At 40.4% G+C, this 106,305-nt stretch carries 101 protein-coding genes and 4 pseudogenes; 54 read left to right on the forward strand and 51 right to left on the reverse strand.

What is annotated here, in order from left to right; genetic code table 11:
* Nucleotides 1-100 precede the first annotated feature (100 nt).
* Entirely contained in the window at nucleotides 101-2,305 is a 2,205-nt protein-coding gene (katG, locus tag XEN7305_RS22690) for a catalase/peroxidase HPI (RefSeq protein ID WP_006511873.1), read from the reverse strand.
* A 305-nt stretch (nucleotides 2,306-2,610) separates the two neighbouring features.
* Here katG and XEN7305_RS22695 point away from each other — a divergent pair, with 305 nt between their 5' ends.
* From XEN7305_RS22695 to XEN7305_RS22745, 11 genes are all read left to right on the forward strand, one after another.
* Nucleotides 2,611-3,591 (forward strand): metal ABC transporter solute-binding protein, Zn/Mn family, encoded by a 981-nt coding sequence (locus XEN7305_RS22695; RefSeq protein ID WP_006511874.1) that lies wholly within the window; start codon nucleotides 2,611-2,613, stop codon nucleotides 3,589-3,591.
* 108 nt (nucleotides 3,592-3,699) lie between these two features.
* Complete coding sequence (locus XEN7305_RS22700; RefSeq protein WP_006511875.1) at nucleotides 3,700-4,488, forward strand: metal ABC transporter ATP-binding protein; 789 nt, start codon at nucleotides 3,700-3,702, stop codon at nucleotides 4,486-4,488.
* Nucleotides 4,457-5,272: a metal ABC transporter permease gene (locus XEN7305_RS22705; protein ID WP_006511876.1), complete on the forward strand. Its 816-nt coding sequence runs from the start codon at nucleotides 4,457-4,459 to the stop codon at nucleotides 5,270-5,272. Before XEN7305_RS22700 ends, XEN7305_RS22705 begins: the two co-directional genes overlap by 32 nt.
* A 46-nt stretch (nucleotides 5,273-5,318) precedes the next feature.
* The gene (locus XEN7305_RS22710) at nucleotides 5,319-5,549 is read left to right on the forward strand and encodes an addiction module protein (RefSeq protein ID WP_006511877.1); all 231 of its coding nucleotides are present in this window, start codon (nucleotides 5,319-5,321) and stop codon (nucleotides 5,547-5,549) included.
* Nucleotides 5,550-5,707: 158 nt separating this feature from the next.
* Complete coding sequence (locus XEN7305_RS22715) at nucleotides 5,708-6,379, forward strand: hypothetical protein (protein ID WP_006511879.1); 672 nt, start codon at nucleotides 5,708-5,710, stop codon at nucleotides 6,377-6,379.
* 171 nt (nucleotides 6,380-6,550) lie between these two features.
* Nucleotides 6,551-6,757 (forward strand): hypothetical protein, encoded by a 207-nt coding sequence (locus XEN7305_RS22720; RefSeq protein WP_006511880.1) that lies wholly within the window; start codon nucleotides 6,551-6,553, stop codon nucleotides 6,755-6,757.
* 2 nt (nucleotides 6,758-6,759) lie between these two features.
* Nucleotides 6,760-7,026: a type II toxin-antitoxin system YafQ family toxin gene (locus XEN7305_RS22725; protein ID WP_040899304.1), complete on the forward strand. Its 267-nt coding sequence runs from the start codon at nucleotides 6,760-6,762 to the stop codon at nucleotides 7,024-7,026.
* 175 nt (nucleotides 7,027-7,201) lie between these two features.
* Nucleotides 7,202-7,429 carry a hypothetical protein gene (locus XEN7305_RS22730; protein ID WP_006511882.1) on the forward strand — a complete coding sequence of 76 codons (228 nt, stop codon included), beginning with the start codon at nucleotides 7,202-7,204 and terminating at the stop codon, nucleotides 7,427-7,429.
* Entirely contained in the window at nucleotides 7,429-7,704 is a 276-nt protein-coding gene (locus XEN7305_RS30415) for a hypothetical protein (protein ID WP_040899276.1), read from the forward strand. Before XEN7305_RS22730 ends, XEN7305_RS30415 begins: the two co-directional genes overlap by 1 nt.
* A 143-nt stretch (nucleotides 7,705-7,847) precedes the next feature.
* Entirely contained in the window at nucleotides 7,848-8,054 is a 207-nt protein-coding gene (locus XEN7305_RS22740; protein ID WP_006511883.1) for a hypothetical protein, read from the forward strand.
* Nucleotides 8,054-8,323, forward strand: coding sequence for a type II toxin-antitoxin system mRNA interferase toxin, RelE/StbE family (locus XEN7305_RS22745; protein ID WP_006511884.1), 270 nt, complete (start codon nucleotides 8,054-8,056; stop codon nucleotides 8,321-8,323). Before XEN7305_RS22740 ends, XEN7305_RS22745 begins: the two co-directional genes overlap by 1 nt.
* A 138-nt stretch (nucleotides 8,324-8,461) precedes the next feature.
* Here XEN7305_RS22745 and XEN7305_RS22750 read toward each other — a convergent pair whose 3' ends face one another.
* The gene (locus XEN7305_RS22750; protein WP_006511885.1) at nucleotides 8,462-8,815 is read right to left on the reverse strand and encodes a type II toxin-antitoxin system PemK/MazF family toxin; all 354 of its coding nucleotides are present in this window, start codon (nucleotides 8,813-8,815) and stop codon (nucleotides 8,462-8,464) included.
* Nucleotides 8,802-9,035 carry a hypothetical protein gene (locus tag XEN7305_RS22755; protein WP_040899281.1) on the reverse strand — a complete coding sequence of 78 codons (234 nt, stop codon included), beginning with the start codon at nucleotides 9,033-9,035 and terminating at the stop codon, nucleotides 8,802-8,804. Before XEN7305_RS22755 ends, XEN7305_RS22750 begins: the two co-directional genes overlap by 14 nt.
* 356 nt (nucleotides 9,036-9,391) lie before the next feature.
* Here XEN7305_RS22755 and XEN7305_RS22760 point away from each other — a divergent pair, with 356 nt between their 5' ends.
* Entirely contained in the window at nucleotides 9,392-9,622 is a 231-nt protein-coding gene (locus XEN7305_RS22760) for a DUF433 domain-containing protein (protein WP_006511887.1), read from the forward strand.
* Nucleotides 9,619-9,951, forward strand: coding sequence for a DUF5615 family PIN-like protein (locus XEN7305_RS22765; RefSeq protein ID WP_006511888.1), 333 nt, complete (start codon nucleotides 9,619-9,621; stop codon nucleotides 9,949-9,951). Before XEN7305_RS22760 ends, XEN7305_RS22765 begins: the two co-directional genes overlap by 4 nt.
* A gap of 131 nt (nucleotides 9,952-10,082) precedes the next feature.
* Here XEN7305_RS22765 and XEN7305_RS22770 read toward each other — a convergent pair whose 3' ends face one another.
* The 3 genes from XEN7305_RS22770 to XEN7305_RS22780 all read right to left on the reverse strand — a co-directional run bounded on the left by XEN7305_RS22770 (nucleotide 10,083) and on the right by XEN7305_RS22780 (nucleotide 12,902).
* The gene (locus tag XEN7305_RS22770; protein ID WP_006511889.1) at nucleotides 10,083-10,670 is read right to left on the reverse strand and encodes a Uma2 family endonuclease; all 588 of its coding nucleotides are present in this window, start codon (nucleotides 10,668-10,670) and stop codon (nucleotides 10,083-10,085) included.
* A gap of 199 nt (nucleotides 10,671-10,869) precedes the next feature.
* The gene (locus XEN7305_RS22775) at nucleotides 10,870-11,946 is read right to left on the reverse strand and encodes a WD40 repeat domain-containing protein (RefSeq protein WP_006511890.1); all 1,077 of its coding nucleotides are present in this window, start codon (nucleotides 11,944-11,946) and stop codon (nucleotides 10,870-10,872) included.
* Complete coding sequence (locus XEN7305_RS22780; protein WP_006511891.1) at nucleotides 11,934-12,902, reverse strand: GTP-binding protein; 969 nt, start codon at nucleotides 12,900-12,902, stop codon at nucleotides 11,934-11,936. Before XEN7305_RS22780 ends, XEN7305_RS22775 begins: the two co-directional genes overlap by 13 nt.
* 166 nt (nucleotides 12,903-13,068) lie before the next feature.
* Here XEN7305_RS22780 and XEN7305_RS22785 point away from each other — a divergent pair, with 166 nt between their 5' ends.
* Entirely contained in the window at nucleotides 13,069-13,311 is a 243-nt protein-coding gene (locus tag XEN7305_RS22785; RefSeq protein ID WP_006511892.1) for a type II toxin-antitoxin system Phd/YefM family antitoxin, read from the forward strand.
* Nucleotides 13,308-13,703 (forward strand): type II toxin-antitoxin system VapC family toxin, encoded by a 396-nt coding sequence (locus XEN7305_RS22790; protein WP_006511893.1) that lies wholly within the window; start codon nucleotides 13,308-13,310, stop codon nucleotides 13,701-13,703. Before XEN7305_RS22785 ends, XEN7305_RS22790 begins: the two co-directional genes overlap by 4 nt.
* Here XEN7305_RS22790 and XEN7305_RS22795 read toward each other — a convergent pair.
* From XEN7305_RS22795 to XEN7305_RS22830, 8 genes and pseudogenes are all read right to left on the reverse strand, one after another.
* Complete coding sequence (locus tag XEN7305_RS22795) at nucleotides 13,700-14,605, reverse strand: alpha/beta fold hydrolase (protein WP_006511894.1); 906 nt, start codon at nucleotides 14,603-14,605, stop codon at nucleotides 13,700-13,702. The two genes, XEN7305_RS22790 and XEN7305_RS22795, sit on opposite strands and share 4 nt — an antisense overlap.
* A gap of 53 nt (nucleotides 14,606-14,658) precedes the next feature.
* Complete coding sequence (locus tag XEN7305_RS22800) at nucleotides 14,659-14,982, reverse strand: hypothetical protein (RefSeq protein ID WP_006511895.1); 324 nt, start codon at nucleotides 14,980-14,982, stop codon at nucleotides 14,659-14,661.
* Between the two features lie 40 nt (nucleotides 14,983-15,022).
* Nucleotides 15,023-15,634, reverse strand: a complete 612-nt coding sequence (locus XEN7305_RS22805) for a cation transporter (RefSeq protein WP_006511896.1) — start codon at nucleotides 15,632-15,634, stop codon at nucleotides 15,023-15,025.
* 189 nt (nucleotides 15,635-15,823) lie between these two features.
* Nucleotides 15,824-16,135: a BrnA antitoxin family protein gene (locus XEN7305_RS22810; protein WP_006511897.1), complete on the reverse strand. Its 312-nt coding sequence runs from the start codon at nucleotides 16,133-16,135 to the stop codon at nucleotides 15,824-15,826.
* The gene (locus XEN7305_RS22815) at nucleotides 16,122-16,388 is read right to left on the reverse strand and encodes a BrnT family toxin (protein ID WP_006511898.1); all 267 of its coding nucleotides are present in this window, start codon (nucleotides 16,386-16,388) and stop codon (nucleotides 16,122-16,124) included. Before XEN7305_RS22815 ends, XEN7305_RS22810 begins: the two co-directional genes overlap by 14 nt.
* A 268-nt stretch (nucleotides 16,389-16,656) precedes the next feature.
* The gene (locus XEN7305_RS22820) at nucleotides 16,657-17,019 is read right to left on the reverse strand and encodes a metalloregulator ArsR/SmtB family transcription factor (protein WP_006511899.1); all 363 of its coding nucleotides are present in this window, start codon (nucleotides 17,017-17,019) and stop codon (nucleotides 16,657-16,659) included.
* 157 nt (nucleotides 17,020-17,176) lie between these two features.
* A pseudogene (locus XEN7305_RS22825) lies at nucleotides 17,177-17,432 on the reverse strand (type II toxin-antitoxin system HicA family toxin).
* Nucleotides 17,422-17,643, reverse strand: coding sequence for a type II toxin-antitoxin system HicB family antitoxin (locus XEN7305_RS22830; protein ID WP_006511900.1), 222 nt, complete (start codon nucleotides 17,641-17,643; stop codon nucleotides 17,422-17,424). Before XEN7305_RS22830 ends, XEN7305_RS22825 begins: the two are co-directional and overlap by 11 nt.
* A gap of 249 nt (nucleotides 17,644-17,892) precedes the next feature.
* Between XEN7305_RS22830 and XEN7305_RS22835 the strand changes: the two genes are divergently transcribed.
* The 4 genes and pseudogenes from XEN7305_RS22835 to XEN7305_RS30090 all read left to right on the forward strand — a co-directional run bounded on the left by XEN7305_RS22835 (nucleotide 17,893) and on the right by XEN7305_RS30090 (nucleotide 20,385).
* Entirely contained in the window at nucleotides 17,893-18,087 is a 195-nt protein-coding gene (locus XEN7305_RS22835; RefSeq protein WP_006511901.1) for a hypothetical protein, read from the forward strand.
* A gap of 69 nt (nucleotides 18,088-18,156) precedes the next feature.
* Nucleotides 18,157-18,464: pseudogene (locus XEN7305_RS30420) on the forward strand (type II toxin-antitoxin system PemK/MazF family toxin); the annotation flags it as partial.
* 377 nt (nucleotides 18,465-18,841) lie between these two features.
* Nucleotides 18,842-20,086 (forward strand): ParA family protein, encoded by a 1,245-nt coding sequence (locus XEN7305_RS22840; RefSeq protein ID WP_006511902.1) that lies wholly within the window; start codon nucleotides 18,842-18,844, stop codon nucleotides 20,084-20,086.
* 170 nt (nucleotides 20,087-20,256) lie between these two features.
* Complete coding sequence (locus XEN7305_RS30090; protein WP_255325078.1) at nucleotides 20,257-20,385, forward strand: hypothetical protein; 129 nt, start codon at nucleotides 20,257-20,259, stop codon at nucleotides 20,383-20,385.
* On the opposite strand, the gene XEN7305_RS22845 is transcribed toward XEN7305_RS30090, so the two are convergent.
* Nucleotides 20,360-21,571: an FAD/NAD(P)-binding protein gene (locus tag XEN7305_RS22845; RefSeq protein WP_006511903.1), complete on the reverse strand. Its 1,212-nt coding sequence runs from the start codon at nucleotides 21,569-21,571 to the stop codon at nucleotides 20,360-20,362. The genes XEN7305_RS30090 and XEN7305_RS22845 overlap by 26 nt on opposite strands.
* A gap of 93 nt (nucleotides 21,572-21,664) precedes the next feature.
* Between XEN7305_RS22845 and XEN7305_RS22850 the strand changes: the two genes are divergently transcribed.
* Nucleotides 21,665-23,434: an iron uptake porin gene (locus tag XEN7305_RS22850; protein ID WP_006511904.1), complete on the forward strand. Its 1,770-nt coding sequence runs from the start codon at nucleotides 21,665-21,667 to the stop codon at nucleotides 23,432-23,434.
* 668 nt (nucleotides 23,435-24,102) lie between these two features.
* On the opposite strand, the gene XEN7305_RS22855 is transcribed toward XEN7305_RS22850, so the two are convergent.
* Nucleotides 24,103-24,540 (reverse strand): DUF4399 domain-containing protein, encoded by a 438-nt coding sequence (locus tag XEN7305_RS22855; RefSeq protein WP_006511905.1) that lies wholly within the window; start codon nucleotides 24,538-24,540, stop codon nucleotides 24,103-24,105.
* Nucleotides 24,541-24,843: 303 nt separating this feature from the next.
* Between XEN7305_RS22855 and der the strand changes: the two genes are divergently transcribed.
* Entirely contained in the window at nucleotides 24,844-26,205 is a 1,362-nt protein-coding gene (gene der, locus XEN7305_RS22860) for a ribosome biogenesis GTPase Der (protein ID WP_006511906.1), read from the forward strand.
* Between the two features lie 11 nt (nucleotides 26,206-26,216).
* Nucleotides 26,217-27,272, forward strand: coding sequence for a lipase family protein (locus tag XEN7305_RS22865; RefSeq protein ID WP_006511907.1), 1,056 nt, complete (start codon nucleotides 26,217-26,219; stop codon nucleotides 27,270-27,272).
* 123 nt (nucleotides 27,273-27,395) lie between these two features.
* On the opposite strand, the gene XEN7305_RS22870 is transcribed toward XEN7305_RS22865, so the two are convergent.
* From XEN7305_RS22870 to XEN7305_RS22880, 3 genes are all read right to left on the reverse strand, one after another.
* Nucleotides 27,396-29,699, reverse strand: coding sequence for an amino acid permease (locus XEN7305_RS22870; RefSeq protein WP_006511908.1), 2,304 nt, complete (start codon nucleotides 29,697-29,699; stop codon nucleotides 27,396-27,398).
* A 423-nt stretch (nucleotides 29,700-30,122) separates the two neighbouring features.
* Entirely contained in the window at nucleotides 30,123-31,055 is a 933-nt protein-coding gene (locus XEN7305_RS22875; protein WP_006511909.1) for a DUF4435 domain-containing protein, read from the reverse strand.
* A gap of 2 nt (nucleotides 31,056-31,057) precedes the next feature.
* Nucleotides 31,058-32,491 (reverse strand): AAA family ATPase, encoded by a 1,434-nt coding sequence (locus XEN7305_RS22880; protein WP_006511910.1) that lies wholly within the window; start codon nucleotides 32,489-32,491, stop codon nucleotides 31,058-31,060.
* A 345-nt stretch (nucleotides 32,492-32,836) separates the two neighbouring features.
* Between XEN7305_RS22880 and XEN7305_RS22885 the strand changes: the two genes are divergently transcribed.
* From XEN7305_RS22885 to XEN7305_RS22915, 7 genes are all read left to right on the forward strand, one after another.
* Complete coding sequence (locus XEN7305_RS22885; RefSeq protein WP_006511911.1) at nucleotides 32,837-33,364, forward strand: peroxiredoxin; 528 nt, start codon at nucleotides 32,837-32,839, stop codon at nucleotides 33,362-33,364.
* Nucleotides 33,365-33,489: 125 nt separating this feature from the next.
* A complete protein-coding gene (gene sodC / locus XEN7305_RS22890; protein WP_006511912.1) occupies nucleotides 33,490-34,026 on the forward strand; it encodes a superoxide dismutase family protein in 537 nt (178 codons plus the stop codon).
* A gap of 57 nt (nucleotides 34,027-34,083) precedes the next feature.
* The gene (gene dps / locus XEN7305_RS22895) at nucleotides 34,084-34,587 is read left to right on the forward strand and encodes a DNA starvation/stationary phase protection protein Dps (RefSeq protein WP_006511913.1); all 504 of its coding nucleotides are present in this window, start codon (nucleotides 34,084-34,086) and stop codon (nucleotides 34,585-34,587) included.
* An 87-nt stretch (nucleotides 34,588-34,674) separates the two neighbouring features.
* Nucleotides 34,675-34,956, forward strand: coding sequence for a DUF4090 family protein (locus XEN7305_RS22900; protein WP_006511914.1), 282 nt, complete (start codon nucleotides 34,675-34,677; stop codon nucleotides 34,954-34,956).
* Nucleotides 34,957-35,142: 186 nt separating this feature from the next.
* Nucleotides 35,143-36,495 carry a glutathione-disulfide reductase gene (gene gor / locus XEN7305_RS22905; RefSeq protein WP_006511915.1) on the forward strand — a complete coding sequence of 451 codons (1,353 nt, stop codon included), beginning with the start codon at nucleotides 35,143-35,145 and terminating at the stop codon, nucleotides 36,493-36,495.
* Nucleotides 36,496-36,968: 473 nt separating this feature from the next.
* On the forward strand, nucleotides 36,969-37,223 hold the full coding sequence (locus tag XEN7305_RS22910; protein ID WP_006511916.1) for a type II toxin-antitoxin system Phd/YefM family antitoxin: 255 nt from the start codon (nucleotides 36,969-36,971) through the stop codon (nucleotides 37,221-37,223).
* Nucleotides 37,220-37,480, forward strand: a complete 261-nt coding sequence (locus tag XEN7305_RS22915; RefSeq protein WP_006511917.1) for a Txe/YoeB family addiction module toxin — start codon at nucleotides 37,220-37,222, stop codon at nucleotides 37,478-37,480. The genes XEN7305_RS22910 and XEN7305_RS22915 overlap by 4 nt, the downstream gene beginning before the upstream one ends.
* A 297-nt stretch (nucleotides 37,481-37,777) precedes the next feature.
* On the opposite strand, the gene XEN7305_RS22920 is transcribed toward XEN7305_RS22915, so the two are convergent.
* From XEN7305_RS22920 to XEN7305_RS22930, 3 genes are all read right to left on the reverse strand, one after another.
* Nucleotides 37,778-39,490 carry a cytochrome c biogenesis protein gene (locus tag XEN7305_RS22920; RefSeq protein WP_006511919.1) on the reverse strand — a complete coding sequence of 571 codons (1,713 nt, stop codon included), beginning with the start codon at nucleotides 39,488-39,490 and terminating at the stop codon, nucleotides 37,778-37,780.
* Between the two features lie 83 nt (nucleotides 39,491-39,573).
* Nucleotides 39,574-40,392 (reverse strand): A24 family peptidase, encoded by an 819-nt coding sequence (locus XEN7305_RS22925; protein WP_006511920.1) that lies wholly within the window; start codon nucleotides 40,390-40,392, stop codon nucleotides 39,574-39,576.
* Between the two features lie 85 nt (nucleotides 40,393-40,477).
* Nucleotides 40,478-40,687 (reverse strand): hypothetical protein, encoded by a 210-nt coding sequence (locus XEN7305_RS22930; protein ID WP_006511921.1) that lies wholly within the window; start codon nucleotides 40,685-40,687, stop codon nucleotides 40,478-40,480.
* A 377-nt stretch (nucleotides 40,688-41,064) separates the two neighbouring features.
* Here XEN7305_RS22930 and XEN7305_RS30425 point away from each other — a divergent pair.
* A pseudogene (locus XEN7305_RS30425) lies at nucleotides 41,065-41,307 on the forward strand (magnesium chelatase domain-containing protein); the annotation flags it as partial.
* An 85-nt stretch (nucleotides 41,308-41,392) separates the two neighbouring features.
* Here the strand turns inward: XEN7305_RS30425 and XEN7305_RS22940 are convergent.
* The gene (locus XEN7305_RS22940) at nucleotides 41,393-42,040 is read right to left on the reverse strand and encodes a Uma2 family endonuclease (RefSeq protein ID WP_006511923.1); all 648 of its coding nucleotides are present in this window, start codon (nucleotides 42,038-42,040) and stop codon (nucleotides 41,393-41,395) included.
* 146 nt (nucleotides 42,041-42,186) lie between these two features.
* Here XEN7305_RS22940 and XEN7305_RS22945 point away from each other — a divergent pair, with 146 nt between their 5' ends.
* Nucleotides 42,187-43,716, forward strand: a complete 1,530-nt coding sequence (locus XEN7305_RS22945) for a YifB family Mg chelatase-like AAA ATPase (protein WP_006511924.1) — start codon at nucleotides 42,187-42,189, stop codon at nucleotides 43,714-43,716.
* A 36-nt stretch (nucleotides 43,717-43,752) separates the two neighbouring features.
* On the opposite strand, the gene XEN7305_RS22950 is transcribed toward XEN7305_RS22945, so the two are convergent.
* Entirely contained in the window at nucleotides 43,753-44,229 is a 477-nt protein-coding gene (locus tag XEN7305_RS22950; RefSeq protein WP_006511925.1) for a CRR6 family NdhI maturation factor, read from the reverse strand.
* A 105-nt stretch (nucleotides 44,230-44,334) separates the two neighbouring features.
* Here XEN7305_RS22950 and XEN7305_RS22955 point away from each other — a divergent pair, with 105 nt between their 5' ends.
* Nucleotides 44,335-44,769 carry a Fur family transcriptional regulator gene (locus tag XEN7305_RS22955; RefSeq protein WP_006511926.1) on the forward strand — a complete coding sequence of 145 codons (435 nt, stop codon included), beginning with the start codon at nucleotides 44,335-44,337 and terminating at the stop codon, nucleotides 44,767-44,769.
* A 165-nt stretch (nucleotides 44,770-44,934) separates the two neighbouring features.
* Here XEN7305_RS22955 and XEN7305_RS22960 read toward each other — a convergent pair whose 3' ends face one another.
* Nucleotides 44,935-45,597 carry a class I SAM-dependent methyltransferase gene (locus tag XEN7305_RS22960; RefSeq protein WP_006511927.1) on the reverse strand — a complete coding sequence of 221 codons (663 nt, stop codon included), beginning with the start codon at nucleotides 45,595-45,597 and terminating at the stop codon, nucleotides 44,935-44,937.
* 32 nt (nucleotides 45,598-45,629) lie between these two features.
* Nucleotides 45,630-46,055, reverse strand: coding sequence for a SufE family protein (locus tag XEN7305_RS22965; protein ID WP_006511928.1), 426 nt, complete (start codon nucleotides 46,053-46,055; stop codon nucleotides 45,630-45,632).
* Between the two features lie 285 nt (nucleotides 46,056-46,340).
* Here XEN7305_RS22965 and XEN7305_RS22970 point away from each other — a divergent pair, with 285 nt between their 5' ends.
* From XEN7305_RS22970 to XEN7305_RS22980, 3 genes are all read left to right on the forward strand, one after another.
* Nucleotides 46,341-46,994 (forward strand): hypothetical protein, encoded by a 654-nt coding sequence (locus XEN7305_RS22970; RefSeq protein WP_006511929.1) that lies wholly within the window; start codon nucleotides 46,341-46,343, stop codon nucleotides 46,992-46,994.
* A gap of 390 nt (nucleotides 46,995-47,384) precedes the next feature.
* On the forward strand, nucleotides 47,385-48,311 hold the full coding sequence (locus XEN7305_RS22975; RefSeq protein ID WP_238569027.1) for a DUF3365 domain-containing protein: 927 nt from the start codon (nucleotides 47,385-47,387) through the stop codon (nucleotides 48,309-48,311).
* A gap of 57 nt (nucleotides 48,312-48,368) precedes the next feature.
* On the forward strand, nucleotides 48,369-49,952 hold the full coding sequence (locus XEN7305_RS22980) for a mechanosensitive ion channel domain-containing protein (RefSeq protein ID WP_006511931.1): 1,584 nt from the start codon (nucleotides 48,369-48,371) through the stop codon (nucleotides 49,950-49,952).
* Here the strand turns inward: XEN7305_RS22980 and XEN7305_RS22985 are convergent.
* Complete coding sequence (locus XEN7305_RS22985; RefSeq protein ID WP_006511932.1) at nucleotides 49,949-51,175, reverse strand: M20 family metallopeptidase; 1,227 nt, start codon at nucleotides 51,173-51,175, stop codon at nucleotides 49,949-49,951. The genes XEN7305_RS22980 and XEN7305_RS22985 overlap by 4 nt on opposite strands.
* 167 nt (nucleotides 51,176-51,342) lie before the next feature.
* On the opposite strand from XEN7305_RS22985, the gene XEN7305_RS22990 reads away from it, so the two are divergent.
* A complete protein-coding gene (locus XEN7305_RS22990; RefSeq protein ID WP_006511933.1) occupies nucleotides 51,343-51,681 on the forward strand; it encodes a P-II family nitrogen regulator in 339 nt (112 codons plus the stop codon).
* 92 nt (nucleotides 51,682-51,773) lie between these two features.
* On the opposite strand, the gene clpB is transcribed toward XEN7305_RS22990, so the two are convergent.
* Nucleotides 51,774-54,455 carry an ATP-dependent chaperone ClpB gene (gene clpB, locus XEN7305_RS22995; protein WP_006511934.1) on the reverse strand — a complete coding sequence of 894 codons (2,682 nt, stop codon included), beginning with the start codon at nucleotides 54,453-54,455 and terminating at the stop codon, nucleotides 51,774-51,776.
* A 215-nt stretch (nucleotides 54,456-54,670) separates the two neighbouring features.
* The gene (locus XEN7305_RS23000) at nucleotides 54,671-55,366 is read right to left on the reverse strand and encodes a DUF2993 domain-containing protein (protein ID WP_006511935.1); all 696 of its coding nucleotides are present in this window, start codon (nucleotides 55,364-55,366) and stop codon (nucleotides 54,671-54,673) included.
* Nucleotides 55,367-55,532: 166 nt separating this feature from the next.
* On the opposite strand from XEN7305_RS23000, the gene XEN7305_RS23005 reads away from it, so the two are divergent.
* Nucleotides 55,533-56,357, forward strand: a complete 825-nt coding sequence (locus XEN7305_RS23005; RefSeq protein ID WP_006511936.1) for a pseudouridine synthase — start codon at nucleotides 55,533-55,535, stop codon at nucleotides 56,355-56,357.
* Nucleotides 56,320-57,168 (forward strand): RodZ domain-containing protein, encoded by an 849-nt coding sequence (locus XEN7305_RS23010; protein WP_006511937.1) that lies wholly within the window; start codon nucleotides 56,320-56,322, stop codon nucleotides 57,166-57,168. The genes XEN7305_RS23005 and XEN7305_RS23010 overlap by 38 nt, the downstream gene beginning before the upstream one ends.
* 58 nt (nucleotides 57,169-57,226) lie before the next feature.
* On the opposite strand, the gene XEN7305_RS23015 is transcribed toward XEN7305_RS23010, so the two are convergent.
* A complete protein-coding gene (locus XEN7305_RS23015; protein ID WP_006511938.1) occupies nucleotides 57,227-58,186 on the reverse strand; it encodes an ROK family protein in 960 nt (319 codons plus the stop codon).
* A gap of 124 nt (nucleotides 58,187-58,310) precedes the next feature.
* Between XEN7305_RS23015 and XEN7305_RS23020 the strand changes: the two genes are divergently transcribed.
* From XEN7305_RS23020 to XEN7305_RS23030, 3 genes are all read left to right on the forward strand, one after another.
* On the forward strand, nucleotides 58,311-59,234 hold the full coding sequence (locus XEN7305_RS23020; RefSeq protein WP_006511939.1) for an NAD(+) kinase: 924 nt from the start codon (nucleotides 58,311-58,313) through the stop codon (nucleotides 59,232-59,234).
* 158 nt (nucleotides 59,235-59,392) lie between these two features.
* On the forward strand, nucleotides 59,393-60,082 hold the full coding sequence (nblR, locus tag XEN7305_RS23025) for a response regulator transcription factor NblR (protein WP_040899292.1): 690 nt from the start codon (nucleotides 59,393-59,395) through the stop codon (nucleotides 60,080-60,082).
* Between the two features lie 329 nt (nucleotides 60,083-60,411).
* Nucleotides 60,412-60,606, forward strand: a complete 195-nt coding sequence (locus XEN7305_RS23030) for a DUF2949 domain-containing protein (protein ID WP_006511941.1) — start codon at nucleotides 60,412-60,414, stop codon at nucleotides 60,604-60,606.
* Nucleotides 60,607-60,765: 159 nt separating this feature from the next.
* Here XEN7305_RS23030 and XEN7305_RS23035 read toward each other — a convergent pair whose 3' ends face one another.
* The 4 genes from XEN7305_RS23035 to thrS form a co-directional block, all read right to left on the reverse strand.
* On the reverse strand, nucleotides 60,766-62,025 hold the full coding sequence (locus XEN7305_RS23035) for a competence/damage-inducible protein A (RefSeq protein ID WP_006511942.1): 1,260 nt from the start codon (nucleotides 62,023-62,025) through the stop codon (nucleotides 60,766-60,768).
* Nucleotides 62,026-62,159: 134 nt separating this feature from the next.
* Nucleotides 62,160-63,200, reverse strand: a complete 1,041-nt coding sequence (locus XEN7305_RS23040; protein WP_006511943.1) for a glycosyltransferase family 4 protein — start codon at nucleotides 63,198-63,200, stop codon at nucleotides 62,160-62,162.
* Nucleotides 63,201-63,243: 43 nt separating this feature from the next.
* Entirely contained in the window at nucleotides 63,244-64,527 is a 1,284-nt protein-coding gene (gene glyA, locus XEN7305_RS23045) for a serine hydroxymethyltransferase (RefSeq protein ID WP_006511944.1), read from the reverse strand.
* 182 nt (nucleotides 64,528-64,709) lie between these two features.
* Nucleotides 64,710-66,524 (reverse strand): threonine--tRNA ligase, encoded by a 1,815-nt coding sequence (gene thrS / locus XEN7305_RS23050; protein WP_006511945.1) that lies wholly within the window; start codon nucleotides 66,522-66,524, stop codon nucleotides 64,710-64,712.
* Between the two features lie 186 nt (nucleotides 66,525-66,710).
* Here thrS and XEN7305_RS23055 point away from each other — a divergent pair, with 186 nt between their 5' ends.
* The 5 genes from XEN7305_RS23055 to XEN7305_RS23075 all read left to right on the forward strand — a co-directional run bounded on the left by XEN7305_RS23055 (nucleotide 66,711) and on the right by XEN7305_RS23075 (nucleotide 75,671).
* Nucleotides 66,711-67,046 (forward strand): DUF2605 domain-containing protein, encoded by a 336-nt coding sequence (locus tag XEN7305_RS23055; RefSeq protein ID WP_006511946.1) that lies wholly within the window; start codon nucleotides 66,711-66,713, stop codon nucleotides 67,044-67,046.
* A gap of 64 nt (nucleotides 67,047-67,110) precedes the next feature.
* The gene (locus tag XEN7305_RS23060) at nucleotides 67,111-67,434 is read left to right on the forward strand and encodes a DUF2973 domain-containing protein (RefSeq protein ID WP_006511947.1); all 324 of its coding nucleotides are present in this window, start codon (nucleotides 67,111-67,113) and stop codon (nucleotides 67,432-67,434) included.
* A gap of 109 nt (nucleotides 67,435-67,543) precedes the next feature.
* Complete coding sequence (locus XEN7305_RS23065; RefSeq protein WP_006511948.1) at nucleotides 67,544-67,795, forward strand: hypothetical protein; 252 nt, start codon at nucleotides 67,544-67,546, stop codon at nucleotides 67,793-67,795.
* Nucleotides 67,796-67,867: 72 nt separating this feature from the next.
* Nucleotides 67,868-73,651: a translocation/assembly module TamB domain-containing protein gene (locus tag XEN7305_RS23070; protein ID WP_006511949.1), complete on the forward strand. Its 5,784-nt coding sequence runs from the start codon at nucleotides 67,868-67,870 to the stop codon at nucleotides 73,649-73,651.
* A 421-nt stretch (nucleotides 73,652-74,072) separates the two neighbouring features.
* The gene (locus XEN7305_RS23075) at nucleotides 74,073-75,671 is read left to right on the forward strand and encodes a VCBS repeat-containing protein (RefSeq protein ID WP_006511950.1); all 1,599 of its coding nucleotides are present in this window, start codon (nucleotides 74,073-74,075) and stop codon (nucleotides 75,669-75,671) included.
* 53 nt (nucleotides 75,672-75,724) lie between these two features.
* Here XEN7305_RS23075 and XEN7305_RS23080 read toward each other — a convergent pair whose 3' ends face one another.
* From XEN7305_RS23080 to XEN7305_RS23095, 4 genes are all read right to left on the reverse strand, one after another.
* Nucleotides 75,725-76,336 (reverse strand): ribonuclease HII, encoded by a 612-nt coding sequence (locus XEN7305_RS23080; RefSeq protein ID WP_006511951.1) that lies wholly within the window; start codon nucleotides 76,334-76,336, stop codon nucleotides 75,725-75,727.
* 37 nt (nucleotides 76,337-76,373) lie between these two features.
* Nucleotides 76,374-78,449, reverse strand: a complete 2,076-nt coding sequence (locus XEN7305_RS23085; RefSeq protein ID WP_006511952.1) for an Rne/Rng family ribonuclease — start codon at nucleotides 78,447-78,449, stop codon at nucleotides 76,374-76,376.
* Nucleotides 78,450-78,955: 506 nt separating this feature from the next.
* Complete coding sequence (locus XEN7305_RS23090; RefSeq protein ID WP_006511953.1) at nucleotides 78,956-80,119, reverse strand: cysteine desulfurase family protein; 1,164 nt, start codon at nucleotides 80,117-80,119, stop codon at nucleotides 78,956-78,958.
* Nucleotides 80,120-80,151: 32 nt separating this feature from the next.
* Nucleotides 80,152-81,711 carry a sulfatase-like hydrolase/transferase gene (locus tag XEN7305_RS23095; protein WP_006511954.1) on the reverse strand — a complete coding sequence of 520 codons (1,560 nt, stop codon included), beginning with the start codon at nucleotides 81,709-81,711 and terminating at the stop codon, nucleotides 80,152-80,154.
* Between the two features lie 244 nt (nucleotides 81,712-81,955).
* Between XEN7305_RS23095 and XEN7305_RS23100 the strand changes: the two genes are divergently transcribed.
* The gene (locus tag XEN7305_RS23100; RefSeq protein ID WP_202951320.1) at nucleotides 81,956-83,500 is read left to right on the forward strand and encodes a VWA domain-containing protein; all 1,545 of its coding nucleotides are present in this window, start codon (nucleotides 81,956-81,958) and stop codon (nucleotides 83,498-83,500) included.
* 46 nt (nucleotides 83,501-83,546) lie between these two features.
* A complete protein-coding gene (locus tag XEN7305_RS23105; RefSeq protein ID WP_006511956.1) occupies nucleotides 83,547-84,818 on the forward strand; it encodes a hypothetical protein in 1,272 nt (423 codons plus the stop codon).
* Between the two features lie 27 nt (nucleotides 84,819-84,845).
* Here the strand turns inward: XEN7305_RS23105 and XEN7305_RS30430 are convergent.
* Nucleotides 84,846-85,265, reverse strand: a pseudogene (locus tag XEN7305_RS30430) (type II toxin-antitoxin system VapC family toxin).
* Nucleotides 85,252-85,509 carry a hypothetical protein gene (locus XEN7305_RS23115; protein WP_006511958.1) on the reverse strand — a complete coding sequence of 86 codons (258 nt, stop codon included), beginning with the start codon at nucleotides 85,507-85,509 and terminating at the stop codon, nucleotides 85,252-85,254. Before XEN7305_RS23115 ends, XEN7305_RS30430 begins: the two are co-directional and overlap by 14 nt.
* A 194-nt stretch (nucleotides 85,510-85,703) precedes the next feature.
* Here XEN7305_RS23115 and XEN7305_RS23120 point away from each other — a divergent pair, with 194 nt between their 5' ends.
* From XEN7305_RS23120 to XEN7305_RS23130, 3 genes are all read left to right on the forward strand, one after another.
* The gene (locus tag XEN7305_RS23120; protein WP_006511959.1) at nucleotides 85,704-85,997 is read left to right on the forward strand and encodes a DUF433 domain-containing protein; all 294 of its coding nucleotides are present in this window, start codon (nucleotides 85,704-85,706) and stop codon (nucleotides 85,995-85,997) included.
* Nucleotides 85,998-85,999: 2 nt separating this feature from the next.
* Complete coding sequence (locus XEN7305_RS23125) at nucleotides 86,000-86,338, forward strand: DUF5615 family PIN-like protein (protein WP_006511960.1); 339 nt, start codon at nucleotides 86,000-86,002, stop codon at nucleotides 86,336-86,338.
* 169 nt (nucleotides 86,339-86,507) lie between these two features.
* Nucleotides 86,508-87,998, forward strand: coding sequence for an IS5 family transposase (locus XEN7305_RS23130; protein ID WP_006511961.1), 1,491 nt, complete (start codon nucleotides 86,508-86,510; stop codon nucleotides 87,996-87,998).
* A gap of 83 nt (nucleotides 87,999-88,081) precedes the next feature.
* On the opposite strand, the gene XEN7305_RS23135 is transcribed toward XEN7305_RS23130, so the two are convergent.
* The 7 genes from XEN7305_RS23135 to XEN7305_RS23165 form a co-directional block, all read right to left on the reverse strand.
* The gene (locus XEN7305_RS23135) at nucleotides 88,082-89,428 is read right to left on the reverse strand and encodes a Mur ligase family protein (protein WP_006511962.1); all 1,347 of its coding nucleotides are present in this window, start codon (nucleotides 89,426-89,428) and stop codon (nucleotides 88,082-88,084) included.
* A gap of 91 nt (nucleotides 89,429-89,519) precedes the next feature.
* The gene (locus tag XEN7305_RS23140; protein WP_006511963.1) at nucleotides 89,520-90,185 is read right to left on the reverse strand and encodes an HAD family hydrolase; all 666 of its coding nucleotides are present in this window, start codon (nucleotides 90,183-90,185) and stop codon (nucleotides 89,520-89,522) included.
* A 39-nt stretch (nucleotides 90,186-90,224) separates the two neighbouring features.
* Entirely contained in the window at nucleotides 90,225-91,484 is a 1,260-nt protein-coding gene (locus XEN7305_RS23145) for a plasmid pRiA4b ORF-3 family protein (RefSeq protein ID WP_006511964.1), read from the reverse strand.
* A gap of 112 nt (nucleotides 91,485-91,596) precedes the next feature.
* A complete protein-coding gene (locus XEN7305_RS23150) occupies nucleotides 91,597-93,318 on the reverse strand; it encodes a cytochrome c biogenesis protein ResB (RefSeq protein ID WP_006511965.1) in 1,722 nt (573 codons plus the stop codon).
* A 222-nt stretch (nucleotides 93,319-93,540) separates the two neighbouring features.
* Complete coding sequence (gene pth, locus XEN7305_RS23155; protein ID WP_006511966.1) at nucleotides 93,541-94,146, reverse strand: aminoacyl-tRNA hydrolase; 606 nt, start codon at nucleotides 94,144-94,146, stop codon at nucleotides 93,541-93,543.
* Nucleotides 94,147-94,335: 189 nt separating this feature from the next.
* Nucleotides 94,336-94,557 (reverse strand): DUF2811 domain-containing protein, encoded by a 222-nt coding sequence (locus tag XEN7305_RS23160; RefSeq protein ID WP_006511967.1) that lies wholly within the window; start codon nucleotides 94,555-94,557, stop codon nucleotides 94,336-94,338.
* A gap of 465 nt (nucleotides 94,558-95,022) precedes the next feature.
* On the reverse strand, nucleotides 95,023-95,724 hold the full coding sequence (locus tag XEN7305_RS23165) for a Crp/Fnr family transcriptional regulator (RefSeq protein ID WP_006511968.1): 702 nt from the start codon (nucleotides 95,722-95,724) through the stop codon (nucleotides 95,023-95,025).
* Nucleotides 95,725-96,060: 336 nt separating this feature from the next.
* Between XEN7305_RS23165 and XEN7305_RS23170 the strand changes: the two genes are divergently transcribed.
* Both XEN7305_RS23170 and XEN7305_RS27055 read left to right on the forward strand, forming a co-directional pair.
* The gene (locus tag XEN7305_RS23170; protein WP_006511969.1) at nucleotides 96,061-97,026 is read left to right on the forward strand and encodes a hypothetical protein; all 966 of its coding nucleotides are present in this window, start codon (nucleotides 96,061-96,063) and stop codon (nucleotides 97,024-97,026) included.
* 177 nt (nucleotides 97,027-97,203) lie between these two features.
* A complete protein-coding gene (locus XEN7305_RS27055; RefSeq protein WP_006511970.1) occupies nucleotides 97,204-100,659 on the forward strand; it encodes a CRTAC homolog protein in 3,456 nt (1,151 codons plus the stop codon).
* Here XEN7305_RS27055 and XEN7305_RS23180 read toward each other — a convergent pair.
* From XEN7305_RS23180 to XEN7305_RS23195, 4 genes are all read right to left on the reverse strand, one after another.
* Nucleotides 100,656-101,390: a hypothetical protein gene (locus XEN7305_RS23180; RefSeq protein ID WP_006511971.1), complete on the reverse strand. Its 735-nt coding sequence runs from the start codon at nucleotides 101,388-101,390 to the stop codon at nucleotides 100,656-100,658. The genes XEN7305_RS27055 and XEN7305_RS23180 overlap by 4 nt on opposite strands.
* Nucleotides 101,391-101,733: 343 nt before the next feature.
* Nucleotides 101,734-104,265 (reverse strand): alpha/beta fold hydrolase, encoded by a 2,532-nt coding sequence (locus XEN7305_RS23185; RefSeq protein WP_006511972.1) that lies wholly within the window; start codon nucleotides 104,263-104,265, stop codon nucleotides 101,734-101,736.
* 30 nt (nucleotides 104,266-104,295) lie between these two features.
* Nucleotides 104,296-104,751 carry a VOC family protein gene (locus tag XEN7305_RS23190; RefSeq protein WP_006511973.1) on the reverse strand — a complete coding sequence of 152 codons (456 nt, stop codon included), beginning with the start codon at nucleotides 104,749-104,751 and terminating at the stop codon, nucleotides 104,296-104,298.
* 36 nt (nucleotides 104,752-104,787) lie between these two features.
* Nucleotides 104,788-105,603 carry an inositol monophosphatase family protein gene (locus tag XEN7305_RS23195; RefSeq protein WP_006511974.1) on the reverse strand — a complete coding sequence of 272 codons (816 nt, stop codon included), beginning with the start codon at nucleotides 105,601-105,603 and terminating at the stop codon, nucleotides 104,788-104,790.
* A 218-nt stretch (nucleotides 105,604-105,821) separates the two neighbouring features.
* On the opposite strand from XEN7305_RS23195, the gene XEN7305_RS29195 reads away from it, so the two are divergent.
* Complete coding sequence (locus XEN7305_RS29195; RefSeq protein WP_158500440.1) at nucleotides 105,822-105,971, forward strand: hypothetical protein; 150 nt, start codon at nucleotides 105,822-105,824, stop codon at nucleotides 105,969-105,971.
* Nucleotides 105,972-106,305 lie beyond the last annotated feature (334 nt).

Genomic DNA, 106,305 nt, shown 5'->3' on the forward strand with positions numbered 1-106,305 from the left:
GGCGTTGCTGATTTAAAACATGAAAGAATTTTGGACTAATCTTCTTTGCTTCTTTCTTTGCGTCTTTGCGCCTTTGCGCGAAACGAATTCATCTCTGGATTCAGCAACGCCTTAGATCAAAGCGATCAAGATTCATTACTTTGTTCCATGCAGCCACAAAATCATTAACAAACTGTTCTTGTGCATCTTCGCTTCCATAGACTTCAGCGATCGCTCTAAGCTGAGCGTTGGACCCAAAGACAAGGTCTACACGAGTTCCCATCCATTTAAATTCACCTGTAATGCGATCGCGCCCTTCAAACAAATCATTAGCTTCGGAGATAGGTTTCCATTCTGTACCCATATCAAGCAGATTCACAAAGAAGTCATTAGTTAATGTCTCTGGTCTTTTAGTGAAAATGCCATGTTGAATTTGTCTCGTATTGGCGTTTAAAACCCTCATCCCACCTATAAGAACAGTCATCTCAGGAGCACTTAAAGTGAGCAATTGTGCTTGGTCTACTAAGAATTTCTCTGCGGGTATATTATGATTGCCTTTGATATAGTTACGAAACCCATCGACTTTAGGTTCAAGAACAGCGAAGGAAGCTACATCTGTTTGCGCCTGAGATGCATCTGTACGACCAGGCTGGAAAGAAACTTTAATGTTATCCCAACCAGCATTTTTCGCCGCTTGTTCAACCCCAGCACATCCACCTAAAACAATAATGTCAGCTAGTGAAACTCTTTTATTCCCAGATTGCCCATCATTGAAGGTTCTTTGAATTGCTTCTAATGTCTGCAACACAATTGTTAATTGTTCTGGCTGGTTGACATCCCAATCTTTCTGCGGCGCTAGACGAATCCGCGCCCCGTTGGCGCCACCACGCTTATCAGAACCACGGAAAGTAGAAGCTGATGCCCAAGCGGTTGCAACCAGTTGGGAAACCGATAAACTTGAGGCAAGAATCTGCTGCTTCAGAGCGTCGATATCCTGCTCATCAATAAGTTCATGGTTCACTTCAGGAACCGGATCTTGCCATAAAAGCTCTTCTGTTGGCGCTTCAGATCCTAGATAGCAAGCACGAGGGCCCATATCTCGGTGAGTTAGCTTAAACCAAGCACGAGCAAAAGTATCTGCAAACTGTTCTGGATGCTCAAAGAAACGTCGTGCAATAGGCTCATAAATGGGGTCCATTTTCATGGCCATATCTGCTGTGGTCATGATAGGTGTATGCCGTCTAGATGAATCATGGGCATCGGGAACCGCATCAGCAGCAGCTCCACCCGCAGGTATCCATTGATGAGCTCCGGCAGGGCTTTTTGTTAACTCCCATTCATAATTAAACAAATTTTCAAAATAGTTGTTGTCCCATTTCACAGGATTGTTTGTCCAGGCACCTTCGATACCACTAGTAATAGCGTGAACGCCAACCCCTGTGCCAAAGCTATTCTTCCAACCAAGACCTTGTTGTTCAATCTCAGAACCTTCGGGTTCACGACCAACAAGTGAGGCGTCGCCAGCACCGTGGCATTTGCCGAAGGTATGACCACCAGCTACAAGAGCAACAGTCTCTTCATCGTTCATCGCCATTCGTCCAAATGTTTCACGAATATCTCGACCAGAGGCGATGGGATCTGGTTTTCCATTAGGGCCTTCTGGATTTACATAAATAAGACCCATTTGAACTGCACCAAGGGGATCTTCTAGCTCGCGATCGCCACTATAGCGTTTGTCACCAAGCCATTCGGTCTCGGAACCCCAATAAATATCTTCTTCTGGTTCCCAAATATCCTCTCGTCCACCGGCAAAGCCAAATGTCTGAAAGCCCATTGATTCTAGAGCACAGTTCCCAGCAAGAATCATTAGGTCAGCCCAAGAAATTTTTCTGCCATATTTCTGTTTAATCGGCCATAATAATCTGCGAGCCTTATCAAGATTTCCATTATCAGGCCAACTATTAAGAGGTGCAAAGCGTTGGTTCCCTGTCGCAGCACCGCCACGTCCGTCACTAATGCGATACGTACCCGCACTATGCCAAGCCATTCGAATAAACAGTGGGCCATAGTGACCGTAATCGGCTGGCCACCAATCTTGAGAACTGGTCATTAGATCAAGGATATCTCTTTTTACCGCAATTAAATCAAGGCTCTTGAAAGCTTCAGCGTAGTTGAATGACTCATCCATAGGATTCGACTTGGAGGAGTGTTGATGAAGTATCTGTAAATTTAATAGATTCGGCCACCATTCACGGTTTGAGGTGCCGCGTCCTGCTGTAAATTTTTGAGTACCGCCCATAAACGGACATTTGCCTTCGTTACTCATAATATTTTTTATTTCTTAGTGTGATTTTGAGGGTTTTGTCTGAATTCAAAATAGATGAATGAAATGGTTTAAAGAAAACTAATTTTCTTCATGAGCTTATTCTGCTAATTCATACTCGTTATGAGTTTATATTCTTAATCATACTCATTATGAGTTTGTCCTCGTAGTATCTTGATAAAACTTTACAAAGCAGCTCATCACTGAAGTAAAGGTTATAGCTCCAGCAACTCAAAATTTTCCATTTCAGTCTATGATAATGATTATCATTAGATTTAAACTTGAATGTTCATTGTCATAGTCATAATATGTCATCCCATTTATTAAAAAATTCCAGAATTGACTCTTTAAAAGGTTCTCTAATGGCAATCTTGACCTGTCTGAATACTGTAGCGCTTATTCCCGCAACCACAGCCCAAGATAATCCTAGCCCCAAGATTGTCACAACTTTTCTGCCAATTCATCTGTTCACCAAAGCTGTCGTAGGAGATACAGCAGATGTAGAGATTTTGATTTCTCCTGGAACGGAAGTCCATGACTATCAAGCCACGCCTGCAGATGCCAAACTGTTAGCACAAGCAGATGTGTTGGTAGAAAATGGCTTGGGGATGGAAGAATTCTTATCAGCCTTAGTAGCCAATGCAGGGAATTCTGGTTTACAGCAAATTGATGCTAGTAAGGGAATCGAAGTAATAGAAGGAGAAGAGGAAGACGAACATGGGCATCATGAGGGAGAACATGGACATCACGACGAGCACGGACATCATGGACATCATCATGAAGAAGGAAATCCCCATGTCTGGTTAGACCCAGTTTTGGCACAACAACAAGTAGCTAATATTAAGGATGCGTTAATTGAAATTAACCCTGATAACGCCGACATTTATAGTAGCAATGCCGATTCTTACATTCAACAATTGCAACAGCTAGACAATGAATTTCAGCAAAGACTAGCACCAGTAAAAGGTTGTAAATTTATTACTTTTCATGATGCTTTTCCCTACTTAGCGCAACGCTATGGACTTGAACAAGAAGCAATCATCGAGATTCCTGAAGATAGCATGACACCGAAAGATATTCGACGAGTACAAAAAGCAGCTAAAAAATATGAAGTCAAAGCTTTATTCACCGAACCTGGAATAGAAGACCAACGTATTCAACAGATATCCAGCGATTTAAATCTACCACTAGAAGAAATCGATCCTCTAGAGTCAGGAGAAACCGATCCCCAATATTATTTTCAAACTATGCGACAGAATTTGGAAGCTTTAGAGAGAGGATGCCAATAAATCATTGACCATTGAACATTAAATATTAAATAATGCTCAAGCAACCGATAAATGATCAACGCTGAATTTTTAGCCTCCTAATCTTATCTTTTTAAGCAACTAAATTTGATGCCGCAAAACTTATCTCTTACCCAAGCTATTGTTCAAGTTAGAAATCTATCGGTGATGTTTGGAGAGTATTTAGCAGTAGAAAATGTCTCTTTTGAATTGCTAACCGGTACTCACACAGCGATTATTGGTCGTAATGGTGCGGGTAAAAGTACCTTAATTAAGACTATCTTGGGATTAATTGAAACGCAATCAGGGGAGATTAAGTTATTTGACTCTACTGGCAAACAGCTAGAAACATTAAGGCAAGATATTGGTTATATTCCCCAAAAATTTCTCTTTGATCGCACTTTCCCTTTAACAGTAATGGAGTTTGTGGCTTTAGGATTAAATAGCAAAGAGTTGTGGTACTCCAGAAAAAGAAAAAAAGAAACAATTTACCAAGCATTGGAAAAAGTGAATCTAACGAAACAAGCTCGTCAACAAATTGGTACTCTTAGCGGAGGAGAACTAAAACGACTTTTATTGGCTTATTGTTTAGTTAGTCCCCGTCGTCTATTAGTTCTAGATGAAGCTTTAGCGGGAGTGGATGCTACCGGAGAAATAGAATTTGCTGCTTTGCTCAATAATCTCAAACAGGAACATAATTGGACAATTTTGGAAGTTTCCCACGATCTAGATTTAGTTAGCAAACATTGTGACTCAGTTATCTGTTTAAACCGTCGGTTACTCTACCAAGGTGCTCCCTCCACTATTCTCACACCAGAAAATCTTTTACATATATACGGATCTTTAGTTAGCCCCACTTGTCATCATCATGAACCTAGCCGACTTCCTGAGTCTTTTTAGTTTACCTTTTATGCAGCGAGCAGTAATAGGTGGCGTGCTGTTGGGTATTTTAGGGGGAATTTTGGGCAGTTTTCTCATACTACGTCGTCTCTCTTTATTTGGTGATACCGTAGGGCATTCGGCAATGCTAGGAGTAGTTTTGGCTGCCTTGTTAGAACTTCCCGCTACTTGGTCATTAATCGGTTTTACCGTTGCTTTTGGTTTAGGAGTAATTTATCTAATCGACAGAACCAATCTAGGCAGTGATACGGTTTTGTGTATTGCCTTATCGGGTTCGGTTGCTTTAGGGACGATTGTTTTTAGTTATTTAAAAGGATATCGAGGTAATCTATTATCGATTTTGTTTGGAGATATTTTGGCTATTAGTAATACAGATTTAATTTTATTATTATTACTCTTAGTTATAACTTTGGTTTGGTTAGCTATTAGTTTGCCAGAGCAAATTTTGCTGACCCTTAACAGCGATTTAGCTTTAGTTAAAGGTGTATCTGTTCAAAACCATCGTTATTTTTTTATCGTTCTTTTAGCAATTACTATTGCGCTGACTATTCGCGCTGTTGGGATCTTGCTTCTTAATGGCTTTCTCGTGATTCCTGCTGCGAGTGCCAGATTAGTTTGCCAGCAATTTGTACCATTTTTAGCTACTGCTGCGGGGATAGGTGCGTTGAGTGGAGTAATGGGAATGATTATCTCTGGCGCGATCGATCTGCCTAGTGGGCCAAGTATTGTTTTGGTTCAACTATTTGGGTTTTTAGCTGTGGCTTTATGGTGTCGGCAGGGTTGATAGAATAATATAGTATGTCTAAAGTTTATCTTTCTGTGGGGAAACTATGCGGTCAATCGAGCAACTGACAGAGGAAATATTATCCTTGCCTAGTGCTTCAAGGGCAATTCTTGCAGACAAATTGGTAGAGAGCTTAGAATTTGATACTGATTCGGCAATTCAGTCAATTTGGGTAATTGAAGCGAAAAAACGACGAGATGAAGTTCGGGATGGTTCTGTACAAGTAATTCCAGGAGATGAGGCGTTGGCCCAAGTTAGACGTATGATTGAGCCGTGAAGTATGTCTTTCATCCTGAAGCGCTAACTGAATATACTGATGCTGTTCGGTATTACACTGAGCAACAGACTAAAGTTGCACAAGCATTTATAATTTATCCCATAGAAGGTAGCTATTCAGCTGCTTTCCGTATAAAAACTAGTTAGATTTTTCTCATAGTGGATCTAAACAAAAAATATCGTGAGTGGCGAAGTTGGCCAGAATGCAAAACGATAATTTCGGAGATTCATCCTAACGCTGAAAAACTTCACTTTTATCGTAAGAAGAAATCCCACAAAGGCCTCAAAAAGCTAAAAGCCACAAAGGAACTACTGGCCAAACAAGTGAATCAAGATTTTCTCAACGAAATTTGTGAACTCGACTCGTTAAATTATTTGGAAATGGAAGTTGTAACGGCGCCAGATATAAGTCCTCTCTTAAATTTGTCTCACATCAGATACCTAAAGATCTACGGATTGCGAAATGCCAGGGACTTATCAGTGTTGACCAAAATTACTTCTTTACGCAAACTATTCATTGAAAACACCAAGCATCTAAGCGATCTTGATTTTTTAGGCAGCATGCAACCGCTGGAAACTATAGGCATTGAAGGCAGTATGTATAACAAACAAAAAATTTCTTCCCTTGAACCTTTGTCTAACCTGAAGTCTCTCCAAGCAATATTTCTAAGCTCAGTTCAATTGACAGATAAAAATCTAGACTATTTGGCATCCTTACCAAAATTAAATTATTTATCGTGCGCAAGATTTGCTCCAAAATCGAGTTTTGAATCGCTCAGAAGTTTAATGCCTGATTTGATCTGTAATTGGTGTGACAAATATGAAATATAAAAACCCTAACAAGCACATCTGATCTGAGATATTTTCAGCAGTTCAAAAAGCAATCGCATTAATTTTGCAAAGTCGAGATAAAGAGCGATCGCCTTTTGCCTAAATAATCGAATCATGAAATGCCATAACAAAGCTATAATCTAACAAAATCAGAGATATAACAATCAAATTATGAGCTTTAGCGATGTAGTAGAAACAATTAAAAACCTTTCATTAGAAGAAAAGCAGGAAATCCAAGCTTTATTGTCTCAATCTCTCCGTGAAGAACGACGAGAAGAAATATATAACAATTATCAAAAAAGCATTAGTGAAGAGCAACAAGGCGAATTAAATTTTTCTTCAGATATTGATGAATTAAAACAATTAATAGAAAATTAATGATTAAAGTTAGCTTTAGTTCATCCTTTCGACGAGCATTTAAAAAGAGAATTAAAGGCAATACAAAATTAGAATCTAGATTTTGGGCAAAACTAGAGGTATTTACTAATAATCCTTTCGATCCAAGCCTGAGAACTCATAAGTTGTCGGGAAAACTGAAAGACTTATGGAGCTTTAGCGTGGAGTATGACCAACGGGTTTTATTTTACTTTACAGATGAGGAAAACGTTGTTTTTATTGATATTGGCAATCATGATGAAGTTTATTAGTCAATATTTACTTTCAGAGTACATGCTTTTTGTAAAATAATTCACAATAGAGATCGCCTGAAATTTTTAAAGCCGATGCATTATGAGATCGCATTAGTTTTGCAAAGTCGATATAAGGAGCGATCATAAAGTTAAAATAATAAATAATAAGGGATAAGAAAATAAAAAATAATCTATGACTGAATTATTAGAACAAGCATTTAAGAAAGCACAAAAGCTCTCAAACTCTCTCCAAGATGAGCTTGCACAACAATTACTCGAAGATGTTGAAAATGAGTTGAAATGGCAAGAAAGCTTATCTGATTCCGATGTCGATCTGGATGTTCTCGAAGAAATAGCTCAAAGAGCATTGATTGAAGATCTAGAGGGTAAAACTGAAGAAAAAGGCTTTGGTGAGGAATAGTGCGCTCATCCAGAACAAAAAGTTTTAGAAAGTTATTCATAGCATTACCTCAAAGGGTAAAAGAAACTGCTAAGAAAAATTATGAACTTTGGCAATACAATCCATTTCATCCCAGTCTAGAATTTAAAGAAATTAAATCGAAAGGCAATATTTGGTCAGTCAGAGTAGGCATTGGATGGCGGGCTTTGGGAGTAGTAAAAGCAAATGAAGATAAAATAGTTTGGTTTTGGATCGGATCGCACGCCGAATACGACAAAATTCTTAGGAAGAAATAATAGAAGTTTAGCCAGCAACAGCGATCGCCTGAAATTTTTAAAGCCGATGCATTATGCGATCGCGCTACGCCTAAGCTCATTAAATTTATGAAAGCCGTAAAAAAGCTATAATCTAACAAAATTAAATATGTAACAATTAAATTATGAGCTTTAGCGATGTAGTAGAAATAATTAAAAACCTTTCATTAGAAGAAAAGCAGGAAATCCAAGTTTTACTGTCTCAATATCTCCGTGAAGAGCGACGGGAAGAGATATATGACAATTATCAAAAAAGCATTAGTGAAGAGAAAAAAAGAGAATTAAATTTTTCTTCAGACATTGATGAATTAAAACAATTGATGGAAAATTGATGATTAAAGTTAGCTTTAGTTCATCTTTTCGGCGAATATTTAAAAAGAAAATTAAAGGCAATACAAAGTTAGAATCTAGATTTTGGACAAAATTAGAGGTATTTACGAATAACCCTTTCGATCCAAGCCTGAGAACTCATAAGTTATCGGGAAAACTGAAAGACTTATGGAGCTTTAGCGTTGAGTATGACCAACGAATTATCTTTTACTTTAAAGATGAAGAAAACGTTGTTTTAATTGATATTGGCAATCATGATCAAGTTTATTAGTCAATAATTTACTTTCAGAGTGCAGGCTTTTTGTTAAGCAATTCACAATAGAGATCCCCCGAGATATTCCAAGCAGAGACAAAATGCGATCGCACAAGATTTGTAAGGAAGTTAGAAGAGCAATCACAATATATATTCTCAATCAAACATTTCATCAAAACCAATTTGAATTAAGACAGCTTTTTTAATTTTTTCCCAGTACATATCTTCGAGTTCGCCTAGCTTATTAGCTATCCTAGATTGAGAGATTGAACGAATATGAGACAAATCTAAACCTTTGTCACGATCTAAGTTGTTTGTTTTTGAGGCTTTAACAATAACAACAAACGGATACTTATTAGGCTTGAGAAAAGGAACGACTATTGTTTTTCGAGAGTGTAAATTACCTAAATTATTTTGAATGATTAAGCAAGGTCTTTGTTTATTGGCTTCGTCTCCTACAGTTGGATCTAGATTCACATACCAAATTTCGCCTCTTTTAATCTGCTTCATTTTCTAGATTATCTCCTGAAGTAGAGTCCCAAAGTTCGATTTCTTTTTGTTCATCTTCATCTTGAGCCTGTTTTATGTAAGCATCCCTAAGCTCTTGCAACTTTTGCTCTTTACAGGATTTGGCTAAAATTTCGTTAATAAATTTACTTCTATTTTGAGTTTGTGAATCAATATAAGCCAAAAGATTTTCTTCCAGGGTGATACTAATTTTCTGAGCCATAACTTTGAGTAGATAAAACAATCCCACCTAAAAGTAGCATAATTTTATCCTTATTGGATATTACGAATCATGGATTTAAATCCTAAAGCCACCTGGACTTAATTTAAGTTAATAGATTTTAAATTTCTTATTGTGAGCACAATTAATTGCAGGAACAAGCTTAAAATTGATTGCGATCGCCGAAGATATTTCAAGCCGATGCATAATGCGATGGAACAAGACTGGTAAGGAAGCTAGAAAAGCGATCGCATTAGTTTTGGAAAGTAGATACAAAGTGCGATCGCATACAAAACGATAAAACCTACTGATAAACTAAATGTGTAAATAGCAGAAACAGAATAATAAGAATTTCAATTATGAATTATAGAAACTACATCACGGTCGAACCAAATAAACGTGGTGGTAAGCCTTGTGTACGTGGTTTGCGAATTACGGTATATGAAGTGCTGGAATACCTAGCTTCCGAGATGAGTGAAGCAGAAATTCTCGATGATTTTCCTGACCTGACAAGAGAAGACTTAAAAGCCTGTATTGCTTATGCTGCCGACCGTGAACGTCGATTTATGACCGCGACCTTATCTGCATGAAATTATTGTTTGATGAAAACTTATCGCCTAAATTGTCGAGTCGTTTAAACGATCTTTTCCCAAACTCGCTTCACGTTCGAGATGTGGCTATGAAAGCAACAATTGACCCAATAGTTTGGGATTATGCAAAAGACAATGATTTGATGATTGTCTCGAAAGATGCTGATATGCACGATCTGAGCTTAGTATTTGGCAATCCACCAAAAGTCATTTGGCTTCGACTGGGAAACTGTTCGACATTACAAGTAGAGAATTTGCTGCGTCGAGAGTTTAGCGCAATCAAAATATTTCATGAAGACGAAAGTTTATCGTTACTTGCTCTATCATAATGTGCAAAAAACTTTGGATTTCTTGCTTAGTTTTTAATAGCAGAGAAAAAATGTGGCGATCGCCTAAAATTTTTAAAGCCGATGCATAATGCGATCGCTCTACTCAAATCCTCACGTAATTAAACCTACTGTTATACTTGCAATTCAAAGCCTGGTAAAATATTCTCTCCAGAAATAATTGCGGGCATCGATATCACTTCTACAGCTTTTTGCGATCGCGCCAGCGCCGCGCTTCGCGATCGATAAATTTCTACTTTGGCATCTTGAGGATTAATCAGCCAACCTAAAGGTAAACCGTTGTCGATATATTCCTGCATCTTTTCTTGAAGTCGCTTAAGCTGATCTGTTTGCGAACGCAGTTCGATCAGAAAATCAGGCACAAGAGGGGGAAATTTTTGACGTTGTTCTGGGGTTAATCCTGACCAGCGATCTAATTTCACCCAAGCAACATCAGGAGAACGTTTTGCCCCATTAGGAAGAACAAAAATAGTTGAAGAACTAAATACTTTGCCTAATTTAGCTTGACGATTCCAAATATTCAAATCTGTAATCAAATCTGCCTCCCTATTACCGCTTTCTCCTCCCACTGGTGGCACAATCACTAATTCTCCTGCTGCATTCATTTCCAGGCTTAAATCCCGATTCGCAAGACATAATTGATAAAATTCTTCGTCGGTCAAATGAGTAATTGGATCTAGATTCAACACCACGGTATTCATTACAACTTGCCTCGTGCTTTTTTCGCCAACGTCAACCACTCTTGTTCAAAGTCTAACAAGATTTTTCAGGTGATTTTTTGATATTTTAATTATTTTCGCGAGGAACGAGCGAACCCCTCGCGAATGTTCCAGTAAAACTAATTACACGCAAGAAAGTTCTGAATCGAGAAGTAGCACAGGCAAATACAGAGATCGCAAATCAACCAAAACCTTTCCCTCGCTTAGACTCAGACCAAATAATCAACTCCCCACCCTGACCGCCAGCAGCCAACCATTTGCCATCATGACTCCAATCCAGACAGGAAAAACCACGAGACGCGCCTTCTAATATTTGTCCTACTTGTTTGGCTTTTGTCCACAAACCCAACCAACCATCATCCGCAGCAGAAGCGAGTAATGAGCTATGGGGATGAAACTCTAAAGCTTGAATCTTACTCTCGTGTAAATCTAAAACGCGAGCATTCCAACCATCGTTGTCGTTAGCTTCTTTTTTCCAAACGGCAATTCCTTCGATGCTCGATGCTGCCAATAAAGGTGCCTTGTTTGATAATCGTTGCGACCAAGTTAAATTAGAAATCTTACCAGGAAAACCCTGCATTACCCAAGGATGGGGACTTCCGTATTCTAAAACGGCAATGGTATTATCTAAATTTCCAGAAGCAATATATTTACTGTCCCCAGACCAAGCTGTCACAATACTAGCTGAGGGCATATCAATAATATATGGTTCATCATCCCAGTCTTGAGTAGACCATATTTTTACTCCCCCATTACCCGCGATCGCAAGATTCTCTCCATTCGGTCGCCAAGCTAAATCTAAAACAGAAGAGTTAGCAAAGGGTAGAGTCGTTATCACTGTTTGACTATCAGCATCCCAGATTTGCACATAACGCCCTAAACTAAAGGCTAAATAGTTACAATTAGGACTCCAAGCTAGTTTATCGACCCAGGTCGGAGCATTATCTAGAGTAGCGATTAATTTCACTTCTTTTTGAACAGAGTTAGGGAAAATCGCCCAAACTCTAACCCTGCCATCCTGTCCCCCAGCAGCTAAAAACTTGCCATCAGTAGAAAAAGCCAAACAGTCTATTGAAGCTATATCTGCAGGTAATAAATTAACTAAACTGCCATCTTGCAATACAATCACTTCTCCCGCAGCCGAACTAGCAGCTAATAAACCATCGGAAGACCAAGCAACTGCGGTGACATATTCTGAAAGAGCATCCTGCCATTGTTGCTGAAATAAGACTTTTCCCTTCGTGCCTAAACCAAACATTGTTTAAAGTCCTCTCTCAGTTCTGCCTCATCCAGATTGCGACCGATAAAGACTAATTCGTTCTTACGGGTCTCTCCTTCCTTCCAAGGGCGGTCTGGTTTGCCATCAAACAGCATATGCACTCCTTGGAAAACAAGGCGATCGCTTTCTCCTGCAATATTTAAAATACCTTTCATGCGAAAGATATCTACCCCTTTAGTTTGCAGTAAGTTACTCAACCAGTCATTTAGTTTTTGTCCGTCTAAGGCTCCAGATTCTACTATGGCAAAAGATTTGACTGTCTCATCATGTTCGTGAGCATCTTCGTTGAGAAATTCGGGATCAATTTCTAAAGCACGGTCTAGATCAAATGCCTGGACTCCTAACAACGCATCCATCGACAATTCAGAGTTTTGGGTGCGATAGATTTTTGCCATTCCGTTCATGGCTTTAATTTTACTTTCCAAGTCATCCAACTCTTGGGGACTGACAAGATCGGTTTTATTAAGAAGAATCACATCGGCAAAGGCAATTTGTTCTTGTGCTTCCTCCGCCGACCAATGTTGCTGAATATGTTTAGCATCGACTACTGTAACTACTGCATCCAAGGCAATCTTATTTTTCATGTCTTCATCGACAAAAAAGGTTTGAATTACCGGAGCAGGGTCAGCCAACCCAGTAGTTTCAATGACCAAATGGTCGAATTGGTTACGACGCTTCATTAAGTTACCGATAATGCGAATCAAATCACCCCGCACTGTACAGCAAATACAGCCGTTATTCATTTCAAAGATTTCTTCATCGGCATCAATTATCAGTTGATTATCAATCCCCACTTCGCCAAACTCGTTTACGATGACTGCTACTTTCTTCCCATGTTCATAGGTGAGGATGCGATTGAGGAGGGTGGTTTTTCCCGCACCTAGATAACCTGTAAGTACGGTCACGGGGACGGTGTTGTTGGTTGTCGCTACCATAATCTAATTTCTAAACTCTTTTAAATAATGATAATCGATCTCATTATTTTAAAAACAAAATAGCTTTAAAATTTATTAACTATGTAATTAATTGTAAGAGTCTAATACCACGTTTCTTGCCGAGGTAAAATAGACTTAGCTAATAACTTAGTTTATACATTGCGATATGGCACAAGTTAATATTCACGAAGCCAAAACCCATTTATCTCAACTCCTTTCTCGCGCTGTTTTAGGGGAAGATATAGTTATTGCCAAAGCTGGTAAACCTATCGTGCGTCTCGTTCCCGTAGAAGAACCGCTTCAAGACCGTATTTTAGGGCAAGATGAAGGATTATTTACTGTCCCCGAAAATTTCAACGACTCTTTACCAGAAAATATTTTGCCGGCGTTTGAAGGTAATTTAGATTGAATATTTTACTAGATACACAAATTTTTCTTTGGGCATTAGCAGAACCAAAACGCTTAGGAAAAAAGGCTAAATCTTTATTAAAAAGCAAGAAAAATCAACTTTATCTTTCGGCTGCTAGTTCTTGGGAGATTGCTATTAAAGCAGGTTTAGGCAAACTCCCACTACCCGAAACGCCAGATAAGTATATATCTAGCAGAATGGCGAGTCTTAAGATTGCGCCTCTTGATGTCAAACACTATCATACTTTCATCGTTTATCAACTCCCGTTGCATCATCGAGATCCCTTTGACCGTATCTTGATTGCTAGTGCGCTCTCAGAAAATTTTCATCTAATGAGTGCTGACAGACAATTTCGTCGTTATGATGTTGATTTGATTTGGGGTTTAGATTAAGTAGGAAGAAAATTTTGAATCGCTTCTCCTGCCGCTTTGGGATATTCTTCATAAATCCCCAGGGTTCCCGTTAATCTAACTGTTTGTACCTTGTCTAACTTTGCCATTGCTTCCATTTCCGCTTTCGATTTCGGGGGGGCGTTTTCTGCCAGAATTATCAATGCAGGTATAGATAAAGATTCTAGAAGTTGCAAAAACTCCTCTCTATTCGTTACAGGATCGATCGCGCCAGTGACAAAAGCAGCTGGGCCATATCTCGCACCAGGTTTTGAGGTAATTTGGTGTTTTCGGTTGATAAATTCGGGAGTTAGTTTGCCCTCATCCACATAGACGTGGCGTTTATACATGAAGCGCAGAAAAGAAGGTGTCGTGTTGAGATAGTATAAACCTTGTCCGACAACTGGCGATCGCACTAAATTGTTAACCCCATTTCTCACGCGATCGGGTAAACCCATAACTCTTAACGGACCTTGCCAAGTAGGAGCAATTAAAGCCAGCTTAGAAATTATATCTGGGTTATCCTGGGCAAATTTTAAAGCGTATCCCGAAGCATGACCCGCAGCAATTAAGATAATTGGACTATCAAAAATAGATTTAATAATATCTCCCAACAACTGATGAAATAATGTGGGATTATAATTTACAGGGGGACATTCAGACTCGCCAAACCCCAACCAATCTAGAATTGTCACTTGATATTCTGTAGCCAGTAGATTGGCAAGACCTTTCATCTCGGTGCGACTAGAAACAGTACTAAAAGCGGGAAGTAGCAGCATGGGTTTTCCTTCGCCAATAGTTTCGTAAACAACTCGATATTGTTGGTCTAAAAAGTTCCAGTTGTAAACATTCTTGGTCCCGCCAATACTAGAGTTAAGTTGAGTCTGATTGGTTGCTGTAGTCATAGCTATTAGTGAAGAGAAATCTATCTATAACAAGATTTTAGACAGATAGTGGATTAACTTTGTAATTGTCTTAATGCATTGATACATACTGGACAATCACAACCATACAAAGCCACGGCAGCATCACTTTCCGCTTCAGTAAGTTCATACATCTGATAATCTTCGTCTGAACCTTGAGGAATATTGATTAAGGGTGATGAATTACGATCACTAGTTTGACGAACACAAGTTAGGTTATTAAAGCGAGAATTCGTAGAACAAGTCTCTTCTTGAACTTCGGGTGCAGTAAAGACTAATTCCTCAGCATGAGCGGGAATTGCCAAAACAGTAGTGAATAAAGGAATAATAGCTAGTAATTTGAGGCTAATTTTATTCATGGCTAGTCATTGTGCGACAATCGTTATCATTTTATCTCCTTTAAATCAATTCGGCTCTTGCCTGAGTGAGAACTTTTCCCGCGGACTGAGCAAAAACCACAGTGAGGAATAGCCCTAAAATGAAATCTGGCAAAAATGAGTTGGTTACAAATACCAATCCAGCCGTTAGCAACACTGACGTATTGGCAATAATGTCATTGCGGGAACACAACCAAACTGAAGACATATTTACATTGTCATTACGGTGACGAATCAAAAGTAAAAAGCAGATTAAGTTCGCGACTAAAGCTAAAATACCAATCTCACTCATTAGTTGAACTGCGGGAACGGTTTGAGCAAATAGCTGATAACTAGCTCTGGCAAATACAGCGATCGCAGTTAGAAACATAATACCCCCTTTGAGTATTGCCGATCTCGCCTGAGCTTTTTTGCCTTTTGTAATAACGTAAAGGCTACAGCCATAAACTAACGCATCGCCCAGCATATCGAGGGAATCACCCGTTAGAGACAAAGAAGCGGCTTTAATTCCTCCGCTAAACTCGACTACAAACATCACCGCATTAATCACCAAAATAATCCATAACACTTTACTCTGGCGTTTTTGCAGTTTTTCTAATTCCTTTGCTTTATGTTGACAACAATGTTCTGCCATTTTTTTTGTTACAACGTTCAAATGATTGTTTGAATAATATTCATGATAACCTTCAAACGTTCAAAAGTATATTAGACATCTTATGGAAGAGAAGCGATCGCTTCTTGAGTAATGAGTTCATTACTCTGAAGACGTATCAGGAAATGGGGCAATGAAAAGAACAAGAATCCTGATTTTCTAGTTAACAAGTCAAGAAGATTGTTCTTGTTCCATCTTTTGTTGAGCTTTGACGTAGCTTTCTAGTACGGCATTCATTCTGGATTGATAGCCTTTTTTCCCATTAGCTTGAAAATATTGAAGTACTGATTGTTTGACTCTTAGGGTAACGGGTTGAGTCAAGTCTGGCATGACGGGTTGAGCATTCTTCCAGAAATCATCATCTAGTTCTGGAATATCAGAATAATCAATATCCTCATCCTTTAGCTCTGCTAATTTACGCTCTTGTTCTTCAGTGAGTTGAGGTTTTTTCTTAGGGTCTGGAGTATAACTAACGGTTGTCATAGCGCTTAACCTCTTTACTATTAGCTTTTCTAGCTGAAATGAGACGAATCACAGAATCTCTGATGGTATAAACCAGAACGTAAACGCGCTGGTCTATACGAGCCAAAGTAATGTAGCGAACTTCCCCATAATCAAAGCGATTATCAACAAAGGTTATTCTATTGCTATCGTCAAATGCTCTGGTAGCAAAGATAAAGCTTATCGAGTGCTTGGCTTCATTTTTCTTTGCCTTAGCATCGTCCCATTCAAACATGAAAAAATGTTAATACAATTTGTACATACAATCAAGGATCATTTGAGAATTATTGGTCACAAGTTAAGGAACTAGTGGACGCAGGCGTAAATAAGCTATCTATAACGGCTAATTTAAGGTAAATAGAACTACTGAATCTACAATCTTTAGTTTTCAGGCGATCGCTTTTCTGCAAGAGGAAGTGCGATCGCTTTTTTGATTTTTGGATAATGCGATCGCGGATTAAAGCGATCGCAATTGGGAAAAGCTAAAACATATTTGGTACGAGCTAAACTAACTCCTGCAAAGAATAGCTAAGAATATCGGTTACACGTCGATCTTTTAAAGAATAGTAAGCGAGTTTGCCATCATTACGATACTTAAGCAATTTTAAATCCCGCATTTTCCGTAGATGATGAGAAGCAGTAGCGATCTTAACATTTAACATCGCGGCAATATCGCAAACACAAAGCTCATCGCCGTTTCTTAGTGCATAAAGGATTTTAACTCGCGATCGATCCGCTAAAGCACCAAAGATAATAATCATTTCCTCTAAAGTGTCTTCTGAGGGTAGAGTTTCCCTAAGTTGAGTAACTAACTCAGTGTTGAAACATCTTACCTGACAAAGATCGTCTGTTTTGGTTTTGCTCACGGATATTTTGGGGTAGCGGTTAAATCTATTTAAATCAATGGTACAAGATAGTTTAATTCCTAAGTTGGTTAGAAAGCGAGATCGCTATATTTTTCAAACTACAACACTTAAGTAATATGATTGCTTTTTCCTGCAAAACAATCCAACTCACTCTATATTATTTAAGCCGATTAAATTCTTCTTCGGTAATTCCCATTTGCTTGAGTATTTCTTGAAACAACCAGCTACCAATTTCAGCCTTACCATGAATAGGAATAGTAGTTGCTCTACCATCGGGATGTTTCCAGCGTGCATGAGAGCCTTTCTGTCTTGGCGAGCATTCCCTTGCGTCTTGTGCCGACGCGGGGTCTCGCCACTTTTTTGAAACCAAGCTTTTTCGCAACTCGTTCTAATTCTTTGGCTTTAGCTGGCATTGTGAATAACTAATTCAACATCTTGAGGAAGAGAACGTCCCATTTCTTGATATTCCTCTAATATCATGTCAAAAACATTATCTAATTCTGCTTTTGCTGCTGCGGCTGTTTCTCCCCAAGCATGACATCCTTCAATTGCAGGTACATAAGCCACAAAAGTATTGTTATCGTCGGGACGAATGACAACCGTATAATCTTGCAGGGATTTCATTGGTTACTCAATTAGCTGAAATATGTTTTCAATTATAAAGGTATTTAATAGACGCATTGGCTATTTCTCGAATATTCAATACGTTCTAAAAAGCGATCACGAAGTGCCAGGCTCTGCCTGATCGCGTTTATTTTCTGCAAGCTCGCTATCACTATCAAAAAGGTGATTGAATATATTTGCAGTGTTTTGCTTGACAAATATCTTAAGCATTAAAATTTAAAATATAAGCTGTCCATAATATAAAAACCGATGAACGAGAAAGAAATCATAGTGAGGGAATTAGATCGAGTCCCCAACTCTTTATTACCAAAAGTTCTAGAATTTATTAAATCTGTTCAGGATACACCTCAAGTAGAACAGTTAGAAACAAATTTATTGTCAGAAGCCGCACTTGCTCAAGATTGGCTTGCTCCAGAGGAAGATGAAGCATGGCAAGATTTGTAAAAGGCGATTTCCTTTCCCTGTCTTGGTCAGCATTCCCTTGCGCCTGCCGGCGACGCGGGGTCTGACCGCTTTTCCGATCTCACTCAAACAAAACGTCGTCCCGCTTTAGTCGTTGCTAATCTTTCAGGCAACGATCTGATTCTTTGCCAAATTACTAGTCAAAACATCAATGATTTATATTCCGTTGCTATTACCAATGCGGACTTTAGTAATGGTGGGTTAAATAAAAATAGCAACATCAGACCAAATCGAATATTTATCGCCCAAATCGAATATTTACCGCAGATAGCAAAATTATTATTTATAAAATAGGTCAGTTAAAATCAGAAAAATTAGCAGAAGTTACCAGAAAAATTATCAACATTCTACAAGCTTAGATATGCGATCGCTAAACTGAGTTTAACAATTGCTAGCACAATTCAAGATCGCGTTTATTTTCTACAAGCTCGCTATCACTATTGAAAAGGTGATTGAATGTATTTATAGTGCGATCGCCCTTCCCTTCAAAACTATAGTCATTCCAAATAAAAAACATACGATTATGTAGGGGCGATTCGCGAATCGCCCCTACGAAAAATATGCGTTATGACTTTATCTATCACGATGTGTAAATTAATTGGAATGACTATATATAGCTCTCTCTGCGCCTTTGGTTGGGAATCTCTTATTTTTGTGAATAGAGTTCACAAAATTATTGGCATTACTGTGAATAGAGTTCACAATATATAAAAGTTCAATCTAATATACCGATTTTATGAATGAAAATGGCTTAATAGGACTATGTGAAATAGCCAATATAGCTGGCGTTAGTCCCTCAGCAGTTGGAAATTGGAGAAAAAGATATAGCGACTTTCCTATTCCTGTCAAACAATTAAAATCTGGTCCCGTTTTTGAACAAAGACAAATTTCCTATTGGTTAAGAAAAAAAAATAATCCTATGGTAAAAATCATTGCGCTTTTTAACAACAAAGGTGGTGTGGGGAAAACTACAATACTATGGAATTTAGCTACATCTTTAGCAGAATTAGGAAAGAAAGTTTTAGCTATTGATTTTGATCCACAGTGTAACTTATCGATTGCAGCACTTGGAGATAAGGAATTTTCAACTTTTTTGGAAAGCTCTAGACAATTACCTTATGGTAAAACTATTCGTGCATTTGCTTTACCATATATTCAACAAAGTTCTTCTGGAACAGCATATATTGCTAGCCCTAAAAATGCTGCTAATCAGAACTTAGATATTGTTCCTGGTGATTTTTGGCTCAATAACTTTTCTGATATTTTAAATGTAGGTACAGATGTCATTGGAGGAGCAGGTTTATATAGGTTTTTAATGCCATATAATTTGATTGAAACTGTTGAAAAAGAATTCGATAAAAATTATGATTTTGCGCTTATAGATTTACCTCCATCTTTCAATACATTAGTTCGTGCTGCTTTGTACTCGTCAGATTATTTTCTAGTTCCATGTACACCCGACCTGTTTTCTGCTTACTGTGTGGGCTTGATCGGACAAGTATTACCAAGATTTATAGAAGATTGGGAACAAGGTAAACGTCGTTACTTAGAATCTAATTCATATGATTTAATTATTCCTGCTAAAGGGCAACCTAAGTTCGGTGGTTGGATATTCAATGGATTCGATACAAGAAAAAAATCTGGACTAGATGAGATCGTAAAAACTGGTGCGGATCAGGCTCAATTTCAAAAAGTCCAAGATTCAATTAAAGATAGATTGATTCCAAAACTAAGTAATATTAAAGCTTATTCTGCCGTTCCTGATTTTATTGACCAAGAGCCTGTTGCTAGCATCGAAGACTTAAACGTTATGGCACCTGATAGTATCGTTCAAAATGTCCCATTGAAGTACTTAGCGCAAACCAGACCTACTCGTGAAAATGTTGGAAGAGGTACATGGGCTGGAAATCAAAAAGACTTAATGAAGAAAATGGATGAAGAATATGACAACCTAGCAAATTTCATAATTCACCAATTCTAATTTTTATCGTTTGGATTGATACATAGATGACCAACAAAAAGAATCTTGTCCTAGTTGGTCATCAAGTCCTCGAACTGATTGCACAGAAAGATGTATCGGGCGAGTGAAATTTAGTTACCTTCTGCGAAGAACCTCGCATTATATAAGATCGCGTTAACTCTAGCGGATACTTGTCAGGCAAAACCACCGCAGCTCTAACTTTAGTTGAGCCTGGCTATTATCAGGATAATATTGTATTAATTCATATTGACGATCGCATCCTAACAGAAAAAATCAACCGATCGCCAAGCTTGATTTAACAATTGCTGGCACAATGCGTTGACAAGCCATTTTCCCACCACCGATATTTCTCGCCACAGGGCCAACTCGTAAAGCAGCCAAGCCACCCATAATAAAAAAGTTTGACTTGGGTAAACGTAAATGTTCATCTAATACCGGTAAACCGTTAACTATTTTTGTGGGATAAGTCTCTAATACATCTTGCAATAAAGGATGTTCGGTAACGTTAAATCTTGTACCAGTAGCCAACCAAATACGGTTAAACTGATGCTTCCCACCATCAAGACAATTAACCTGCCAAAGATTATCTTGCCACTGTGCATCACTAACTTGACAGCATTCATTGATTATCACTTTACCTTCACGAGTTGCTCTTCTCAATTGCAGCATTATTTCAGGAGTCATCGAACCGCCATTACGGGCTTGCTTTATTTGCTGATAACGGTCATTCCAATTTATTGCAGCGTGAAAATCTTTAAGGTATTTTGGCCCTAACCAACCAGGATCGGCATCAAAGATTTTTTCTTGTATTTGTTTTCTGGTCATAAGAGTAACAGTTGCCCCCATATTTATCGCACCTTTGGCTAAATGTCCGCTAGTTAAGCCGCCACCAACGATTAGAATCTTTTCTCCTTTGAGGTTGAGTTGATTTAAATTTACCTGTTGAGAATGACATAGTTTATCGGTCGGATAATTTGATGTAATTCTTTCTGCCCAATTAGGAAGCTGAACTTTACCACTTCCTGTAGCCAATACAACTCTACGGGCGATAATAGTTTCCCCGGTACTTAAAATCAATCGAAACCGAGAACGAGAAGCAAGTGTAATCGGTAAAATGTGAATTACTTTGGCTGGATAAACCTTATTCTCTAAATTCCAGCGGTGAATTACCTCATGACAAAAATCGTTAAATAGCTTGGTTCCTGGTCTGTCATAGGGAGGGAATAGCTCATTATGTCTATTCTTGGCAAAGGTTCTTAATTGATGCGGATTAGGATCGGGATGATGGACAGCAGGCGATCGCAAGTGAGGAATTTGTTGTGCTGCAAATTGTCGCTGCCATTGACTCAGCCAGGTTTGACTCGGATCAAAAACTAGTAATTTATGATAATAATCTTGCCTTTTTTGTAATAAATGGGTGGTTAAAGTTAGAGCCTGAACTCCTGCCCCAACAATCGCTAGGTCTATATATTTGGGTAATTTCACTCGCCAGTAATAATGATAATGATTCTCTATCTCATTATCTAATATATAATAATGATTATCATTTTATTTGTGTGAAGATTAAGTGTGAGGAACATGAAAAATCAACTTTGGGGAACTTACTTGCTAAGCCCTCTATTTTTAGCTGCTCTCTTCGTCCAGAGTAATGGGGTATCGGCCCAGGAAATTGATCAATATGACATTGAACAATACAGCTCAGAGTTAAATTTAGAAAGCGCAGAATTAAATCAAGTTACCAATGTCAATCAATTACGGGATGTTTCTCCTGCGGATTGGGCTTATGACGCATTACGCAGTTTAGTAGATCGTTATGGTTGTATTGTTGGTTATCCAGACCAAACTTTTAGAGGCGGGCAGGCTTTAAGTCGTTATGAGTTTGCTGCGGGTTTGAATGCTTGCTTAAATCAAATCGAGCGACTAATTGCCTCTTCTGAAGCGGTATTAAGAGAAGATATTGAAACGATCAATAGATTACTTCAAGAGTTTGAAGCGGAACTGGCGTCCCTAAATGGTCGAGTTGATAGTCTCGAAGGCCGGGTAGCTTTTCTCGAAGATCATCAATTCTCTACTACTACCAAGTTAAAAGGAGAAACCAGTTTTGCTCTCAGTCAAGTTTTTGGCAACGAAAAAGCTGATGGCAGTGGTGGTCTTGATAGTATTACCGTTTTCAATTTTCGCTCTCGTTTGAATTTCAACACCAGTTTTACCGGTAAAGATCTTTTAAAAGTGCGGCTAGATGCTCTTAATACGGTTCCCTTTGGTTCAGGAGAAGAGGAAGACGATCCGAATGTTACGGGTACAGGGATGACTCGTACTGCTTTTGATGAAGGTTCTGATGGTTCAGTACGTGTGGGCAAACTTTACTATACTTTTGCCATTGGAGAATCAGGTAAATCTGGACATTCAGATCATGATCATGATGCTCACGGACATGATGATCACGGGCATGACGAACATGGTCATGGGAAAGACAAACATGGCGGTCATTCGGAACATCTCCACGGAGCGGCAGAAGGAAAACTTTCGTTTGTGATTGATGCGGTTGGTGGAGAATTTAACGAAAACTTTGCCAACTATAACGAGTATTTTTCGGAGGAATTAACGGGCGCAATTTCTCGTTTTGGCCGTTTTAACCCTATCTATTATCAAGGTTTAGAAGGAACAGGCGCCACAGTTAATTATAATTTTAGCGATGCTGTTGCTTTTTCTGTGGGCTATCTGGCACCTCGTGCTAGCGAACCTCTTGAGGGGGCAGGTTTATTAAATGGCAGTTATGCTGCGATCGCCCAGTTAAGCTTAGAACCTACTGATAGATTAGGCTTTGGCTTAAATTATTCACGGGGTTATTATGCACCAGGCGAGTTAGTAGTCTCAGGAGAAACCGGAAGCGAAACGGCCAATGCACCCTTTGGAGACGATACTGCTACTACTGCGGATCATCTTGGTTTACAGGGTAGGTATCAAATTAGCGATCGCCTTAATATTTCTGCTTGGGGTGGTGTAAGTTTTGCTAACGCTCAAACCGATGGCAATAATGATGGGATTACTGTTAATAGCGGTGACAATGCCACTATTTACAACTGGGCAGTAACTTTAGCTTTTCCCGATCTCTTTGCCGAAAGAAGTTTAGGAGGTATTGTTTTCGGACAACCACCAAAAGTTAGTAGCAATGATAGTGGCGCAGAGGATGACGATAGTGCTTGGCATATTGAAGCCCAGTATCGCTATCAAATTAATGACAATATTGCGATTAATCCTGGATTTTTTGTGGTGATTAACCCCGAAAATAATAGCGATAACGACACGATCTATGTGGGGACAATTCGCACCATTTTCGAATTTTAGTCTCAGCTATCTTTACTATTTTGATAGCTATTGTTCTGCTCACAGTTAGGTTTGTTCTTGAAATATTTTTCCGAATAGCGATCGCTTGTCTTTTCAGGCGATCATTTTCATTTTCAACCTGATATTTAGATATTAGGTGAAGTCAAGAAAATGGCTAAAATACCAATGAGATTACCATAGGGGATTTTCCGCAGCTTTACCTTAAATATATGGGTCTTTTCTTTTCTAAAAATCCGAAGTTAATTTTTGACGACTTACTTGTACTAACCTGCGTTCATAGACGTAATATCATTTTTAATTCTCTTTGCGTCTCTGCTAGGTGCGCGTTCCCTTGCGGATTTCCAATTTCGCGGGGTCGCACCTCTTTGCGCGAGATGCTCCCATTACACTTTAGAACGCGACTTAGTATTGGGTAAAGAACTGAACTGACATTAGTAATCAGAACCAATCTAGAGTTTGGCGCTTACTTATTGATCGAGATGGTTATTTCTATATTTTTCCAGCACTACCTGATAAAAACCAAAATTTGGGCTTTCCTATACTAATGATTCAAAAAAGCAGCGAATAACTGATAATTCTGAGCCCGAAAGTCTTGGAGAAATGAGTCAGTTCTTCAGGATGCAATCACCCTTATATATTGCTCGGCGAACAATATTAAAGCTATCTGTCTACTGGACATAAACGGTAATCTTCTTCGAGATTACGGGGTCGTCGGAGGGAATATGGGCAAAGTTACCCAAAACTAGCTGTAAAGTATGTTCTCCAGGAGTCAGAGTCAACTGAGTTTCGGTTTGACCTCCGCCAAAATGCAAAATATGGTCTGTAGTGGGGAGAGGCTGGGTAAAGTCTGGATAGTTGGAAACATCGACAAAAAGATGATGATGCCCAGTATTGTCTTCTTTTACGCCAGAAGGTGCAATCCCTAGACCTGATAAACCAAATTGAACTGTAAAAGTTTCCGGTACTACTTCTCCATCTGCGGGGTTAATAATATAAACTCTGGCATCAGATGACGTTGCCGCATTAGCAGCAAATTGAGGCATGATACCCAAAAAACTGAGAGAAAATACTAGTAGCAAAGTACTAAATATGGTTTTTAATTTCATCGATAGCTCCAAGATGTAAAATAACTTAATGAAAATCATATCAGATAGCAGATGGCAGAGGGCAGATGGCAGAGGGCAGATGGCAGAAGGATTAGATTAACTTTTACTTTCGGTCTTATTTGGACCTGTGACTCAATTTTTACTCTTGCAGTCAACAAAAAGATACACTAAATAAATAATTGCTGAATAAAAGAAAGTCTGATTGAATTCTATATTTGTTAATTATTAATAACTAATAACATTATCCCGCTTGATGGGACTGATAACTGACTAACTGATCACTAATAACTGATCACTGAAATTATGCCATTACCTATAGTTGCTATTATTGGTAGACCCAATGTGGGGAAATCTACCTTCGTTAACCGTCTGGCGGGAGACCAACAGGCCATTGTCTATGACAAACCAGGAATCACGCGCGATCGCACTTACCGACCTTCTTTTTGGCAAGATCGAGAGTTTCAGGTTGTTGATACTGGGGGTTTGGTCTTTGATGATGATACAGAGTTTTTGCCCCTGATTCGCCAACAAGCAATGGCAGCCTTAACCGAAGCTTCGGCGGCAATCTTTGTTGTGGATGGGCAAATGGGCTTAACCGCAGGCGATCGAGAAATTGCTGATTGGTTGCGTGCTCAATCCGTGCCGGTACTGCTGGCAGTGAATAAATGTGAATCTATCGAACAAGGTGCGATTCAAGCTGCTGAATTTTGGCAATTAGGTTTGGGAGAACCCTATCCTGTTTCGGGGATTCACGGTAACGGTACAGGAGAACTTTTGGATGAACTGATTACCCATTTGCCTCCTGTAGATGAATTACCAGAAATTGAAGAAATCAAAGTCGCAATTATTGGTCGCCCAAATGTCGGAAAATCCAGTCTACTCAATGCTTTGACTGGGGAAAAAAGAGCGATCGTCAGTTCTGTTTCCGGGACAACTAGAGACGCGATCGATACTGTAGTAGAGCGAAATGGTACCACCTATCGTCTGATTGATACTGCGGGAATTAGACGGAAAAAAAATGTCGAATATGGGGCAGAGTTTTTTAGTATTAATCGCGCTTTTAAAGCAATTCGCCGTGCCGATGTAGTGTTATTTGTTTTAGATGTTCTCGATGGTGTGACGGAACAAGATTTGAAACTTGCAGGACGCATTATTGAGGAAGGGAAAGCGACAATTATTATCCTGAATAAATGGGATGCAGTGGAAAAAGATTCCCATACTATCTATGAGTACAAGCAGAAAGTTATGTCTCGGCTTTACTTTATGGAATGGGCAGAGCTTTTATTTACTAGTGCCTTGACGGGAAAAAGAGTAGACAAAATCCTTGATCTGGTCGATACGGCAATTTCTGAATATCGTCGTCGGGTTACAACTTCTGTAATTAATGAAGTGTTAGAAGAGGCTGTAGGTTGGCATTCTCCTCCCACTAATAGACAAGGAAAGCAGGGCAAAATTTATTACGGCACTCAAGTTAGAAGTGAACCGCCAACTATCACGTTATTTGTGAATGACCCCAAACGTTTTACCGATAATTACCGTCGTTATATAGACCGTCAATTTAGGGAACAATTGGGCTTCAAAGGCACTCCTGTCCGTTTGGTTTGGCGTGGGAAAAAGGTTCGTGAGGTGGAAAGAGGTTCGGCAAATAGGGCTACTAAAGTTTAGTCTGAACAGTTATGGCCAAGTTGAGTCGTCGGCAAATTTTGTTAGCAGGGTTTTTCGCGGGGGCGGGAGTCTCGATCGCAAGTTCCCATTGGCGCGACCAAAGAAAAGATAGTGAATTTGACCAGGAAGAAGGTGGCGCTGATATAGCCTATGAAACAGGGATCTCGGCCGAGAAGATTCGTCAGATTGAACAGTCTGTTGCCCTCCAGCAGCCCCTTATTCCCTATAATCGGCAAATATCAAAGCTTTTGGTCCGTTGTTGCCGATTAGCCACCGAACAATATCTTCAGGGAGTTGCTGACCCTGAGTATGATGGTGCGATCGCAAGTCTGGTCAGTTACTTTCCGCAACTAAATAACTATCAGCAAATTATTGCTTTTAAGGCGATTCGAGAGCGCTCCTGGCTAGAACCATTGATGAATCAAACCTTTTTGCGAGATCTGATTCCTCAGACAGAGTTTATCTATCATGGGTTTATTCTCAAATCTGCTCGGCATAACATTATTGTTTTTCGGGGAACTCAAGAGCCTAGAGAGTGGATTGCCAATATTAATGCTCAGCAAATTGAATATTTGAGTGACAATAAGCAAGCTGGAAAGATTCATCAGGGTTTTTACTCTCTCTATGTCAATAATTTGGCACAGCAAATTCGTCAAGTGATTGACCAGCTCGATCCGAATATTCCCTGTTACATCACGGGTCATAGTTTAGGTGGAACTATGACAGTTATTGCCGCAGTTGATTTGGCGGTGCATTTCCCTGCCTTCGCCGAGCAATTACTCGTTTATAGTTATGCTTCCCCCAGGGTCGGAGATCCTTATTTTGCCAGGTTTTACAGTGATCTAGTTCCCAACAGCTATCGAATAGTTAATCAAGCAGATTCTACTTGGCTTTTGCCGCCGACGCAGCTAAGAAATGCTGTATATCTGCATGTTGGCCAGACCTGGTCTTTTATCAATCAAACAGGGGATTTGAATCCTAACCATCAGTTGGCTGCTTATCAAGCGGCGATCGATCAAGAAGTCGAGATTCACAAGTCTCCAATCACTCCAATGTCTGGTTTTTGAGCACAGGTTAAGATAGGTTTTAGGTTTTAGGTTTTAGGTTTTAGGTGAAATAGCGCCATCTGCCATCTGCCCTCTGCCATCTGCCCTCTGCCATCTGCCCTCTGCCTTCGGAGCAAAGCGACATCAAGCGATCGCGCTCTCATTGCCAGAATCCCGAAAGAATAAACAAGAAGAACCAGTCAGGTCAATCATTCGACAGATAAAATCAAAATTAGGTTGTTTGGGCAAACCGATAAAATCCATATCTGATTGAGGTGCATGGATAATGCAACTGTTAAATTCTCCAACCAGCACAAATGTTGTTGCTTGGTTTGGTATCCGACAAAGATCTCGCAATTCTTCGATATACTGCCTGGCCATGGGGACTTCTTCATTGCTATTGACTACTGTAATCAAGTTCAAAGATCCTTGCCAACTTCTATAGAGTCGCAATGCCATCAACATTGTCAGATTAAGATTGCCCTTTTTGAGTTTTTCTGACAGTGGGATTTCGCCAAGTTGGGGCGTCAGCCATAAGTTAATCACTTCAACTCTTCCCATACCTGCTAGAGGATGGAGTCCTAGCAACATAATGCCGATTTCTAGCTGTTGAGCTTCGGCTAACAAAGGTTGCATTACTTCCCAGTCTGTAGGCAGTTTTGGGGCTTTTAAACATAAAATATTTGGCCGAAAAAAAGTGTTTTGAGAAGATTGGAGCACTGCCAAAATGCCATCAATATAAGTTGTGACTTTTAAGATCGAGAAAGTCGTGAAAATGCTGCGTCGGCGAAAGGCAGCGGCTAGTTTTTGTAACCGATGGGCAAAATCTCTGACTGAGGGACTCTGGGCTAATCCCAAAAGCTGGATTGAGCCTTCTGGTTGAGAGATATCTAGTAGTAAACGAAATTGACCTAATAACTGGGATGAATCTTCGATGGGAACTAACAAAATTGGTCGCCAAGCTCGAAAATTGTTGATATCAATCTCAATAACTTTTTTGGCTGCCCATTGGGCGATCGCCTCAAAGATTCCACTGCGGACATCCCCTGTAACTCTGGGATTATCAGGTTTTTTGACTAACTGAAAATAGATAAACAGCACAATCGCGATCGCAATAAAACTAAACCTAGCATCGATGACCAACATGGCAAACAGACAACTAGCAAAACCATAGAGGGGAATCAGTTGCGGGATTTTGAAGGTCGGTCGAAAATTCATCAGTCCCAATTGAGATTCCAAGAGCACAACCAAGTTCAAGGTGGCATAGGTAATCAGAAAAAACATTGTAATCAAAGATGCGATCGCATTAAGATCTCTGATCATCAGTGCAGCAAGCACAAACAAACTAGTTAGAAATATGCCGCGACGGGGTTCGCCATTAGCGCCTAGTTTACCAATCCACCTCCCTTGGGGAATCACCTCATCCCGTGCCAATGCCACCAAGATGCGCGGTGCGCCAACGATTGAAGAAAGTGCTGCCGAAAAGGTAGCAGCGAGTAATCCTGCTAAAACCGCTGGTTTCCAAAATGCCTGGTCAATCATAATCGTGTAGTTTTTGACCAGTTCTGCGGGGCTATCAACTCTGGACGCCCACCAACAAAGAGCTAAATAAACTATGCTGCTAACGCCAATGGCAGAAAGGGTGCCGATGGGAATATTTTTTCGACTGTTTTGCAACTCTCCCGACATATTCACTCCAGACATAATGCCAGTGACAGCGGGAAAGAAAACAGCAAAAACTCCCCAAAAGCTGATGCCTTCCTGGGCTGCCGAGCCGGGGAACTCTCCAATTAAAACTAATGGTTGTTGCGATGTCCAAAAATTGGGGCTGGCAAAAATAGAGACCAAAGAAATGATCACCAAGGCCATTACTAGGTATTGAATGCGAAAGGCTAATCTGGCACTAATCGATGCGATCGCCAAAACTAACAAGAAAACACTCAAATCTACTATTAATGCTGGATGTTGGGGAAAAATTCGCAACCAACCCTCACGAAAACCAAAGATATACATGGCGACGGCAAAGGCTTGGGAGAGAAACAGCGGAATGCCGATCGCACCACCGACTTCTAAGCCCAAAGCTTTGGCAATCATGGCGTAGGGGCCGCCCGCTTCGAGACGAGTATTACTCGCGATCGAGGAGAGGGATAATCCTGTGGCAAAGGTAATACTCAGTGCAGCTAAGATGATCAGCATTCCTCCCAATAGTCCTGCATTGCCGACGACCCAGCCGACGCGCAAATACATAATTGCGCCTAATATCGTCAGAAGAGTGGGTTTAAATACACCTTCAAAGGAATTATAAAGCTTGGGTTTGACTGAGTTGGTTTGTCTAAAAATATCTATAATTCTCTTCCGAGGATTCCTAGTTTTCATATATTCAGAAGAATCAAAAATAGGCTCAAATACTTTACTGTTTTGAGATCCAGGATAGAGTAATCTGTTCATTCTTCGGTGATCGAGGCTATTGCGATATTAGTCAAGCGTGATTGGGAAATCTCCATAAAAGCGCATCTTATTGTTGAAAGATAAACTGAATAGAGCTTCAGGTAATTAAGTATTTTTTTTGACGAATCAATTAAATCTATATTATATAAAGGGGTCGGAATTTTGATATGTTTGCCATGAGGAGATGGAGTTTTAATTGCCAGGAAGGGACATGAGGATTATCAAATTTTGGGTACAGAGAAAATCCATTTTGATGATCGCGAACAGGCAAGAGAAGCTTTGAAAATTCGTTGTCACTAAATTTAAGGGATGAGGAAAGTTTAATTGTTTAATTACTAGTTTATGAAAAGATTGATTACTAGTAACTAAACCTCTCCTTTATCGACAACAAAAATATTTAATTAATCTAGATAGAAAGTAAAACTAATCATTAATTCTATCTAATCGAGCTATCAAATAATTAAGTAAATCTTGGGGACAAGCAATACGTGGAGCAATAATCTCAACAGCATTCCCACAATTTATCTGTGACCTGATTTTTGTCTTAATTTCAGCATTTCTGGCATTTTTTTCAAGTTGATTTAAAAAAGCTACTAAACACCAGATTTCTTGTTTGCCCCTTAACCAACATTTTGTAGGTAAAGATTGCAATTCTTGAGTTGCCAAATTGATATTTGTATTACTAGGTGGATTTGAAACATTGCATTTTTTAGTCAGATGTTCGTTCATATTTGGACTCCAATTTAAACTAGGTTTTAGATTGGCATCTAATCTGAAAATTGAAAAATTTAGGTTATTTTTATTTACTGTAGCTTTCGGATTAAATTTTCGAGCAGCAATCCACCATGCCATCATCGGAAGAAAGATAGGACGATATGCTTGCTGAAACTTTTCAAAATCTTTACACGCAGCTTCAATAACTGTTGGAGAATCAATCCCCCAAATATCATTCAAAACAGCTTTAATAGATTCTTTTGTGACTAGATAGTTTTCAATAGAGTAGTGCTTTGTAACAAACAAACTACCTTGTGTAGTTATACCTTCAACTTGACCTAAGAAATCATCGTGATCTTTGTCAACAAAGAAACAAAGTCTTGGGTTATTTGGAAATCTTGTCTCAAAATATTTCCAAGTTTCTATTACATCTTTCTTGTTTCCCAAAACTCTCACTACGATAGACAAGCCTTTAGATTTTGCTTCTCTTTCTGAATGCACTCTAATCAAAGATGGATCATCTCGACCTTCAAGAAAAATTCCAATCTCATTTCCATTAGGATCGAAACTAGCGAGAAAATTATTTCGTTTAACCACTGATGATTGAGAGGCTGCCTTCAAAGAATCCAAAAAAGATGACATATTTAGCTCTCCTGAATAAACTCGCTTATGGAATGTGCATATTCGGACAAAGAATTATCCTCGAAGACAAAAGGAGAGTGAGTAACAGCGATAAGTCCAGAACACCTTCCTGTATCCTGTATATCTTGAAGAAAACGACGTTGCCATTTAACAGAAATTGATAACTCTGGCTCATCAATTACTAGAAAATAACTTTCGTTACGACTTAGAAACATATGGGAAAATAGTGAGACAATTTGCTTTTCTCCTGAAGAGAGTCCATAAAGCGGAACTTCAACACTTTTATCATCGAATTTATTTTTTCTTTTAATAGCTAATTCAAAAGCTGTTGGATTAAATTCAAGCTGTTTTTTGCTGAGATACTGATTAACTACTTCGGCAAGTTTTCTTACAGGCTCTTCCATTTCCTGCTGAGTCTTGTGAATCGTCACCAAACTAGTTAGAAAATGAGCAAGAATTTTCTTTTCTGGGGGTAAAGTCTGATTGGACTTAACATCTGCAAGTAGACTTCTAAGCTCTTCCCTATCATTTTCAGGCAGAGTGTCATCCTCAATTCTAGAAAGCATAGAATCGACAGTTTGAGAAACTTCTTCTGTAGCTAAAATTGAAGTGTCAACACTATCATATTTGCGTCGAATAATATCCCGAAGATAAGAGCCAGTAAGTCGATTTAGTTCGCTGCGGAAGTTTCGATCAAGATCTGAAAGAATCGACGTAAAAGCTCTGTCTACATCAGTCATTCCAAATTCAACTAGTTCAATATATGAACTCTGCTCTCTGCGTTCACGGTTTCTACGAAAGGAAGACAATGCTTCATCAAGATCTTGATCTGGAAATACAGCACTCAATTCTTTTTCGATTCTGCGGTAAGTTGGAAGAAATAAAAACTGCTCTTTATTATTTGAACTTAATATCTCGGCAAGAGCCTCTGCTCCAGAGCTTTTGGAATCTTCCGAACTCAGACGAGGATTATTCCTAGTAAAGGCAACAAGCATATCGAGAACTACTTGTGTGGGAAAGGCACGAAATATTGGAAATTCATCCATCAGATTTCTGATGAATTTTTTGCTTTTAAGCAAATCCAAATTTTCAGTTTTTCCCTCTAAAAGCCTTTCAGAAAGCGAATTTAATTCTCTGTCAGATAAGTTTCTCTCAAGAAAATCAACCTCAAAAAAATTTTTGCGTTTACTCTGAGGTAAATGTTCTCTTTTAAGCACATAATCTTGCTCTCCAATAGTCAATGTGCATGAATTAAATGGAAGCTTGCGAAGTTTACTCCACTGAGCTGTTAGAGCATAATACACTAGATTTATAAATGTACTTTTACCCGATCCATTCTCTCCCACCAAAATTAATGTATTGTCTCTGAGGGGAACATCTAAATCAAAAGTATTAAACATTCTTTCAACACTTACTCTTTTGAGGTCAATAGACACTTCAATTCCTCACAATTTCAACAGATTGATAGTCTTTAAAATTTTTCACAGATATTATTAAATGATTAAAGCTATACCAGCTTAACCTCTATATTTATAACTGTATACTAATTATTTAATAAATTTATCTCCTCGTATTTTTTTCCCTCGTCTTTTTTTCATTTCTGGCGTTCTCAATTTAATCCCATACGTGAAAAATAACGTACGTTAATTCCAACGTATATCCCAATCATCTTTTTTACTTTTTCTTTATTTTCTACTTGACAAGTCATAATCGTTATGAGTATGATTTATTTATTGAAATCGAAATGAGTAAGACTTAACTAGCCTAAAGGAATAACAATCATGATAGATAAAGTACCTGACGTAGTATTTAAAACCAGAGTTCGCGACGAATCTGTAGAAGGGCCTAATCCTTTCCGCTGGCAAGATGTCACAACTTCAGAAATCTTTGGTGGCAAAAAAGTAGTTGTCTTTTCTCTTCCTGGAGCTTTCACTCCTACTTGTTCTTCTACACATTTGCCCAGATACGAAGAACTTTATGATGATATCAAAGCGACTGGCGTAGATGCAGTTATCTGTGTTTCTGTGAATGATGCTTTTGTCATGTTCCAATGGGGTAAAGCACAAGGAGCTAAAAATGTTTTCTTGCTTCCCGATGGTAATGGTGAGTTTACTCGCAAAATGGGGATGTTAGTCGAAAAGTCTAATCTAGGCTTTGGAATGCGCTCTTGGCGTTATTCTATGGTGGTAGATGACGGCAAAATCGAAAAAATGTTTGTCGAACCAGACTTTGGTGATAACTGTCCTACCGATCCTTTTGAAGTTTCCGATGCCGATACTATGTTGGCTTACTTGAAAGGAAGTAAATAGCATTGACTATTAGTCAGTGATTAGTTATCTGTTATCAGTTGTCAGAATTCTCTAACTTTCATCAAATAAGTGTCAATACTGAAATACTATTGTATTGTCGTTGCGATAAAAGACAAGAATCATTCATGGGAAAACTTCAAACTCTAATTGGCATGACGGGAGCTCTAGTTTTAGCATCCCCTAGCATTGTTTTAGCGGAAAAAATTAGCGTAACAGTGAATTTAACCGATACAGAGGGGGTTGGGGAGCAAATAGGAACTATTACCCTAGAAGACACAGAGTATGGAATGTTGCTCACTCCCGATTTAGTTAAACTAACTCCAGGGGCTCATGGGTTTCATGTCCACGAAAACCCCGATTGCAACCCAGCGGAGAAAGAAGGAAAAATCGTCCCCGGATTGGCAGCAGGAGGTCATTTTGATCCCACTGGATCAGGAGTTCACAAAGGGCCATATGGAGATGGTCACTTGGGCGATTTACCACCATTAATTGTTCTTGCAGATGGTACAGCTCAAACTCCGACTCTTGCTCCTAGGTTGAAAACTGAGGATGTGAAAGGACGTTCCCTAATGATTCACATGATGGGAGATAACTTTTCTGATGATCCTGAGCCCCTAGGTGGTGGTGGAGCGAGACTTGCTTGTGGTGTAATCTCTGAATAAGTTAATGAACTAAATTACTGTTTATAGAAAAGCAGTAAACTATGGAGGAATTGGATTATGGTAGCTACAGCCAGCAAACAAAAGACCTATAGCACTCGCATAGATCTAGCAGAAGATGTCAGAGTTCAGGTGATTGAAATTCTGAATCAGACCCTTGCTGCAACTTTGGATCTTAAAACTCAGACGAAACAAGCCCATTGGAATGTTAAAGGGCAGAATTTCTACCAGCTACATGAGCTGTTTGATGCGATGGCTGGAGAATTGGAAGAATATGTGGATATGGTTGCCGAAAGGGTTACCGCTCTGGGTGGAACGGCATTAGGAACAGCGCGAGTTGCTGCTGAGGCTTCAATTTTGCCTGAATACCCTCTAGATGCAGTGAGTGGTCTAGAACATATTACTGCTTTGGCCGATCGCTATGCAGCCTATGGCAAGCATGTCCGGGTGGCGATCGATACTACAGGAGATTTGGGCGATGCCGATACTTCTGATATGTACACAGAAATCTCCCGCAATATAGATAAGCGTCTGTGGTTCTTAGAAGCCCATTTAGTTAAGTAAAACCTGAGAAAACTAATTAATTGTTTTCCTTACCATCTGATTGTAGAGTGGGCAATGCCCACCTAAATAAATATTTGGTAAATAATTATGGCTGATACTAAAGGCGCGGATGCTGTAGATAAAGCAATTTCGCAAGGATTAGATCTTGATGGGTCACCAATTCCGACAAACAAACTAGAACTTTATAATAAAGTCATGGGGTTTGAAGCAGGAAGACAAAGAAGCGGGGTTACTAATACGATGAGATCGCGGATCGTCAGAATAGGGGCTAAGCATCTTGCCCAAGCAGAACTAAATCAAATGCTGCTCGATGCTGAATTCCCCACCCTAAAAGATAAAGAAATTGCTTTTTATTACGGTGGGAAATAGTTGAACAGATGATTGGTAATTAGTGATTGGGAACTGGGGATTAGAAACTAAAAATTGTCTCTTCAGGTCACAACTCCAGTTTCCCCTTCCTAAACAAGTCATAAGTAGTAAGGCAACACTTATTATTTAGCATTTATTTAAGTAATGAATTCCGCGTAGCGGACACTAGACTGAGGTATATAAAAAATGAGTTATGATTTTGATTTATTCGTGATTGGCGCTGGTTCTGGTGGTATTGCTACCGCAAGACGTGCCGCAGAATATGGGGCTAAAGTTGGCATAGTAGAATTTGATCGTTTGGGGGGAACTTGCGTCAATCGGGGTTGTGTGCCCAAAAAGTTAATGGTTTATGCTTCCCATTTCCCCGAAGCTTTTCAAGCGGCATCTGGATATGGTTGGACTGTGGGAGAAAGTCAGTTTGACTGGAAAACCATGATCACAGCAGTTAATAACGAAGTCGATCGCCTCAATGGCATTTATCAAAAAATGCTGGATAAATCTGAGGTGAAAGTATACGAAGGTCATGGGACTTTTATCGATTCCCATACCATCGCGATCGGTGAAGAGAAAGTAACTGCGGAAAAGATTTTAATTGCCGTTGGTGGAAAACCTGTGAAACCAGATAGTATTCCTGGCATAGAACATGCTATTACTTCTCGCGAAATTTTCCATGTCCAAGAGCAACCAAAACATATTGTCATTTTAGGTGGTGGTTATATCGGTGCTGAGTTTGCTTGTATTCTGAAGGGCTTGGGTTCTGACGTTACGCAAATTATTCGCGCTGACAAGATTTTGCGTGGTTTTGACGAGGATATTCGCAGCGAAATCCAATCGCAAATGCAAGATCATGGGATTAATGTTCTGAACAATGTGCAGGATATGGCCATTACCAAAACTGATGCTGGTTTAGAGATTAAAGTAACAAGAGAAGAAGGCGAAGAAACTATTGTGGCCGATAGTATTAGTCTTGCTGCAACAGGAAGAAAACCCCGTTTAGAGAATTTAGGGTTAGAAAATACTGGTGTAGAAGTAGTTAATGGCGCGGTTGCCGTTGATAAATATAGTCAAACTGCCGAAGAACATATCTATGCGGTGGGAGATTGTACCGATCGCATTAATCTAACTCCTGTGGCGATTCAAGAAGGTAGAGCTTTTGCCGATACCCATTTTGGTGGTAAATCTCAACAGATGGCCTATGACAATATTCCCACAGCGATTTTCACAACACCGGAAGCGTCTACAGTGGGGTTGACCGAAGCCGAAGCTCGGGAAAAATATGGTGATGCGGTAAAAATCTATCGTAGTAAATTCCGCCCGATGTATTACACTTTGCCCAATATGCAAGTGAAAACCTTAATGAAGTTAATTGTTGATGGCAATACAGATAAGATTGTGGGTGCCCATATGGTTGGCGATAGTGCAGCGGAGATTATTCAAGGAGTCGCGATCGCAGTTAAGATGGGTGCGACTAAAGCTGATTTTGATGCTACCGTCGGGATTCATCCGAGTTCAGCAGAAGAATTTGTCACCATGCGATGATTTTAGTTGTTAGTTAACAGTTATCAATCATATTTTCAGCTGATCGTTGAAACCAAACATAGGGCAGGAATCTTGAATTTGTAGTTATTTTCAGTTTACTGCCCGTCCCTATTTTTGATTTGGAGATCGCGAAATGTATTGCTTAGTGCGATCGCTTTTTGTAATAGTTCTGCCATAGATATTTGTAGTTTAAGAATGATTTGGTCATCACAATTTAATTTTACTAGTTTTGAAGCAGTAGAGGCTTATACGCGATCATCAACTGGATGATAGATGTTGTAAAAGTGAGCATTATTTCAAAGACATAAGCTAGAATCAAGCCTATGAGCGAAACTCAAAATATTAAAAGCTCTCAGATTTACAATATATTCTATATTAAAAGCTAAAATAATAAATATTTAATTAAATAAAAAGAAGACATATAAGTCCAAATTAATTAATCTACAAAGACTAACCAATGAAAGGAGGATGGAATGGACGCAATGACAACTAAAAAGGCAGGAGAGGACTTAGACGGCTTGATCGAAAAAGTTATTGCAGATGTTCAACCGACCATTCTTTGTAACGATAAAGGTAGTCGAGCTGTTTTGATGTCTTTAGATGAATTTACCGCATGGCAAGAAACACTTTATCTATTGTCAAATCCTGCTAATGCAGCCCATCTTCTTCGTTCAATTAAATCGGCAGAAGCTGGCAAAGTTATTGAGAGAAAGCTAATTGAAGAATGAAACTTACATTTACAGAAGCTGGATGGGCTGATTATTTGTGGTTTCAAGAGACTAATAAGAAATTGTTGAAAAAAATTAACATTCTGATTAAAGATATTCAGCGGAGTCCTTTTGATGGCATCGGCAAACCAGAGCCTTTAAAAGCAAATCTCTCAGGTTATTGGTCACGACGCATCAATACTGAACATCGATTAGTTTATAAAGTAATGGAAGATAACATTATGATTGTATCTTGTCGGTTTCATTACCAGAATTAAGCTCTAACGGTGGCTTCGTAAGCGGTACCAAGAAAGCCGATTTTTTTTATTATACTCAAGCAATTTGCTACCTCTTCTTGAGTTAGCACTGCTTTTTTAAGAGCCTGACGTAACATAACCCGAATTTTGAAATTGGCATAACCGTTCTCAAATTCTTCTGCAAATTCAGGATTTCATTGGCTTCTTTGCTCAATATATCTTTGAAAGTAAAGCTAGAGAGAAGACTGAGATTTTAAGTACTTTACATATGGTAGTAATGCAATAACTCTAATCCCTATCTCCCCTTTAACAACGATACTAATTATCAGTTATAAGCTCTGATTGTTTAGCAACTGGTAACTCTTTCTTCTCTTCAGAACTAAACCATCCTTTGTATTTCGCTGCAACAACTAATACAAATAATAGATCTATTCCGACAACAGAAGCGACAGTCATCACAGAATCACCACTGCCAAAACCGTAACTATGTAATCCCGTGCCCAGCACAAAATTTACACCGTACCAAGCCATCAGCACCGCATTAAAAGCAACAACACTGGTAATAGTCATACCAAAATCACCTAACCAACCCACTAAACGACCGTGGAGGGGCACAACGTAACACATTAGAGCAATTAGAGCCCAAGTTTCCTTGGTATCCCAGCCCCAGAAACGACCCCAAGCGTAATGCGCCCAGATTCCGCCGAGAATGATGCCAGTAGTTAATAACAAAACTCCTACTTGCACAACTCCATAATTCCACTTCGATAAGTTGCGAATTCTCTCCTTAGCTTGGGGTGCAAATAGATAATGTCCCAAAATAATGTGACCCAAACCTAAAGCAAGGGCAAAACTGGCATAGCTTAGGGTAATCGTTGGTACATGAATACTCAACCAGAAATTATCCCGTAAGACAGGAACTAAAGGCTGGATTGAAGAATCGAGAATTGCAGGTAAACTATCGGCCAAAATTAGACAGACTATTGATAATGGAGCGGCTGCGAGGAGATAATATTTCGCACGATAGATGAGTTCAAACAGTAGTGCGATCGCAGAAATCCCAAAACCGACCCAAATCACCGACTCATACATATTAGTCACAGGAGGGCGACCTGCAATCTGCATTCTTTCCCAGAAGCCATAGGCATGAATTATTAACCCAGTACTGAATACACCGATCGCGCCCCAGTAAAAATCAAAGGATTTAAACAGCAACACCAATAACATGATCAAAAAGCCTAAAGCATAGATCATCCAAGCCTTGGCAAAAGGATGTAATCCATAAAACCTTACTTCTCGGTTGACAACAGCTGTCTCAGGATAAACATCAGGACTGAGGCTCGCTAATTCAGTTTGGAACCTAGCCGCAATCTGACCTAAACCAATTTCATCTTGAGGCGAGTTGCGGTAAGTCTGTTTGAGTTTATTGTAGGTAGTTTGAATTTGGGCTACCGCATCCCCGTCGTAATATTGGCCAGCATCTTCTACTGATGCCCAAGCTCCATTAATATCATTGGGATGGGGAACAAGAGGAAGTCTATCTATGCCCACAGTAGAAACTACCAAAGCCATTCTTTGTTCAATGGTGATTGCTTCAGTTTCATCGCGATTTAAGTCGATTCCCGCTGCTTGTTTTTGTTTAATTGCAATCAGAAATTCTCGCAAATCTGACTCTATTAATTCCGAAAAACTAAAATACTTCTCGTCTGGATTAAGTCCTAAGGTTTCTTTGAGCGGACGATAGTTAAATAAAATTATTGGCTCATCGTTCCAATTGCGATTATTGAACCATAATGAGAGATAGGTATTCAAATAATCAAGCTTATCTCCGTTAGTAGCTTGATAGCTGTTCTTCCCGTGAATTTGCGCCACAGTTTCCCGTGCTACAGTATCTAAAGGTTTTTTTCTACCGTCTAGCTGTACTGCCAGATTCTGTAACGGCTCGACAGGAGAAGACTGAAATTGACTAAAAGGAGTAATAAGGATAAATATTCCTAATATAAGCCCTACTATAAATTTAGTGATCTTCACGATTCAACAATAATCCACTATTCTTAAAGTTTGTTCTTTAATAGATTATAGGACTTAGGGGAAAACCAAGTATTTTACTTTACTTAAGGAATGACCAATAAATTGATATAAGAGGTAACGATCTCATGACCATAGAAAAGGGCGATCGCACCTCCTAAAGCTAAAAAAGGGCCAAAAGGCATTGCCTGTTTCCGTCCCAATATGCCAAACAACATCGCCCCGCCACCAATAATTGCACCAGAGGCACAAGCTAAAAAACTCGAAACCAAAACTAGCTTCCAGCCCAACCAAGCTCCAATGGTTGCCATTAGTTTACTATCCCCATCTCCCATGGCTTCTTGCTGCAAGACAAGTGAGCCGACAATTCTAATCGTTTCTAACAGCCAAATACCCAATACCGCACCTCCAATACCTAGCATGAGCTGTTGGGCAATGCCTGCGATATTACCTCCATCGTGCCAACCGACAATGACTTGAAACGCTAACCCCACCAACAGTCCTGACTTAGTTAAGGAAGCAGGTAAGGTCATAGTATCTAAATCAATTAAAGATAAAGACAATAACCAGCTTAAAAACATAGCATAACCAATGGTTTGAATCGTATAACCAAAACGCCAGAAAACTATTAAAAATAGTAAACCAGTAACGAATTCTACAATTGGATAGCGAGGGGAAATCGCCGTTTTGCACCAACGACATCGTCCGCGCAACCATAGCCAACCAAGTATCGGAACATTTTCAGTTTTTCCTAATCGATGTTGACATTGGGGGCAACGAGAAGGCGGATGAATCAACGACAAACCGGCTGGTATTCGGTAGACAACTACGTTTAAAAAACTACCGATGCAAGCGCCAACAATAAAAACAAAAGTATTTGCGATCGCTGAAACCAGCGTTTCCATAATAAATAACTATAAAATAAGGGCTATGTTAACAATTCCCCTTTTTTAGTCTAAAACCCCATAATTTTACAATCAAACCCTAACTTTAAGGATAAACTTCTGCTTCCATTTGATTAATATTAATAAAGCATTCTCCTGGCAAGAGAATCGGTCGTTCGCCAAATATCAATTGACCTTTCAATGTTTCCTTATTCAGGGCAACCCCTAAGGGTTTTCTCCCAACCTGAGCGCGTGAATCACAATAAGTACGGTAAATTCTTTTAGCTGATTGGATTAATATAGGATCTATGAACATAAGCTTCAATATATACTGTTACGTAACTTCACTAGGGCCTATATCTTAGTACTGATAAGCGATCCCAGAGATAGCCTGCTCTAATCTAACCCAACTTGGCAACGATGAAAGTTGCGAAATATAAAGATTATGAAAATTTATATAAATACTTAATTATTTGGTTATCTAAGATGTAATGTATTATTAAAAGCCCGGGTAATTAACTACAGATTTTGATGAATTCTAATCAAAGAATCTTAACTCTAGATAATTTTAATTTTGAGCTTGGTTCAAGAGTTAAAGATTAATCATCGATCATCAAAAATATTAGTAGATTTGCGGTCAGATAGTTACTATCCCAGAGCCTATACTGACAATGAAACCCTAAATAAACATTCATGCTAGCTATAATCTGGAGTTCGGCGATTGTCGGGATTGATGCAGTTAAAGTCGGAGTAGAAGTAGATGTTTCAGGAGGTCTACCGAAAACCATCGTGGTTGGCTTACCTGATGCTGCAATCCAAGAATCAAAATAAAGAGTCAAAGCAGCAATTAAAAACGCAGGATTTGCTTTTCCTGTCAGAAAAATTGTCGTTAATCTGACTCCTGCCAATTTACGTAAAGAAGACCCTAGTTTCGATGCTTTTTCCTTTGTGTCTTTGCGCCTTTGCGTGAGATAAATTAATATCTGAATTCAGCAACACCTAAAATCGCAACTACAAACATTTAATCTGAATTTTGATTTTCGTTTAACTTTTGGCGTAATTGCCGAATAGCAGTACTAGTATTCCGATTGGCCGCAACATGAAAACAATCTGCAATCAAATTTAAAATAGCTAAATTAGGAAAATAGCGGCTGAAATCTTTTACCGTATAACTACCATTTTCCCAATGATAAATAGTCACGCGATCGCTTTTAAACAACCAAACTTCAGGTACTTTATAGGGCAAATAATCTTTAATATCCGTATAGCTGGTAATATCAATTTCAATTACTAAATCTGGCGCTGGTTCAACTTCCCAATTAATTCTTTTTTTTCCTGAAGCCACTCGCCAATTATCAATATAAAAACAGTAATCTGGTTCAATACCGATTTTTTGCGGCAATTTCATAGTTATGGGAGTAAAGGATTCATATTCTTTTTCTAGATGATCCAATATGGCCTTAATTGTGTCTGCAATTAGACTAGCGTTGCGTCCGTGTTCGGGTAAAGGACTCATTAACCAAATTTCTCCAGGACGATATTTCAAACGAGGAAGCGATTTATCTTCTAATTGCTTAGTTAGAGCCTCATAATCAGCCCAATCACCAATTACTTGAAACACTGAGCCTGGTGGTATTTCAATTTTTTCTGGAGAAATAACGGCGAACATATAACTTTTAAATCTATCGTTGATTATTCTTCCATTTTATTCTTTTTCAACTCTTTCAAAATATCAAAACAAATATTAGTGGATTTGCGGTTAGATAATGAATAACTCAGAGCATATACTAGCATAAAAGCACTAAATAAACATTCATGCTAGCTAGGATTTGGAGTTCGGCGATTGTCGGAATTGATGCGGTAAAAGTTGGAGTGGAAGTCGATGTCTCAGGTGGTCTACCCAAAACCATTGTCGTGGGTTTGCCTGATGCTGCGATTCAAGAATCTAAAGAAAGAGTCAAAGCGGCGATTAAAAATGCCGGATTTGCTTTTCCCGTCAGAAAAATTGTTGTTAATCTGACCCCTGCGGATTTACGCAAAGAAGGGCCTAGCTTCGATCTCCCCATCGCGATCGGAGTGCTCGCCGCCTCAGAACAGGTCAATGCCTATTTACTCGGAGATTATTTATTTCTCGGTGAGTTGTCCCTCGACGGTAGTTTGCGACCAGTGGCAGGAGTGCTGCCGATCGCCGCAGCCGCATCTCGACTCGGCATTTCTGGCATGATTGTCCCCGAAAATAATGCTCAAGAAGCCGCAGTAGTCAAAGATCTTTCGGTCTATGGTTTTCAGCATTTAACTGAGGTAGTAAGGTTTTTAGATAATCCCGAAAAATATCAACCTGTAGAAGTCGATACTACAGCAAAATTGTCCCAGTCTAGTAAGTATTATCTCGATCTCAAAGATGTCAAAGGGCAGGTACATGCCCGACGGGCTTTAGAGATTGCCGCGGCAGGAGGACATAATTTGATTTTTGTTGGCCCTCCAGGTAGTGGGAAAACTATGCTAGCTAAAAGGTTGCCAGGCATTCTACCATGTCTTGATTTCTCAGAAGCGTTGGAAGTCTCCCAAATTCATTCCGTGGCGGGATTATTAAAAGATAAAGGCTCATTGATCACGACTAGACCTTTTCGCAGTCCCCATCATTCGGCATCAGGGCCTTCTCTGGTGGGTGGGGGAAGTTTTCCTCGTCCTGGAGAGATTTCTTTGGCTCATAAAGGAGTATTATTTCTCGATGAACTAACTGAGTTTAAGCGCAATGTCTTGGAATATCTGCGTCAACCCCTAGAAGACGGTCAAGTAACGATCTCGCGAACTCGTCAATCGGTAGAATTTCCAGCTCAGTTTACTTTAGTTGCGAGTACCAATCCTTGTCCCTGTGGTTATTTTGGTGATGACATCCAATCTTGTACCTGTTCCCCTCGCCAAAGGACGCAATATTGGGCTAAGCTTTCGGGACCTTTGATGGATCGCATTGATTTGCAGGTTGTGGTGAGTCGCCTTAAAGCTGAAGAAATGACCGGTAAAATCACAGGGGAGAATTCCCAATTGGTCAGGGAACGAGTTATTTCTGCCCGCGCTCGCGCTCGGGCAAGATTTGCCAAGGATGGTCAAGTTAGCTGTAATTCAGAAATGCGATCGCATCATCTCAGAGATTTTTGTCAACTTGACGATGGCAGTCGTAATTTGCTAGAAAGCGCAATTTGGAAGTTAGGCTTATCCGCTAGGGCAATGGATCGAATTCTCAAAGTATCCCGGACAATTGCCGATCTTGCTGGGGATGACAACTTGCAAACTTCTCATTTAGCAGAAGCAATCCAATATCGCACTATTGATCGAATGCAATAAGTAATGGGTAATGGGTAATGGGTAAAACAACTCGCTTTATTTTAAAGAATCGAAAAACGTATCATCGATTTCATAGCCAAATAACTTAGCAAAAGATTTCAGGCGAAAATTACTAGGAATATCTCGTTCGCCTAGCCAATCAGAGAGGATAAATATTTTTTGCATCACGAAAATTTCCAGAGCTTCAGGATTATAAATAATACCTTCACTACGACTAAACTGATGGGGAACTAACATAGCACTATAACGTGCTAATTCTCCTGTTTTCCAATCTAAAAGAAAAGGCAGCCAAGGATACATGCCGTCTAAACGCACAAACCATAGTCTAATTTCAGGGACTTCTGACAATTCCCTCGGATCTGTTTCTGATAATTGGTAGTTAATCGTAAATTTTAGTTTTTGTTCATATTCTGCGATCGCCTTATCAGAGGGCAATTCTGCGATCATTTTTTTGATAGAAGATAAATCTAAACTATCAATAATATTCGTATCTAGGTTAATATTGACAGTCATCAAACTATATTCCTCTTTGATATAACAACTAAAAGCAAGACGTCGCTTTAGGGTTATGTTAATATGAAGTTGTAATGAGTATGTATTAGTTAGGCAGCCTCATCTATGAAACAATCAGAGGCAAATATCAAGCCAATTACTTCCTTTGACCAAGCGATCGCTCGTTGCCAAGAATTGGGGATGCGAGTCAGTCGTCAAAGACGCTATGTCTTAGAATTGCTGTGGGAAAAACAAGAACATCTTTCCGCCAGAGCAATCTATGATCTTTTAAACCAAGAAGGAAAAGAAATCGGCCACACGTCAGTTTACCAGAATCTAGAAGCATTGTCTGGTCAGGGGATTATCGAATGTGTAGAAAAATCCGACGGGCGACTCTACGGAAATATCAGCTACTCTCATAGCCATGTTAATTGTCTCGATTCGGACAAGATTATTGATGTGAATGTTACCTTGCCAGAAGATTTGCTCAAGAAGATCGAAGAGCAAACAGGAGTCAGCATCACAGACTACCGTATTGACTTCTTCGGCTATAAGCAATAATCTCTCGTAGTTTTGTTCCAGAACTGAATGTAAACAAATATTAAGGAACGCATAAAAACCATAGGTTTTTCCTAAGTAATAGATGGAGAGTTCAAATTCTGAATCGAACCACTAATTCATTTCCCATGATTGATAGGTGGTTCTTTTTTTATCCTTTTTCCCAACTTATAGTTTTAGGGCCAAAGTCAAGCCATCAGCAATGGGGATTAAACTAAGGTTCACCCTAGAATCTTGATGCAACTTATGATTAAATTCTCGAATCGCAATGGTTCGCTTGTCACTATCATTCGGGTCGGCGACTCTTCCAGACCATAGGACATTATCGATCGCGATTAAACCACCAGGCCGAAGCAACTCTAAACATTTTTCATAATAGTTATCATAATTTCTCTTATCCGCATCAATAAAAGCAAAATCAAAACTATTGGTTTGTTCCGTTGCGATCAATTTATCCAGGGTTTCTAAAGCAGGAGCCAGATGTAAATCTACTTTGTGGGAGACCCCCGCTTCTTGCCAATAACGAGACGCGATCGCAGTCGACTTTTTATCAATATCACAAGCCACAATCTTGCCATCTTCGGGTAAGGCTAAAGCGACAGCCAAAGAGCTATAACCTGTAAAAACCCCAATATCTAAAGTCTTTTTAGCTCCTAGTAACTGTACCAATAACGACATAAACTGCCCCTGTTCGGGGGCTATTTGCATTCTGGACATGGGAAATGTTGCTGTCTCTTCCCTTAGTTTTGCTAGGATTTCTGGTTCTCGCACGGAGACAGATTGTATGTAGCTAGATAAACTGTCATTGAGCCCAAAAGTTTTATTGGCCATCTTTTACAAATATTAATTCTTAATTATCTAGGTTAAACAAGTTCTGCGGCCTTTTGTTTCATCAGCTGAAAAATATTATAAAAACCATTGGCACGAGAAGGAGTTAGGCTGACTTGCAACCCTGTTTCTTCAATGAAATTGGGCTGTACCTCAATAATTTCTTCTGGGGTTAAACCATTTAAACCTTCAATTAAAAAAGCTACTAATCCTTTCACTAATTGAGCATCAGAATCTCCCTGATACAAGATTTTGCCATCTTCCTTGGCTGCTGTTATGTAGACCTTAGAAACACATCCTTGAACTTTATTATCGGCAATCTTGTCTGTTTCTGGCATTGCTGGTAATTTCTTGGCGTACCAGAGTAATTGCTCATATTTCTGTTTAGGATTAGTCCGTCGTTTAAAGCGATCGACAATTTTAGCTAATTTTTCGGGAAAGACTGTTGGCGAAGAGGACATAGTTTAAGGTAAGTGGCGAATTATATCTGCTAGTAATATACCAAATTGTTATGGTTTCACGCGAACTCGATGTGCTTCTTTCTATAAGCTTTAACCACCACCGCCACAGCCGCCTCCGCTCGTACTGCCTTACTACTTATTGTAGTTAAAAACATACGACAATTACAACTTATATGGAATTTTAACAAAAGATATTGATTTACCAATGCTGGTTTTATCGAAATTATTGATTAAGATAATATTCTGAGGACAAGAACGATTAATGTGTTTGAGAGGTGATCAAAAATGACCGAGATTGCAAACGAGGAAATGCGCCGTAAACTAGGCAATCTGACTCAAATACGGGAACTCTTATTTGGCGAACAAATCGAAGATTACGATAGTAGATTTCAACAATATCAAAAGCAAATAACCGACTTAGAGTCTAATGTAAAATCTTTAGAGTCTAATTTAGAGCAATTTAAATTGGATCAGCAACAAAGAATTGAGCAGTTGCAAAATGACTTGTCCCATGAGATAAGTACGGCGATAAATGCCTTGGAGAAAAAGCTCCAGTATCTGGGCTTAAATACTAGCAATGAAGTTACTAAGTTAACTAAAAGTATTGAGACAAAAACCCAAAGAAATTCACAAATAATTGATGCTGTTTCTAAGCGCTTTGAGACTCAGAACCAACAGCTCAGAGAGGAAATAGCCCAAACTAAAACAGGTTTAGAAAAAGACTTATCTGGTCTAAAAAAAGAATTATTAGAGCTATTAGAACAGGATTTAGCTAATTTCTCAAAAGATAATCTTTCTCGTCATGAGTTGGCTGATTTATTGTTTGGAATTTGCATGAAAATTAAAAAAACTGATGTCAATCCTGAACTTTTTGGCTCGACTCAAAACAATCAGGAAATACAAGCAGAATTGATACTTCCAGGAGATAGTAATAGTTAAGGGATGAGGGATGAGGGATGAGGGATGAGGGATGATATTTTGATTTTAATCAAAATTTGCAGAGCTTGTTGTCTCTGTCCCAGTTAATATTGTTTTTCAGAAATCTTAGTGTTTTTTCTTGTTAATATTCAGAACTAATTCTTAACTTATAATAATTTTTACTGTTAGGAATATAAATATTGTTTTTTTAGAAAATCCTATACCAAAAAACTACTGAAATCCGATTAATGTCACGGCTCTTTATCGTAAAAATACCGAGGTAAAAGCCTTCGAGAAGATTTAGATTTGTGGTCAGACATTTTGGTTAGCAACTGAATTTTTTTAATATATAGTATTTTCTTTAAAATTTATTCCACTCCTATGAACCTACAGAAAAGACTCTCATCAGTAGTGCTTGCTATTTTCTTATCTGGGTGGTTGATTGCTGGTTTAACTGCCTACACTATGGAGAAAAGGAATGCGCGACAAGATACCGTTCATACAGCTGAGGTACTTCTAGGTACAGCGATCGCAGCTAGAAGCTATACTTCAGAAGAAATTCAACCTTTGCTCATAGACAAAATTACAAAAGATTTTATTCCCCAGACTGTACCCTCATATTCTGCTCAGCAACTTTTTGCTCGTCTGGGGAAAAAATACCAAGGATATACCTATGCCGAAAGAGTTCTCAATCCTACTAATCGTCAGAATATAGCCAAAGGATGGCAAGTCGAAATGATTCAAGCTTTTATTAAAAATCCTGAATTAAAGGAAATTATTGGAGAACGCACCAACATGGAGGGAGAAGATTTTCTGTATGTTGCTAAACCAATTCAGGTTCAGCAACAAAGTTGTTTACAATGTCATGGAAAACCAGAAGTTGCCCCACCGAGTTTGCTGAAAACCTATGGATATTATAATGGCTTTGATTGGAAACTAAATGAAATTGTGGGCACAAGGTTGATTTCCGTTCCGACATTAATTCCCAAAAAACAAGCACAAAAAGAAGTTTTTTCCTATCTGCTCATGATTGCTAGTGTTTTCTTAGTTGCTTACACAACAGTTAGCCTCATAGTTCAGCATTGGATATTAAGACCTCTCGATGCTATTTCTCATCTAGTTGAACAAGTCAGTCTGCATAGAGTGGAGAATCTACAATTACCCGATGAAAGCTTTGATGAGCTGGGTAAGTTGAGTAAATCTGTTAATAGGCTAATTATAAGTTTGCAGAAAGCACTTTCAAACCAAAAACGGTCGCCTCATAAAAAACAACGGGGAGACAATAATAATCGGCAGCTAGGAGCCAATAATAAACAACAGAGAACTCATGACAAGTAACCAGGATCTAACTTATATCTAAATTAATCCTAATTAAATAATTATTAAAATAATTTCATGAAAACTTCAAATCTAATTCTTGTTGGGTTAACGGGTTTGCTGCTTTTTGTTTATAGTTTTTTGAGGAGTAATCCAGACTTAGTCTCAAATTCTATAGTGAAATTCCTGGGAGTTGCTGTTTTAATTTGTGGCAGTATTGCGATTGTAAATTTTCTCTCTTTTATTATTGTTAATCTTTGGTTTGTGCGTTTTCAAGGTAAACAAGCCTCCGATTTAGTGAAATTAGTGGTTCTGCTATTTCTCTACGGTATTTGTGCAATCATTATCTTTCAATTATTTGGTCAAGATATCACTGCTCTGTTTGCGACCTCTGCCTTAATCACTGCTGTAGTTGGTTTTGCTCTCCAGTCTACTTTAGGCAATTTCTTTTCTGGTGTTGCGCTCCAAATCGATCAACCTTTCCATATTGGAGATCGAGTGATTATTCAGGATGATGAGGGTTCAGTAGTTTCCATTACTTGGCGAGCCACAACTATTCAGACAAGAGAGGGGATATTAGTGCAAATTCCTAATGGTTTGATGTCTGAAGAAGTGGTAAAAGTAATCCCTGGCCAGGGGAATATTCAAAGATCAATCGATTTTCTGGTTTCAGGTCAAGTTCATCCTCAAAAGGTTATTGATACTGTTTATCACGCGATACTCAATCAGTCTCATCCCAACATTAATCTTGACAAGCCAGTGCAGGTTAGTATGTGGAACTTTGAACTTGCGGAAGAATCACTGTTTATAAACTACAGAATTTTCTACTATCCTCGAAATTATGAAGCTGCGGAACAGTATAGCGATCGCGATATTTTACGTCGTGTTTGGTATGCTCTAAACCGTCATGGAATGAATTCCGAAGATCAGGTTGCATCCTCAGATCAACGTCTTAGATTAATTAGCTCTATTGAATTTTTTCGTAACCTCAGCCCAGAAGTGCATCAGATTATATTAAGACATGCCACGTCATTATTGTTTGATACTGGTGAAACCTTAACTAGCTATAATCTTCCGGAGAAAACTATGTTTATTGTTAGTCAAGGCTATGTTAACGTCCAACAAGAATTGAGATTAGTTCCTGGTCAAACCAAATTTCAAGTTTTCACTCGTCGACCGAAAACCCACCCTCCTATTCCATTGGAGCGTCAATTTGTAGAAAGAGTTGCTTTTGAGCTAGCTCAATATATTGGCCCCACGGCATTCTCCTTAGCCCATGAAAAGCGAGTTGCTTCTCTCTACTCGCTTTATCAGCAATTGGCTGAAGAAATTCTTGATCTTGAGCAAAGAGAGACATTTCTCCAATCTTGTCCTGCGGCACCTCTGGAGCAATTGCAGTCAGGTGACTGTTTTGGAGAGCGATCGCTATTTTTCAGTGAGCCTCTGGTTCGAGCAACAATGATCACAGCAGTTGAAACGGAGCTTTTAGCCATTCCTCAAGAGGCAATAGCCAAAGTCTTAGATCACGACCCGAGACTATTAGATGTGATTGCCCATGACTTTGCGAGGTATCAGAGTGAATATCTCACCAAAACTATGCAAATACCTGGTGCTAAAAGTCAAAAAGCAGAACAAATCGCGATCGCCATAGGAAATCTTTAATTATTTTTTCCGGATGCTTCGATACAACGGACAAATATTTCCACTCCCATAGCAAGTACCGTTTCATCAAAATCAAAACGGGGATGATGATGGGGAAAAGCTAAGCCCTTCTCCGGATTAGCCGAACCCAAAAAGAAATAACATCCCGGGATTTTTTGCAAAAAGAAAGACATATCTTCTCCTCCCATAGTCTGGCATTCAGGAACCACTCCCATCGGCGTTTCCAAAACTTCCTCGGCAACAGAACGTACTAATTCTGCCATTCGAGGATCGTTAACTGTAGCGGGATATAACTGCTGATAATCTAGGTCATATCGGGCACCATGACTGTCACAAATCCCAGAAATAATGCTTTCAATTCTTTGGGGAATAATCGATTCTAGAAGAGGATTGAAGTAACGAACTGTACCACTTAAAAAAGCACTATCTGCAATCACATTGAAAGAAGAACCCGCATGAAATTCACCGATGGTAACTACCGCTGAATCAAGAGGATTGATATTACGCGAGACAATAGTTTGCAAAGCACTAACAATTTGAGATGCTACCACAATCGAGTCCACAGTCTGATCAGGCATCGCACCATGACCGCCGCGTCCGATGATCTTCAAGCTAAAACGTTCGGATGCTGCCATGAGGGCACCACTGCGTACGCCCACGGTACCTAAAGGGAGATTATTCCATAAATGCAACCCAATAATTTGTTCGACATCAGGATTTTCTAGTACTCCCGACTCGATCATCGGCTTGGCTCCTCCTGGTCCTTCTTCTGCGGGTTGAAAAATGATTTTGACGGTGCCGTGGAGTTCTTCTCGATTTTGAGCAAGATAATAAGCTGTTCCTAATGCGATCGCCGTATGTCCATCATGACCGCAAGCATGCATTTTGCCATCATGTTGAGAGCGATAGGGGACTTCATTGGCCTCTTGAATCGGTAAAGCGTCGATATCAGCACGAATTGCCTGAACTTTGCCTGGTTTTCCACCTTCAATCAGAGCCACAATTCCCGTTTTAGCAATGCCTGTTTGATGGGGAATTGACCATTCTCGCAACTTTTTTGCGATGAATTCGGCGGTGATTTCTTCTTTAAAACCTAATTCGGGTCTTTTATGAATACTGCGTCGCCAATTTACCAAATTGGGTTGTAGTTCTTTGATTTGAGGGCGAATATTATCCAAATTAAGGGAATTAGGCAAATTTGGGGAATTAATAGCAAAAGTCATTTTACGCTCTATATTAGATTAGTTGTTTTAATATTAGTTCTTAGTTTTTTAGTTTTTAGGTTAGATTTATAAAGATTTTTCGTTCAATTCAATACTTTCTTAGGTTGTAACCTCACAATATAATCTAAGATTACAATAACAAAACTCATAAATGAGGAGATTGAAAATTGAAAAAAATTGAAGCAATTATACGTCCTTTTAAGTTAGACGAAGTTAAAATCGCTCTAGTCAATGCTGGAGTCGTCGGAATGACCGTTTCTGAAGTTAGAGGATTCGGTCGCCAGAAAGGTCAAACTGAAAGATATCGAGGCTCTGAATATACTGTAGAGTTTCTCCAAAAACTCAAAATTGAGATTGTCATCGAAGATGATCAAGTAGACATGGTTGTAGACAAAATCATTGCTGCTGCAAGAACAGGAGAAATCGGCGATGGCAAGATCTTCATTCACCCCGTAGACGAGATTGTTCGTATCCGTACCGGAGAAAAAAATCTCGAGGCAGTTTAACTTCTCAACCAAATCAATTAATTCATCACTAAGAATGGGGGATCTGTTTTGCTATCTCCTCATTCTTTTTTTGTGATGACGACTCATGGGGATTAAGGAGAAATCACCGTCACCTCCTTGACTTCAATGGCAGGTTTATTTTCTTTCTGGGCTGCTTCTTGAGCAAAAACCAACTTATTATCAATACAGTCAACCAAAATTTCGTCTCCTTCGGCAAAACTATTATCGAGAATTTTCGTCGCAATGGGATTTTCTAACTCCCGTTGAATAGCTCTTTTTAAAGGACGAGCCCCGAAAGCAGGATCATAACCAACTTCCACTATTCTATCTAAGGCTGAATCCGATAATTTAATCGCAATTTTCTGCTCTGCCAGTAGATTCTCAATTCTCTTGATTTGAATGGTGACAATATCGCGTAATTGTTCTCGTTTCAAGGAATGGAAAATAATCAGATCATCAATTCTGTTTACAAATTCAGGACGGAAATGCTTTCTTAGAGCCTGGGTCACTCGTTTTTCCACTTCTTCATATTTGGTGTCATTCTCGCCCGAAATATTGAGGATATGCTCACTGCCCACATTACTTGTCATCACAATAATTGTGTTGCGAAAATCGACAACTCGTCCTTGAGAATCAGTAATTCTGCCATCATCTAGAACTTGTAGCAAAATATTAAACACATCTTTGTGAGCTTTTTCTACTTCGTCCAGCAATACCACCGAATAGGGACGACGGCGTACCGCTTCTGATAATTGACCGCCCTCTTCGTAACCAACATATCCAGGAGGGGCTCCCACCAGACGGGAAACAGCATGTTTCTCCATATACTCGGACATATCAATGCGAATCATTGCCTCTTCACTATCAAATAAAAAGGCCGCGAGAGCTCTAGCTAATTCTGTTTTGCCGACCCCAGTAGGCCCCATGAATAAAAATGAACCGATTGGTCTTCCCGGGTCTTTCATGCCCGCTCTGGCACGACGAATCGCAGCGGAAACTACAGCGACCGCTTCTTCTTGCCCAATCACTCGATGGTGTAAATGGCCTTCTAACTGAAGTAATTTTTGTTTTTCTGATTCTAAAAGACGGTTGACGGGTACACCGGTCCAATTAGCGACGATTTCAGCAATGTCAGCTTCGGTTACTTCTTCTCTGAGGAGGGCAGTATCTTGAGATTGGAGTTCAATAAGTTTAGTTTCTTTGGTTTCTAAACTTCTTTGCAGGGTTTCAAGTTTTCCATATTTCAACTGAGCTGCTTTTTCAAGATCATAAGCTCTTTCTGCTTGCTCTACTTGGAGGCGTAACTTTTCTTCTTCTTCTTTTAGGGAGTTGATTTCATCTAATAATTCTTTTTCCGATGTCCATTGAGAAGAAAGTTCCTGTTGTTTGCCTTTTAGTTTCTCCATTTCGGCTTGAATTTTTTGTAACCGTTCCTTGGAGGCGCGATCCACCGTCAGCATTCCAGGACGCTGACTTTCTCCTTCTAAAGAAAGTTTTTCCATTTGCAACTGCATGACTCGGCGATCAATGTCTTCTAGTTCTACGGGTTTCGATGTGATCTCCATTTTGAGTTTTGCGGCAGCTTCATCTACAAGGTCGATCGCCTTATCTGGCAAAAATCTTTCGGTAATATAACGATCTGAGAGAGTTGCCGCGGCGACTAGGGCAGAATCGGTAATTTTGACTCCGTGATGTACTTCGTAACGTTCTTTGAGTCCTCGTAAAATTGAGATCGTATCTTCCACTGTGGGTTGCTTAACGTAAACTTGCTGGAAACGTCTTTCTAAGGCAGGATCTTTTTCAATATGTTTACGATATTCATCTAGGGTTGTGGCCCCAATACAACGCAATTCTCCCCGAGCTAGCATTGGTTTGAGGAGATTCCCGGCGTCCATCGCACCGCCTTCGCGAGAGCCTGCTCCGACAACAGTATGAACTTCGTCGATGAAGAGTACAATTTGCCCGCCTGACTCGGTTACTTCCTTAAGGACATTGCGCAGGCGATCTTCAAATTCACCTCGATATTTGGCCCCAGCGATCAGGCTGCCCATATCAAGACAAATTAACTGGCGGTTTTTTAGGGATTCAGGAACATCCCCATTAACAATGCGTTGGGCTAATCCTTCTGCGATCGCGGTTTTACCGACACCAGGCTCTCCAATCAATACCGGATTATTCTTTTGACGGCGGGAAAGTACCTGAATGACCCTTCTGATTTCTTCATCTCTACCAATTACAGGGTCTAACATGCCGGAGCGAGCTGCCTCTGTGAGATCTCTGCCGTATTTCTCTAAGGACTGATATTGTTCTTCTTGGTTTTGTTCGGTTACTTTTTGTGTACCGCGAATCGATTTAATTGTTGTTTCTAAATTTTGCGGTTCAATATTCAAAGTTCGCAAAGTGCGTTTGCCAATGCGCGCATCTTCTGAAAATGCTACTAAAATATGGCCGACAGAGATATATTTATCTTCCCAACTTTTACGACAAGATTCTGCTCGATCGAGCATTTTGTCTAAACCCTGACCAAGATATAGTTGGGAGCCGCCAATTTTGGGTTGTCGATGGGTGAATATTTCTATTTGCTTCTTGAGGCGCGCAACTTCGACATTAGACTTCTCTAGGATAGTATTGGCTAGTCCTTCTTGTTCTAGCAAAGCCAAAATGAGATGTTCTACTTCTAAATTCTGATTTTGAAATTGTTTAGCTATTTCCTGAGACTGAACAATCGCATTCCAAGCTTGCTCTGTAAATTTACTAGAATCGGTAGGCTGCATACTAAAAGTTATACTATAAGGAGATTATTCTTATAAAATCTGTTTTAGTCGTAAGTATAGCAAGGTTGTGGTGTTTCCGTGAATGCACAGAGTTAGCGTTAGACGAAGGCAGAAGGCAGAGGGCAGAGGGCAGAGGGCAGAAGGTTTTTTTATTTGGCTTGAGAGAGTTTGTCTCCATAAGTGAAGAACCATAAAAATTTCTGGCAATAGAGCTATCACGGAAATATGGTGATTTCGGCTGAAGCGAATAACTTATTCTGAGAGATGGCTAGGTTTGCGATCGCGACCCCCTCGCCCAAGTCAATTTTCAATGGCTGTAATTTTTCGCTGCTTAGTTCGGGAATCCCTTGGATATCTAATGGCGTAAAAACTAAAGTTTGCGGGTCAGATAAATGTAAATCTGTAGTGATTTTGAGCTCTATATCTTTTCCTTGTTTGTTTTCGAGATTTCCCGCCATGATTATCACATTGTCTTGCAAGGCAATTTGCTGCCAGGTAATAGCAGAGTCATCTGGCAAATTTCCCTGGGAAACTGTGACTTGTTGTGAGCGCAAATCCCGCCAAAAATCAGCTAAACCACTCAAAAACAAATCGGATGCTAGAGAAGATTGTAAATCCGAGGCTGTCAACAAAGCTTGAACATTGACAATTATCGGCTCCAATAACTTGAGGGGTTTTCTCTCTAAAATTTCTGGAAGATTCAACAGAATATTATTTCCCGTGACCTCTAGTTGCCGTAAATAGATACCTTGATAAACAGCAGCATTTGCCGCAATAAGTACCTGGGGTAGTTCCCCGCTCAGAATTTGTCGATCTTTGGCTTTGATTTTGACTTTTAAGTTTTTAACTTGCTCAACCTGCGATCGCAAGTATATTTTAACGGCACTAGCCAGTAATTTATCAATAATCATTTATATGATGAAATCCGATCCTAATTGATTATGACCTACTAAGACTGACACCCAGTTGCTATTCTTATGTAATTTTGGGGAACTCTAGCAAATGATTCTTCGCGATTATTGAGAAATTGTAGTTTTGCAATAATGATGGTTACTGATATCAACAGGAGAATCGTTCGTGGCAGAAAGAGTACAAAAAATCCTGTCTCAATGGGGTATTGCCTCACGGCGGAAAGCAGAACAAATGATTAGAGACGGGAGGGTCAAAGTTAATGATCGTATCGCCAAATTAGGAGACAAAATAGATTTGGCAGTGGATAATTTAGAAGTTGATCACAAAAAAATCCAATTGCAGGATCGTCCAGAGAAAATATACCTTTTGGTTAACAAACCTTTGGGAGTCGTTTCGACTTGTTACGATCCGCAACAACGTAGTACCATACTTGATTTACTCCCTGCTAAACTTAAGGAGGGGCAAGGAATTCATCCTGTGGGCAGGCTGGATGTTGAGTCTACTGGTGCATTGCTTCTCACCAATGATGGCAGTTTAACTCTCAAATTAACTCATCCTCGCTATCACTTACCCAAAACCTATCGTGTTTATTTACAGGGTTCTCCTACGGATAAGGATTTGCAACGCTGGCGCAACGGAGTGACGCTTTTTGGTCGTAAAACTCTGCCTGCAAAAATAACTGTGATCAAGAAAGAGCGAGAGAAGACTTTATTAGAAATTGTCCTGATTGAAGGTAGAAACCGACAAATTAGACTAATTGCTGAGAGATTAGGTTTTCCTGTCATTAGCTTGCATCGGGTATCTATCGGCTCAGTCACTTTAAAAAGTGTTGAGAAAGGTAATTTGCCAACTGGGGAATATCGATATTTAAGTAAAACAGAGGTTGATTTTTTAAAAACCAACCGTAACCAAAAAAATAATAATTTAGCTGCATCTAAGAGGAGCGCAGTTCATGAAAGATCATCAAAAAAATCATTTAAAAAATCATAAAAATCAAGCTTTTGCCATGGCAGAAAATTCACAGGTTTTGCAACGTCAAAAGTTACAAGAGATTGGGGCGAATTTATTGAGCGTGCGTACCGAGAAAGGTATCTCACTAGATGATATTGTCACCAAAACTCAGATTACTAAGCGGGTCTTAGTCGCGATCGAGCAGGGTCACTTGGAAGATCTGCCGGAACCTTTTTATACCAAAGCATTAATTAAAAAATATGCCAATGCTCTTGGTATGTCAGCTGTTCCAGACTATACAGTGGTTGATCTAGAACCAACAACTATTCCGGCTCAAGCCCGCAAGAAATTTAACATCAAAAAATATCTTCCTAAATGGCAATTCCCTAAATGGCAATTGCGATCACAACATCTCTATTTACTCTATCTGCTTCTTGTCGGCATTGCTGTCAAAGGAATTGCGACAGTGGTAGACAATCCTAGTAGAACAGAAAACCCCATTTTATTTACAGAAACTGATCTTTCCCAAACTACTTCGACCTCGATTTCTAATGCCCCGTCGAAAAATTCTGCTTCTAAACTAGTCACACAATCGAATACCACAGTTTTTGATTCGGTGGTTGTGGATGTAAATGTCAAAGAACGTTGTTGGTTGAAAGTGATAGTAGATGAGGAAGTAGAGTTTGAAGGGATTTTGCTCAAAGGCACAAATCGCAGTTGGACTGGTAAAGAAAAAATTACTATTGTTGCTGGTAATGCTGGAGGAGTGGTTGTAACTTACAACAAAGGCCAAGGTCAAATCTTAGGCGAGCCGGGAGAAGTTGAAGAAGTCACTTATACTTTGAATTAACGTGAACCCGATGCGTCCCGGAAAGAATCAAGTTGGTTGTGGCTTAAGGTAAAAGCGGTCAGCCCCCGTCCGATGAGCATTGACTAGGATTACTGCCCTCTGCCCTCTGCCCTCTGCCTTCTGCCTTCGAAGTAATCAAATTCCAAGCCAGTTTCGCAGCTCCTATCATGCCTGCTTGATTACCCAATTCTGCTTTTAAAAGTTTGAGACCTAGGCGGGAAGAAGGGTGAACTCTTCTATTTATCTCGGCTAAAGTTGCCGGAAAAAAATATTCGGCGCTAGCACTAATGCCGCCACCTAAAATTATGGCTTCAGGGGTTAGAACATAAACTAGACTGGCAATTCCTGCGGCTAAAGTTTTTCCGTATTGTTGCCAAAAAGCCAAAGATTCGCGATCGCCCTTGGCCGCTAATTGACCCAACTCAAGAGGTTCTCGCCCTGTCATCCGACGAATTGCCCCAATCGAAGCATATTGCTCTAGAGAACCTTGATTGCCACTATTACAAGGATAGCCTTCTGGATAGAGAGTAACTAAACCCAACTCGCCTGCGGCTCCATAACTGCCAGTAAATAGTTTGCCGTTAAGAAAAATTGCGCCGCCAACGCCTGTTCCCAGAGTTAATAAAATAAAATTCTTAATATCTTTTCCTGCCCCCAACCAAGCTTCTCCGACCGCAGCAGAATTAGCATCATTAGCAAGGGTCACAGGCAAATTCGTCCGCTTTTCTAGCCATTCGGCCAAGGGAATATCCGTCCAATCAGGTAAATTAATACCCACTCTAGCAATGCGATTTGTGGCATCGGTTGGACCAGGCATGCCGACCCCGATCGCCAAACAAGAATATTTATCAGAGAATATTTGAATGGGACTCGCGATCGCATTGACAATCGCTTCCGGGGTCGCAGGTTGCGGCGTTGCCAGATTAATTGATTCGAGACAATTCCCATCTGCACGAAAACATCCTAAACTAATGGTCGTGCCCCCAATATCAATACCAATAACTTGCTGTTGACTCATTTTAAAAATATTTTTATAAAAATAGGCAATTAATCTGCTCTCAAACTTGAATATAAGCAATTTATGTTTAGTTTTTTAGCAGGTGATAAGATACAAACTAAAAATAAGGATAGATAGATTAGTCGTGCCAAAGCCAAAAGCAGGCATTATTTACAACGATATTAAACCAACAGCTTGCCAAATTGCCGCGGAAATAGAAGAAATGCTAGTTGCTTGCGGTTGGAATGTTGCCAAAGCCACAGGTTTAGGCGGTATTTTGCAGTACGCCAGTCCTGAAAGTCCCGTTTGTCACACTAGCATAGAATCTTTAGTCCCTCCTAATTTTGACAAAGATATAGCTTTTACCCTTGTTTTGGGGGGAGATGGCACTGTCCTCTCTGCCTGTCGCCAAATTGCTCCTCTGAATATCCCATTACTTGCTATCAACACAGGACATATGGGATTTCTCACCGAAACCTATATTAATCAAATCCCCCAGGCCATTGAACAATTACTAGCTGAAGATTATGAAATTGAAGACCGCTCTATGCTAGCTGTTAGAGTATTTCGTGAAGATAGTTTGTTATGGGAAGCTTTATCTTTAAATGAAATGGTTCTGCATCGGGAACCATTGACTAGCATGTGTCATTTTGAAATTCAAATTGGTAGACATGCTCCTGTAGATGTTGCTGCCGATGGCATTATAATTTCTACTCCCACAGGCTCAACTGCTTATTCCTTGAGTTCCGGTGGGCCTGTGGTGACCCCTGAAGTTCCTGTTTTGCAACTGGCCCCAATTTGCCCCCATTCTCTTGCTTCTCGGGCCTTAGTTTTTTCCGATACCGAAATTGTCAATGTCTTTCCTGCTACCCAAAATCGTATGGTAATGGTGGTTGATGGTAATGGGGGTTGTTATATTGTGCCAGATGATCGAATAAATATTTCCAAATCCCAATTCAATGCTCGTTTTATTCGTTTGAAATCTCCCGAATTTTTCCGTATTTTGAGAGAAAAATTGGGTTGGGGATTGCCTCATATTGCTAAGCCAACTTCTGTCGAACTACCCTGAGGTAAGGGATGAAAGATGAAGGATGAAGGATGAAGGATGAAGGATGAGGAATTTATTCTTTGTTTTGCCCATTTCTCCTAAGAATTAGTACTATGTATTTTTTCCCTTCCTCATCCCTTATCCCTTATCCCTTATCCCTTATCCCTCATCCTTTCCCCATGTCTCTCAATAGTTCCGAGCCCATGCGTGTTCTGTTACTTACAGATGAAATGTTTGCTCGACATGCCAGTCACGATTTACACATAGCAGGATATTTTCCCATTGTCGAAAAAAACCTAGCCTTAACTTGGAAGCGATTTAGCAGCCTGAAAATCGCGATGGTAATTATCGATAAAATTTGGTCTGCTGAAGCTGGAATTCGTTTTTGTCATCTGTTGAGAAATCAGGGTAGTAGAATACCCATTCTGATGTTGCTCGAACAAGGAACCGTAACAGAAAGAGTCGCTTGTCTTGAAGCCTCTGCCGATGATTATCTGCTCAAACCCTACAATAAAGATAATTTATTGGCACTTATTCATTTGTATCTCAAACCCGTTTCTGAACTTAAAGAGAAGTTGCGTTTTGGCGAACTAATGTTAGATTTGACCACTCGTCAGGCAGTCAGAAAAGAACAAAAAATAGATCTCACGATGAAAGAGTTTGAATTGCTGAAGTATTTTATGTTGAATCCTGGTCAGGTTCTTTCTCGAGAAGAAATTATTGCCAATGTTTGGGGCTATGACTATCAAGGGGAATCCAATGTCATCGAAGTTTATATTCGTTATCTGCGACTTAAGATAGAAACTAACGATCAAAAAAGATTGATTCAGACAGTTAGGGGCGTAGGATATGTTCTCCGTGAGACTTAAATGAAGTAGCAAATGATAAATTACGCAACAAATTTTAGCAAAGCAAAAGATCCCTTAATATATTTTTCTGTTAGAGTTGTTAGATATTTCAAAAGTACATAAAAAGTCAATTTTCATCGTAGATAGGTTTAAACAATTTCTTTAGTTATTTGTACCTATCGAATTCAATTAATTTTTTATCAAAATGTGATTTAAGACATTGGCAAGCCCTTGTTTAACTCAAATAATAGTAGAGAATATACAGGTTTTTCTATTTTATTGAGGTGGAAAGCGGGATCGCTGATTGATTTGGTCAGTGTCTATAGAATTTAAGATTTAGGAAATTGGTCATGTTAAAAAACTCTATTTATAAAAACTTTACTCAATTTTTACAGGAAGAATTGGCAATGCCAGCGGATTCTTTGGCGATCGCACAAAAGGCGCTCGAACAAAACCTAGGCCCGATTCCCATGATTTTATGGCAATACGGCTTGGTGAGTTTAGAAGAATTAGACCGCATTTATGATTGGCTAGAAACAACCTAGAATAAGGGATGAGGGATGAGGGATGAGGGATGAGGGATGAGGGATGAGCGGTGAGGGATGAGGGATGAGGGATGAGGGATGAGCGGTCAGACCCCGCGTCGGCGCAAGACGCAAGGGAACGCTGACCAAGAGGGGGATGAGGAGAATGGCCTAATGTCTTTAGTTATTAAGGATTTTTCTGCGCAGGAGATCTAGGGCGTTGCCAATGGTTAAATGACGGTTGAGAGTGCGTCCTCTGGTGTCTCCTAAGCGATATTCAACGCTATCTACTGTGCCTTCAGGGTTTGCTAGTCCAATATAAATTAACCCTACTGGTTTCTCTGCTGTGCCGCCTCCGGGCCCTGCAATGCCTGTAATACTGATGCCCCAACTGGTGTCTAGGGCTTTCTTGACGCCGATCGCCATTTGCTGCGCGACAGGATGACTAACTGCGCCAAATTGAGCAAGGTCTTCACTCTTGACCTGAAGCAGAGACTGCTTGACTTCATTGGCATAGGCAATAACCCCCCCCAGAAAATAATCAGAACTCCCAGGATTTTCTGTTAACATTGCGCCTAAACCTCCGCCGGTACAGGATTCGGCAACGGCCAGGGTTTCCTGGCGATCGCGTAATAAATTTCCCACTACAGAGGTTAAACTCTCATCATCAGCGCCAAAATAATCTAACCCTGCAATTTCTTGGATTTCCTGGGCAATTGGTTCAATCAGGGCGATCGCTTCTGTCTCAGATGTCGCTTTAGCCGACAGTCGAAGACGCACTTCCCCTTGAGATGCATAGGGAGCGACGGTGGGATTCGTTAAATCGAAAAGATGGTTAACTTTTTCGGCTAATGTTGATTCTCCAATGCCCCGAAAGCGCAGCATTTTACTGTAGATAATATCTTGGCCCCAGCCCAAACTTTTCAAGAAAGGAATTGCCGTATCTTGCCACATCCGATGCATTTCTGAAGGTACGCCAGGGAAAGTCAAAATAGTGATCGGCTCGGAATTGGAAGGAACTTGCCAGATCATTCCTGGAGCTGTACCTGTGGGATTGGGTAATATATTTGCACCTACAGGAATCAGCGCCTGTTTGCGATTATTAGCTACCATCTTGCGTCCAATCTTGGCGAATTTTTGAGCTATATCATCAATCACTTCAGGGCTTTCTTCTAAGGGAGTCTGGAAAAAATCTGCGATCGCTTTTGTTGTCAAATCATCAGGAGTCGGCCCCAACCCGCCAGTAAAGATCAAAATTGAAGAGCGCTTCATCGCAATGTCTAGAACTTGATGGATTCTCGCTACATTATCCCCAACCACTGTTTGATAATAATGAGGAATCCCTAAAGCAGCCAACTCCTGAGCCAAATAATGACAATTAGTATTTAATATATCGCCGAGTAATAACTCTGTACCAATGCAAATAATCTCTGCGGTCATAAAAACATAAATTATTAATTGTGAATCATGAAGTATACAACCAATATCTAACAATCAGTTATTTGTTACTATTTTCTTCCTCATCCCTCATCCTTTATCTCTCATCCTTTTAATATCCTTCATCCTTTTAAAAATCACTGTTTCTTCTGGTAGACTTGCCAACCTGTATAACCCAAGAGAAAAGTAGCAGCGATCGCGTAGCCCCAACCACTAGGCATATTAGAAAAGCCCATTGCCAAACTGCCAACCCACAGGGTTAAGGCATAAATAAATAACACCGTCAGACGTTGGGAAATACCAGCTTTCAATAACCAATGATGTAAATGGCTCTTATCCGCGACAAAAGGGGATTTTCCCTTACTAATACGAGATAAAATTACCGCTGACATATCAATGATTGGTACAGCCAGAATTAGGTAAGGCAATAAAACAGCAGTCATAGCAGTTGTTTTTACCAAGCCAATTATGCCAACCCCCGCTAGGGTGAAGCCCATAAAATAAGCCCCTCCATCCCCCATAAAGATTTGAGCAGGGTTGAAATTGTAGCGCAAAAAACCTAGAGCTGCACCAGCTAAAGCAGCCGCGATTAAAGCAGCCGCAGTCTGATCCATAAATAAAGTCACAATCAGCATCACCACTGCGGCAATACCGGAAACGCCTGCGGCCAGACCATCCACTCCATCAATCCAGTTAATGGCATTGGCCATCCCCACCAACCAAATGACAGAAATCGGCAAACTAAATAAACCGAGGTGAATCAACCCAATCAAGGGAATGGACAGAAAATCAATTTGTAATCCCATAAACCAAGTGAGAGTTGCCACCACGATTTGCATCAACAATCTTGAACCAGAAGAAAGACTCAAAAGATCATCAGCAAAGCCAATACAAAAGAAGCCCACACTTCCGAGCATTAGACCGCCCAGGACTTCTTGCTCAGGCACACTAACTGTGTCAAATCCACCTAAGCGCCAGACCATTAGGAGGGCAATCATCGTTCCCCCAAAAATAGAAACCCCACCGACACGAACGACGGGGCTGTGATGGATCTTTCTGGCATTGGGTCGATCTACTATTCCCAACTTAAGACCAACGGTTTTAACATCGGGAATAGTCCATAAAACTACGGTCACAGATATGAGAAATGCAATCAAATGATAGAGTTGTATGGTCATCTCGGTTTATGGTTTATTGAATGGGGTGGGCGTTTTCCTCCTCTTAAACTCCCGCTGTCAGGGGAATTTCTAAGTAAGGATATAAAGGAAAGCGATCGCAGAGTTTGGTTACCCGTTGTAAACAATCACTCTTGACTGCCTCATCTTCTGGATTTAACAGTCGATCTGCCACAATGTTAGCAATCTCTTTGAATTCTGTCGTCCCCATTCCTCTGGTTGTCATAGCCGGTGATCCTAAGCGTAGACCGCTGGTGACAAAGGGAGACTGAGGATCGAAGGGTACAGTATTCTTGTTTGCTGTAATATTTATGCCGCTGACTAATTTGTCTGCTACTTTGCCTGTCATTTCAATACAGCGCAGATCAACAAGAATGAGATGATTATCTGTGCCGTTAGAAACCAGCTTAAAGTTTCTTTCTTTAAAGCCTTCACCCATAGCTTGCGCGTTAGCGATAACCTGAGCAGAATATTCTTTAAATTCTGGTTTAAGTACTTCGCCGAAAGCCACTGCTTTAGCTGCAATCACATGCTCTAAAGGGCCGCCTTGGGTTCCAGGAAAAACTGCTTTGTTAAGTTTTTTCCCCAATTCGGCATCACGGGTCAAAATTAGACCACCTCTGGGTCCGCGTAGGGTTTTATGGGTTGTGGTGGTGACGACATCGCAATAGGGAATGGGATCAGGATGATGTCCGGTGGCAACTAGGCCCGCAATATGGGCAATATCTGCTAGCAGGTAAGCTCCTACTTCGTCTGCGATCGCTCTGAATTTGGCAAAGTCAATTGTCCGAGGATAGGCAGAATAGCCGCAAATGATTAATTTGGGTTTTTCTTTAAGAGCTAGCTCTCTTATTTGGTCAAAATCTAACTGTTCAGTTTCTTTATTTACGCCATACTGAACGACATTAAACCATTTTCCAGATACATTTACCGGTGAACCATGGGTGAGATGTCCCCCATGGGATAAATCCATGCCCATGATGGTATCGCCTGGTTGAAGCAACGTGAGGAACACGGCAAAGTTAGCTTGAGCACCGGAATGGGGTTGGACATTGGCGGCTTCTGCACCAAATATTTTCTTGGCGCGATCGATGGCTAATTGCTCGGCAATATCAATGAACTCGCAACCGCCATAATATCTTTTGCTGGGTAATCCTTCGGCGTATTTATTGGTCAATACGGAACCTTGAGCTGCCATAACCGCAGGGGAGGTAAAGTTTTCGCTGGCAATTAACTCGATATGGGTTCGCTGACGGTGCAATTCTGAAGCGATCGCTTGAGCAATTTCAGGATCGGCTTGAACCAAGAAATCTAAGTTTGTTTGAGTCACTTGATGATCATTATGTTGAATTTATCGGCATTAACCATGCTATCGAAAATTACCTTTATTTTTGTTTTCCCTGGGAAAATAGTAAAGAAATATTACATGAAGCCTCAACTTTGAATTAAAGTGTTTCTTTTTGTCCTTGAAAAGCGAGTGCAAGGCTCAAAAATTGAGCCTATCTCCTCAAGCTAGAAATTACTATGAGATGCGATCGCATTTGTCAGCTTCTCCATAACCTCAGCCACAGGAATTGCTCCCAATTCCCCGGTCGCACGAGTACGGATACTCAAACTATTGCTTTCTAGTTCTTTATCTCCAACAACCGCCATCACCGGAATCTTTTGTTTTTCCGCGTTACGGATCATTTTGCCAAGTCGCTCCCGACTATTATCAGCTTCGGCTCGTACCCCTAGAGCCTGCAATTTGCCCGCCACCTCTTGAACAAAATCCCGATGGGCATCACTCACGGGAAGTAATCTCATTTGAATTGGTGCTAACCAAAGGGGAAAATCTCCGGCATATTCCTCGATTAAAATCCCAATCAAGCGCTCTAGAGAACCAAAGGGCGCACGGTGGATCATTACAGGGCGTTTGCGCTCTCCATCTTCGCCAATATATTCGAGCTCAAAGCGATTCGGTAAATTGTAATCTACCTGCACTGTTCCCAATTGCCATTCTCGCCCCAGAACATCTTCAAAAATAAAATCTAGTTTCGGGCCATAAAAAGCCGCTTCGCCTTCGGCCTCGAAATAATCCATATCCAGAGCTTGTACCGCACGACGGATTGCTCCTTGGGCAGTTTCCCAAAGTTCGTCAGAACCAATATATTTATCAGAACCAGGATCGCGGAAACTCAAACGAGCCTTAAAGTTTGTCAGCTGTAAGCTCTTAAAGACAGTGAGAATGAGATCTACTACTTTCAGAAATTCCCCATCCAATTGTTCGGGGGTGACAAATAAATGAGAGTCATCGACAGTAAAGCCTCTAACTCTGGTTAAACCGCCTAATTCCCCGGATTGTTCATAACGATAAACTGTACCGAACTCGGCTAAACGTATTGGCAACTCCCGATAGGAGCGCAACTGACTCTTATAAATTTGAATATGAAAGGGACAATTCATTGGTTTGAGCACAAAACCCTGTTCGGCCTCGGCAGCTTCTTGGTCCTCTGCCATCATGGGGAACATATCTTCCTTATAATTCTGCCAATGTCCTGAGATTTTAAATAAATCTATCCTGGCCAGATGGGGAGTTACCACGGGAAGATAACCGCGTTTTACCTGCTCTTGTTTGAGGAAGTCTTCTAGTTGCGATCGCAAGATAGTACCTTTAGGAGTCCATAATGGCAATCCAGGTCCCACGGGGTCAGCAAAAATAAATAAGCCTAATTCCTTGCCGAGTTTCCGGTGATCTCTTTTGAGAGCTTCTGCTTTGCGACGCTGATGTTCGGCCAGCTGTTCAGGAGTTTCCCAGGCGGTACCGTAGATGCGCTGCAACTGTTGTTTAGTTTCATCACCACGCCAATAGGCACCAGCAACGCTTTCTAGAGCAAAAGCTTTAGGGTTAAGCTCACCAGTAGTTTCAACATGGGGGCCAGCACATAAATCCCACCATTGGTCTCCTAAATGATATAAGCTAATCGGTTCTTCAATGCGATCGAGGATTTCTAGTTTATAAGGCTCGCCTAATTCTTCGATCCGACTTTTTGCTTCTTCCCTGCTAACTTCTTCACGAATCACCGGTAATTTGCGATTCATGATTTTGATCATTTCTTTTCTAATCCGCTTTAAATCCTTATCGGTAAAGGGTTCAGGACTATCAAAATCGTAATAAAAGCCTTGCTCTGTCCAAGGCCCAATAGTTACTTGCGCTTTGGGAAACAGCTTCTGCACTGCCATCGCCATGACATGAGATGTTGTATGACGGATTTTTTTCAGGGATTCGGATTCGCTAGTACGAGGTAATTTAATTACCACTGATGGTTCTTGATCTACGCTGGGCATATTGCTGTTTCGCTATGCAAGTGAACTCGTTGTATTTTAGCGGAAATCTCCCCCGTTGCGTGGCAGAAATACTTGACTAGCAATAAGTGAGCAAAGGGGAGAATCATGAGAAAAATATTATCTTTTGTTAAGTAATGTTAAAAAAGCTAAGATATATATTGTAATAACAAACTTTTTTATCCTGAAATGTCTTCCCAGCAACCCCAAGATCAAGAACTCCTAGAAGCTCTCTTAGAGCCGCTCTTGGAGGATATCCAGTTTTGGTTTAACCGTTCTGTTTCTTTATTAGAATCTGAGACAATGCCGTTTTTATCTCATTCGGAACAGGCTCAATTATTAAAAAAAATCAAACATCATCAACAAGAAGTATATTCAGCCCAAATACTGTTTCAAGCAACAGGCAAGCAGGCAGGAGTCAGCTCAAAAACCTTATTTGAATGGCATCAAGTGGTAGCTGAATGCTGGTCGATAGCCAAAAGATGGCGTCAGACAAAGAACAGTGATACTATCTCTCCTAATTAGAAAAAAATATAATTTAAAAAATTCATCTACGAAATAGAATAAAGACATTAAGAGGAAAATAATCATGCTGCATCTTCTGTATATTCTTGCCTTTACGATAATTGCGGTTCTCGCAATTACTAACCTGGTTCGCAGTTTAATCTCTTTCAGCACAGATACTCAAAGAGTTTATCCCAACGATAGACGAGCTAATTCAGGGGGAAATCGGAGTGGAACCAAAGGAACAATTGTGCCTCAAAATATTCATCCTGAGTTATTAGATGAACAGGGAAGAGTAATCAATGAACCTTTACTTGTCATGAAATCTGTCTCTGTTGATGATGCCCGTCAACAATTGGACGCACTTTATGATTCTTCCCCTAATAAAGGCCAGGACTCTCCAGAATAATTATTTAATTCTAATAATTATGAGTTCATATCAATCTCTCATCCATTGATACTTTGATGAGCATTCTGGGAACTATGGGACTGCATATTGATTTATTTGTGTGGTAGCTATGCCCAGAAAACCTGACGAGTACGCAGTGAGTATCTTTATGTCTGGAGGACATAAGGAGGAAGTTAGATTTACCACTGTACAAGATTTTCAAAAATGGTACAGCAACGAACTTGTTCCCAAGTCTGATTCTCAAGATTTTATTAGTGTCCCGATTAAGAATATTCAGGGAGAATATATGGTGGTTCGTCCTGCAGGGATTGTGGCCATTAGAGTCGAGCCGGTATTTTTGGGTAGCGTCGAAAGATTTTAGAGATAAAATGAATGGTAGTTTATACAGCTTACAGCTGATTGCCAGGCGATTTTAACCTATGAGTTTTCGAGCATGACTAAGTCAATTAATAATCCCTCTCCCAATCCCGAACCAGAAAAACCCAATCTAGTTAAGCGTTTGTTACATAGTTTAAAACCTTCTCGTAAAAAGGTAACTATCGGACTTGCTGCGATCGCGACAGGAGGGGTTGTGGGCTATGCAGGAGCTCAATACTTAGTCAAAAATCAGTTACCACCATTCCTCGAAACTCAGATTGGCAATATTATCAAACGCCCCATAGATTTGGGGGAAGTCAAGGGTTTTTCCCTCGGCGGCATAGAATTTGGTCAGACTAGGATTCCCGCTACAGCTAGTGATCCTGACAATATTACCCTCGCAGGGGTTAAGGTTGATTTTAATATTTTCCCTATCATCTTTCGTCGCACCTTGCCTGCGGATATTACCTTAATTCAACCGAGAATTTATCTCGAACAAGCAGCTGATGGAGAATGGCTCAATCTTGATTTTCTAGAAACAAATCCCAATCAAGAAAAGACAGAACTCCCTGTTAAATTAAACGCAGGAGCCAATCTAGAAGATGTTCAAATCACTTTCGTTCCCTACGGGAAATCGCCAATTCAAGTGGGAGTAGATGGCACGGCCAGATATAACCAAAACGCAGGAGAATTAGTCGCTTACGATCTTGAAGCCTCAATTGAAAAAGCGAAAGCGACAGTGCAAGGTGAAACTCTTTTAGACACCGGTAAAACTGAGACCAAGCTACTAGTAAAAGATTTAGCCCTAACAGATGTTGCTACTTTAATTCCCAATTCCCCTATTGTTTTAGGTAGTGGAGTTTTAAATACCGATTTAGATGTTGATATTCCCTCATTGGAAGAAATTACTTCAGCAAACATCCAAGGACTTGTCAGTATTAATGATGTGGCAGGGGAGGTCACAGCTTTATCCACTACAGTTAAAGCCGAGTCGCAGTTGGATTTTGATGGGAAGAACGCCCAGGTTAGCAAAACTCAAGCTAGTTTCGGAGATATCGTTGCGCAAGTTGAGGGCAAAGTAAATTTTGAGCAGGGTTATGACTTGGATGTCAATGTCCTACCGTTTCGCCTCTCTAGTTTACCTACCGAGATCACCAAACAAATCCCTGTAGCGATTGGGGGGGAAGTGGCCGCAGCTCTCAAGCTACGGGGCAAGATTCAGGAGCCTTTATTGACTGGACGTTTCAATAATACCCGCATCGTCAATGTGGATAAAACCCAGTTTCGTAAAGTTCAAGCCAATTTTAAAGCGGACTTAGCAGAAGTAGTTTTAGATAATCTGCAAATCATTCCTGTAGCCGGCGGCACCATAGATGCTGAGGGGATAATTCTCATCCAAATCCCAGAAGCCCTAGCAGGTAATAAAGAGATCGATCTCGGTAAAATGCCGCTGGAGTTTAATTTCAGTGCTGACTTGCCAAGCAAAGATTTAGTTAGCATCTATTATGAACTTCCTTCTGGGGTAACAGTAGAAGATCTTAGCGCCCAGGGGAAAGTGACCGGCACGATAAGTGATCTGAATGCTCTGGTAAATTGGCAGATCCCTGAAGGGAAGACGATAGCTGCCAATAATGTTTCAGGCTCAGGGGAGCTGCTGCTAGAAAATAATCAATTGCAGTTACAGAATACTCAAGTCAATGTGGGTGATGGAGCGGCCGAAGTTAAAGCGATCGCAGATTTGAATAATCAACAATGGCAAGCAGATATTGCTGCTAATTCTTTGTCCCTCACGCCTTTTTTAACTCAGCTTGAAATCCCGAATCTCAATCTGAATCGACCGGTGGCATTAGAAAATGCAGATATCAGATTCAATGGCAAACTCGACGAGCTTGAGCCAAATAAAATCACGGGAGTTGTCAATTTACGTTTGAATGTCGATAGCGGTCAGGTTGCGGTCAATAGCAAATTAAATGAGGGAGTCATCGAGGCTGTTACCACGACAGATAATATTGCTTTACAACCTTTTGTCGATCTTTTACCCGTCCCAGCGGATCTTGATACGGGAATCATTAATGTTTCGGGACAACTAGAGGAGCTACTAACCTTTGGGGATCAGAAGAAACTCGATAGTTGGCAACTAGATGCTGCTCTAGATTTAGCTGTTGATGGCAATCCTATTGCTGTTGATAGTCAGTTAGATTCGGGTATTGTTAGCGGCAAGGTTAATACTAGTGAGATTAATTTAAATCGAGTTGTAGCGGCTTTACCTGTTAATGCCAGACTGCGATCGAGTACCACCAATTTTTCTGGTGAATTGCAACAGTTGCTAACTTTCCAGGAAAATCCCAATCTCAGTAGTTGGCAAGCCGATGTCGATGCAGATTTAGATGTCGCATCAGGAAACGTTAACGCGATCGCACAATTAGCCAATAATCAATTTAGCGCTGATATTGATGCGAGTCAAATTAGTTCTAATGCCTTATTAAATAGTGTTTCGCGCCGTAGTCTCACCTCTCTGGATCTAGATGATATCAATGCTCAGGTGGCTATTAGTGGCAATATCAGCCCGATAATTAATAATGAAGTCAATATTCCCCTGGCTATTGATCGTGTTGATGTCCAATCTGGCTCCCAAAATCTCCAGGCAACTGGCAATTTAAATTTTTCTGATATTTTCACTAATCCCGATGTCGCAGATGCCAGCTTGGATGTTAACGCCAATATCGACTTTAATCGCTTACCCATTAAAGAACTGGTTGCTATAGCTAGTAATGACAATGAGTTAGTAGCAGATAGCGTCAATATTCAAGGCCAAGCTGAATTTGACGGAGCATTTAATGGTAAAAACTTAATTTCGGCTCCGATAGAACCAGGTAATGTCTCGCTGATCGGGGACTTAAAACTTTTAAATTTTGCTTTCAATGACGTTGCCTTTGATCCTGTAATGTCAGGCCCAGTTGATGTCCGTTCCGGCTCGGAAATCGTCTTAAACATCAAAGGACAAAGAGATATCATCGCTGCTGCCGCTGTTCCTTGCACCACAAGTGATTGCCGCTTGCCCTATGTGCCCACTAACTTAGAATTTCGTGTCGGGGAGGGTACTGACGAACCGATTATTGTCACTGGAAATAAAAACCAGGATGTCTTCTCTTTAGATATTAATAATTTTCCCCTAACCTTACTTAGCGTCGCTCCAGCTCAAGCAGCGGGAATTACGGGCTCCTTAACCGGAAACACTACTGGAAATATTGATCTTAATCTCTATACTTTGGCCGCTAACGGACAAGTAAAAGTAGCCCAACCAGGAGTTGGTTATATCCAAGCAGATCAGCTGAACGCTGATTTCCAATATGATCCCAAGAGTAATGTGGCAGAGGTGACCACTGCTTCTCTGGAGTTGGGAAAAAGTCAATATGATGTAAATGCTTCCTTGAATCTACAAACAGCTGCGATCGCAGGCAAATTAGAAATCCCCGAAGCCTATATTGAGGATATTTTAACTAGTCTGCGCTGGTTTACTGTTACAGACGTGATTTCGCTATTTGACATTTCCGATTACGCCGAACCAGCCACGATTACTCCCGGCAATGACATTGTGACGGTTAATGAATCGATTGCCATCCAACTTAATAGATTAAGCCAAGTAGAAAATAATATTCAGGAGCTTGCTACAGCCAGGGAAAAAGGTGGGATTCCTACAGAGTTAGATATCAAGGGACGATTCACCGGCTTGATCAGTTTTGGGGGGACCTTGGAGCAACCGGAGGCGAACTTCAAAATTGAAGCTGCTGACTGGCAATGGCAACCTCAAGAACAGTTTTACAATTTTACCGAATCAGAAGGATTAGTTCGAGAAGAACTCCCGATTGTCAATATTCCTCAAATATTAATTGCCGGTGATTTGCAGGGCACAGTTGTTGATCTCGAAATCGCCAAACTACAACTAGAAGATGCTATTTTCTCTGCATCAGGCAAGCTCTCTCCCGAGGAAGAAGACATTAAGTTTCAAGTAGAAGATCTCACTCTTGCGACCATTGGTAAATTTATCGAACTTCCCGTTGATGTAGCTGGCGAAATTGACGTCACCGGTGAATTAACCGGAACTCCTACCAAGCCCCAGATTACCGGAGAAGTCGCTTTTCTTGATGGTTTCTTTAACGGTAATCCCTTGCCTAATAAATTTGTGGGGAACTTTGATTATGACAGTACCAGACTCCAATTTGATACTAGTGAACCATCTTTCATTCAAGTGGATGCGACTGTACCTTATCCGATTATTCCCGAGACCAGCGATCGCGTGACGGCAGAGGTTCAACTAGAGACCGAAGCCTTTGCTCTGTTAGGCATTCTCAGCAGTGGTTATTTAAATTGGATTGGTGGTGCGGGGGATGCGGATCTCAAAGTTGAGGCTCGTCTTGATTTGGCAAAAGACATTCCCATATATGATCTTAATGCCACAGGAATCGTTAATTTAGATAACTCCCAAGTTGATTTAGTAACGCCCTTCTTCTCCGCACCCTTCCAAGGTACGGGTAAAGTTACAGTAGACAATCAAATATTAACTGTGGAAAGTTTGTCCGGTACTTTTGCCGAAAAAGATTTAACCGTTTATGGTTCCTTACCACTCCTGACAGCAGTTAATAATCTGGAGAACCCTCTCACAGTGGATCTACCCGACGGAGATGGCGAGATGCATATCGAGCAGCTCTATAAAGGCGGGGTTGCAGGAAATATCAGCGTTACAGGGGCAGCCTTGCAACCATTAATTGGTGGGGAGTTGCAAATTAAGGATGGTAGAGTTTACGTCCCCAAAATCGAAACGGCTCCCCCCACGACTCCTAGTAGTGACACCACAGAAGTAGCTCAAAACCTCACCCGCAGAAATACTGCCGCAACTACTCCCACTAGTACTGGGAATAACCAAGATACTCAACCGCTCTTCATCCCAACACTAGATGCTCTACAAATTGGCTTGTCAAATCTAACTATTCGACAAAGACCAGTATATAGAATTGATATTAATGGAGATATCGTTCTCAACGGGACAGTTGACGATCCTAGTAACATTGAACCAGAAGGTACTGTTACCATAGCGCAGGCCTGGGTAAACTTTTTGAGCAATGAATTTCTATTAAATCGCTCTCGAGAAAACACAGTTGTTTTTACTCCCGAAGCAGGAATCTTAAACCCCTATTTAGATATTCAATTCAGAACGGTGATCAACGAATTCGATCAGGCAGATGTCAGGGTAGCTGATGTGGGAAGTAGTGAAATTAGAGATCCCATTTCTCAGGTGAATTATCGAAATTCGATTACCGTCAATTTGATTGTGGCAGGCGAAACCGCAGCGATCATACCAAGTTTGGCTCCCAAAAATGATTGTGAGATTCGTCCGACTGACACTGCTTTGGTTGATGCCAATGCCCATTACACAGTAGAAGAATTGAATCGGCTCACCACATGCTTTAATATTGCCGCCTTAGAAAATGAAAATGAACCTTTAAACTTATCTACGGTGGAGCTGACCAGTATTCCCTACCGCAGTGAAGGAGAAATTACTACTTTATTAGGCAATGAATTCTTATCTTTTGCGGAAAATCTAGCAAATAGCAGTCAATCAGAATTATTTGACCTCGGAGTTAATACATTTGTCATAGAACCTCTGTACAGAAGAGCTTTTTATAAAGTTGATGATAAGGTAGTTAAATTTGGAAGAAAAATCGGATTGGATTATTTACATCTTTTTCCCGATTTAGAAGGTGTTTATCAACTTAACAAAGATTCTTCTCTTCGCTCTTCTTATAACTATGGAGTACCCAATTCCCATGAAGTCAGATTGGAATATCAATTAAGGTTTTAAGAAGCATCTTAAGAAAGACTATCTAGACCCTTTTTCCCACTATCATCTTAATTTTTTCCAGGTCATGTTTACTATAATTTGTAATTGATGTTTGATCTTTGCTCCAAGCTTTAGTAATATCTCAGTAATACAGACCGAGTTCGATATAGAGAATTTAAAGGTTTTGACCCACAAGTCAGAATTCAGAAGGGTAAACTTTAGGGTAATATTTCAAAAATCAGCATAAAGTTAGAGTACCAAGATAAAGCGGCTTCTTGGCTATAGTAATTCTTGTTTATCTGTTGTTTTTATTCCATTATCAACTGTATTTATTTCTTCTGGCTTCTAAATTCTGATTTACAGTATAGATTTTAGTTGCACTGAACTGACGTTAAGACAAAGAATCGACACCAGAAGTAATTGAGCACCCTAAAGATAAATAATGGACATTACATTTTCTAAGCAAATTGTCGACACCTCAATGGATAATACCCATGCTGTTGTCGCAGCAGATTTTGATGGTGATAATGATATTGACTTAGCTTCAACGAATTTCATACTTGATTATGTTGCCTGGTATGCCAATGATGGCAGTCAGAATTTTAGCAAACTAGCAGTGGACGGAGATTTTAGCGGGAGCCTCGACGGTAGTAATCTACAGGGGGCTTATCCTATAAATATCGGAGATATCAATCAGGATGGGAATATTGATATCCTGGCAACAGGTTATGAAGCAGATGCGACTGTCTGGTATGAAAATGACGGCGCGGGAAATTTCCTGAGGCGTGATGTTGATCTCAATGCGGATGGAGCTCATTCGATTGTTCCAGGAGATATCGACCTCGATGGTGACATTGATCTACTGACGACCAACCAGGATGCAGGAACAGTCACCTGGTACGAAAATGATGGTGGCGAAAACTTTGCTCTGCGGGTGATTGATGATAGTCTCGGTCGAGCCAAATATGCCGATTTCGCAGATATTGATGGCGACGGCGATCTTGACGTATTTGCTGCGGGCAATGAGGAAAATATTATTTCCTGGTATGCCAATGATGGTAGCCAAAACTTTACTAAGCAAATCATTGATAACAATTCAATGGGGGCTTACTTTGTCTTCGCAACCGATTTAAATCGTGATGGCTTTGTTGATGTCGTCACCGCCAGTCAGCTTGACCATACAATTGCCTGGTACCAGAATGATGGCAATGCCAATTTTACGAAACAAGTTATTGATAACGAAGCACTAGACGCGCGATCAGTATATGTCGTGGATTTAGATGACGATGGCACTCTTGATGTTTTATCCGCCAGTGTCGATGATGATACGGTTTCTTGGTATCAACATGATGGCAATGGCAATTTTAGCCAACAAATTATTGATGATTTTGCCGATGGAGCATACGGGGTCTTTGCCGCAGATGTTGATGGTGACGGCTTAACTGATGTCCTTTCTGCTGGTCGAGATGACTTTACTATCGCTTGGTATCGCCAAACTAGAGAACCTAATAATGCCCCTGAGGTTCTCAATCTGGATACTGATTTAGTCATTGCTGAGGAATTGGCAAATAAAACTATTGAATTACTTAGTCCGATCTCTCGGTTTCAGAATACTCAAGTACCAGGCACCTTTTTGTATTTAAACGCAGGGGAACAGGAAAATATTAATCAAAACTTTGTTGGCAACTTTGTGGATGAGGGAATTGCTTTCAATGCTGCTCTAGAACCTGATGATGATCTGATAGCTTTATTCCGTCTGCAAAATAATGATCTGCCTGGTACTTTTTTATATGTGGGAGAAGATGAGCGCAATAGCATCATCACAGATCCTGAATTTGCTGATAAGTTTACGGATCAAGGAATTTCGTTTTACGTTTATGGTGCTGGTGCAGGAGAGGAAACCCCCTTCTTCCGTTTTCAGAATTCGGATGTTCCTGGGACCTATGTTTATGCTGCCGGAGCTGAAGCTGATGATATTCGGAATAACTTGACTAACTTTATTGAAGAGGGAATTGCTTTTGAGGCGGAAATTTCAAATTAAAATGAAGGCAGATGGCAGATGGCAGATGGCAGAAGTCTCACTTGTTAAGAAGGTTATTTCGACTTAAGAGAGAAGGACTTACGATGATGGATCACAACTCCATATTTTTGTATGGCAAGACGATGTTTTTTGGTGGGATAACCTTTGTTGGCAGCTAGATCATATTCTGGATATTGCGAGGCTAAATCGATAATTAAATTATCTCGCCATACTTTCGCCAGAATACTAGCGGCACCAATAACTAGTGATTGGCGATCGCCCTGGATGATGGTTTTTTGGGGCAGCGCTAAATCGGGGATCGAAAATTTGCCATCGACTAAACAAATATCAGGAACAGGATTAAGTGCTAAGACTGCACGTTTCATTGCCAGGAGAGAAGCTTGCAAGATATTGATTTTGTCAATCTCTTCCACTGTGCTGTAACTAACATGACTTCCAGAGGCGATCGCTTTTATGGGTTCTATTAATTTTTGTCTTTTCTGGGGTGATAGTTGTTTACTATCTCGCACCCCAATTTCCTGCAATTTTGGTAACTGGGATAAGGGCAAAACCACCGCAGCAGCAACCACGGGGCCAAACAAAGCCCCTCGTCCCACCTCATCTACCCCAGCCACTAAAGCATCTTGCCCATATTCAGAGAGTTTAAAATAAGTCTCATCTGCCATCTGCCCTCTGCCTTCTGCCTTCAAGGGTGAAGCCCTATTAAACACTAACCTCTTTTTGTGCTGAAGAGCGACGACGACGACGACGACGGGGATTGGCCGTTTCCTCAATTGTTGCTTCTTTAGTTTCTTCCTGGTTCTCTTCTGCTGTTTCCTTAGTGGGTTCTACTGTTTCAGAAACCGAGTCAGTGACTGTTGTTTCTATAATGGTCTCTGGCTCTATATCTGGTTCTTCTGTGATTGCTTCGAGAGTGTCGAGAATAGAAGATTGAGTGATAATCTTGGCAGATGGTTTAATAATAGGCTCTTTGGACTCGCTAACTTCTGGCTCAACAGTTTCTGCTGCTGTCTCAGTCTCGGTTTCTAATTCTAGGGTTTCTCCTGGTTTAGTCACATAAACCAAAACTGACTTGGGAGACTTAAATTCTTTATCCAAGCGCACCAAAGGAGATACCCCCATCAGAGCATAGATTTCCTGTTCAAATTCAGTCATTTCTACTACAACTTTTTCCTGAGGCACTTCTTCTCGACGAGCTGCCCGCGAAGGAATTCTAGTTTTCCGTTCTTCAGGAAAGCGATCGCTGGTACGTTCGGGATCGCGATCGCGAGAGGGAATAACTGTAACTTCTGTTTCGTTAACATCCTCTTTGAGGGAAATCTCATTGCGACGGCGACGACGGCGACGACTATTGGGGGCAGCACCACCTTGCTCTTGATAATTGGGATGATTAGCTAGATCCAATTGATAGGGATTGCGCTCATAATCTGTTTCGGCAGGAGTATTGATAATTCTGCGTTCGCGTTCAAAGCGCTCGGTGACAGCGGGAGATGCGATCGCAGCAGGGACAATGGTCGGATTTTCCAGAGACTCCCCTTGCGATTTTCCTGGAAGATGAACGAGATTACCTAAGCCACCACAGGTTGGGCAAGTTTGACCAAATAATTCGTAAACATTTTTTCCTTGACGCTTACGAGTAAGTTCAACCAAACCAAGTTCAGAAAGTTGGGCAATTTGAGGACGAGCTTTATCTCCCCGCAGTGCATTATTAAAATGTTCTAATAATTTCAGCCGATCTGGGTTGGTATCCATATCAATGAAATCAACCACAATTACCCCACCAATATTCCGCAAGCGCAATTGACGAGCAATTTCTGTGGCTGCTTCCCGATTCGTCCATAGTACGGTTTCCCTTGCCGTTGCCGAACGGGTAAAAGAACCTGAGTTGACATCAATTACGGTCAAAGCTTCGGTAGGTTCAATAATAATATAACCACCAGAAGGTAATTCTACCCTGGGTTTTAAAGCCTCACGAATTGCCGCATTTACTCGAAAATATTCAAGAATGGGCTGTGGTTCGCGATGATAATCGACAAAAACACCTTGGGGAGAACGACCACCACTCCAATTGCTGAGATGCTGTTTAACTCGTTTCATGCCCGCTTGAGAATCTGTCACGATGGTATTAACATCGGCAGAATACATATCTCTCAAGACTCTTTGAATAAAATCATCATCGCGATTCAGCAATGCAGGAGGTGCGCTATAAGCGGCTTGCTCTTGAATGGATTCCCATTGTTTTTGCAACAATTCCAGGTCTTCCATGATCGCTTCTTCAGCTTTTCCTTCAGCTTCAGTCCGAACTAGTAACCCCATACCTGCTGGCTTAACTAGAATCGCTAAAGCTCGTAGCCGACTCCGCTCATTTTCGTCTCGAACACGTCGTGATAGCTTCACCCCTTTACCATGGGGCATTAATACCAAATAGCGTCCCGGCAAAGTGATATTCCCCGTTAAACGAGGCCCTTTATTCCCCGTCGGCTCTTTCATTACTTGAACTAAAGCTTTCTGGTCAGGCGCTAGAAGTTCAGTAATGGTCGCGGCATTTTTTTTCAGACGCAATGGGCCCAAATCTGTAACGTGAATAAAACCATTACGCTCTGCATCACCAATATTGACAAACGCCGCATCAATACCCGGAATGACATTTTCGACCAGCCCGAGAAAAATATCACTAACTTGTTGAGTTCCTGTGGCGACAACTAATTCCTGTATCTGTTCTTCCCAAAAAACAGCAGCTATGTGATGCTGTTCTGCAATTATGATTTGTTTTGGCATTAATTTTCCTCAAATTCTCGATTAATTGATTTTGCTAACACCGAGATGTTCGATGAGATTCTTCACTTGTAAAAAAAATAAGCAGACTGGATATTTTAATTTCATATATATTTAGATTTAGCACTCTTTGGAAACTATCTAAATCGAGGTTAAAGATTCTTTCTGGCTTGGGAGAATCTGGGGTTTTCTAACTTCGTTTCACAGGCTGATCAACCTAATCACAGTGAAAGCGATCGTTGGAACTTAATTTAGAATAAGACCTCGGGTTACCACTCTACAACGAGTAGCGGAAGATTAGCTTTTTATCTGTCGAACACAAAAACAAGAGCTGCCAGTAGCTGCATGCTTTAGTTGTAGCTATATGATTTTAGACTACGAATTTGTAGTGATGCTACCCACCAGAATTTTAACCTGAATATAACCTCGACGCATAACTTTTGACAAGAAAATTTGCGTTTGCTGAATTTTCCATGGAGCTTTATTCACCGAGAAGACTGTTGTTTTTGTTATCTCACTTGAGCTTGACGCAAAGATCTAATGTTGGCAACTACGGCTTCTCCTACGGTTTCGATCTCCTTGATGGTGTTAAATCTTCCTATGCCAAAACGGATTGAAGCCTGAGCTAGTTTGGCCTCTCTCCCCAAAGCTGTTAAAACATGAGATGGTTTAGTACTCGTAGTAGAGCAAGCCGAGCCCGAAGATAGAGCAACAATTGGTTGTAGCGCCAAGAGCAAAGCTGTCCCATCTATACCTGCAACACTAAGATTCAGGTTTCCTGCTAGTTTTTGGGTTGGGTGCCCATTAAGATAAATGCCTGATAACTGATTGATGAGCGACCAAAGTTTTTCCCGCAACTGTAGCAAATATTGTTGCTCCGAAGCCATTAGATCGAGCCCTAATTCGATCGCCTTGCCAAAACCAACTATTTGAGGAGTGTATAAAGTTCCTGAGCGAATATTTCTTTCTTGGCCACCTCCTTGCATTTGTGGGGCAATAGTTACTCGCCGCTGACGACGTCGCAGATATAAGGCTCCAATCCCTTTGGGACCGTAAAGTTTATGAGCAGTCAAAGACATCAGATCTAGGTTCATTTGCTCCACATCAAGAGGCATCTTTGCGATCGCCTGAGCCGCATCAGAATGAAACAAAACATTATGTTCACGACAAATCTGACCAATCTCCTCTAGAGGCTGAATCACTCCTATTTCATTATTAGCGGCCATCACCGAGACTAAAATTGTTTCAGGGCGTATTGCCCCACGAAGTTGAGATAAATCAATTAGGCCGTCAGGTTGCACTGGCAAATAAGTGACCTCAAAACCAAGAGTTTGTAAATATTTACAGGGATCGAGAACTGCACGATGCTCCGTTGCGACAGTAATAATATGTTTGCCCTGGGTAAAATAAGATTCGGCGATACCTTTAATTGCTAAATTATTGGCCTCTGTGGCACCACTAGTAAAAATTATTTCTTCTGGGGTGGCATTAATCGCTTCGGCAATAGTTTTTCTGGCCTGGTCAACTGCGCTTTCTGCTTCCCAACCATAAAGGTGAGTTGTACTAGAAGCATTGCCAAAGCGATCGCAAAAATACGGCAGCATGGCATCTAAGACCCTTTTATCGACAGGAGTCGTAGCATGACAATCTAAATATATGGGACGCTTAAGCATTTAATATTGACCATTTGATCACATAAGAAGGGCTATACAGTTGTTGGCCAATTTTGTGGCATAGTTTTGGTCTCTTTCATTTTATAGGTCAATAGCTGATGGAGTTTTTTTTGTTCTGTTTTGGCCTCTTCTGAAGCAATGCCCCCTACGGGCAGCAAATTGGTTAATTCTAGAGGGTCATTTTGGAGATTATACAGTTCATATTGAAAACCATTAGAGGTTACAATCTGTCCATCATTTCCCGGTGAAGCATAGTAAACCGCATATTTCCATTCTGCTGTTCGCAGACATCGAATGGCATTCTTGTCTCCAGGAGGTGCCACACTAGTGTCATTAACTCCATCGTCATAGCTAAATAGCAAAGCATCTTGGGTCGGATGAGAAGGATCGAGTAAAGTTTGAGAAAAATCAATGCCTTGAAACTCAAATTCTTGCTGTTGTTCCTTCGTTAGGCCAGCGATCGCAGCTAATGTCGGTAACAGATCTACTGAACTCACTAAAGAATCGAGTTCAATCCCTTGTTTAATCCATTTAGGATTACTAAAGATTAGAGGTACATTTATAGCCTCTCTATATACTGTATTTTGCTTTTCTGTAAGACCGTTGTGAGCCATGCCCATCTCACCGTGATCGGCAAGACGAACCAAGATGGTATTGTCCCAAAGAGAGTCACTGGTAGCATCTAGTACATGACCAAAATGGCTGTCGGTCAAAGTATGTAAATAGGCATAGAACTTGACATAGTTGAGAGCATCTTCTTCGCTTAGTTTACCGCCTTCTCTATTTAAGAAATTACTTTGCGCCCAGGGTTTGGTCGTCAAATCATCTTGGTAGTAGCTTTGAGGTAAGGTAAATCCTTGATAATTTTGGAAGGCACTGGGAAAGGTTGTCAGTCCTTGGTTAAAAACTTCGGGATAAACCCAAACATCATGAGGCCCCACCAACGAAACTATCAAGCAAAAAGGTTGCTCGGGATTTTGATTTTGAGACAAAAATTCGATCGCGGTTTGCTGACTCGACAATAAACTTGGCCCATTGACATAGCGTCCATCGTTATTGGCAGAACTTCCACCCAAAGTGTTCAAACCATGTTCCCGGTCAGTAATACTGGTTCCCGAATCTGGCGCGAGCCAACCGTCAAGTTGCCAATTTGTCAGCATCGCAGCATCCTCTGCTTGGAGAGTTTGCTGTTGTTCAGAGGTCAAGGTTTTGAGGCGCGGTGTCTCCTTTGATGGTTGATCAAAGGTTGAGTCTGATAGATCCCATTTACCCTTGTAGATAACCCGATAACCTGCCTTTTTTAAGACATTGCCCACAATATTAGTTTTATTGCGAGGGTTGGGCTTAAGCGTTCCTGGGACTTTGTATACTCCATTTGTTGAAGGATACATTCCTGTCCAGAGAGTTGCGCGAGATGGGGAACAGGCACAAGTACTGGTTTGCGCATTCCTAAAGGTGATGCCTGTCTGCTTGAGTCGATTGAGATTGGGGAGATTATTCTTGACCCATTCTTCTGGGAAATGCTGGATTGCTCGTTGCTGATCACTAATGAGGATAATAATATTGGGACGCTTAAATTCTGGGAAAGCCATAAACTTATTTCCTTATCTATATGATTGTGAACTTTTTTCCAACAATTTTTTAACTCATCTTGGGCAAAAGGTACCACAATACCTGAACAGTATCTGAAGTAATAAGTAATGAGTAATAAGTAATAAGTAAAACTTTTGTTGAGCTGCTTTTGATTTGTGGGCGTTTTAAAATGACCTTGGTTAGAATTAGACCGACTTTTAACTCTGCGTAGCTATGTTGATAAATAGGCCGAGATCAGCGATTTTGAATTTTATCATTGGTTTAGCGATCGCTTTAGGAATTCATGCTTGTAGTAACTCTACTATTACTAATGTCCCTAATAATAATACTCAATCAATTCAGATTGGGATTTCTTCAGAAAATTTGATTTTTGAAGACAAAATCGTATCTTTAATCAAAAAAGCTACAGGACGACCAGTAGAAGTCCAAACAAAAGGCTCAGTAAGGCTCACAGAGCTCGCTTGTTCAGGCCAACTTTCGGCGATGATGATTGCGGATGAAATGTGGCCTAATATTAAATGTCCTGATGCTAGTTGGATTAACACTTCCGATGCAGTTTATTCAACGAGAATTCAGTTTGCTTTACCTGTTGCCAAGGCTAGAGAATTGGGCTGGCTGAACAGAGTTATTAGTCGAGAAGAAGTTGTTGCGGCTTTGAAAGCTGGGAAAATTCGCTTAGCGACTACAACTCCAACCCATTCTAATAGTGGCTACAATACTTTACTTTGGCTGGTTCGTGGAGAAATTAGTCCCAATTTAACTCCTGAACAAATAACTCCTGAATCTTTAGCTTCACTTCAACCAATTTATAAAAACTTGGCAATATCGAGTGAAAGTACTTCCTATCTTGCTCAGAAACTTGCTCAAGAATGGCCCGACGATACTCTCGCTGCTTTATATCGTTTTCTCTACACAGCAGATGGCAAAGCAGTTTATTACCAGGGAGATAAATTACAGCTTCCGCAAAAAGTTGCGCTAATTGACGTTTCTCCTGCGATCGCAGTTACTCCCACATGGTTTGTCACCACAAGCAATGAACAATTGAAACAGCAATTAATGGAACAAGTCTTTGGCAAATTGGACACCGCTAGCCAAAATCTACTCAAAGAATTAAAACAACTCAATCCTCCTTTGCCAGAAGGAATCACTCAAGAATTTACGCCCGTTGCCGAGATCCATCGCAATTTACTCAATAGTTTCCATCCGAATATTCGTCAAAAACGTTGGATTGTGGGAATCGTTGATGCTTCGGGTTCGATGCAGGGAACAGGTTATCGAGAGTTACAAGAAGCGTTCCAAGAGTTGCTCAATGTCGAGCGAGCTAAGAATAATTATCTCTATTCTCCTAATGATCGCTTTAGCCTGATTATTTATCAGGGCAAAAATGCTTATCAAATCCCTCCAGGATCTACCGCAGGAGCTGAGATAGATCGGGTGGCTATTCTGCGATCGCTACAAAAAGATGTCCAACCAAGAGGCGGAACTCCGGTTGCTAAGGGGCTAAAAATTGGTTTTCAAACGGCTTTAACTATTGCGCCTGAGTATAAAACGGAAATTTTTCTGTTTACTGATGGTCAATTTTCCGACCCTGTCGATGCTGATTTATTAAATATTTTCCAGCAACTGGAGGATAAAAATGCTGAGTTTACGATTGTTGGCGCGGGAGAAGTCGATCGCAAAGCGTTGATTAATCTGGCGGAACTGCTTAATGCCCGTCCGATTATTTCTGAAGATGCTAATGAGACTTTGGAGGAACTTTTGAAAGCATTTCGTGAGGCGCAGATTTAGGGGTAATGGGTAATGGAATGGGTAATGGGTAATAGGTGACTGATTTATGAATTCTCGTAGGTTTTCTAAAATAATTGCTGGTTTATTAATGTTGTTGCTGTGTCTCGCATTTGCTGTTGTCGGAGCAGGTTGGGCCATTAGCGTTGTCTTGGGGATTTTGATGGGAATCGCTTTTTTGATTCTGACGAGCGGTGTGGGCGATCGGATTCAGAATTTTTCTAATATCATTGCCTATGTTTTAATTGCGATCGCGACATTAACCTTAATCATTTTTGGTGTACCTCAAATTCAGGAAAGCTTGAAAGCTCCGGATCTTGTTTATGGCTATGTCGGTGGGGAACGATATGATTTACTTGTGCGCAATAATAAGGTGCAAAAATTGTTGTCTAGTGCCGAGTTGCAAGTAAGCGATGCTAGCACCACCAAGAAGGGTTCGGTTTCTCAGTTACAAGTTTTTAATCAGGCGACTAGTCAGTCTTTGGATACTCTCGATTATGTTTGGACAGGAGATTCGGCGATCGCAGAGGCGGGAAAAGAAATTATTGAAGCTAATGGCAAGAAAGTATTAGAAAATGAAGCTACTTTACTAGATCCTTTGGTTTTAGTAGTAAACAAGAAAGCTGCGAACAAAATGAGTAAAAGTGGCTTTCTCTCTGCTCTTACTGATAATTCACTCAAAAGCTTTGGTTTTTCCTCTGAATTAGATGCAGTCAAGTTTGCTGATCTTTTAGAGGGCGATGCCACTTGGAATGAGATTGGCATTACTCGTTATGCTTCTCCTCCTGGAGTCATCATGGCAGATGCGCGTAAATCTAATGGTGGAGTGATGGCGGAAACTTTGATTGGGACTATTTGGTACAACATGGCGCTTCAGGGCATTGCTGATACTCCTAGTTTGGAAGTGAGCAAACAAATTAATCAATTTCAACCTTTGCCAACCCAAATTTCCCAAGCCTTAAGTAAGAAAATGCAGGAGTTGCGATTGCGTTCGGGTTTTGCCGAATCAACTTCTTCTAAGCTAAAAGTGCAACTAGAAGAAGGTGGCTCTCCTTGGGCTTTAACTTATTATTCTTTGGGGAAAAATATCATTAAAGCTAATCCTCAATTTACGTTAGTGGCTCTGTCTCACACGATGGTTAGTAGCAATCAATTTTTATCTTTCTCGGATGCAGGAACGAGATTGCTTAGGGTGATAGAGTCAGCAGAGTTTCAGAAGATTGCTCAAGAGTATGGTTATGATGCGCCGCAAGGGAGTTGGATCGTGTTGCGAGATCCGACTTTTGAAGCAGTGCGATCGCTAACTAATTTGCCACTTTAGCAATAAACTTCCTGCATTATTTAGTCATTAAAGAGCTATGAGAAGATTTTCGAAAGGATGATTTTGTTTCCAGCGATAGGTATTAAAGTCGCGCTGATCTACTGAAAAAATCCGTCCATGGCCTAAGTGTTCTGCCAAAATAACCAAGGAAGCATCAGCCAAATCCATTGGAAGATCTGCATATTTTTCCATTAATTGGCTAATCCGAGAAGTATGATAAACTTCTAAATTGAAGACAGAAAACAATCCCTAGTTAATACTATTTATAAATAAAGTTTGGACTGCTACTACTTTCCTTTTCAGCAAAAGATAGCAAGTTTCCGTCACAACACACCAGGTTGTAATTAAAGGTTCATTGTATTATTTCAAAGCCTGTTTTGTTCGTTGATGATAAGTATCTTTCTGATCGAAAAGAGCTAGCCAAAATCCTGTATCAACTATTATCATATTTGGATGCTAATGTATCAGCAAGAACCTCTTTGTAATTAGTCGATAAATCTTCTTCCACAGAACAAAAGCCAATCAAACCAATTTCCTCAAATTTTTCATAGGTACTTTTTCCCTCCTGATTACTTTCTGTCTCTGATTTTGAGTAACATTTTTTCAGTAGCTGAATAAAATCGAGGAGTATGATTTTGGCTTCCTCTGGTAACGTGTCAATATCCTGATATATTTGTTCAAATTCAGACATTTTTAGTAACTTCTAAACTCGTCGATAGTTTTTCGATTCTGATCTGATTGTACTTTAAGAAGCTTGAGGAAGAAGTTTCAGGCTTTGCCGCGATCGCATTTTAATAATCTTCGAGCCATGTTCAAGTAAGCTGTAAATATAATTTCGGCGAAATCTATTGGTAAACTAGAGACAAAATCAATTCCATTATTTCTATGTCTGCCACAGCTGTATCTCGTTATGTGACTCGAAATCCTGAAATTTTGAGTGGAGAGCCGATTATTATCGGTACTCGGACATCTGTACGGGCTATTGTCGGTTTGTGGCGATTAGGCATTATGCCAGAAGAAATTCTGAACCATTTGCCTCATTTAACCCTAGCTCAAGTTTTTGATGCTTTAAGTTTCTATCTCGATCATCAAATAGAAATCAATGAATATATTGAGCGAAATCAAGTACCTGATGAATTAGTTCATATTTCTGTAAAAGCAGCTTTAGATGAATCATAATCATGCTGGCAACACTTTACACCGATGAAGATATGTCGGCTTTGGTCGCTACACTTTTAAGAGCTCGTGGTTTAGATGTGACAACTGTTCCCGAACAAGCAACTCTTGGTAAGACCGACAATGAGCAACTAGAATTCGCAACTTCTTTGGGTAGATGCCTCTTAACTCATAATCGAGTCGACTTCGAACGATTACATCTCAAATATATGGAGCAAAATAAACAACATCCTGGGATTATTATTGTTCCTCAGAAAAATGCCTATGAAGTTGCTCGACGCATTGGTGTTTTAGTAAGTTCATTAAAGGCTAATGAAATTAAGAATCAGTTGTTATATGCCTAAAGCTATACCCTTGTTGATGAAATAACCTAATCGGAAAATCTACCTTAAGTAGGGTTTGCTGAGAAAGAAAAAACCATTAGCAGATAAGGTTTTCAGAGACTAAAAGATTAGTAAAGTGTGAGAAAAATCGCTAAAATACCTCAAAACCCTTGCACTTTATACTTGGACAATGTACCGAATTAATAGTGTAGCTAAGAGTAAAGTAAGCAACTTTAATCTACAGACGACAACTCAGCTAGATGAAAATAATAGATGGGTTAAACTAGCAGAACTAATCCCCTGGTCAGAATTGGAAACAGAATATGCCAGTCAGTTTAGTAAGAAAATGGGGGCTCCAGCAAAGCCCTTTCGCATGGCGTTGGGAGCATTAATCATCAAAGAGTATCTCGGGACAAGCGATCGAGAAACCGTAGAACGAATTAAAGAGAGTCCTTATCTACAGTATTTTCTGGGGTTACCAGGATTTATCAGCCAAGCACCATTTGAAGCATCGATGTTCGTCTATTTTCGGAAACGATTGAATCAGGAATTAGTCGGAAGAATCAACGACAGAATTGTCCTGAATCTAATGCCGAAACAGCAGAAGAAAAAACCAGAACAACAGAAAACAGAAGAAAATACGCCAAGAGAATCACAGTCGCCGCAAAATCAAGGGAAATTAATTTTAGACGACAGTTGTGCGCCAGCAGATATCAACTATCCCACAGACTTGAAACTCTTGAATCAAGCTAGAGAGCAAACAGAAAAGCTCATAGATAGATTGTATGAACAAGTGAAACAGAAGCTAGATAAGAAACCCAGGACATATAGAAGAATTGCAAGAAAAGACTATTTAGAACTAGCTAAACAACGCCGACCCAAGAGAAAAAAACTTCGTCAAGCAATTCGCAAGCAACTATCTTATCTCAAAAGAAATCTAGCTCATCTAGATGCACTAGTCGCCGCAGGAGCCAGCTTATCAGAATTAAATCCGCAGAATTATCGTTTGTTGTTAGTCATCAATGAATTATTTCGACAGCAACAATGGATGTATGAGAATAAAACCAACCGGATTGATGATCGCATAGTAAGTTTAACTCAACCTCATCTGCGTCCGATTGTCCGAGGAAAAGCCGGAACTCCAGTGGAGTTTGGCGCCAAAATTTCTGTGAGCTACAGTGATGGCTATTGTTTTCTCGATCATCTCAGTTGGGACAATTTTAATGAATCACTAGACCTTGAATCACAAGTACAGAAGTATTATCAAAGATTCGGTTGCTATCCCGAATCACTTCATGTCGACCAGATTTATCGCACTAGATCCAATCGAGCTTGGTGCAAAAAACGAGGAATTAGGCTGAGTGGGCCACCTCTGGGTCGTCGACCGACAAATCGTTCACCAGAGCTGATCCAACAGCAGCGTGAAGATGAAAAATATCGCAATGCCATCGAGGGCAAATTTGGCCAAGCCAAGAGACGCTTTGGTCTCGGTCGGATTATGACAAAGCTTTCTGATACGTCTGAAAGTAGCATAGCGATTACTTTTCTAGTCATGAACCTTGAACAGTTGCTTAGGCAGCTTTTTCGGCTATTTTCTTGTCTTTTGATAAATAGCTTGTTTTTCTGGCAGTCTGTTTCGATTGTCCAAGTTCAACAAAGACAATTAAGGCTTAGATTTTAATATCTATTAAAATAGGTTAATACTTTTTCAGCAAACCCTAAGTAAACTATCTGAATGGCACGAAAGAAAACTACCTGTCGTGTCTATAATATTTTTCTGCCGACTAAAGCTTCTCTCACTTCCAACATTGCCGAATAAGTTGGCAGAATATGCAAGGTTTCTTCCTTCTTGGTTAACTCCAAAGAAGTCGCGATCGCAGCTCCCAAATCTTCCTGAATAATCAACTCAAAATTTGTATTCTCAGCCCCAATCTGCTCGCAACTATATTGTAAACGTAATGCCATATCAAAAAAGCGATCGCCACTAACAATCAACTTGCCACCAGTCGCTACCAACTGCTCGGTATCCACATCCCAAATCCAGGAAACATCAGTGCCATCAGGAATGCGATCGTTGAGCACCAACAAAGTTACCGCCGCTTCTTTGGTCTTATTAATATCATTCACGGCTCGAATAGTTTCATTCATCCCCACAGGATTTTTGGATAATAAAATACGCACCTGTTTATCATCAATAGTTAACTCTTCTGCTCTGCCAAAAGCAGCTTTAAAGTTACTAATAGTTTGAAAAATATCTGGCTTAGCAATCCCAAATTCTTGAGCTAACAATCCCGCGGCGATCGTATTATATTTATTGTAAACTCCGATCAGAATCTGGCCCCAGTCCTTGCTATCAATAGCCGTTGCATTTTTGGCAAAACCACAACTAGGACATTCATAATCGCCCAAATGAGATAAATAAACTCCTTGGTAGTTCAATAAAGTGCCGCAGCTAGGGCAATAAATAGAATCAACTGCATGGGGAATTTCTTCTAAGTATAAATTTGGTTCGCTTAAGCCAAAAAATAAAACTTTTTGCGTTAAATTTTGTCCCAGATAATTTAAAGTCGGATCATCAGCATTCAAGACAATTGTTGTGTCCGTAGGTAAAGGTGCGATCGCTTTTTGCCATCTTTGAGCGATCGTATCAACTTCCCCGTATCTATCTAACTGATCGCGAAATAAATTCAAACCCAAAATATATTTCGGCTGGCAGTCTTTCAATACCAAAGGCAAAATATTTTCATCAACTTCAAGAATGGCATAATCAACATTCAAGTTCCCTGTAAGATCAGTATCAACCAGCAAAGCAGTAATCAAACCATTAATTAAATTTGCACCACTAGAATTATGGGTAACTCGATAGCCTTGGTCTTCTAAAATAGTTCTCAAAAGCAAAGAGGTTGTGGTTTTACCATTGGTGCCCACAATGAGAATTACCCCTTGCTTAACCTGCTCAAACATCAGAGGAAGTAGACGAGGATGTAAGCGACGAGAAATTTCCCCAGGCAACACAGAAGCCGCACCCAAGCGTAGCATTTTGACCATTCCTGTAACGGTTTTTGCGACACCTACGGCTAAACCTAAACGAATTCGATCTACCAGTTGCATTTCTCTTATCCTTTCGACTTGGGATTAATTCGGCTTCAGCCTATCACTTTTCTCCGATTTTCGTGGAACTGATGCTTAATCCCATAGAAGATTAGTTATTGTGAAGGAGTTTATCGATTAATTCCGCAACGCCATCTCCGCTATTTTTGGTCATTATCCAATCGCTACAATCTTGGAGCACTGGCAAAGCATTGGCAACTGATACGGACAATCCAGATAGTTTCAACAGCGGAAGATCATTTTCGCCATCTCCGACTCCTACAACTTGCTCTGGAGTTAAATCCATTTGGCTGAGGGCAGTTTGTAATCCTGAATATTTGTCTACACTTTCTGGCAATAACATCACTGTGTGTTTATTTAAGTTAACTTGCCATGATAAACCTAATTCTGCGATAACTTCCGCTGTGGTTTGTCTGTTGTGAACCCAAGTAGAAAAAATAGATTGTCCGATAAATAATGGCTCAACCTGTCGTTGTTGGAGGGCTTCAATGAGAGAATTAGGAGGGGTTTCACCAAGTAAAGTTGTTTTATTTTCGGTAGGAAAAGAAATTAAAGCTCCATTTTCAGCTACGATACAGTCAAAGGTTGAGACTTCTGGGAAAATATCGTAGAGGTTATCTAGTCGTCTTCCCGTCACCATAATCAGTTTGCGACCTGTCTCTTGCCAGCTTTTTAATGCTAAATAGGTGGATTTTTCAACTTTGCCTTCTGTCGCGATCGTGCCATCATAATCGGTTGCTAATGCTTGATAGTACATGATGTGGTTTTAGAATTTTAGTTAATACAGATGATTAAGTTACTCATAATTATCTGCTTCTTGCCAATTTTCTTCCTCCCAATCGGGATATTGAGCTGGAGCTTTTCCTCTGCTTTCAATGATTGCGCCATAGTCAGTTCCCGAATCATTTACGGTGATTTTCTCTAATTGGATCTCAAATTCCCACCAATCTCCAAAGTCAAAGATATAGGTCATGATTTCACCTTCTTTTAAAAATAAATCAGCGATACAAACTTCATCCGTAGAAGGAGAACCACTAGCATAGGGATGACTTATATCGACAGTGCAACCAAGCTGATTTTTGTAACGAAACATATCTAGATGGTCAGAATCAAAATCAACCGATTCTAATATCAATCGACTAAGAGTTTCTAATGTCATTTGACTAGAAATGGCAACTCGCCGCCAGATTTTTCCGAGAGAAACCTTAAATGTATAAATACCAGGGATTTTCTCTGCTTGAGATAGGGTGAGAATGTTTTGCCATTCGGGAAAATATGGTTGTAAGATCGGTTGTAATTCTCCAAAGGACATTAGGGAATTTTCCGGAGATTCCCAGATCATTTTTTCTCCAAAAAAAGCATGAGCAAATATTTGGGTTACAGCATCTCCTAAGGGCAGCTTCTTGATTTTTTTAATTCGATAACCTTTGCCTGCTTGAGGTTTGCCATATTCTATTTGCACGAATCCAAATAGTTTCATTAATGCCAAATTATGGGTTCCCGGCAAATGGTTTAACCATTTTTGTTCAGCATAGTCAGGGATTCTTTGCTCTTTTTCAGTGCTGAAATTCCAATATTGCAGACATTTGGCTCCTTCATTGAAGTTATTATGTCCTTCTCCCAACATCTCATCATTAGCCCGAATCAACCAAGATTCGAGAAGATTGCAGTAGCGTTCTGTGGGGTTAAAATTTTTCCAGCAAGATAGCAATTCGGAGTTAATTTTTAAAAAAGCTTTTTTCCCACGATGTTCAATTTGTCCTAAGCCAGAAGCTCTTAGGAGAAGATAAAGACCATTAATTGGGGGATAGGATTTTTGTTGCGGACGCTTAAGATTAGTTGTAATTGGTTCGCTGAGACTTTGATTAAGCTCAGCTAGGGTCTTCATTGGCAGCAAATTATGTTTACCACTAACTGGAATTCCTTTCTGACCAATAAAATCGAGCAAGGTCTGAAAATCCCGCAGGATACTCCCTGGTTCTGTTTCTGTAATTTTCTGTTGCTTCAAAAGAGCGATCGCGTCTTCTGACAAGGGTGGCAATCCTTCAGGAATCATAGTTGTCTTAACATCTCCATGACACTAAGGTTTCGATCAAATTCTATTGCGTCATGGAGAAAGTCTTACTGAAAGATTCACGAATCTTTGTCTTGTAAATAGTTGAAGACAATTAACCTTCAGTAGTTCCTAATTTCTTAAACTTTTTACTTAAAGCTGGAGCATAGAACATAATGGCAATCCCCGAGACGACTAATCCCGAACCGAGCCAGGTTAATGCTGTTACCCAAGTAGGTTCCCGTTTTACCTGCAAAGTGGATTGTCTTAGATCACCAGGATTCCAAGAAGCTTGGGCAATTTTCCAGCCCTTGTACCAAGTCGGATGATTCATCCAAACATCCCTTTCTTCAACAAGATTTTCTTGCTGATCTGCGATCGCGATTTTACTGGTCCACATAGCCACTGATTGGGAACCTTCATTGCGATCGACGATAAAGTCTTCTAGTTTAACCGCAAAGGGCAGTTCAAAAAAATTGGGACTAAAGGCAGCATAAATTTCTCCTTCTGGTTCTGCGATCGCAGTTGGTTCTGCCCAAGGTAACCAGGCTTCTGTCCCGGCAGGAGTTTTGACTAACAAAGCCGCAGCTCCTTGGATATTGGGATTTTGCGTGGGAACTATTTCCCGTTCGATTTTGGCATTGGGAATATATTCAGCTAAGGTAATTTGAAAATCTGCCCAACCAGGGGTTACTGATTCTCCCACTGCATATTCCCCAGAGGCGAAACCCTTAGAGGATTTGGCTGCATAAAAAAGTTGATCATCTTGACCGACAATGACTTTGAAGTAATCTGTGACTTGAGGTGGTGCTACTTGATAAGCAATCTCTAAATTGGGAATTGCTGCTCCTGAAATAGAAGCATGAATCGGTGAAAAATCGGGATTGCCAAAGACAAACCATCTTTCTAAACTGTCTTCGGTGGTAACTGCTAATAGAATCGCAGGATTATTGAATTTATCCGAGGCAGAAATTGGGCGATTGTTGGCATCAAGGCGAAAATCAGGGAAAAAATCTAGGACTTTTACCTTTAAATCAGCAATTTCTACGGCATTGTCTTGATTTTCTTTAAGGTCAAAAGATCCTGAAGCTATCTCCGATGTAACAATCACTTCTCCCCAAGGATGTTCTCTGGGGACAGGAGGAGCTAAAAGTTTTTCTAACTGAGATTTACTCTCGGCTTTAATAATGTCTAATTCCGCAGGGCCTATTTTGACAGTATTGTAACCATTAGGTGCAACAGCTAAAGAGCGGTTAACTGTTTGACCCATGCGATCGCTATGTAAAGCCAAAGTAACAGCAGGATTGGCAACGGCCGCACCCTCAATAAAATTAACAGTTTTTACCGTACTGTCGCTGTAACCTTCTAATTCTAAACCTGCAACAAATCGAGGATTAACCGAACCATCGTCTTTAATAAAAATATTGCCCCTTTCGATTTCTCCATCAGGATTGAGCACTTCTAAGACATCTCCCTCGATTCGCACGCGATCGTTATAACCCGCATCAGTTCTGACTAGTAGCATGCCTTCTACTCCTAGATGGATCACCGCAGCAGAGCCTGCTATCAGGACAATTAAACCAAAATGAGTTATGGCAAAACCAATCTTTCGAGGGCCTCGCCAAGGATAGCGAGACAATGCCGACAAGCCAATATTTAGCGCGAGCATAAACATCAGTGCGCCAAACCAAGGACTTTTATATATTTCCTGCTGGACAGTAGTTGTGCCCACCTCAGACTCATAAAAGGTTGCCCAAATCAAAATACCGATAATGATACTGAGTAGGGGAACTGCTAATTTAATTGAACTTATAAAGCGAAAAATTCGGTCAAACATTATATTTAAAAGGAAATAGGGAACAGCGAATAGGGAATTGGGTAAGTTTTTAATTCCCCAGTCTCTCGGTAGGTTATGTTAAAACTCTTAGTTTCAAACCAAATGTAGTTTAATAGTACAAATTATTGTAATGAATAATCTAGATGTTGTGACGACGTTTTAGTTCAATGCAGTATTGACAGCTCCCTATCTATTTGAGGTTCTAATTGTAGGACTTAATTTTCAATTTTCAATTTTCAATTGCTTACTGTTATAAATATTCATCGCTTTCTCCACACCTTCTTTGAGGCTTTTCTCCACAGCCTTAACCGAAATATCTAACATTTCCTCAATAACTTTCTGCTCTTCTGGGGCGAACTTTCCCAAGACATGACCAATCGTTTGCCTTTTCCCATCAGACTTGCCAATACCAATCCGTAACCGAGGAAAATCCTGCTTACCCAGATGAGCAATAATCGATTTCATCCCATTATGTCCGCCAGCAGAACCCGATCGCCTAATTCTCAATCTGCCCACGGGCAAATCCATATCATCGTAGATAACTAATACAGAATCTGGAGCTATCTTATACCAGTCAATAACGGCTCTTACTGCCTGTCCAGACCGGTTCATATAAGTAAGAGGTTTGAGTAAACGCATTTTACTGCCATAGGGCGACACTCCCTCAGCAACTAGTCCCTGAAAGCGTTTGTTTTCCCTCCAAGAAAAACCCCAAGTCTTGGCCAAGCTATCCACCGCCTCAAAGCCAATATTATGTCTGGTCTGATCATATCTAGATTCAGGATTCCCCAACCCAACTATAAGTTCGGGGACAATTAACTTACTCATTTATTTAAAGGATGAAGGATAAAGGATGAAGGATGAGGAAAATGTAAATTCAGAGGCAATAAGGCAATAGATTAATAATTAACAATGAGTAAAGTGAATAATAACAAAGGATAGAGTAAATTCCTCATCCCTCATCCCTCATAATTCATCCCTTATTACTTCCCTCATCCATCTGCCCTCTGCCCTCATTTAATATTGTTGAAATAGGGTTTCAAGATACACTTTTGCACAAGCACGGTGGTTTTGGGAAGAATCTTCAGCTTCGGAACTGCTATTTTGTAATAGAAATAAAGACAATGCTGCGGCAAAAACCCGATCCTGATCCCAATTGGGATGACTTTCCAAGTAACTTTTGAGGGATTGGTGAATTTCCTCGGGAATCTCTGCCAAAATGCTAACGGCGGATTTCATATTAATTTTCGGTTGCTCCTGCTAGTAAAATAAAAATTTTAATTTCTCTGCGATCGCCTATGGCCTTCCTGGGCAAAACAATATTTTTTAGTTTTTTTTGGGTAAAATAATTTTGCACTTTCTATAGGGTAGGTTGGACTATTCTCGTCTAGAAGGGGGTGGGTTTGTCAATATTGCAAAATATTAATATTTTTTTGATGGTCGTTGTAACTTAACGAGACAATAAGCCTTTAAGGGTATTTTTTGTTACCTTTGTTTACAAAGACGGGGTTTGCAATATCGTTGTAGAGCCAAAAGAATAAAATCCCCCGTTAGTTATGGAAAGAATGATTATCTCGTTCTTGCCTGTGGAAAAGTCTGGGTAAAATGGGGAAAAACCTGTAAGTCTTTGTGGAAATGGTGGGGAATCTATGGGGTAAAAACCCTGTAAAAAATAAGAATTGATAATTTTACGGATCTGCTAATTTAGCGATCGCTTTGTGGATGGGGAAGACAAATTAGGCTATCATTGCGGATTAGGATTAGCCCCTGACGTCGCAATTTCCCCATTAAACGAGTTACTGTCACTCTTGTCGCCCCAATTATACTACCAATTTGGGCGTGGGTGAGCAAATAGGGAAGATAGTAGCCGTCTTCTCCCAGTTGACCATGTTCTTTTATAATCACTTTTAAAAAGCTTAACAAACGGTCGATAGTTTTTCTTTGACCTAAAGCCATCAGTAACAATGAGCGATACTGATTTTGCGATCGCAGGCTCTCATAGACTTCTTGGCGAAAATTTGTCCAATTCTCTAAATCCTGCCAATATAGCCAAATCACATGGGTGTCATCCCAATGAGCATAGGCTTGGACTTTAAAATCAGACTGGGCGGCAATTTCAAAAGGCTTGCCGGCACTAACAAACCCCAAAAAATTATCTTGGGGGAAATCGCTGTCGGATTCTGCACCATGGGAAATCAACTCGTCTTCGTCGATGATCGGAGATTGATTTGTCCCTACTAGACGAACTGCCCCTTGAGTCACTAGATAAAGCAAACCTGAGCGTATAGGAATTAGTTCATCTTTACGAAAAAGGCGGTCACGATAATGAGTTTGCCCCCATTCTGTGATTTTTTGCCATATGAGAAAAGGACGTGATGCCTCGGGAGAATTATCGGAAAATTGCATGGCTAATCTTGATGCGCGGGAGTAATAAAAAATAGAGAAGAAGCATTGATTTGTAAGCTTTTGGGTTATGGCTAACTGTCAGCTTATTTACGCCCACGGCTTCTGGGAAGATATAGAGAATTAAAACGAAGGCAGAAGAATGAAGGCAGAGGGCAGAAGGTAACAAGCATAGTGAGAGAATTAGACTCACCAATATGTCCTATTCCACTTAAAAACGTGGGGGTTGTTAAACCCAAGGGATAAGGTAGAAGTACATTTAGCCTTCTGCCATCTGCCCTCTGCCATCTGCCTTACGGGCGAAGCCCAGTTAAAAATAAGAGATGACGACAATTTCTTATGAGTAACAATGTACCAAAAAACAAGTTTTTTTCTCGATTAATACAATTAGATTTAACCTCAAATAAAGTATCAATTAGGCAAATCATACGTAAAAATTTACAAGCAACTATTGCAACTTATCAAATAAACAACGGCAATATCCTCAATACTAATCAAATTATTAGCTTATTATCAGACAAAATAGCTCTGCAAAATAGTCCTGATTTTTCACCCTTAGTTTATTGCTCTGCCATTACTTTTCCTCTAGCTAATATATATAGTCTGTCCCCTGCCCAAGTTGGCCAAGAGTTGGTTTCTTTATTAGCAAGCAAGCCTCAAGCATCAACTAGGACATTAAAGCTGCAATTGACCGCAACAGTACTTACGAACGGATTGATCGAGTTTGCCCTTTGCGATCGCTCTATTGGTTGGTGGCTAGCGGGAATTATGGACTGGGGAGATGGGGGAATGGGGGAATGGGGAGTTGGGGAAATGGGGAGTTGGGGAGATGGGGAGATGGGAGAGCAGAATTTGTTTCCTGTGCAATATGTTCATCACCGTTGTCGTTCTATTTTGCTCTTAGGAGAACGAGAAGGTCTAATTACCTTAGAAAAGGGCAAGTACACAACTAATGCTTGGAAAATTACCAATCCGAATCTTTTTGAATATTATTGGGGTGAAAATCTTAGTTGTTATTACGAAACCGCAGAAATTTATTTATTGCAGCAAATATCTCTCATCATTGATTATTTTTGCGATCGCGTCCCTGATAAATCTTTGAGCAGTGACAAGGTTAAAAACTCTCAAACCTGGGTGCAATTAAGTTTGAATTTAAGCGATGCTGGCCTCAAATTTTTAGCTGCTTGTCGCATTTTTGGTTCGGTCGCTGTGGAGCAACGCCAATTGGCGATCGCAAGGCTGGGATTGATTTCTATTGTGCAATCTTGTTTGTCATTAGGAAAGAAAAATACTTCAAATATGTAAAGCTAAGAAACCTTTTCGACATAGTTTCTTCGCGATAACTTAAATAATAAATAAATTGCATATTCAGATAATTCTTCTTTATCTAAAAAATATTTCAGTCAGATTTGAGAATGTTATTCTTTGATACTAATAGCTTAAATAATTATTCATAATTGATTATTCATTATTAGTATTCTTATGGTTTTAAATAATAACTCTTTTACAGATATTACCGAGCAATCTGGGATAGTTTGGTCGCGCGATCGCGGAGATGAAGCCATAAGTGTTGCTTGGCTAGACTATGATAAGGACGGACTTCCTGACCTTTGGATTAGTGGGCATGGTTACAATAATGAAGCACCCAACTCATTATTTGTGAATGAAAAATATCCCGTGCTTTATATCAACAATGGGGATGGTACTTTTACCAATCTCTTTGATGAAGACTGGCGCAGTGGATTTGGCGGAGATACCCATGGAACGAATTGGGTTGACTTCGATAATGACGGCGATCGCGATGTTTTAGTAAATAGTGGTGGTCAATTAGGTAACGGTCAAGGACAACCTAATTACTTTTTTGTTAACCGCAACAGCAATACAGGAATTCTTACCGAAGAAAGTGTCGAAAAAAATGTTGTTTATCAAGTCGGCAGAAGTCGCGCTTCGATTTGGTTTGATGGCAATGGGGATGGCCTCCTAGATTTTGTTAATTTAGTAGCGGTTCGAGAAGATGGACAAGGGCCCAATGCCTATTTTGAACAACAAAGTGATGGTACTTTTGTTGATCGGACGAATGCTGTTGGTCTAGACCTGGGAGCTTCTGCTCGTTATGGTCAGCTGGCAGATTTAAATGGTGATGGTAATCTGGACTTAGTTATCCAAGGAACCTATCAATTTCCCCTAGAAGTTTATGATATTTCCTCGGGCAATGGCTTTGTCAATATTACCGATGACTTTAATTTTCCTCTAACAAGTGATCTCCCGAATAACCCCACCGAAGATTTTCAAGATCACGAATCGGCTAGAGACTCGGTTATTGCTGACTTTAATGGTGATGGTTATAACGATATCTTTTTAGTTCGCTCTTTAGTAAAAACAGATCAACCCAGCATTTCGCAAAACAATAATCGGATTGTTTCTAGCGATTTGATTCTACGCAACCCTGGCACTGAAATCGGTTATAGTTTCCAGACCAGTGGCACTGTGGCGATCGACTTCTTTAATCTGAGTGGTACGGCAGCGAGAATTGCCCCCTCAGCCATCTTCATTGGGGCATCAGGACGCAACCCAACAACTGCGGAATTAGAAGCTTTTGTCAATATCAGTTCCGCGACCACAGGAACTGCTGTGAGCAATGACAATCCCCAAACTTCTGAAGTGGACCGCGTTGCTGCTTTGGCCTTAAATCCTAATAGCACTGGAGTGACAGGAACTCCCACTGATAGATCTCAAAGAGGAGTTTACATTAACTATAATCCAGGATCTCAAACCTGGGAAATTCGTCTCAATTCCAACAATCCAGAAAGTATTCGTTCTGCAGTCGAATCGACTCAAAATATTACTAATCTCAATCCAATTGGCTTTACCAATGTCGATCCAACGGACAATGCCTTAACCGATCAACTATGGATATTTAACCCTAATAATAATCAGTTTATAAATGCAAGTGCAGCTGCGGGCCTAAATACCCCAACCCTCGGCCAATCGGTAATTTCTGGAGATTTTGATAATGACAAAGATCAAGATCTATATGTTGCTAATGCCTATTCTTCTTTTGATCAGCCCAATGTCCTCTATGAGAATTTAGGAAATGGCACTTTCCGTACTGTTCCTCAAGCCGGCGGTGCCGCAGGTACTTCTGTCGGTTTCCATTGGTTAGACTTTGAGGTCGGCTCGAAGCTGGCAACTAGTGACTTTAACAATGATGGAGCCTTAGATATCTTTGTGGGTTCAACAGTCGGCCGTTCTCCTCGCAAAACCTATTTAGGAACGCCTTCTCAATTACTCGCCAACTCCGGCAACAATAATAATTGGTTGCAAATTGCACTTCAAGGCACTCAGTCCAACCGTGATGGTATTGGTGCTCAAGTTAAACTAACATCTGGGGGCACAACCCAACTTAGAGAACAAAATGGTGGTACTCACAATTTTGCCCAGAATGATACTCGTCTTCATTTTGGCTTAGCGCAAGATTCTCTGGTTAATAATATTGAAATTCAATGGCCTTCAGGAATCACTCAAAACCTCAACAATATTTCTGTTAATCAAATCCTCAATATCGTCGAACCTTTTGCTAATAATATCTTTGGCGATGCCGGCAACAATTTATTAGGCTTGGGTTTCAGCACGGGCAAAGCCGATAAAATCGATGGTCTCGAAGGTAACGATACAATCAATGGTTTTGGTGGTAATGACAGCATTATTGGTGGAGCTGGAGCCGACAGTATTTTTGGTTCTGAAGGAGCAGATACCCTCGAAGGCGGCGATGGCGGAGATACTCTCAAAGGGGGTGATGATAACGACCTAGTTTATGGTGGCACCGGTTACGATCTTCTAGAAGGCAATGATGGGGATGATACTCTCTACGGCAACTTAGGAAATGATTTCTTAGTCGGCGGCATGGGATTCGATGAGCTGAATGGTAATGAAGGCCAAGATACCATCAATGGCAATGGAGGAGATGATCTAATCGACGGTGGACTAGGGAACGATCGCATTATTGGAGCCAATGGTAACGACACAATCAAAGGTGGCGCTGATACTGATGAAGTCTTCGGTGGCAATGGTAACGACCTAATCGAAGGTAATGAAGGGGGCGACATTCTCAATGGAGATGCTGGTAATGACACGATCTTTGGCGGTAAGGCTCCTGATATTGTGCGGGGACAAATCGGCAATGATCAACTACATGGGGGCACAGAAAACGATACTCTAATTGGGGGAGAAGGTACTGATACTCTGTTTGGGAATGCTGATAATGACTTTCTCATTGGGGAAGGTGGTACCGACTATCTCTATGGGGGCATTGGCAATGACAATCTCCAAGGTGGTAATGGTAATGACCAAATTTTTGGTGGAGCAGGCAACGATCGCATTATTGAATCTGGTGATATCAATTTTACTCTGACAAATACTCAACTAACAGCTCGCGGCACCGATACTTTCACCGAGATTGAATTAGCTCAGCTCAATGGTGGAGGTAGTATCAATATTTTGAATGCCACAGCAGTTACGCAACTTAAAGTGACCTTAGATGGTGGTGGTAGTAATGACACACTTCGGGGCGGTGCTAATGATGATGATCTGATTGGGGGAGCTGGCTCAGATCGACTTACTGGTAATGGAGGCAGCGATCGCTTTGTTTATCTTGGTTTAAATCAAGGTGGCGATACGATTACTGACTTTACTTCTGGGGTTGATGCGATCGCCATTTCGGCGGCCGCCTTTGGTGCTGGGTTAACAGTTGGGACTCTCAGCGCTAGTAAGTTTGTGGTTGGCACAGGAGCGACAGACGCAGGCGATCGCTTTATTTATAATAATAATACCGATAGATTATTATTTGACGCCGATGGCACGGGCTCTATTAATGCTATAACGATTGCTACTTTCAATGGCAATCCCACTCTTAATAGTGGCGATATTGAAATAATTTAACGCATTAGATTAACAGTAGGAGTATCAGTTTTTTGATGCTCCCAAGCTAGTCTGGTGGCAATGATTAAACAATAGGAAAAAGCAATAATAAATGCGCCTTCGGCAAAAATTTTCGGAATTTCTTCTAGAGTTTTAAACCAGTTATGCAGGAAGTTGATTTTTTCAGGATCTGTCATGAAAAGTGATAAGACTTCTCTCTTATGGCTAAGCATATCCAGCAGGATAGTGAGAAAACACAGAATAAACCCTGTGATAAACCATCGAGAAGACGCAGCAAAATTTTTGAACTCAGATTTAAACTTATTCAAGAACCAGATTCCGAAAACTGCATAGAATAAGATAATGAAATCGTCTATTCTACCTGTCAAGCCGTCTTCACTTAAACTAAAAAGTCTATGAAAGGCAACATCTAAATTTTCGTGAATGCCAAAATGTTCATCAGCAGCGAGGAAGATAAATCCTCCAGTCATAATTTGCCACAATCTATGAGGCTGTTTTTTATTTTGCAAAGATGAACCTTTATTTACTCTCAGAAGACTAATTTTCCAACATAAATAGGCGATAAATAATAATTGAATGACAGAAAGCCAGGTTATATAACCACCTTCATCAAAATAACGCATGGGATTACGCTCAAGCAAAATTGCTCTACCAACAGCAGTTGCAATCATCAAGCTATCAATTCCCAATACCCAAAATATTGTTGATTTGAGAGAAAAGGATTTTCGCATAATAATTTGACTATCCAATATCAAGATTTTTAGAATAGTGATTTTTTGTTCACCCTGATTTGTGTCACTCTAATTGATTAGGTAACGTCAAAATTAATAGCAATGATAACCTAAAGATAAGCAAAGGTTAAACTAAGAAACATTTGAAAACCAAGACTTGGCAATTTATTTACTCGCAAAGATTAGGTGTTGGGTTTTAGGTGGTAGGTTTTAGGTTAAAAAAAGTCATATTTTGACATTCTGCCCTCTCTCTTGGTGAGCGTTCCCTTGCGCCTGACGGCGGCGCGGGGTCTCACCGCTGCCCTCTGCCTTCTGCCTTCTGCCTTCAATGACGAAGTCCTGGTCACCGGTTAAAACAATACTCCAAATCGTTTAATTCTTCAGCAAATATTGAGCTGAACCATTTATCTCTAACTTCTTGAGCTGATGTTTCTAACAAAAATCCATTAATTATTGTTTGCCACTCGGGATCGTTATTGGGCAAAATTAATCCATAGAAATCGCAAGTTAGAGGTGCCTTGGGTTGTATACTGTAATTACTAACAGGTAAGTTTTGACGTTTTACTTCTGCGAAAGTTAAAATACCATCGCTGGCAAAGGTGTCAATGCTTCCTTCTGTGACGGCTTTGATCGCATCGGCTCTTCCTGCTAAGCCCTCAAAATAAACTAGCTTAGCCTGAGGATAGTTAGTTTCGATGAAGTATTCAGTAGTTGTATCTTTCAAAACACCTACTTGCAGACCTTCGAGAGTTAGATTGGGATTAATTTGATCTTGGTTCTTCTTTTGACTAAGAAAACGAGTTCCTGATACCCCAATGGGATTAGAAAAAGTGATCCCTTCAATATCTTGGCGGATTGTATTCGGGCCACATTCAAGCTCGACGGTGTCATCTTGAATCAAAGAATAGCGATTTTCTAGGGTCGAGGGAATCTCTGCTAATTCTATTCCTAAATCTAAATCTAGTTTGTCGGCTAAATGATTTTGCAGCGCTACTGCGAGATCACTACAGTAACCAGTCCATTGCTTTTGACTATCTATATAACCAAAGGGTGCAGCATCACGGCGCATTGCCAACTTAAGGACTCCGGTGCGTCGAATTTGTGCGAGAACCGTCTCGTCCCGATCAACCACTATGGTCTCCTCCACCGGCTCAGGAACCACAGGAATTGGTGGTTTTTTGCCATAGGCTGTTGCTAGTTCTTCAGGGGTTAAAGACTGAATCATATCAAGACTCATCGCATTTTCTTGACTGATGCTCTGAGCATAGGCAGAACTTAAATAGGGTAAAAATTCATCGCGATCGCGCAGATAAGCTTCAAAAAAGGCAATGCTTAATCCTTTAAAATAGCGCTGTCCTAATTCTTGACTTTCTCCCAGGAAAAAAGCAGGTACGGATGCTGATGCCTCATCACTGGGATCGCTGATCACAAAGTGAGTTCCCGGTTTAAATAAGGCTAAATACTTGGGTTCTGATTTTATCCACACAAAAGGGTGAATCTGTTCTAGTACCACAGGTGTTACTAAATCATGACTACCAGCAGTCATTAGTAGGGGCATATCAATTGTACTCATGCCTTCTGGCCCAAAGATGCCACTGGTCAGAGGATGAGCTGCGATCGCGGCTTTAATTCTCGGATCCCCTAACGTATCTTTTTGCGGTGGCAAATATTTGGCTCGACATTGGAGATACAGTGAGGAATTTAAAATGATTTGATCCTGATCACAAGTTTCGAGTAAACGAGCATGATCGATATTTGCCCCTGCTAAAGAAAGGGCAGTAGTCGCACCGAGGGAATAGCCCAGAATCCCAATTTGTTCTAAATTCAGCAGCTTTGACCATTGGGAGTCAGAGGCTACTAATTCTTCTAATTGATCGATTAAAAAAGAAATTTCTTGGGGACGATTGAGAAACTCAATGGGACTGAGCAAGGTATTCAGTCTTCCTTCGAGATAGGTTTCGCGATAGGATAGGTCACTACCAATATGATCTGGTACCAAAACCACGAAGCCATGGGAAGCCAAATGCTCGGCAATGAAAACGAAATTCTCTTTAACCGCACCAAATCCGTGGGACATAATGACGACGGGTGCCGTTTCGCTCAATCCTTGGGGAATATAGACATTGACAGGGAAATCGTAATTAACAGATAAACCGGTGTTAGTTTGACGCAAAGCGGGATTCGTAACCGTGAGAGTTTGCTCTTTAAAGTCATAGCCTCCCCGTTGGCTCAAGTCTGATAAGTTAGTGAGATCTATATCAGTTTGGGATGCTGCCTCTGTTTGGGCTTTAGCGATGATCGCATCAACAGCAGCTCGATTATAGTCTATATAAACCCCTAAGAATTTTCTGATTTCGAATAGGTTTTGGACATTAACTTCAATGTTTTTGGTGGGAAATTGAGCGATCGCATCGAGAATAGTCCACCCTTCTTCATCTGAATTGGCAGCCGCCCCAATTAATGCGGCTCTCAACCCATAAAATCCATTGCGATTAGGAGTGTATTTTACTAGTTTTCCGACTTGCGCGATCGCATCCCGACCGAGGGGAGAATAGCTTAGTTTATAGGTTTGTACAACATCCAAGGGTAAACGTCGCTGAAGCCCCTGGCGTAATTGCGCCATCATTTGGTCATCTAAAAACAAAGCAAATAATTTGAGATCCCCAGTTATTTCTCCGGTTTCGGCAAAGATTTCGAGAGATTCCAATGATAAGGAGACCATTAACGGACCATCCACATAAAACCGAATCGCTTCAGCACTCAAGCTTGGGGCGGCGGTGAATCCTTCAAACACAGCTCCAGCAGTTGCCATCAGACTAATAGAAGTAAGGCTAAAAATAAATCTCGATAATCCTTTGGTGAATTTTGCAATCATCTTTATAACTATGTTTCTGCTGTTTTATAACTATGTTTCTGCTGTCCCGTCAAGCATCTTCTGAGCTAACATCTGAATTTCAGATGATGTCATATCTTGCAAATGTTTTGTGATCCCCCACTCGTGACCAAACGGATCGCGCACACGAGCAAATCTTTCACCCCAAAACATATCGGTCGGCTCCATGAGAATCTGCGCCCCGTTTTCGATCATTTTGGCGACCATGGCATCGCAGTCATCGACGTATAGATGAATGGCAACGCTGGTAGCACCTAATGATGAAGGACTTGGGGAACCCCCATGTTCGGGCAACTCCTCACTCAAAAAGAACCGCGCACTACCAATTTGAAACTCGCAGTGCATGACTCGACCGTCTGGCATGTTCAGCAAAAGCGTTGGAGAAGTGTCAAAGACTTGGGCATAAAAATCAACAGCCTCTGTAGCATTGCTAACACTGAGATAGGGGACAAATTCTAAGGTTTTCATCGTAAAGTTTGCCAAAGTTGAATACTCATTACTTAATCACGAATACAAATCTGCTGGTAAACGGGGACTTTCGAGTAATGCCTGACTAAGACTATCGTGGATCTTGCTGTTAGTTACCAAAAGACGACCTGATGAGATGTCTACAGGGCTGTTATCATAAGCTGTGACTAATCCGCCAGCTTCTTCTACGATTACAATCCCTGCTGTAATATCCCAAGGACTTAAACCCCTTTCCCAATAACCATCCAATCTTCCGCACGCGACATCAGTTAGATCAATAGAAGCTGCGCCGCTACGACGCACACCCTGAGTTAGATGAGTGAGATAGCAAAACTCGGCATAATTATTATCAGTAGTTTCTCGGCGATCGTAGGCAAACCCCGTGACCAAAATTGTATTCTTGAGTTGTGCTGTCTGCGATACCTGAATCGGACGATGATTAAGCGTTGCTCCAAAACCCTTAGCCGCGCGGAATAATTCATTACGAAAAGGATTATAAACTACTCCCACTTGGGGAATGCCGTCAATCATCAAGCCAATAGAAACGGCTGAGACAGGATAACCATGGGCATAATTAGTTGTTCCATCCAAGGGATCGATCGCCCAAAGATATTTAGCGTCATTTCCGCCCAAGGTTCCCGATTCCTCTGCTAGGATCTGATGACCAGGAACATGGCGATTTAGCACTTTTAGGACTATAGCTTCTGCTGCTTTGTCAGCTTCGGTCACTAGGTCACCAGAACGACCTTTCTCTTGAATATTCTTAAGATTACGAAACTTATCTTGTAATACAGTGCCTGCTTCCAAGGCCGCTTCGCTCGCAATATCTAAAAATGCCTGTAATTGACTCATTGTAATAATTTTAATAACTAGTGTTTACTGATAACTGATCAGACAATATAACAACCGAAAGCTTTATAGATAAAGGAATGCAATACCCCTCAAGGTAGCACTGATCTAAATTTGTCTTATATTTCTCGAATTTGTTATGCATTATTTTAACTCCGGCTTTCCCTTTTTTGACGGCTCTATGTTTACCATTGGAGAGGAACGACCTCTAACGGTCATAATTGCTTGCGATCGCAGAAAATCAAATCGAATCTGATGCTTGGCTCATTGCTAAGCTAAACAACCGCCTCAATGATGCGATCTTTGCCAAGGGGAAACATGATAATGCGATCGCGAAAAGAATTGTTTCAGATTTTGCTGAAGTGGGATAATTTTAATAGCGAAGATCTTAACGGGCCCTACCAAGGAATCTGGGACTTTGTTGTTGTTGCCAACCCTTTCTTTTCTCCCACCAGTACCAGCGCTAGAAACGCAGGCTACTCAGCTCAGTTTGGCCAGGTAAGCGTAGTAAGCGATCGCCCGGTGGTTACGCACCCTTACTAGAGGTTGGTGTCGTAATTTCTCAGTACACAAATCTCGTCTTGAGGACAAAATGAGGCTGCTAGTGGACGCGGGCGTAAATAAGCTATCTATCAACGAAGGGCAAAAAGCTGATGTATCAAGACTTATTACTCATTACTTATTACTTATTACTTCCGCGCAGCG

Origin of the sequence: Xenococcus sp. PCC 7305 (assembly GCF_000332055.1) — a bacterium.
In the GTDB taxonomy this organism is placed as follows: Bacteria; Cyanobacteriota; Cyanobacteriia; order Cyanobacteriales; family Xenococcaceae; genus Xenococcus.

Coding starts and splice junctions, on each gene's coding strand:
- katG (WP_006511873.1), bottom strand. CDS start 2,305: ATGAGTAACGAAGGCAAATGTCCGTTTATGGGCGGTACTCAAAAATTT.
- XEN7305_RS22695 (WP_006511874.1), top strand. CDS start 2,611: ATGTCATCCCATTTATTAAAAAATTCCAGAATTGACTCTTTAAAAGGT.
- XEN7305_RS22700 (WP_006511875.1), top strand. CDS start 3,700: ATGCCGCAAAACTTATCTCTTACCCAAGCTATTGTTCAAGTTAGAAAT.
- XEN7305_RS22705 (WP_006511876.1), top strand. CDS start 4,457: ATGAACCTAGCCGACTTCCTGAGTCTTTTTAGTTTACCTTTTATGCAG.
- XEN7305_RS22710 (WP_006511877.1), top strand. CDS start 5,319: ATGCGGTCAATCGAGCAACTGACAGAGGAAATATTATCCTTGCCTAGT.
- XEN7305_RS22720 (WP_006511880.1), top strand. CDS start 6,551: ATGAGCTTTAGCGATGTAGTAGAAACAATTAAAAACCTTTCATTAGAA.
- XEN7305_RS22730 (WP_006511882.1), top strand. CDS start 7,202: ATGACTGAATTATTAGAACAAGCATTTAAGAAAGCACAAAAGCTCTCA.
- XEN7305_RS22740 (WP_006511883.1), top strand. CDS start 7,848: ATGAGCTTTAGCGATGTAGTAGAAATAATTAAAAACCTTTCATTAGAA.
- XEN7305_RS22745 (WP_006511884.1), top strand. CDS start 8,054: ATGATTAAAGTTAGCTTTAGTTCATCTTTTCGGCGAATATTTAAAAAG.
- XEN7305_RS22750 (WP_006511885.1), bottom strand. CDS start 8,815: ATGAAGCAGATTAAAAGAGGCGAAATTTGGTATGTGAATCTAGATCCA.
- XEN7305_RS22755 (WP_040899281.1), bottom strand. CDS start 9,035: ATGGCTCAGAAAATTAGTATCACCCTGGAAGAAAATCTTTTGGCTTAT.
- XEN7305_RS22760 (WP_006511887.1), top strand. CDS start 9,392: ATGAATTATAGAAACTACATCACGGTCGAACCAAATAAACGTGGTGGT.
- XEN7305_RS22765 (WP_006511888.1), top strand. CDS start 9,619: ATGAAATTATTGTTTGATGAAAACTTATCGCCTAAATTGTCGAGTCGT.
- XEN7305_RS22770 (WP_006511889.1), bottom strand. CDS start 10,670: ATGAATACCGTGGTGTTGAATCTAGATCCAATTACTCATTTGACCGAC.
- XEN7305_RS22775 (WP_006511890.1), bottom strand. CDS start 11,946: ATGTTTGGTTTAGGCACGAAGGGAAAAGTCTTATTTCAGCAACAATGG.
- XEN7305_RS22780 (WP_006511891.1), bottom strand. CDS start 12,902: ATGGTAGCGACAACCAACAACACCGTCCCCGTGACCGTACTTACAGGT.
- XEN7305_RS22785 (WP_006511892.1), top strand. CDS start 13,069: ATGGCACAAGTTAATATTCACGAAGCCAAAACCCATTTATCTCAACTC.
- XEN7305_RS22795 (WP_006511894.1), bottom strand. CDS start 14,605: ATGACTACAGCAACCAATCAGACTCAACTTAACTCTAGTATTGGCGGG.
- XEN7305_RS22800 (WP_006511895.1), bottom strand. CDS start 14,982: ATGAATAAAATTAGCCTCAAATTACTAGCTATTATTCCTTTATTCACT.
- XEN7305_RS22805 (WP_006511896.1), bottom strand. CDS start 15,634: ATGGCAGAACATTGTTGTCAACATAAAGCAAAGGAATTAGAAAAACTG.
- XEN7305_RS22810 (WP_006511897.1), bottom strand. CDS start 16,135: ATGACAACCGTTAGTTATACTCCAGACCCTAAGAAAAAACCTCAACTC.
- XEN7305_RS22815 (WP_006511898.1), bottom strand. CDS start 16,388: ATGTTTGAATGGGACGATGCTAAGGCAAAGAAAAATGAAGCCAAGCAC.
- XEN7305_RS22830 (WP_006511900.1), bottom strand. CDS start 17,643: ATGAAATCCCTGCAAGATTATACGGTTGTCATTCGTCCCGACGATAAC.
- XEN7305_RS22835 (WP_006511901.1), top strand. CDS start 17,893: ATGAACGAGAAAGAAATCATAGTGAGGGAATTAGATCGAGTCCCCAAC.
- XEN7305_RS22840 (WP_006511902.1), top strand. CDS start 18,842: ATGAATGAAAATGGCTTAATAGGACTATGTGAAATAGCCAATATAGCT.
- XEN7305_RS22850 (WP_006511904.1), top strand. CDS start 21,665: ATGAAAAATCAACTTTGGGGAACTTACTTGCTAAGCCCTCTATTTTTA.
- XEN7305_RS22855 (WP_006511905.1), bottom strand. CDS start 24,540: ATGAAATTAAAAACCATATTTAGTACTTTGCTACTAGTATTTTCTCTC.
- der (WP_006511906.1), top strand. CDS start 24,844: ATGCCATTACCTATAGTTGCTATTATTGGTAGACCCAATGTGGGGAAA.
- XEN7305_RS22865 (WP_006511907.1), top strand. CDS start 26,217: ATGGCCAAGTTGAGTCGTCGGCAAATTTTGTTAGCAGGGTTTTTCGCG.
- XEN7305_RS22870 (WP_006511908.1), bottom strand. CDS start 29,699: ATGAACAGATTACTCTATCCTGGATCTCAAAACAGTAAAGTATTTGAG.
- XEN7305_RS22875 (WP_006511909.1), bottom strand. CDS start 31,055: ATGTCATCTTTTTTGGATTCTTTGAAGGCAGCCTCTCAATCATCAGTG.
- XEN7305_RS22885 (WP_006511911.1), top strand. CDS start 32,837: ATGATAGATAAAGTACCTGACGTAGTATTTAAAACCAGAGTTCGCGAC.
- sodC (WP_006511912.1), top strand. CDS start 33,490: ATGGGAAAACTTCAAACTCTAATTGGCATGACGGGAGCTCTAGTTTTA.
- dps (WP_006511913.1), top strand. CDS start 34,084: ATGGTAGCTACAGCCAGCAAACAAAAGACCTATAGCACTCGCATAGAT.
- XEN7305_RS22900 (WP_006511914.1), top strand. CDS start 34,675: ATGGCTGATACTAAAGGCGCGGATGCTGTAGATAAAGCAATTTCGCAA.
- gor (WP_006511915.1), top strand. CDS start 35,143: ATGAGTTATGATTTTGATTTATTCGTGATTGGCGCTGGTTCTGGTGGT.
- XEN7305_RS22910 (WP_006511916.1), top strand. CDS start 36,969: ATGGACGCAATGACAACTAAAAAGGCAGGAGAGGACTTAGACGGCTTG.
- XEN7305_RS22915 (WP_006511917.1), top strand. CDS start 37,220: ATGAAACTTACATTTACAGAAGCTGGATGGGCTGATTATTTGTGGTTT.
- XEN7305_RS22925 (WP_006511920.1), bottom strand. CDS start 40,392: ATGGAAACGCTGGTTTCAGCGATCGCAAATACTTTTGTTTTTATTGTT.
- XEN7305_RS22930 (WP_006511921.1), bottom strand. CDS start 40,687: ATGTTCATAGATCCTATATTAATCCAATCAGCTAAAAGAATTTACCGT.
- XEN7305_RS22940 (WP_006511923.1), bottom strand. CDS start 42,040: ATGTTCGCCGTTATTTCTCCAGAAAAAATTGAAATACCACCAGGCTCA.
- XEN7305_RS22945 (WP_006511924.1), top strand. CDS start 42,187: ATGCTAGCTAGGATTTGGAGTTCGGCGATTGTCGGAATTGATGCGGTA.
- XEN7305_RS22950 (WP_006511925.1), bottom strand. CDS start 44,229: ATGACTGTCAATATTAACCTAGATACGAATATTATTGATAGTTTAGAT.
- XEN7305_RS22955 (WP_006511926.1), top strand. CDS start 44,335: ATGAAACAATCAGAGGCAAATATCAAGCCAATTACTTCCTTTGACCAA.
- XEN7305_RS22960 (WP_006511927.1), bottom strand. CDS start 45,597: ATGGCCAATAAAACTTTTGGGCTCAATGACAGTTTATCTAGCTACATA.
- XEN7305_RS22965 (WP_006511928.1), bottom strand. CDS start 46,055: ATGTCCTCTTCGCCAACAGTCTTTCCCGAAAAATTAGCTAAAATTGTC.
- XEN7305_RS22970 (WP_006511929.1), top strand. CDS start 46,341: ATGACCGAGATTGCAAACGAGGAAATGCGCCGTAAACTAGGCAATCTG.
- XEN7305_RS22980 (WP_006511931.1), top strand. CDS start 48,369: ATGAAAACTTCAAATCTAATTCTTGTTGGGTTAACGGGTTTGCTGCTT.
- XEN7305_RS22985 (WP_006511932.1), bottom strand. CDS start 51,175: ATGACTTTTGCTATTAATTCCCCAAATTTGCCTAATTCCCTTAATTTG.
- clpB (WP_006511934.1), bottom strand. CDS start 54,455: ATGCAGCCTACCGATTCTAGTAAATTTACAGAGCAAGCTTGGAATGCG.
- XEN7305_RS23000 (WP_006511935.1), bottom strand. CDS start 55,366: ATGATTATTGATAAATTACTGGCTAGTGCCGTTAAAATATACTTGCGA.
- XEN7305_RS23010 (WP_006511937.1), top strand. CDS start 56,320: ATGAAAGATCATCAAAAAAATCATTTAAAAAATCATAAAAATCAAGCT.
- XEN7305_RS23015 (WP_006511938.1), bottom strand. CDS start 58,186: ATGAGTCAACAGCAAGTTATTGGTATTGATATTGGGGGCACGACCATT.
- nblR (WP_040899292.1), top strand. CDS start 59,393: ATGTCTCTCAATAGTTCCGAGCCCATGCGTGTTCTGTTACTTACAGAT.
- XEN7305_RS23030 (WP_006511941.1), top strand. CDS start 60,412: ATGTTAAAAAACTCTATTTATAAAAACTTTACTCAATTTTTACAGGAA.
- XEN7305_RS23035 (WP_006511942.1), bottom strand. CDS start 62,025: ATGACCGCAGAGATTATTTGCATTGGTACAGAGTTATTACTCGGCGAT.
- XEN7305_RS23040 (WP_006511943.1), bottom strand. CDS start 63,200: ATGACCATACAACTCTATCATTTGATTGCATTTCTCATATCTGTGACC.
- thrS (WP_006511945.1), bottom strand. CDS start 66,524: ATGCCCAGCGTAGATCAAGAACCATCAGTGGTAATTAAATTACCTCGT.
- XEN7305_RS23055 (WP_006511946.1), top strand. CDS start 66,711: ATGTCTTCCCAGCAACCCCAAGATCAAGAACTCCTAGAAGCTCTCTTA.
- XEN7305_RS23060 (WP_006511947.1), top strand. CDS start 67,111: ATGCTGCATCTTCTGTATATTCTTGCCTTTACGATAATTGCGGTTCTC.
- XEN7305_RS23065 (WP_006511948.1), top strand. CDS start 67,544: ATGCCCAGAAAACCTGACGAGTACGCAGTGAGTATCTTTATGTCTGGA.
- XEN7305_RS23070 (WP_006511949.1), top strand. CDS start 67,868: ATGACTAAGTCAATTAATAATCCCTCTCCCAATCCCGAACCAGAAAAA.
- XEN7305_RS23075 (WP_006511950.1), top strand. CDS start 74,073: ATGGACATTACATTTTCTAAGCAAATTGTCGACACCTCAATGGATAAT.
- XEN7305_RS23080 (WP_006511951.1), bottom strand. CDS start 76,336: ATGGCAGATGAGACTTATTTTAAACTCTCTGAATATGGGCAAGATGCT.
- XEN7305_RS23085 (WP_006511952.1), bottom strand. CDS start 78,449: ATGCCAAAACAAATCATAATTGCAGAACAGCATCACATAGCTGCTGTT.
- XEN7305_RS23090 (WP_006511953.1), bottom strand. CDS start 80,119: ATGCTTAAGCGTCCCATATATTTAGATTGTCATGCTACGACTCCTGTC.
- XEN7305_RS23095 (WP_006511954.1), bottom strand. CDS start 81,711: ATGGCTTTCCCAGAATTTAAGCGTCCCAATATTATTATCCTCATTAGT.
- XEN7305_RS23105 (WP_006511956.1), top strand. CDS start 83,547: ATGAATTCTCGTAGGTTTTCTAAAATAATTGCTGGTTTATTAATGTTG.
- XEN7305_RS23115 (WP_006511958.1), bottom strand. CDS start 85,509: ATGTCTGAATTTGAACAAATATATCAGGATATTGACACGTTACCAGAG.
- XEN7305_RS23120 (WP_006511959.1), top strand. CDS start 85,704: ATGTCTGCCACAGCTGTATCTCGTTATGTGACTCGAAATCCTGAAATT.
- XEN7305_RS23125 (WP_006511960.1), top strand. CDS start 86,000: ATGCTGGCAACACTTTACACCGATGAAGATATGTCGGCTTTGGTCGCT.
- XEN7305_RS23130 (WP_006511961.1), top strand. CDS start 86,508: ATGTACCGAATTAATAGTGTAGCTAAGAGTAAAGTAAGCAACTTTAAT.
- XEN7305_RS23135 (WP_006511962.1), bottom strand. CDS start 89,428: ATGCAACTGGTAGATCGAATTCGTTTAGGTTTAGCCGTAGGTGTCGCA.
- XEN7305_RS23140 (WP_006511963.1), bottom strand. CDS start 90,185: ATGTACTATCAAGCATTAGCAACCGATTATGATGGCACGATCGCGACA.
- XEN7305_RS23145 (WP_006511964.1), bottom strand. CDS start 91,484: ATGATTCCTGAAGGATTGCCACCCTTGTCAGAAGACGCGATCGCTCTT.
- XEN7305_RS23150 (WP_006511965.1), bottom strand. CDS start 93,318: ATGTTTGACCGAATTTTTCGCTTTATAAGTTCAATTAAATTAGCAGTT.
- pth (WP_006511966.1), bottom strand. CDS start 94,146: ATGAGTAAGTTAATTGTCCCCGAACTTATAGTTGGGTTGGGGAATCCT.
- XEN7305_RS23160 (WP_006511967.1), bottom strand. CDS start 94,557: ATGAAATCCGCCGTTAGCATTTTGGCAGAGATTCCCGAGGAAATTCAC.
- XEN7305_RS23165 (WP_006511968.1), bottom strand. CDS start 95,724: ATGCAATTTTCCGATAATTCTCCCGAGGCATCACGTCCTTTTCTCATA.
- XEN7305_RS23170 (WP_006511969.1), top strand. CDS start 96,061: ATGAGTAACAATGTACCAAAAAACAAGTTTTTTTCTCGATTAATACAA.
- XEN7305_RS27055 (WP_006511970.1), top strand. CDS start 97,204: ATGGTTTTAAATAATAACTCTTTTACAGATATTACCGAGCAATCTGGG.
- XEN7305_RS23180 (WP_006511971.1), bottom strand. CDS start 101,390: ATGCGAAAATCCTTTTCTCTCAAATCAACAATATTTTGGGTATTGGGA.
- XEN7305_RS23185 (WP_006511972.1), bottom strand. CDS start 104,265: ATGATTGCAAAATTCACCAAAGGATTATCGAGATTTATTTTTAGCCTT.
- XEN7305_RS23190 (WP_006511973.1), bottom strand. CDS start 104,751: ATGAAAACCTTAGAATTTGTCCCCTATCTCAGTGTTAGCAATGCTACA.
- XEN7305_RS23195 (WP_006511974.1), bottom strand. CDS start 105,603: ATGAGTCAATTACAGGCATTTTTAGATATTGCGAGCGAAGCGGCCTTG.